Annotated in this window: 97 protein-coding genes, 4 tRNA genes and 2 rRNA genes (2 of these 103 only partly in view); 48 read left to right on the top strand and 55 right to left on the bottom strand. The window is 67.0% G+C overall.

The features are described from left to right. The 12 genes from AC3QL2_RS17565 to AC3QL2_RS17510 form a co-directional block, all read right to left on the bottom strand. Positions 1-1,169 carry the 5' portion of a cytochrome C gene (locus tag AC3QL2_RS17565; protein WP_493235120.1) on the bottom strand. It extends 166 nt beyond the left edge of the window, so the window shows 1,169 of its 1,335 coding nt (coding positions 1-1,169); the start codon lies at positions 1,167-1,169; its stop codon lies off the left edge, out of view. A 105-nt stretch (positions 1,170-1,274) separates the two neighbouring features. Further along, positions 1,275-1,850: a cytochrome b gene (locus AC3QL2_RS17560; protein WP_493235119.1), complete on the bottom strand. Its 576-nt coding sequence runs from the start codon at positions 1,848-1,850 to the stop codon at positions 1,275-1,277. Positions 1,851-1,985: 135 nt separating this feature from the next. Further along, on the bottom strand, positions 1,986-3,392 hold the full coding sequence (locus tag AC3QL2_RS17555) for a sensor histidine kinase (protein ID WP_493235118.1): 1,407 nt from the start codon (positions 3,390-3,392) through the stop codon (positions 1,986-1,988). Then, entirely contained in the window at positions 3,376-4,062 is a 687-nt protein-coding gene (locus AC3QL2_RS17550; protein WP_493235117.1) for a response regulator, read from the bottom strand. Before AC3QL2_RS17550 ends, AC3QL2_RS17555 begins: the two co-directional genes overlap by 17 nt. Before the next feature lie 15 nt (positions 4,063-4,077). Next, positions 4,078-4,518, bottom strand: coding sequence for an ion channel (locus tag AC3QL2_RS17545; protein ID WP_493235116.1), 441 nt, complete (start codon positions 4,516-4,518; stop codon positions 4,078-4,080). A 74-nt stretch (positions 4,519-4,592) separates the two neighbouring features. Continuing rightward, positions 4,593-6,035 (bottom strand): aldehyde dehydrogenase family protein, encoded by a 1,443-nt coding sequence (locus AC3QL2_RS17540; RefSeq protein ID WP_493235115.1) that lies wholly within the window; start codon positions 6,033-6,035, stop codon positions 4,593-4,595. 82 nt (positions 6,036-6,117) lie between these two features. Next, entirely contained in the window at positions 6,118-7,101 is a 984-nt protein-coding gene (locus AC3QL2_RS17535; protein WP_493235114.1) for a DUF6976 family protein, read from the bottom strand. A gap of 34 nt (positions 7,102-7,135) precedes the next feature. Continuing rightward, positions 7,136-7,891 (bottom strand): hypothetical protein, encoded by a 756-nt coding sequence (locus AC3QL2_RS17530; protein WP_493235113.1) that lies wholly within the window; start codon positions 7,889-7,891, stop codon positions 7,136-7,138. Between the two features lie 421 nt (positions 7,892-8,312). Beyond that, positions 8,313-10,892 carry an ATP-dependent chaperone ClpB gene (clpB, locus tag AC3QL2_RS17525; protein ID WP_493235112.1) on the bottom strand — a complete coding sequence of 860 codons (2,580 nt, stop codon included), beginning with the start codon at positions 10,890-10,892 and terminating at the stop codon, positions 8,313-8,315. Positions 10,893-11,027: 135 nt separating this feature from the next. Continuing rightward, complete coding sequence (locus AC3QL2_RS17520) at positions 11,028-12,095, bottom strand: lipocalin-like domain-containing protein (RefSeq protein WP_493235111.1); 1,068 nt, start codon at positions 12,093-12,095, stop codon at positions 11,028-11,030. After that, entirely contained in the window at positions 12,095-14,605 is a 2,511-nt protein-coding gene (locus tag AC3QL2_RS17515) for an ABC transporter permease (RefSeq protein ID WP_493235110.1), read from the bottom strand. Before AC3QL2_RS17515 ends, AC3QL2_RS17520 begins: the two co-directional genes overlap by 1 nt. Further along, positions 14,602-15,255, bottom strand: coding sequence for an ABC transporter ATP-binding protein (locus AC3QL2_RS17510; protein WP_493235109.1), 654 nt, complete (start codon positions 15,253-15,255; stop codon positions 14,602-14,604). The genes AC3QL2_RS17515 and AC3QL2_RS17510 overlap by 4 nt, the downstream gene beginning before the upstream one ends. Positions 15,256-15,486: 231 nt before the next feature. On the opposite strand from AC3QL2_RS17510, the gene hpnC reads away from it, so the two are divergent. From hpnC to hpnE, 3 genes are read left to right on the top strand one after another with little or no spacing between them, the layout of a single operon-like run. Next, positions 15,487-16,308, top strand: coding sequence for a squalene synthase HpnC (gene hpnC, locus AC3QL2_RS17505; protein WP_493235108.1), 822 nt, complete (start codon positions 15,487-15,489; stop codon positions 16,306-16,308). A 6-nt stretch (positions 16,309-16,314) separates the two neighbouring features. Next, positions 16,315-17,151 (top strand): presqualene diphosphate synthase HpnD, encoded by an 837-nt coding sequence (gene hpnD / locus AC3QL2_RS17500; protein WP_493235107.1) that lies wholly within the window; start codon positions 16,315-16,317, stop codon positions 17,149-17,151. Continuing rightward, the gene (gene hpnE, locus AC3QL2_RS17495) at positions 17,151-18,470 is read left to right on the top strand and encodes a hydroxysqualene dehydroxylase HpnE (protein ID WP_493235106.1); all 1,320 of its coding nucleotides are present in this window, start codon (positions 17,151-17,153) and stop codon (positions 18,468-18,470) included. The genes hpnD and hpnE overlap by 1 nt, the downstream gene beginning before the upstream one ends. A gap of 192 nt (positions 18,471-18,662) precedes the next feature. On the opposite strand, the gene AC3QL2_RS17490 is transcribed toward hpnE, so the two are convergent. Next, a complete protein-coding gene (locus tag AC3QL2_RS17490) occupies positions 18,663-19,376 on the bottom strand; it encodes an ABC transporter ATP-binding protein (protein ID WP_493235105.1) in 714 nt (237 codons plus the stop codon). Positions 19,377-19,531: 155 nt separating this feature from the next. Next, entirely contained in the window at positions 19,532-20,992 is a 1,461-nt protein-coding gene (gene guaB, locus AC3QL2_RS17485) for an IMP dehydrogenase (RefSeq protein WP_493235104.1), read from the bottom strand. An 80-nt stretch (positions 20,993-21,072) separates the two neighbouring features. Here guaB and AC3QL2_RS17480 point away from each other — a divergent pair, with 80 nt between their 5' ends. Next, positions 21,073-21,555, top strand: coding sequence for a DUF4124 domain-containing protein (locus AC3QL2_RS17480; RefSeq protein ID WP_493235103.1), 483 nt, complete (start codon positions 21,073-21,075; stop codon positions 21,553-21,555). Between the two features lie 30 nt (positions 21,556-21,585). On the opposite strand, the gene AC3QL2_RS17475 is transcribed toward AC3QL2_RS17480, so the two are convergent. Both AC3QL2_RS17475 and AC3QL2_RS17470 read right to left on the bottom strand, forming a co-directional pair. Then, the gene (locus tag AC3QL2_RS17475; RefSeq protein ID WP_493235102.1) at positions 21,586-21,906 is read right to left on the bottom strand and encodes an RnfH family protein; all 321 of its coding nucleotides are present in this window, start codon (positions 21,904-21,906) and stop codon (positions 21,586-21,588) included. A gap of 1 nt (position 21,907) precedes the next feature. Further along, positions 21,908-22,345: a type II toxin-antitoxin system RatA family toxin gene (locus AC3QL2_RS17470; RefSeq protein WP_493235101.1), complete on the bottom strand. Its 438-nt coding sequence runs from the start codon at positions 22,343-22,345 to the stop codon at positions 21,908-21,910. A 67-nt stretch (positions 22,346-22,412) separates the two neighbouring features. On the opposite strand from AC3QL2_RS17470, the gene smpB reads away from it, so the two are divergent. After that, the gene (gene smpB, locus AC3QL2_RS17465; protein ID WP_481122973.1) at positions 22,413-22,859 is read left to right on the top strand and encodes an SsrA-binding protein SmpB; all 447 of its coding nucleotides are present in this window, start codon (positions 22,413-22,415) and stop codon (positions 22,857-22,859) included. 42 nt (positions 22,860-22,901) lie between these two features. Here smpB and AC3QL2_RS17460 read toward each other — a convergent pair whose 3' ends face one another. From AC3QL2_RS17460 to AC3QL2_RS17450, 3 genes are all read right to left on the bottom strand, one after another. Beyond that, positions 22,902-23,831 carry a hypothetical protein gene (locus tag AC3QL2_RS17460; protein ID WP_493235100.1) on the bottom strand — a complete coding sequence of 310 codons (930 nt, stop codon included), beginning with the start codon at positions 23,829-23,831 and terminating at the stop codon, positions 22,902-22,904. 144 nt (positions 23,832-23,975) lie between these two features. Then, on the bottom strand, positions 23,976-24,269 hold the full coding sequence (locus AC3QL2_RS17455) for a 4a-hydroxytetrahydrobiopterin dehydratase (RefSeq protein WP_493235099.1): 294 nt from the start codon (positions 24,267-24,269) through the stop codon (positions 23,976-23,978). Positions 24,270-24,286: 17 nt separating this feature from the next. Further along, a complete protein-coding gene (locus AC3QL2_RS17450; RefSeq protein ID WP_493235098.1) occupies positions 24,287-27,937 on the bottom strand; it encodes a DUF748 domain-containing protein in 3,651 nt (1,216 codons plus the stop codon). Positions 27,938-28,112: 175 nt separating this feature from the next. Between AC3QL2_RS17450 and AC3QL2_RS17445 the strand changes: the two genes are divergently transcribed. Beyond that, entirely contained in the window at positions 28,113-29,348 is a 1,236-nt protein-coding gene (locus AC3QL2_RS17445; protein ID WP_493235097.1) for a BaiN/RdsA family NAD(P)/FAD-dependent oxidoreductase, read from the top strand. An 80-nt stretch (positions 29,349-29,428) separates the two neighbouring features. On the opposite strand, the gene ppa is transcribed toward AC3QL2_RS17445, so the two are convergent. From ppa to hemN, 6 genes are all read right to left on the bottom strand, one after another. Continuing rightward, entirely contained in the window at positions 29,429-29,956 is a 528-nt protein-coding gene (gene ppa / locus AC3QL2_RS17440; RefSeq protein ID WP_079432957.1) for an inorganic diphosphatase, read from the bottom strand. 89 nt (positions 29,957-30,045) lie between these two features. Further along, on the bottom strand, positions 30,046-30,252 hold the full coding sequence (locus AC3QL2_RS17435) for a heavy-metal-associated domain-containing protein (protein WP_481121655.1): 207 nt from the start codon (positions 30,250-30,252) through the stop codon (positions 30,046-30,048). Positions 30,253-30,263: 11 nt separating this feature from the next. Beyond that, entirely contained in the window at positions 30,264-32,651 is a 2,388-nt protein-coding gene (locus AC3QL2_RS17430; RefSeq protein ID WP_493235096.1) for a heavy metal translocating P-type ATPase, read from the bottom strand. Positions 32,652-32,681: 30 nt separating this feature from the next. Then, complete coding sequence (locus AC3QL2_RS17425) at positions 32,682-33,107, bottom strand: universal stress protein (RefSeq protein WP_493235095.1); 426 nt, start codon at positions 33,105-33,107, stop codon at positions 32,682-32,684. A gap of 27 nt (positions 33,108-33,134) precedes the next feature. Continuing rightward, complete coding sequence (locus AC3QL2_RS17420; protein ID WP_481121652.1) at positions 33,135-33,842, bottom strand: sulfite exporter TauE/SafE family protein; 708 nt, start codon at positions 33,840-33,842, stop codon at positions 33,135-33,137. A 112-nt stretch (positions 33,843-33,954) separates the two neighbouring features. Next, positions 33,955-35,349, bottom strand: coding sequence for an oxygen-independent coproporphyrinogen III oxidase (gene hemN, locus AC3QL2_RS17415; protein WP_493235094.1), 1,395 nt, complete (start codon positions 35,347-35,349; stop codon positions 33,955-33,957). Between the two features lie 118 nt (positions 35,350-35,467). On the opposite strand from hemN, the gene fnr reads away from it, so the two are divergent. Continuing rightward, on the top strand, positions 35,468-36,202 hold the full coding sequence (gene fnr / locus AC3QL2_RS17410) for a fumarate/nitrate reduction transcriptional regulator Fnr (protein ID WP_481122972.1): 735 nt from the start codon (positions 35,468-35,470) through the stop codon (positions 36,200-36,202). 18 nt (positions 36,203-36,220) lie between these two features. On the opposite strand, the gene AC3QL2_RS17405 is transcribed toward fnr, so the two are convergent. From AC3QL2_RS17405 to AC3QL2_RS17395, 3 genes are all read right to left on the bottom strand, one after another. Further along, positions 36,221-36,607, bottom strand: a complete 387-nt coding sequence (locus AC3QL2_RS17405; protein WP_493235093.1) for a SirB2 family protein — start codon at positions 36,605-36,607, stop codon at positions 36,221-36,223. A 71-nt stretch (positions 36,608-36,678) separates the two neighbouring features. Beyond that, positions 36,679-37,419: an oxygen-binding di-iron domain-containing protein gene (locus AC3QL2_RS17400; protein ID WP_493235092.1), complete on the bottom strand. Its 741-nt coding sequence runs from the start codon at positions 37,417-37,419 to the stop codon at positions 36,679-36,681. Between the two features lie 7 nt (positions 37,420-37,426). Next, complete coding sequence (locus AC3QL2_RS17395; RefSeq protein ID WP_493235091.1) at positions 37,427-38,050, bottom strand: methyl-accepting chemotaxis protein; 624 nt, start codon at positions 38,048-38,050, stop codon at positions 37,427-37,429. A 347-nt stretch (positions 38,051-38,397) separates the two neighbouring features. On the opposite strand from AC3QL2_RS17395, the gene AC3QL2_RS17390 reads away from it, so the two are divergent. Then, positions 38,398-40,779 (top strand): hypothetical protein, encoded by a 2,382-nt coding sequence (locus tag AC3QL2_RS17390; RefSeq protein WP_493236681.1) that lies wholly within the window; start codon positions 38,398-38,400, stop codon positions 40,777-40,779. Between the two features lie 173 nt (positions 40,780-40,952). Here AC3QL2_RS17390 and AC3QL2_RS17385 read toward each other — a convergent pair. The 3 genes from AC3QL2_RS17385 to AC3QL2_RS17375 all read right to left on the bottom strand — a co-directional run bounded on the left by AC3QL2_RS17385 (position 40,953) and on the right by AC3QL2_RS17375 (position 41,252). Then, positions 40,953-41,028, bottom strand: a tRNA-His gene (locus AC3QL2_RS17385). A gap of 46 nt (positions 41,029-41,074) precedes the next feature. Continuing rightward, positions 41,075-41,148, bottom strand: a tRNA-Arg gene (locus AC3QL2_RS17380). Positions 41,149-41,175: 27 nt separating this feature from the next. Beyond that, positions 41,176-41,252: transfer RNA gene (locus AC3QL2_RS17375), tRNA-Pro, on the bottom strand. Positions 41,253-41,626: 374 nt separating this feature from the next. On the opposite strand from AC3QL2_RS17375, the gene AC3QL2_RS17370 reads away from it, so the two are divergent. From AC3QL2_RS17370 to AC3QL2_RS17360, 3 genes are read left to right on the top strand one after another with little or no spacing between them, the layout of a single operon-like run. Continuing rightward, on the top strand, positions 41,627-44,314 hold the full coding sequence (locus AC3QL2_RS17370) for a bifunctional acetate--CoA ligase family protein/GNAT family N-acetyltransferase (protein ID WP_493235089.1): 2,688 nt from the start codon (positions 41,627-41,629) through the stop codon (positions 44,312-44,314). Between the two features lie 2 nt (positions 44,315-44,316). After that, entirely contained in the window at positions 44,317-44,916 is a 600-nt protein-coding gene (locus AC3QL2_RS17365) for a DNA-3-methyladenine glycosylase I (RefSeq protein WP_493235088.1), read from the top strand. 44 nt (positions 44,917-44,960) lie between these two features. After that, entirely contained in the window at positions 44,961-45,809 is an 849-nt protein-coding gene (locus AC3QL2_RS17360) for a D-hexose-6-phosphate mutarotase (RefSeq protein ID WP_493235087.1), read from the top strand. Positions 45,810-45,870: 61 nt separating this feature from the next. Here the strand turns inward: AC3QL2_RS17360 and AC3QL2_RS17355 are convergent, their stop codons facing one another. Beyond that, complete coding sequence (locus AC3QL2_RS17355; RefSeq protein WP_493235086.1) at positions 45,871-47,058, bottom strand: hypothetical protein; 1,188 nt, start codon at positions 47,056-47,058, stop codon at positions 45,871-45,873. Positions 47,059-47,240: 182 nt separating this feature from the next. Between AC3QL2_RS17355 and AC3QL2_RS17350 the strand changes: the two genes are divergently transcribed. The 8 genes from AC3QL2_RS17350 (at position 47,241) to AC3QL2_RS17315 (ending at position 53,426) form a co-directional block, all read left to right on the top strand. Continuing rightward, positions 47,241-49,568 (top strand): Tex family protein, encoded by a 2,328-nt coding sequence (locus AC3QL2_RS17350; protein ID WP_493235085.1) that lies wholly within the window; start codon positions 47,241-47,243, stop codon positions 49,566-49,568. An 89-nt stretch (positions 49,569-49,657) separates the two neighbouring features. Continuing rightward, entirely contained in the window at positions 49,658-50,023 is a 366-nt protein-coding gene (locus AC3QL2_RS17345) for an ArsC family reductase (protein ID WP_493235084.1), read from the top strand. After that, complete coding sequence (hslO, locus tag AC3QL2_RS17340; RefSeq protein WP_493235083.1) at positions 50,020-50,877, top strand: Hsp33 family molecular chaperone HslO; 858 nt, start codon at positions 50,020-50,022, stop codon at positions 50,875-50,877. Before AC3QL2_RS17345 ends, hslO begins: the two co-directional genes overlap by 4 nt. A 90-nt stretch (positions 50,878-50,967) precedes the next feature. After that, a complete protein-coding gene (gene minC, locus AC3QL2_RS17335; protein ID WP_493235082.1) occupies positions 50,968-51,786 on the top strand; it encodes a septum site-determining protein MinC in 819 nt (272 codons plus the stop codon). 27 nt (positions 51,787-51,813) lie between these two features. After that, positions 51,814-52,629, top strand: a complete 816-nt coding sequence (gene minD / locus AC3QL2_RS17330) for a septum site-determining protein MinD (protein WP_493235081.1) — start codon at positions 51,814-51,816, stop codon at positions 52,627-52,629. Position 52,630: 1 nt separating this feature from the next. Continuing rightward, a complete protein-coding gene (gene minE, locus AC3QL2_RS17325; RefSeq protein ID WP_493235080.1) occupies positions 52,631-52,891 on the top strand; it encodes a cell division topological specificity factor MinE in 261 nt (86 codons plus the stop codon). Positions 52,892-52,899: 8 nt separating this feature from the next. Further along, positions 52,900-52,984: transfer RNA gene (locus tag AC3QL2_RS17320), tRNA-Leu, on the top strand. A gap of 28 nt (positions 52,985-53,012) precedes the next feature. Beyond that, positions 53,013-53,426, top strand: coding sequence for a DUF1178 family protein (locus AC3QL2_RS17315; protein ID WP_493235078.1), 414 nt, complete (start codon positions 53,013-53,015; stop codon positions 53,424-53,426). Between the two features lie 6 nt (positions 53,427-53,432). On the opposite strand, the gene AC3QL2_RS17310 is transcribed toward AC3QL2_RS17315, so the two are convergent. The 4 genes from AC3QL2_RS17310 to AC3QL2_RS17295 form a co-directional block, all read right to left on the bottom strand. Then, positions 53,433-55,514 (bottom strand): hypothetical protein, encoded by a 2,082-nt coding sequence (locus tag AC3QL2_RS17310; RefSeq protein WP_493235077.1) that lies wholly within the window; start codon positions 55,512-55,514, stop codon positions 53,433-53,435. Between the two features lie 70 nt (positions 55,515-55,584). Continuing rightward, positions 55,585-56,445: an SIR2 family protein gene (locus tag AC3QL2_RS17305; protein WP_493235076.1), complete on the bottom strand. Its 861-nt coding sequence runs from the start codon at positions 56,443-56,445 to the stop codon at positions 55,585-55,587. A gap of 111 nt (positions 56,446-56,556) precedes the next feature. After that, the gene (locus AC3QL2_RS17300; RefSeq protein ID WP_481119195.1) at positions 56,557-57,183 is read right to left on the bottom strand and encodes a nitrogen fixation protein NifQ; all 627 of its coding nucleotides are present in this window, start codon (positions 57,181-57,183) and stop codon (positions 56,557-56,559) included. A gap of 277 nt (positions 57,184-57,460) precedes the next feature. Then, complete coding sequence (locus tag AC3QL2_RS17295; RefSeq protein WP_493235074.1) at positions 57,461-58,318, bottom strand: NAD(+)--dinitrogen-reductase ADP-D-ribosyltransferase; 858 nt, start codon at positions 58,316-58,318, stop codon at positions 57,461-57,463. Positions 58,319-58,527: 209 nt separating this feature from the next. Here AC3QL2_RS17295 and nifH point away from each other — a divergent pair, with 209 nt between their 5' ends. From nifH to tal, 23 genes are all read left to right on the top strand, one after another. Further along, positions 58,528-59,406 (top strand): nitrogenase iron protein, encoded by an 879-nt coding sequence (nifH, locus tag AC3QL2_RS17290; protein WP_493235072.1) that lies wholly within the window; start codon positions 58,528-58,530, stop codon positions 59,404-59,406. Between the two features lie 106 nt (positions 59,407-59,512). Continuing rightward, positions 59,513-60,985, top strand: coding sequence for a nitrogenase molybdenum-iron protein alpha chain (gene nifD / locus AC3QL2_RS17285; RefSeq protein ID WP_493235071.1), 1,473 nt, complete (start codon positions 59,513-59,515; stop codon positions 60,983-60,985). Positions 60,986-61,127: 142 nt separating this feature from the next. Beyond that, positions 61,128-62,696 (top strand): nitrogenase molybdenum-iron protein subunit beta, encoded by a 1,569-nt coding sequence (gene nifK / locus AC3QL2_RS17280; protein WP_493235069.1) that lies wholly within the window; start codon positions 61,128-61,130, stop codon positions 62,694-62,696. Between the two features lie 66 nt (positions 62,697-62,762). Further along, positions 62,763-62,990 carry a putative nitrogen fixation protein NifT gene (nifT, locus tag AC3QL2_RS17275; protein ID WP_493235068.1) on the top strand — a complete coding sequence of 76 codons (228 nt, stop codon included), beginning with the start codon at positions 62,763-62,765 and terminating at the stop codon, positions 62,988-62,990. Positions 62,991-63,037: 47 nt separating this feature from the next. Beyond that, on the top strand, positions 63,038-63,229 hold the full coding sequence (locus AC3QL2_RS17270) for a 4Fe-4S dicluster domain-containing protein (protein ID WP_493235066.1): 192 nt from the start codon (positions 63,038-63,040) through the stop codon (positions 63,227-63,229). A 36-nt stretch (positions 63,230-63,265) separates the two neighbouring features. Next, complete coding sequence (locus AC3QL2_RS17265) at positions 63,266-63,985, top strand: dinitrogenase iron-molybdenum cofactor biosynthesis protein (RefSeq protein ID WP_493235065.1); 720 nt, start codon at positions 63,266-63,268, stop codon at positions 63,983-63,985. Beyond that, positions 63,982-64,290: a DUF6129 family protein gene (locus tag AC3QL2_RS17260; protein WP_493235064.1), complete on the top strand. Its 309-nt coding sequence runs from the start codon at positions 63,982-63,984 to the stop codon at positions 64,288-64,290. Before AC3QL2_RS17265 ends, AC3QL2_RS17260 begins: the two co-directional genes overlap by 4 nt. Beyond that, on the top strand, positions 64,283-65,041 hold the full coding sequence (locus tag AC3QL2_RS17255) for a 4Fe4S-binding leucine-rich repeat protein (protein WP_493235062.1): 759 nt from the start codon (positions 64,283-64,285) through the stop codon (positions 65,039-65,041). The genes AC3QL2_RS17260 and AC3QL2_RS17255 overlap by 8 nt, the downstream gene beginning before the upstream one ends. Before the next feature lie 90 nt (positions 65,042-65,131). Beyond that, positions 65,132-65,899, top strand: a complete 768-nt coding sequence (locus tag AC3QL2_RS17250) for a tRNA pseudouridine(65) synthase TruC (protein ID WP_493235060.1) — start codon at positions 65,132-65,134, stop codon at positions 65,897-65,899. A gap of 100 nt (positions 65,900-65,999) precedes the next feature. Then, a complete protein-coding gene (locus tag AC3QL2_RS17245) occupies positions 66,000-66,851 on the top strand; it encodes an intradiol ring-cleavage dioxygenase (protein WP_493235059.1) in 852 nt (283 codons plus the stop codon). Between the two features lie 113 nt (positions 66,852-66,964). Beyond that, positions 66,965-67,588, top strand: coding sequence for a type II secretion system protein N (locus tag AC3QL2_RS17240; RefSeq protein ID WP_493235057.1), 624 nt, complete (start codon positions 66,965-66,967; stop codon positions 67,586-67,588). Further along, the gene (gspD, locus tag AC3QL2_RS17235; protein WP_493235056.1) at positions 67,585-69,795 is read left to right on the top strand and encodes a type II secretion system secretin GspD; all 2,211 of its coding nucleotides are present in this window, start codon (positions 67,585-67,587) and stop codon (positions 69,793-69,795) included. The genes AC3QL2_RS17240 and gspD overlap by 4 nt, the downstream gene beginning before the upstream one ends. Continuing rightward, entirely contained in the window at positions 69,792-71,258 is a 1,467-nt protein-coding gene (gene gspE / locus AC3QL2_RS17230) for a type II secretion system ATPase GspE (protein WP_493235055.1), read from the top strand. The genes gspD and gspE overlap by 4 nt, the downstream gene beginning before the upstream one ends. After that, entirely contained in the window at positions 71,255-72,460 is a 1,206-nt protein-coding gene (gene gspF / locus AC3QL2_RS17225) for a type II secretion system inner membrane protein GspF (protein WP_493235053.1), read from the top strand. Before gspE ends, gspF begins: the two co-directional genes overlap by 4 nt. A 10-nt stretch (positions 72,461-72,470) precedes the next feature. Next, positions 72,471-72,899: a type II secretion system major pseudopilin GspG gene (gene gspG, locus AC3QL2_RS17220; RefSeq protein ID WP_493235051.1), complete on the top strand. Its 429-nt coding sequence runs from the start codon at positions 72,471-72,473 to the stop codon at positions 72,897-72,899. Positions 72,900-72,916: 17 nt separating this feature from the next. Beyond that, positions 72,917-73,417 (top strand): prepilin-type N-terminal cleavage/methylation domain-containing protein, encoded by a 501-nt coding sequence (locus tag AC3QL2_RS17215; protein ID WP_493235049.1) that lies wholly within the window; start codon positions 72,917-72,919, stop codon positions 73,415-73,417. Next, positions 73,414-73,800, top strand: a complete 387-nt coding sequence (gspI, locus tag AC3QL2_RS17210; RefSeq protein ID WP_493235047.1) for a type II secretion system minor pseudopilin GspI — start codon at positions 73,414-73,416, stop codon at positions 73,798-73,800. The genes AC3QL2_RS17215 and gspI overlap by 4 nt, the downstream gene beginning before the upstream one ends. Then, positions 73,797-74,429, top strand: coding sequence for a type II secretion system protein GspJ (locus AC3QL2_RS17205; protein ID WP_493235046.1), 633 nt, complete (start codon positions 73,797-73,799; stop codon positions 74,427-74,429). Before gspI ends, AC3QL2_RS17205 begins: the two co-directional genes overlap by 4 nt. Continuing rightward, positions 74,426-75,394 (top strand): type II secretion system minor pseudopilin GspK, encoded by a 969-nt coding sequence (gspK, locus tag AC3QL2_RS17200; RefSeq protein ID WP_493235045.1) that lies wholly within the window; start codon positions 74,426-74,428, stop codon positions 75,392-75,394. The genes AC3QL2_RS17205 and gspK overlap by 4 nt, the downstream gene beginning before the upstream one ends. Continuing rightward, on the top strand, positions 75,391-76,608 hold the full coding sequence (gene gspL / locus AC3QL2_RS17195) for a type II secretion system protein GspL (RefSeq protein ID WP_493235043.1): 1,218 nt from the start codon (positions 75,391-75,393) through the stop codon (positions 76,606-76,608). Before gspK ends, gspL begins: the two co-directional genes overlap by 4 nt. Then, the gene (locus AC3QL2_RS17190; protein WP_493235042.1) at positions 76,605-77,123 is read left to right on the top strand and encodes a type II secretion system protein M; all 519 of its coding nucleotides are present in this window, start codon (positions 76,605-76,607) and stop codon (positions 77,121-77,123) included. The genes gspL and AC3QL2_RS17190 overlap by 4 nt, the downstream gene beginning before the upstream one ends. A gap of 3 nt (positions 77,124-77,126) precedes the next feature. Then, a complete protein-coding gene (gene gspN / locus AC3QL2_RS17185) occupies positions 77,127-77,879 on the top strand; it encodes a type II secretion system protein N (RefSeq protein ID WP_493235040.1) in 753 nt (250 codons plus the stop codon). 73 nt (positions 77,880-77,952) lie between these two features. After that, positions 77,953-79,032 (top strand): transaldolase, encoded by a 1,080-nt coding sequence (tal, locus tag AC3QL2_RS17180; protein ID WP_493235038.1) that lies wholly within the window; start codon positions 77,953-77,955, stop codon positions 79,030-79,032. A gap of 134 nt (positions 79,033-79,166) precedes the next feature. Here the strand turns inward: tal and AC3QL2_RS17175 are convergent, their stop codons facing one another. From AC3QL2_RS17175 to AC3QL2_RS17135, 9 genes are all read right to left on the bottom strand, one after another. Further along, entirely contained in the window at positions 79,167-79,631 is a 465-nt protein-coding gene (locus AC3QL2_RS17175) for a DUF192 domain-containing protein (RefSeq protein WP_493235037.1), read from the bottom strand. Between the two features lie 96 nt (positions 79,632-79,727). Further along, entirely contained in the window at positions 79,728-80,372 is a 645-nt protein-coding gene (locus AC3QL2_RS17170; RefSeq protein WP_493235035.1) for a pseudouridine synthase, read from the bottom strand. Between the two features lie 61 nt (positions 80,373-80,433). Next, the gene (locus AC3QL2_RS17165) at positions 80,434-81,606 is read right to left on the bottom strand and encodes a DesA family fatty acid desaturase (protein ID WP_493235033.1); all 1,173 of its coding nucleotides are present in this window, start codon (positions 81,604-81,606) and stop codon (positions 80,434-80,436) included. Between the two features lie 188 nt (positions 81,607-81,794). After that, positions 81,795-83,093, bottom strand: a complete 1,299-nt coding sequence (locus tag AC3QL2_RS17160; protein ID WP_493235032.1) for a mechanosensitive ion channel family protein — start codon at positions 83,091-83,093, stop codon at positions 81,795-81,797. After that, positions 83,059-83,685 carry a phospholipase D family nuclease gene (locus AC3QL2_RS17155; RefSeq protein WP_493235030.1) on the bottom strand — a complete coding sequence of 209 codons (627 nt, stop codon included), beginning with the start codon at positions 83,683-83,685 and terminating at the stop codon, positions 83,059-83,061. Before AC3QL2_RS17155 ends, AC3QL2_RS17160 begins: the two co-directional genes overlap by 35 nt. Continuing rightward, positions 83,685-84,944, bottom strand: a complete 1,260-nt coding sequence (locus AC3QL2_RS17150; RefSeq protein ID WP_493235029.1) for an RsmB/NOP family class I SAM-dependent RNA methyltransferase — start codon at positions 84,942-84,944, stop codon at positions 83,685-83,687. Before AC3QL2_RS17150 ends, AC3QL2_RS17155 begins: the two co-directional genes overlap by 1 nt. Before the next feature lie 104 nt (positions 84,945-85,048). After that, positions 85,049-86,134 carry a DUF3108 domain-containing protein gene (locus AC3QL2_RS17145; protein WP_493235028.1) on the bottom strand — a complete coding sequence of 362 codons (1,086 nt, stop codon included), beginning with the start codon at positions 86,132-86,134 and terminating at the stop codon, positions 85,049-85,051. Positions 86,135-86,143: 9 nt separating this feature from the next. Next, a complete protein-coding gene (purN, locus tag AC3QL2_RS17140; protein ID WP_493235026.1) occupies positions 86,144-86,791 on the bottom strand; it encodes a phosphoribosylglycinamide formyltransferase in 648 nt (215 codons plus the stop codon). A 9-nt stretch (positions 86,792-86,800) separates the two neighbouring features. After that, entirely contained in the window at positions 86,801-87,451 is a 651-nt protein-coding gene (locus tag AC3QL2_RS17135; RefSeq protein ID WP_493235025.1) for a DedA family protein, read from the bottom strand. Between the two features lie 129 nt (positions 87,452-87,580). Here AC3QL2_RS17135 and AC3QL2_RS17130 point away from each other — a divergent pair, with 129 nt between their 5' ends. Next, positions 87,581-88,384, top strand: a complete 804-nt coding sequence (locus AC3QL2_RS17130) for a hypothetical protein (RefSeq protein WP_493235023.1) — start codon at positions 87,581-87,583, stop codon at positions 88,382-88,384. Between the two features lie 146 nt (positions 88,385-88,530). On the opposite strand, the gene pepN is transcribed toward AC3QL2_RS17130, so the two are convergent. Beyond that, positions 88,531-91,221: an aminopeptidase N gene (gene pepN / locus AC3QL2_RS17125; protein WP_493235022.1), complete on the bottom strand. Its 2,691-nt coding sequence runs from the start codon at positions 91,219-91,221 to the stop codon at positions 88,531-88,533. A gap of 222 nt (positions 91,222-91,443) precedes the next feature. Here pepN and mnmC point away from each other — a divergent pair, with 222 nt between their 5' ends. Together mnmC and AC3QL2_RS17115 are read left to right on the top strand one after the other, a co-directional pair. Then, positions 91,444-93,360 carry a bifunctional tRNA (5-methylaminomethyl-2-thiouridine)(34)-methyltransferase MnmC2/FAD-dependent 5-carboxymethylaminomethyl-2-thiouridine(34) oxidoreductase MnmC1 gene (gene mnmC / locus AC3QL2_RS17120; protein ID WP_493235020.1) on the top strand — a complete coding sequence of 639 codons (1,917 nt, stop codon included), beginning with the start codon at positions 91,444-91,446 and terminating at the stop codon, positions 93,358-93,360. Positions 93,361-93,451: 91 nt separating this feature from the next. Continuing rightward, positions 93,452-94,282 carry an outer membrane lipoprotein gene (locus AC3QL2_RS17115; RefSeq protein ID WP_493235019.1) on the top strand — a complete coding sequence of 277 codons (831 nt, stop codon included), beginning with the start codon at positions 93,452-93,454 and terminating at the stop codon, positions 94,280-94,282. A gap of 133 nt (positions 94,283-94,415) precedes the next feature. On the opposite strand, the gene gltX is transcribed toward AC3QL2_RS17115, so the two are convergent. From gltX to AC3QL2_RS17100, 3 genes are all read right to left on the bottom strand, one after another. Next, the gene (gene gltX / locus AC3QL2_RS17110) at positions 94,416-95,813 is read right to left on the bottom strand and encodes a glutamate--tRNA ligase (protein WP_493235017.1); all 1,398 of its coding nucleotides are present in this window, start codon (positions 95,811-95,813) and stop codon (positions 94,416-94,418) included. A gap of 84 nt (positions 95,814-95,897) precedes the next feature. Then, entirely contained in the window at positions 95,898-96,236 is a 339-nt protein-coding gene (locus AC3QL2_RS17105) for a P-II family nitrogen regulator (protein WP_079432897.1), read from the bottom strand. A gap of 67 nt (positions 96,237-96,303) precedes the next feature. Next, positions 96,304-97,923 carry an NAD+ synthase gene (locus AC3QL2_RS17100; protein ID WP_493235016.1) on the bottom strand — a complete coding sequence of 540 codons (1,620 nt, stop codon included), beginning with the start codon at positions 97,921-97,923 and terminating at the stop codon, positions 96,304-96,306. A 112-nt stretch (positions 97,924-98,035) separates the two neighbouring features. Here AC3QL2_RS17100 and AC3QL2_RS17095 point away from each other — a divergent pair, with 112 nt between their 5' ends. After that, entirely contained in the window at positions 98,036-99,160 is a 1,125-nt protein-coding gene (locus tag AC3QL2_RS17095) for a GNAT family N-acetyltransferase (RefSeq protein WP_493235014.1), read from the top strand. Between the two features lie 27 nt (positions 99,161-99,187). Here the strand turns inward: AC3QL2_RS17095 and AC3QL2_RS17090 are convergent, their stop codons facing one another. The 4 genes from AC3QL2_RS17090 to AC3QL2_RS17075 all read right to left on the bottom strand — a co-directional run bounded on the left by AC3QL2_RS17090 (position 99,188) and on the right by AC3QL2_RS17075 (position 107,522). Further along, on the bottom strand, positions 99,188-100,672 hold the full coding sequence (locus AC3QL2_RS17090; RefSeq protein WP_493235013.1) for a malonyl-CoA decarboxylase: 1,485 nt from the start codon (positions 100,670-100,672) through the stop codon (positions 99,188-99,190). A gap of 130 nt (positions 100,673-100,802) precedes the next feature. Next, complete coding sequence (locus AC3QL2_RS17085; protein WP_493235012.1) at positions 100,803-102,017, bottom strand: MFS transporter; 1,215 nt, start codon at positions 102,015-102,017, stop codon at positions 100,803-100,805. Positions 102,018-102,087: 70 nt separating this feature from the next. After that, a complete protein-coding gene (locus AC3QL2_RS17080; RefSeq protein ID WP_493235010.1) occupies positions 102,088-106,386 on the bottom strand; it encodes a response regulator in 4,299 nt (1,432 codons plus the stop codon). Continuing rightward, complete coding sequence (locus AC3QL2_RS17075; protein WP_493235008.1) at positions 106,383-107,522, bottom strand: response regulator; 1,140 nt, start codon at positions 107,520-107,522, stop codon at positions 106,383-106,385. The genes AC3QL2_RS17080 and AC3QL2_RS17075 overlap by 4 nt, the downstream gene beginning before the upstream one ends. Positions 107,523-107,750: 228 nt before the next feature. Here AC3QL2_RS17075 and AC3QL2_RS17070 point away from each other — a divergent pair, with 228 nt between their 5' ends. Together AC3QL2_RS17070 and fusA are read left to right on the top strand one after the other, a co-directional pair. After that, on the top strand, positions 107,751-109,475 hold the full coding sequence (locus tag AC3QL2_RS17070; RefSeq protein WP_493235006.1) for a SulP family inorganic anion transporter: 1,725 nt from the start codon (positions 107,751-107,753) through the stop codon (positions 109,473-109,475). A 108-nt stretch (positions 109,476-109,583) separates the two neighbouring features. Beyond that, positions 109,584-111,635, top strand: a complete 2,052-nt coding sequence (gene fusA, locus AC3QL2_RS17065; protein ID WP_493235005.1) for an elongation factor G — start codon at positions 109,584-109,586, stop codon at positions 111,633-111,635. A gap of 377 nt (positions 111,636-112,012) precedes the next feature. Here fusA and rrf read toward each other — a convergent pair. Both rrf and AC3QL2_RS17055 read right to left on the bottom strand, forming a co-directional pair. Then, positions 112,013-112,125, bottom strand: a 5S ribosomal RNA gene (rrf, locus tag AC3QL2_RS17060). A gap of 118 nt (positions 112,126-112,243) precedes the next feature. Then, positions 112,244-114,441: ribosomal RNA gene (locus tag AC3QL2_RS17055) — 23S ribosomal RNA — on the bottom strand (it continues 685 nt past the right edge of the window).

Here is a 114,441-nt window from a genome sequence, read left to right as displayed (position 1 = left end):
GGCGTCCAGTCGGCCTGCAGGATGTAGCCGGAGGTGTTCGGCGAACCGTTGGCGAAGCCGTCGCTGTACAGCGTGGCATCGGACGAGCCATGGGTCACGAAACGGCCGATGGTCGCCCCCCAGGTCTGCATGTAGTGGTAGGACGCGTTCAGCTTGAACTCGTTGAGACGGCCCTTCAGGTTGTCGGCGCCATCGGTGGCAAGCAGTTGGTTGCGGGTCTGGCGTTCGCGGATGAAGCTCGTGTTGACCGTCGCCACGTGCTCGCGGGTTCCGAGGAGCTGGTAGGACGCATCGACGCCCACATCGTTGAACTTGTTGGAGCCCGGCGTGCTGCGGTCGGGCTGAACCGAGGTGTTGAGGCCGAAGATGCCGGCGTTGAAGGCCTGCTTCTTCAGATCCTGAAACACCGCCAGGCGCCAGTAGGCAGTGTTGCCGCCCACATGCCCCATGTCGCCCGCCTTCTCCAGGCCCAGACGGCTCTGCATGGTCGGGGTCAGCGCCCGGTAGGTGCCCAGCTCGGCGTACACCATGTTGTTCCAGAAGGTGTAGGCCGACACGCCGGTGACGCGGTGCTCAAGGCCGCCGTTGATCATCGTGGCGGCATCGCCCTGGCCGAAGGCCACCGCGGAACTGGTGTAGGGGAAGCTCCACACCGGCATGCTGTTGAACGGATCCTGCACGCCCGGGTTGTTGTTCACCGATACGCCGAAGACGGTCTCTTTGCCAGCCACCTCGGTAGTGTGGGCAAAGCGTACGTCGGCCTGGTCGATGGACGTACGCTGGCCGATGCCGTCGTAGGTGGCCTGCACGAAGGCGCCGATCTTGTCGCTCAGACGGCCGGCCAGGAAGACCGAGGCCTCATCGAAGGAGTGGTTGTTGTTGGGGCTGGACTTGTCCGGCGCCGGATCCTGGTTCTTGGCGGTGCGCGTAAGGGACGCCACCACCATGCCGGACAGCGGCACTTTGCCGCCCTTGCCGTCGGAGTCGGTGTAGCCGCCAATCTTGAACTTCACGCCATACGGCGTCAGCTGCGGGCCGTAGGCCCCGATGTGGCAGGCCGCGCACTCCTGCCCGGTCTGGCGGGCAAAGCTCGGCACGGCATGAGCGGCCGGCGCGGCGGCCAGGAAACCGGCCGCAGCCAGCACCATGCCGGCCGTATGCCGGATCACGGACAGACGGGTTTTCCCCCCGGAAAAAATCGGATGCATGTTTGTCCTTGTATTTGTAGTGAAGAAAAAAGCAGGGCGGCCCGTGGGGGCAGAATCAATGAAGGCTCAGGACTGGCGGGCCGGCAGCATCGCGCGCAGCACGTTGTCGCGGCGCACGAAGTGGTGATAGAGGGCAGCGGCGGCATGCATGCCGACCAGGCCGATCAGCAGCCAGGCGGCGTTCTCGTGGTATTCGGCCAGATCGTCGGCCAGATCCTCATCCTCCTCGACCAGCGGCGGCAGGGCGACCAGGCCGAAAAAGGAGATGGGCTTGCCATGGGCGCTGGACAAGGCCCAGCCGATCAGCGGCAACGCCATCAGCAGCACATAGAGGGCCAGGTGGGCCAGCTCGGCGGCGAGTCGAGCCAGCGGCGACATCTCGCCGGTCGGCGGCAGCGGCCGGTGGGCCAGGCGCACGACGATGCGTGCCATCGCCAGCAGTGCAATGGTGAGGCCGATGCTGCGGTGGATGTTCATGAGGGTGGCACGCAGGGCCTTCTCCTCGATGCCATCACGCACGAAGGCGATGCCCACCACCAGCGCGATGAGCAATGCCGTCGCCCAGTGCAGCAGAACCAGGGGGCGAGGCCGGCGCAGGCCGGCGGAGGAGTCGAGGGCGGGGGATTCTGAAGTGCTGTGCATGACCACGGGGTCCACGTTGGATGACCCCGCAGACCTTAGCGGCCGGCAGCCTTCAGTTACCTGACAATCCAGAAGGGATTATTCGAAACGGCATACGGCGCGCCTACGGATGGGCGAGTTCATTCACCGCGGGGATCATTGCCGGACAGGCGCGATCAGGTCGGAGACATCCGGAAAGACAACCCGGATGCATGTGCCGATACCCTCGCTGCCGCTGGCGATCGTCACATCGGCGGCATGGCGGTCGGCCACCTCCTTGACGATGGCCAGGCCCAGTCCGGTGCCCGGCACGCCATCCCCCGCGGCCCGGTAGAAGCGCTCGAAGACCCGGCTGCGTTCGCTTTCCGGAATGCCCGGCCCATCGTCCTCGACCTCGACGAAGGCCCCCTCTTCGTCGCTGCGCCCGCAGCGCACGGTCACCCGGCCGCCTTCCGGCGTGTAGGCGATGGCATTGTCGATCAGATTGGCGAGCATCTCCCGCAGCATCCAGCTGGACCCCAGCACCGGTGCCGGCGCCGTCTCGAAACCCAGGTCGATGTTCTTGGCGAGGGCGTCGTCGAGCAGATCGGACGCGGCATCCTCCAGCAGCGCGGCCAGGTCCACAGGCCGGTGGTCGCTGATCAGCGCCCCTTCCGACGACGAGCGGGCCAGCGCCAGCATCTGGTTGGTGAAATGGATCAAGCGGCTGGTGGACTCACGCAGGCGCTCGATTCGCGGCCGGGCCTCGGCGGGCAGGGATTCGACGGCCAGTTCAAGCTGGGTCTGCAGGCCGGCCAGCGGCGTACGCAGCTGGTGGGCCGCATTCGACAGGAAAGCCTGCTGGGCCCGCCCCGCCCGCCCCAGGTGCTGCAGCAGGCGGTTGATGGCCCGCACCAGCGGACCGGCCTCGGCCGGCACACCGCTCTCGGCAATCGGGCTGAAATCGTTGGGACCACGGGTGGCAATGTTGTGACCGAGAGCGTCCAGCGGCTTCAGCGCATAGCGCACGCCGAAATACACCAGCAGCAGCACCGTTGTGATCAAAAGCAGGTTCGGCCAGAAGATCGTCGCCAGGATGCGATGGGCAGCACTCCGGCGCTTGAGGGTGGTTTCGGCAACGATCACCGTCGCCGTCATGCGTGGACTCTCGTAGCGGTAGCTGGCGGAGCGCACCGCGCGCTTGCCCACCGTCGCATCCTGCAGGACGCTGCGGTTCGCCACCTCGGGCCGCGGCAGCTGCAGCAATTCGGCATCGCCGGCGATCACCTTATCGTGGCTGTCGAAGACCACGTACTGGACCCGGTCGACAGCGTCCGAACGGAGGATCTCGTCGGCCGCCGGCGGAATGTCCACCTCGATGTCCTTGTCGTCGTCATCCCGCTCCAGCCGCGTGACCAGGGCCACCACCGTGCCGGTCAGCGCGTTGTCGTAGGCCTCGTCGGCGATGCTCAGCGCCGAACGGTAGTCGGCGATCATGCTGGCCGCCAGCAGAATCAGCAACGGCCAGGAAATGACCATCAGCAGCCGGTTGCGCAGCGCGCGCCCCTCACCCCGCCGCGGCATCGCCTTCTCCAGCCTCGATGCGGTAACCGATGCCACGTACCGTGCGGATGCCGACCTCACTGTCGGCCAGCTTGCCGCGCAGGCGCGACACGTAGATCTCCACCGCGTTGGGGGTGATCTCCTTGTCCCACTGGCTGAGGCTGTCGGCCAGCTTCTGCTTGGCGACCACCTTTGGCGCCACCAGCGCCAATTGTTCGAGCACATCCCACTCCCGCCCGGTCAGCTCCAGCGTAACGCCGGCCAGCGTCGCGCTGCGCCGCTGCACGTCGAGCGCCAGCGAACCGACGCTCAGCACCATGCTGGCCGCCGCCCGACTGCGCCGGATCAAGGCCCGGATACGGGCCAGCAGTTCGGGCAACAGGAACGGTTTGACCAGGTAGTCGTCGCCGCCCACGTCAAGGCCGACGACCCGGTCGTCCAGCCCGTCGCGGGCGGTCAGGATCAGGATCGGGGTCAGCACTCCGCGGCGGCGTACCCGGCGGATCAGCTCCAGCCCGTCCATGCCCGGCAGGCCGATGTCCACGATGGCCAGGTCGTAGGCGGTATGCTGCAGCACCCCCTCGGCCGGCTCGGCGGCCTCCAGCCGGTCCACCATGAAGCCTTCCCGCTCCAGGCCTTCGACAAGGCCGGCGGCCAGGGTTTGGTCGTCCTCTACCACCAGAATGCGCACGTTCGAAAGCCTCCGTCAGAGAGTACCGTTGAGGTCATCACGCCAGAAGCGCTCCATCGCGATGTACGCGTAGGACGCCGACCAGCCGATCAACAGCAGGCCGTTGAGGGCCTCGGTGCCGGCCAGCAGGCGCACATCGCCACCGGGCACCACGTCGCCGTAGCCCAGGGACGTGAAGGTCTCCGTGGAAAAATACAGGGACACGGCGAACGAAAAACGGTCCGCGTCGCCCACCGAACCGAAGCCCGCGTAGCGCACCAGCGCAAACACCGCGAAGGCGTACAGCGCAATCTCCATGATGTGGGCGATGAAGGTGCCGAGGATGACGACGATCAGCTTGGCCCGCGGGCGGATGGCCAGTTCGGGCAGCCACAGGCTCAGGCCACGCAGCACCTCGTAGTGGATCACGGTCGTCAGAACAACCAGCAACAAGCAAACAAAAACGATCAGGGCCATCGGGCGGAAACTCCTCAACAGGCGGCGGCACGGCCGCCGGCCCGCATTCTGTCACGCCAAGCTGACAACAAGCTTCAGGCCGGCTCGTCGTCGCCGTAGCCGATGACCGCCTTCACCTCGAGGAACTCCTCCAGCCCATAGGCGCCCCACTCCCGCCCCAGGCCCGACTGCTTATAGCCGCCGAAGGGCGCGACGAAGTCCACCGGCGCGCCGTTGAGGTGCACATTGCCGCTGCGCAATTGCCGCGCGACGGCCCGCGCCCGCCCCAGGTCGGCCGACGATACATAGCCGGACAGCCCGTAGGGCGTGTCATTGGCGATGCGGATCGCGTCCGCCTCGTCCTTGTAGCCCAGGATGGACAGCACCGGGCCGAAGATCTCCTCACGGGCGATGGCCATGCCAGGCGTCACCCGGCTGAACACCGTCGGGCGTACGAAATAGCCATGTTCGATGCCGTCCGGTCGGCCCGGCCCGCCGGCCACGAGCTTCGCGCCGTCGGCGATGCCCTGCCCGATGAAGGCCTGCACACGCTCGAACTGGGCACCATTGGCCAGCGGCCCCATCGTCGTCGTCTCCGCCAGCGGATCGCCGACCACCACGCGGGTCAGGCTCGCGGCGGCGATCGCCTCCACCTCGTCGAGGCGAGCTTCCGGCACCAGCATGCGCGACGGCGCGTTGCAGTTCTGGCCGCTGTTGGTCATCAGGCTGAGCACACCGTGGCGCACGCTCTTCGGGAAGTCCACGTCGTCGAGCAGGATGTTGGCGGACTTGCCGCCGAGTTCGAGGGCGACCTTCTTCACCGTGTCGGCGGCATTCTTCATCACCTGCTTGCCGGCCCGCGTCGAGCCGGTGAAGGAGACCATGTCCACGTCGGGATGGGTGGACAGCGCGTTGCCGACGCCCGCCCCGTCGCCATTCACTAGGTTGAAGACGCCCGCTGGCACGCCGGCCTCGTGCAGGATCTCAGCCATCACGATGGCCGAGAACGGTGCCAGCTCGGACGGCTTGAGGACCATCGTGCAGCCCGCCGCCAGCGCCGGCGCGATCTTGCAGGCCATCTGGTTGGCCGGCCAGTTCCACGGGGTGATCAGTGCGCAGACGCCGATCGGCTCGCGCAGGACGCGCGTCGTGCCCAGCGGCTTTTCAAAGGGAAAGTCCTTCAGCACCGCCTGCGCGGTCTTGAAATGGGCCAGGCCGGAGCCCGCCTGGGCGCTGCCGGCCAGGGCCTTCAGCGGCGCACCCATCTCCTCGCAGATGGCGCGGGCCATGTCGTCGTAGCGCTTCTTGTAGGCCGCGCAGATGCGCGCCAGCAGGTCCAGGCGTTCCTCGCGGGACGTCGCCGCGAAGGCTGGAAACGCCGTCCGGGCTGCCGCCACGGCGGCCTCCACGTCGGCGACGGAGCCCATGGCGATGCTGCCCGCGACCGCCTCGGTGGCGGGGTTGATCACGTCGAGGCGGGCCGTGCCGAGGGCTTCGACCCAGCGCCCGCCGATGTAGAACTGATGATGATTGCGCATGTCTCCGTCCTCCTTATGATCATTGAGAACGGAAAGTACAGGAAACGGCGACGGGCCGGGAAGCCACCGCCCCCGGCCGGGTTCAGGCCTGATCGATGCTGAGGTAGACCTGAGTCTGGTTGAGCAGCAGGTAGGCGATCTCACCAAAGGTCATCGGCCCGACGAGGGACCCAGAGCGCCGCCCCTCCAGCCCGCAGTAGAGGTAGTTGAGGATGCAGTTGCACGACCACAGCGGCGGATGATCCGGCTCCGCGCCGATCGCTGCGCCGAAATCGGCCGGCGCGGCAAAACGGTATTCCACGTCGTCGAACACCGGCGCGTAGAAGTCCACGCGCCCGGCCTGAGCATCCACGGCCTTGATCGACACGTTCACCGACGCGCCACCGTAGTCCGCCACCAGCGGCAGGCGGATGTCCGCATGGCGGGTCGCCAGGTAGGCGGCGAAATCAGTCTCCACGCCATTGACCAGGCAACGGGTGGCCGAGAAGCCGGTCTCGGGGAAGCGCAGGCTATCGCCGTCGCCCTGCACCATGCGGTTGAAGATCTCGATGCGGGCGTATTCGCTGTCCGGCAGGGGCACGTGCATCACCACCGCGCGCTCGCCGTCGAATGCGAGGTTCATACCATTGACCACCAGCGGCGCAACGCGGCCGGAATCTGCCAGGTGGCTGCCGGCGATCCAGCCGACAATCGGCTTGATGAACATGTCAGAAAAGCCTGGCGCCTTGCGGGCATACAGGGAGTGGATCGCCGAGAAGGCCGGGATGATGATCAGCGTGAAGCCGTTGGCCGGGCCATCTTCGCAGACATGTTCGAGGTTTGTGATGTCGTAGAAGCGGATCGTCGGCACATCCGCCGTCGCGGGAATCTCGGTGACGAACACCTGCTCGGACGTCACCAGACCACCCTCTTCACCCATGAAATAGGGAATCGTGCCGCCGATCCAGTTGCCGGCCGGCAGGCGCCGCAATACGGCTTCGTCGCCGGCGATCATCAGGAAGCAGCCGGACGCGATCAGCGTGGCCGCCTCGTCCACCGTCGTCAGGCGGTTCGCAGGGGCATTCATTATTGGTTCTCCCTCGGTAGAACAGCGAGACGGCTCAAGCCGCTTCTTTGCTGAGTTGCTGCAGTTCGTGGGACAGCATGCGTTCGTTCTTGACGAAGTAACGATGCAGATCGCGCAGCTTCATCATGCGCACCTCCTCGTCGGCGATCACCGCCACCTGGGAACGGATGCGCGACAGCAGTAGTTGCAGGCTCAGCACACGCACGTCGATGTTGAGCGTGCCATCCACCAGGCGCAACCACACCGGGTCGGTAAGGCTGGGCACCTGGCTGCCGGGCAGGGGTTTCACGCCATCCTCGAAATAGGCGAGCACCGCGCTGAGCGGCCGCTGCGTTCCGGCCTCCTGAGCCGGCGCGGCCTCGCCGACGCTGTGCTGGCCCTTGTCGATGGCGTAGCGGTAGCGCCACAACTCGCCCATCGGCACCTCGAGCAGCGTACACACACCGGCCATGCCGACGCCTTCGTTGAGCAGGGACAGGATCTGCCGATCCAGCGCCCGCGTGAAGGGCATGCCCGCCTCCCCCGCCCATTGCTGACGTGGCAGCTCGCTGCCAAGGGGCGGACGTACCCGTACCTGCACCTTCCAGCCGCCAAAACCGATGTGGCGCCACATCACTTCCGGACCGCTCTCCACCGGCTTGCCACGGCCAAGGCCGAACCAGCCCCGCGGCGCCTCGACGCCAATATAGACATCCATGCAGCGGTTGAACTCGTCGGCGCGACAGTCCAGGACCGTCCACGGCTCCTGGACCTGCAGCAACTGGCGCCACAAACTCAGTGCATCTGCCATACCCACCTCACTCGATAATCGTAGCCGGCACGCCATGCGCGTCGGCCCAGGGACGGAAGCAAAGTGGAGAAACGCTGGCAAAGGACATGCCAGCAGCGTGTTTTCCTGGCGCTGACCGTCCATATCCGTGCGTACCGGGGCATGTCGATACCGATGCCACCCGGCACGCCAAAGATTGCCGCGGCGCACCATGTACTGCATCTGAACACCTGCTCCGCCGACAGGCGCAGATGCCTGCTACAGAGCGAGTCAACCGACCCGGACAAGAACCCCATCCCATTTCCGTGCAAAAGATATTACCGCCTGCACGGACGCTTGGGGCCTCCCCCAAAGAGGTATGGGTGCCGCTCCAAACAAAAACGGAGCCGGCCTCCCGAAGGAAGCCGGCTCTGCTCACCCGGGCCGCCGATCAGCCCCCCGCTCAGACCTTGGCAAAGCCGATACGACCGTTGTCGCTGCTCACCCTGATGGTGTCCTTCGCGGCGAAGCCACCTTCGAGGATGCGCTTGGCGAGCGGGTTCTCGATGTGCTCCTGGATCGCCCGCTTGAGCGGCCGCGCGCCGAACACCGGGTCGAAGCCGGCCTTGGCCAGTTCGAGCAGCGCGTCGTCGCTGACATCGAGGTGCATCTCGAGCTTGGCCAGGCGCTTCTCCAGGTAGGCCAGCTGGATGCGTGCGATGGACGCGATGTGCTTCTGGTCGAGGCCGTGGAAGACCACCACCTCGTCGATCCGGTTGATGAACTCCGGCCGGAAGTAGGTCTTCACCTCGCCCATCACCGCCAGCTTGATGATCTGGTAGTCGTCGCCGGACATCTGCTGGATCATCTGCGAGCCGAGGTTGCTGGTCATCACGATCACGGTGTTCTTGAAGTCCACCGTGCGGCCCTGTCCGTCGGTCATGCGCCCATCGTCGAGCACCTGCAGCAGCACGTTGAAGACGTCCGGATGGGCCTTCTCGACCTCGTCAAAGAGGATCACCGAATACGGCTTACGGCGCACCTGCTCGGTCAGGTAGCCGCCCTCCTCGTAGCCCACGTAGCCCGGCGGCGCGCCGATCAGGCGGGCCACCGAGTGCTTCTCCATGAACTCGCTCATGTCGATGCGGACCAGGTGCTCCTCGCTGTCGAACAGGAACTCGGCCAACGTCTTGCACAGCTCGGTCTTGCCGACGCCCGTCGGGCCGAGGAACAGGAAGGAACCATAGGGCCGGTTCTCGTCCGACAGGCCGGCGCGGGAACGGCGGATGGCGTCGGCCACCAGGCGCACCGCTTCATCCTGGCCGACCACCCGCTGGTGCAGGCGCTCTTCCATCTTGAGCAGCTTCTCGCGCTCGCCCTGCATCATCTTCGACACCGGGATGCCGGTAGCACGGGACACCACCTCGGCGACCTCCTCGGTGCCCACCTCGGTGCGCAGCAGCTTGTTGGCCGGTTTGGCCTCGCCGCTGGCCTCGGCCTTCTTGAGCTGGGCTTCGAGCTGCGGCAGCTTGCCGTACTGCAGCTCGGCCACCTTCTCGAGCTTGCCTTCCCGCTGCAGCTTGGCGATGTCGGCCTTCAGACGGTCGATCTCTTCCTTGATGTGGGCCGAGCCCTGCACCGCGGCCTTCTCGGACTTCCAGATCTCTTCCAGGTCCGAGTATTCCTTCTTGATGCGGGTGATCTCCTCCTCGATCAGGCCGAGGCGCTTGAGGGAGGCTTCGTCCTTCTCCTTCTGCACGGCCAGCTGTTCGATCTCCAGCTGGATGCGGCGGCGTTCGAGCTTGTCCATCACCTCCGGCTTGGAATCGATCTCCATCTTGATGCGCGACGCCGCCTCGTCGATCAGGTCGATGGCCTTATCGGGCAGGAAGCGGTCGGTGATGTAGCGGTGGCTCAGTTCTGCCGCGGCGACGATGGCCGGGTCGGTGATCTCCACGCCATGATGCAGCTCGTACTTCTCCTTCAGGCCGCGCAGGATGGCAATGGTCGATTCGACGGACGGCTCCTCGACCAGCACCTTCTGGAAGCGGCGCTCCAGCGCGGCGTCCTTCTCGATGTACTTGCGGTACTCGTCCAGCGTCGTCGCGCCGATGCAGTGCAGCTCACCGCGGGCCAGCGCCGGCTTGAGCATGTTGCCGGCGTCGATGGCGCCCTCGGCCTTGCCGGCACCGACCATCGTATGGATCTCGTCGATGAACAGGATGATCTTGCCCTCATCCTTGGCGATGTCGTTGAGCACCGCCTTCAGGCGCTCCTCGAACTCGCCGCGGTACTTGGCGCCAGCCAGCAGGCCCGCCATGTCGAGGACCAGCACCTTCTTGCCCTTGAGGGTCTCGGGCACCTCCTCGTTGATGATGCGCTGGGCCAGGCCCTCGACGATGGCGGTCTTGCCGACACCCGGCTCGCCGATCAGCACCGGGTTGTTCTTGGTGCGGCGCTGCAGGATCTGGATCGCCCGGCGGATCTCGTCATCGCGGCCGATCACCGGATCGAGCTTGCCCTGGCGGGCGCGCTCGGTGAGGTCCACGCAGAACTTCTTGAGCGCTTCGCGCTGGCTCTCGGCATCGGCGCTGCCCACGTTCTGACCGCCGCGCACAGCATCGATGGCCTGCTCCAGCGCCTTCTTGGTGAGGCCGTTTTCCTTCAGCAGGCGGCCGCTCTCACCCTTGTCGTCGGCCAGCGCGAGCAGGAACATCTCGCTGGCGATGAACTCGTCGCCACGCTGTTGGGCCGCCTTGTCGGTGAGGTTGAGCAGGTTGCTCAGGTCACGCCCGACGGACACGTCGCCGCCATGGCCCTGCACCTTGGGCAGGCGCTCGAAGGCCTTGATCAGCGCCGCCTTGAGGCCGCCCACGTTGGCGCCGGCGCGCTGCAGCAGGGACGCGGTGCTGCCATCCTCCTGGCTGAGCAGGGCCAGCAGCAGGTGCTGGGGTTCGATGAACTGCTGGTCATTGCCGACGGCGAGGCTCTGGGCCTCGGCGAGGGCTTGCTGGAATTTGGTGGTGAGCTTGTCGTAGCGCATGAGGCCTCCGGGATCTTGGTCTGAGGCCTAAATGGGGCGACAAGGGCGAACTTCAAGACCAGTGATGCGAAGCCTTTATGACCTGGATCAAGCGCGCCGCATTTCCGGCTGCAGCGGCGCGCCCCCGGCGCAGCCTCAGCCGACTCGGATGCGCTCCCCGTAGCCAGTCATCTCCAGGTAGCCGCGGCCGAGCTCCCGCCCGCCCTCGACGACCCACACCGCCCCTTCCCAATACACCGAGCCGGTAGAGCGGCGGCTGTCCAGCTCCTGGTCGTCGAGCAGCGGCCGCAAGTCGAACTCGCGCTCGCCGACGCGCAGCCGCCACTCCACCGGATAGGTGATGCCGGTGCGCGGCGAACGCCATTCCCGACCCGGCGTGAATGCGATCTCTACTGGACGCATGACGCGAGCGCCACCGCCGGCCAGCTGCCACGTCGCCGCAGCCCACAGCGCGCGACCCTGCCCGTCACGCAGGCGGAAGGCCATCAGCGCGCTGCCGTCGTCCAGGTCAAGGCCGACCCAGTCCCAGCCCTTGGCGCCCTCCGGCAGCAGCTCGCTGGACCATTCGTGATCCAGCCAGGCCTGTCCGCGCACCGGCTGCTGCTTTCCGTCGAGGGTCACGCTACCGCTCACCGCCAGCTGCGGACGGCTGTAGTAGTAGCTGGCGTGGCGCGGATCGGCGGCCTTGGCGCTGAAGCCACCCTGCCCGTTGAGCAGCGGCGGACCGGCCGGTTGCAGGTCCAGCGCGTAGGCGAAATCGTCCGCATGCACTTCGGCGCGGTAACGCCCGCCAGCCAGCGCGAAGCGCCAGTCTCCGACCCACACGCCAGTCCGCCCCAGCTCGAAGCCGGCGCGCCCAAAACCGACCCGCGCCGAGCGCTCCCCGTGGCGCAGCCGCCCCAGGCGCGGATCGGCGATCGCCGCGTGGGCGAGGATCAGCTGGCGCGGCGCGAAGGCGCTCGGGCTGCTTTCGCCGACGCCGGTACGCACGCGGAAGAAGGTCGTCTGGAAACCCAGCGGGCTGCCGTCCGGCAGGTACAGCCAGCCGGTGGCGTACCACCACTCGGTGCGGAAGTCCGGATGGGCGCCGTGGTCGGCCGGAAAGACCAGCCGCCGGCCCGGCAGCACCGGCGCAAAATCCACCGCCACGGCACTCCCGGCCGCCCCGAGGGCCAGCGCCAGCAGAAAACGACGCCGTTCCATCACCAATCCTCCCGCACCGCCAGCACCGCTTCCTGGCGCATTGCCTGGCGACCGGCGAGCACCGCGGCCAAGGCCGCCAGCACAACCAACCCGCCACCGAACAACAGCAGGGACAGCCACGGCACATGCAGGTCCATGCTCCAGTGGAAACTCTGCCGATTGACCACCTCGATCAGCACCAGCCCGATCGCCCCGCCCGCCAGCAGGCCGGCCAGCACGCCGACGCCAGCCGCCAGCGCCCCCTCCTGGGCCAGCATCCAGCCGATCTGGCGGCGCGTCAGCCCGAGGTGGCGCAACATGCCGAACTCCTTCCGGCGGGCCACCGCCAGCGCCGCGAAGCTGGCCGCCACGCCGGCCAGGCCGATGGCCACCGCCACCGCTTCAAGCAGGTAGGTCACCGCAAAGGTGCGGTCGAAGATGCGCAGCGTGATCGCCCGGATCTCCCCAGGGAAAGCCACCTCCAGCACGCCGGGGCCGGCCAGCGCGGTCAATACACTGGCCGTGCGCAGCGCATCCGCGCCCGGCGCCAGGTGGATCGCCGCGTCGTTGACGAGGCGGTCGCCGGTCAGGCGGCGGTAGCTGTCCAGGTCGATCATCACCGCGCCGGTCTGCCGTGCGTAGTCGCGCCACACGCCAGCCACCGTCAGGCGCACCGGCTTGCCGGCCAGCGGCAGCTCAACCTGCTGGCCGGGCCGCCAGCCGTAGAGGTCCTGCACGGCCTCGGAGATCCATAGCGACGGCCCATCCACGGCAACCGGCTGGCCGACCAGCGGCAGGCCGCCGCCGGCGGCCGACACCGGCCGCGCCAGCAGTGCCACCGGAGCATGCCCGGCGGCCAGGCGCAGGCCATCGTGGCGGGTAAAGGCCACGGCAGCGACACCGGCGGTCGCGACGATGCGCGCCTGCAGGGCTTCGTCCAGATAGCTACCGGACTGGGCGCGGCCGGCGCGCAGGTAGAGGTCGGCCGGCAGCAGCTGGGTCAGCCACTGGTCCACCGAATCCCGGAAGGACGCCACCATGATCGCCATCGCCGCCGCCAGCGCGACACTGGTCAGCACACCGGCGGCCGCCACCACCGCGTGGCCGGGCGCCGCCGCCAGCCGGGCCACGGCCAGGCGCGCGGCCACCGGCCCGCCGCCCGGCAGCAAGCGAGCCAGCAACGCAGCGATGGACGGCAACAGCAGCACCGCGCCCGCCAGCACGCAGGCCACCGCCAGGTAGCCGCCGAGCGGCAGCCCGTCTACCGGCGGAAGCACGCAGGCGGCCAGGCTACCGGCCAGCAGCGCCAGACCGCACAGCGGATGGCCACGTCCGCCGTGCAGCGCGGCTTCGTCACCCGCCTTCAGGGCCTGGGCCGGCGCCACCGTGGCGGCCTCCCTGGCCGGCAGCCACGCGCCGGCCACACCGGCCACGACACCGAGCAAGGCATAGACGACGCTGGCCAGCGGCTGGAACTGCAGGCGCGGCGCCAGACCGGCGAAATAGCCGGCCCCCAGGTCGCCGCCGAGCAGCGCCAGCGCGCCCCACGCCAGGCCATGGCCGACGGCCACGCCGAGGATGCCGCCAAGCAGGCCGACCGCAGCCCCCTCGCCGACCAGCCAGCCGAACAGGGTCCGCCGCGACAGGCCGATGGCGCGCAGGAAAGCGAACTCGCTGCGTCGGCGCACCACCGACAAGGCCTGCGCCGAGAAGACCAGGAAGCCGCCGGTGAGCAGCGCGATGGCCGCCAGCAGGGTCAGGTTGACGCGGTAGGCACGCGACAGATTGGCCGCCTGGTCCGCCTCGGCGGCCGGCGTCTCCACCAGCACGCCGTCCGGCAGCGCGGCCTGCAGGCTGCGCCGGGCGGCTTCCGCATCGGCGCCGTCGCGCAGGCGCAGGTCGATGCGGCTCAGACGGCCAAGCTTGCCGAACAGGGTCTGCGCGGCGGCAATGTCCATCACGCCGAGGCGGCGCCCATCGCCCATCGCCGGCAGATCGCCGGCCACTTTCAGCGCGACCTCCGCACTGCCGGCCTGCACGCGCAGCAGGCCGCCGGCCTTCACTCCGAGCGCGTCGGCCGCCGCGTGGGACAGGAACACGCCGTCGCCGGCAAAGATCGCAAAGCGGTCGCCGCTGTCGGCGCGGGGCAGCAGCTGCGGCGTGACCCGCGCCAGCACGAAGGCATCGACACCCAGCACCAGCAAGGACTCCTCACGCCCCACCAGCCGCGCCTCGACCTCCAGCACCGGGCTGGCCTCGGCCACGTCCGGATGGGCCGCCAGCTGCGCGTAGAGCTGCTCGTCGAAACCGCCGCGCGGCCCGACCACCTGCAGGTCCGCCGCGCCAGCCATGTTGCGCAGGCCCCGGTCGAACTCCGACAGCGCAGCTTCATGCACCGCCTGCACAGCCATGCCCAGCGCCACGCCGAGCACGATGGCGACCAGCGAGAACAGCGTCGCCACCCGCCGCCGGGCCAACGAGCCGAGGAACACCGGCGCCAGGCGCGCCAGCCCTGTCACCCGCCCGCTCACCCTCGCAAGCCCTCCGCGGTCAGATGCAGCGTGCGGTCGGCGGTGGCCGCCGCTTCCAGCGAATGGGTGACCAGGATGCCGATCGCCCCGGCGGCGCGCACGCGCTCGGCCAGCAGGGCCAGCACCCGCGCCGCGTTGGCCGGGTCCAGGTTGCCGGTCGGCTCGTCGGCCAGCACCAGGCGCGGCGCATGGACCAGCGCCCGGGCGATGGCGACCCGCTGCATCTCGCCGCCCGACAGCTCCCGCGGCCAGCTGTCACCCCGCGCGCCCAGCCCCACCGCGTCGAGCAGCTGGCGGGCCGGGCCGTCGGCGGCGTCCCGCTCGACGCCCTGCAGCCACAGGGGCAGCGCCACGTTCTGGGCCACGGTGAGATGCGGCAGGATGTGGAAGGCCTGGAACACGAAGCCCAGCTTGTCGCGGCGCAGGCGGGTCAGCGCATCTTCGTCGTGCTGCGCGTAATCCTCGCCGTCGAGGCGCAGCCGGCCACCGTCGGGCCGGTCCAGCCCGGCGATCAGGTTCAGCAGCGTGGACTTGCCGACTCCCGACTCGCCGACGATGGCTACATACTCGCCGGGCGCGAGGCGCAGGGAGATATCCCGCAGCACGCTGCGGCCGTTGAAGCTGCGGGACAGGTTTTCGATTTCGAGCATGGATAAAGGCGCCAGGGCAGGACGAAACAGCACGGCCGGGAGCGGAAAGGAAGGTAGGCGCATGGTGGCGGGGATTGGTTCCCATCTCAAGCCTGGCGCCGGATACAGGCCGCCCCGAACGTCGGGTCCGTCGAAAACGGCCCCCAGCGCACAGCCCCGGCGGAAATTCGCCTGAATCCGTGGCATAGCTCCCGCCTGCGGCCAGGCGCCGCGGGTATACTCCGCGCGCCCATGCCCGTCGAACATTACGAGAACTTTCCCGTCGCCTCTTTCCTGCTACCGGCGCGCCTGCGCGAGCCGGTGGAGGCCATCTACGCCTTTGCCCGCAGCGCCGACGACATCGCCGACGAGGGCGATGCGCAGCCGATCATGCGCCTGGCGCGCCTCAACGACTACAAGCGGGCGCTGCTGGCCATCGAGCAATACCGCCCCTTCGACGATCCGACGCTGGAGCCGATCTTCAAGCGCCTGAGCCGCAACATCCGCGACTTCGGGCTGCCGATGCAGCTCTTCCGCGACCTGCTGGACGCCTTCAGCCAGGACGTGGGCAAGACCCGCTACGCGGACTTCGCCGAACTCGACGACTACTGCCGCCGTTCGGCCAACCCGGTCGGGCGCCTGCTGCTGCACCTCTACGACGAGGCGACGCCGGACAACCTGCCCCTGTCGGACCTGATCTGCACCAGCCTGCAGCTCATCAATTTCTGGCAGGACGTGGCCGTGGATTGGCAGAAGCAGCGCATCTACCTGCCGCTGGACGAGCTCGACCGCTTCGGCGTCACCGAAGCCTGCATCGCCGGCAGCCAGGTGACGCCGCAATTCACCGCGCTGATGGACTTCCAGATCCAGCGCGCCCGCTGCATGATGCTGCGCGGCGCCCCCCTCGCCCACCGCCTGCCCGGCCGCATCGGCTGGGAGCTGCGCCTCGTGGTGCAGGGCGGCCTCGCCATACTCGACAAGATCGAGGCGAACGGCTACGACGTGTTCCGCCGCCGTCCGACCCTCGGCAAGACAGACTGGCCGCGCCTCGCCTGGCGCGCCCTCACCCGGTAGCGCCCCATGACCGACCCCCACGCCTATTGCCAGGAGAAGGCCGCCAGCAGCGGCTCCAGCTTCTACTACAGCTTCATGTTCCTGCCCCCCGAGCGGCGCCAGGCGATCACCGCCCTGTACGCCTTCTGCCGGGAGGTGGACGACGTGGTGGACGAATGCCACGACATGCAGATCGCCCAGACCAAGCTCGACTGGTGGCGCATGCAGGTGGCCCAGATCTATGACGGCGCGCCGGAACATCCGGTCGGCCAGGCCCTCCAGCAGATCAACAAACAGTTCCCGCTGCCCCGTGAGCAGCTGCTCGAGATCATCGACGGCATGCAAATGGACCTGCAGCAGACCCGCTACCTGGACTGGAAGGCCCTGCAGCTGTACTGCTATCGAGTGGCCAGCGTGGTCGGCCTGCTGTCCGCCGAGATCTTCGGCTACGGCAACCGCCAGACCCTCAAGTACGCCCACGACCTGGGCATGGCCTTCCAGCTCACCAACATCATCCGCGACGTGGGCGAGGACGCCCGCCGCGGCCGCATCTACCTGCCCATCGACGAGCTGCAGCGCTTCAACGTGCCGGCCCGGCAGATTCTCGACGGCCAGCACTCGGACAACTTCCGCGAGCTGATGACCTTCCAGACCCAGCGCGCGCGCCAGTTCTACGACCAGGCCTTCGCGCTGCTGCCCGACGAGGACCGCAAGACCCAGCGCCCCGGCCTGGTGATGGCGGCGATCTACCGCACGCTGCTCGACGAGATTGAGGCAGACGGCTTCCAGGTGCTCGACCGCCGCACCTCGCTGACGCCACTGCGCAAGATCTGGATCGCCGGGCGCACCTGGCTGCGCGGCTGATGCACACCGGCCCCGACATCGCCGTCATCGGCGGCGGCTACGCCGGCTTTGCGGCAGCCGTTACGCTGGCCCGCGGCGGGGCCAAGGTCACGCTGTTCGAATCTTCCCGCGTGCTCGGCGGACGGGCCCGCGTGGTGGACAAGGACGGCTACCGGGTGGACAACGGCCAGCACATCCTTCTCGGCGCCTACACCGAGACCCTGCGCCTGCTGCGGCAAGTGGGCGTCAAGCCGAGCGTGCTGGAGACGCGCAAGCTGGCGCTGGTCTATCCGGGTGAATGCACGCTGCGCGCCGCCCCGCTGCCGGCGCCGCTGCACCTGGCTATCGGCCTGCTCGGCGCCAAGGGCCTGGACTGGCGCGACAAGCTGGCGATGGCGCGGCTGATGCGCAGCCTCAAGGCCCGCAAGTTCCGCGTCGAACCGGATCGCCCGGTAGCCGAACTACTCGCCGAAACCGCCCAGACTGAACGCCTGACCCGCCTGATCTGGGAGCCCCTGTGCGTGGCGGCTCTCAACACGCCGGTCGCCGACGCGTCGGCGCAGGTCTTCGCCAACGTACTGCGCGACAGCCTGGCCGCCGGCGCCTCCGCGTCGGACCTGCTGCTGCCGCGGCTGGACCTGTCCGAGCTGTTCCCGGTGCCGGCGTCCCGCTGGCTGGCGATGCGCGGCCACACGGTGCGCACCGCCGAACCGATCAAGGCCATCGAGAGCATCGGCGGCGGCTACCGCCTCGACGGCGACCCGTGGACCACGCTGTTCGAACACGTGGTGATCGCCACCGCGCCTTACCACGTCGCGCCACTGGTTGAGACGCTACCGGCGATGGCCCCGGTGGTGGATAGCCTCGCCACGCTGCGCCACGAACCCATCGTCACCGCCTGGCTGGCCTTCGACGGACCGCTGAACTTCCCGGAGCCGATGATCGGCCTCAGTGGCGGCTACGGCCAATGGGCCTTCGACCGCGCTGCGCTGGGCGGTGAAGAAGGCCTGGTCGGCGTGGTCATCAGCGCCCGCGGCGCCCATCAGGAAATCAGCAAGGAAGCGCTGGAGGTCGCGCTGCTGCAGGAGCTGCAGCAGGTGCTCGGCCCACTGCCGACGCTGGCCTGGTCGCAGATCATCACCGAGAAGCGCGCCACCTTCTCATGCACGCCCGGCCTCGTCCGCCCCGGCGTCACCACGCCGCAGCCCGGCCTGTGGCTGGCCGGCGACTACGTCGCGTCGGACTACCCGGCCACCATCGAATCGGCGGTACGCAGCGGCGTGCAGGCCGGCCGCAGCATCCTCAAACGCTGCGGGCTGAAGGAACAGATCCTGCCGTAGGGCCGATCAGTCCACCGGACGAGCCTGCGGGGTAAGCCCGGGGAGACGAAGTCATTCTCTCTACGCGGCTTTCATCACCTCCGTGAGCGAATGAATCCGCCCGCACAAGGCCCACCGCACACAGCCCAACCACCTGGGGCAGCTTCCGCAAGTCCGCCGTCCCGGAAGATGGCCGCCGCAGAAAACCCGCTTCTACACCAGCCTCCCGGCAGACAGGCGCAGGCTGCGCCCGCAGCGCTCTGCCAGGCCGGTGTCGTGGGTCACCAGCACGAGGGTCGTGCCGGATTCGACGTTGAGGGAGAACATCAGCTCGATGACCGCCTCGCCGGTGGCCACGTCCAGGTTGCCGGTCGGCTCGTCGGCCAGCACCAAGGCCGGACGCGGCGCGAAGGCGCGGGCCACCGCGACGCGCTGCTGCTCGCCGCCGGACAGCTGGCGCGGGTAATGCCCCAGGCGGCCCCCCAGGCCGACCCGCTGCAGCCAGCCCTCCGCTTCCTGGCGGGCATCCTTCCGCCCGGCCAGTTCCAGCGGCAGCATCACGTTCTCGAGGGCCGTCAGGGCCGGCAGCAGCTGGAAGGACTGGAACACGAAACCCACGCACTCGCCGCGCAGCGCCGCACGGCCGTCCTCGTCGAGGGCGAAGAGGTCCTGCCCGCGGATATGCACGGAGCCACCAGACGGTGAATCCAACCCTGCCAGCAGGCCCAGCAGCGTGGACTTGCCGGAGCCGGACGCCCCGACGATGGCCACCGCCTCGCCGGCAGCGATGCTGAAGGAGACATCCTCCAGGATGTGCAGCGTGCCGCCATCGTCGGTGGCGACCGCGCGGCTCAGGTGTTTGACGTCGACCACGGGCGCCAGCGCAGCCACCGTGGATGAGGAATCGGTTCGGGTTCGGGTCAGCATGGCTATGTGGAGTGGATTTGCGGCGATAGGTTCAGCACCGGCGCGCGGCTGTCCGCGATTATCCCGGCTCCAAATGACATCCCGCCACCGGCCTCAGCCCGTCAACGAACAAGGGCAGCCCGCAGGCTGCCCTTGATGCACGGGACCGGAAAAACTCAATCCACGTGGTAGTTCGGCGCTTCCTTGGTGATCTGCACGTCATGGACGTGGGATTCGCGGATGCCGGCCGAGGTGATCTCGACGAACTCGGCACGGGCGCGCATCTCGTCGATGGTGGCGCAACCGACGTAGCCCATGGAGGCACGCAGACCGCCCATCAGCTGGTGGATCACCGCCGTCACCGGCCCCTTGTAGGCGACGCGGCCTTCGATGCCTTCCGGCACCAGCTTGTCCACATTGCCTTCGTTGTCCTGGAAGTAACGGTCCGCGGCGCCCTGCTGCATGGCACCGAGGGAACCCATGCCCCGGTAGGACTTGTAGGAACGGCCCTGGAACAGCACGGTCTCGCCCGGCGCTTCTTCGGTACCGGCGAACAGGCCGCCGAGCATCACGACGTTGGCACCGGCCGCGATGGCCTTGGAGATGTCGCCGGAGTAGCGGATGCCGCCGTCGGCAATCATCGGCACGCCGGAGTTGGCCAGCGCCGTTGCCACGTTGTCGACCGCGGTGATCTGCGGCACGCCGACGCCGGCAACGATACGGGTGGTGCAGATGGAGCCGGGGCCGATACCGACCTTGACGCCGTCCGCGCCCGCTTCGACAAGCGCCAGGGCAGCCGCTGCGGTGGCGATGTTGCCGCCGATGACGTCCACCTTCGGGAAGTTCTTCTTGACCCAATTGACGCGGTCGAGCACGCCCTGGGAGTGGCCGTGGGCGGTATCGACGACAATCACGTCAACACCGGCTTCGGCCAGCAGTGCGGCACGTTCCTCGGTACCGGCACCGACACCGATGGCAGCGCCGACACGCAGACGGCCGAGGCTGTCCTTGCAGGCGAGCGGGTGCTCGGTGGACTTCATCATGTCCTTGACGGTGATGAGGCCGGCCAGGCCGCCGTCTTCGCTCAGCACCAGCACGCGCTCCAGGCGGTGCTTGTGCATCAGCGCACGGGCTTCGTCGAGGCTGGTGCCTTCCTTGACCGTGACCAAGCGCGACTGGGGCGTCATGATCGCCGAGACGGGCTGATCGAGATTGGTCTCGAAACGGGTGTCACGGTTGGTGACGATGCCGATCACCTTGCCGCCATCCACCACCGGCAGGCCGGAGAACTTGTGGGTGCGGGTCAGGGTGAGCACCTCGCGGACCGTCATGGTCGGCGGGATGGTGATCGGGTCCTTGAGGATGCCCGATTCGAAACGTTTTACCTTGGCTACTTCGGCCGCCTGCTGCTGGGGAGTCAGGTTCTTATGGATGATCCCGATCCCGCCTTCCTGCGCGAGCGCAATGGCGAGGCGTGCTTCGGTGACGGTATCCATTGCGGCGGACACCAGCGGAATATTCAGGGTAATGTTGCGCGTGAGTTTCGTCTGGAGGCTGACGTCGCGCGGGAGAACGCTCGAATGGGCGGGGATGAGAAGGACGTCATCAAACGTCAGCGCCTTCTGGATCACTCGCATGGCTTTAATCCCTAGAACCAAATCCGTATTATACGCAGTTAGCCGCCCGGCGGCAAAAGTTTGTCCTACCGGAGTATCGAATGCCGCGCAAGTTCCTTTTTGTCCTTCTGGCCTGCGCCGCTCCGGCGGTCCTCGCCCAGGCCATCTACAGCTGGAAGGACGCCAGCGGCCGCATCCATTACTCCGATACCCAGCCGCCCGATGCCCAGGCGCGGACCATCCGGCAGGCGCCGGTAGCGCCGGTGGCTTCACAACCGGCGGCATCCGAGGCCACTGGCAGCGGCAACGGTGCGCCACAGACCACGGCGGAAAAGGAGCAGGCTTTCAGGAAGCGCCGCGCCGAGGCCGCTGAGGCCGAAGAAAAGGCCCGCAAGCAGAAAGTCACGGCGGAACTGCAGCAGCAGGAATGCACGCGCCTGCGCCAGCAACTGATCGGCCTGGAAAGCGGCCAGCCGACGGTCCGCTACAACGAAGCCGGCGAGCAGATCTACCTCGGCGGCGACGAACGCGCCAGCGAAGTGGCGAACATCCGGCACTACATGGAACAGTCCTGCAAGCAGTAGGCCGGCCCGTGCAGCCAGCCGGCGCCGGGCTCAGGCTTCCGCCGGCCCGCCGCCTTTCTTCATGACCTTCCCCTCTTCGGCACGCTTGCGGCGCACCTCCTTGGGGTCGGCGATCAGCGGCCGGTAGATCTCCACCCGGTCCTTGTCCCGCAACACCGTATCGGCCTTGACCAGCTTGGCGAACACACCGAGCTTGTTGGTCTTGGCCAGATCGATCTCGGGGTGCTTCTGCAGCAGGCCCGAGGCTTCCACCGCGCGCTGCGCCGTGCTGCCCGCCGGCAGCTTCAAGCGCACGATTTCCTGGCGCTCCCTGAGCGCATAGCAGACTTCGACGTTGATCGAATCGGACATGTCAGCCCTTGCGGTAGATTTGCGAAGCGCGCTTGACGAAGGAGTCGACAAAGGTGTTCGCGATATGGCTGAACACCGGCCCCACCGCCTTCTCGATCAGACGGCTCGAAAACTCGTAGTGCAGGTTGAACTCGACCTTGCAGGCGGCATCGCCAAGGGGAATGAACTCCCAGCTGCCGTCGAGGTGCGTGAACGGCCCATCGGTCAGGCGAATGTGCATGCGCCGCGGGTAGTCCTTGTCGTTCTCGGTGCTGAAGTGGGACTTGATGCCGTGGTAGTTGATGTGCAGCGTGGCCTTGGTGACCTTTTCGTCACGGCCATGCACCTCGCTGCCGCCACACCAAGGCAGGAACTTAGGGTAATCCTCGCAGCGGTCCACCAGATCGAACATCTGGGCCGGGGTGAATTCGATCAGAACGGTTTTCTTGACGGCTGCCATTGGGGCGCGGGCGAACTAGCGAGCTGTTAAAATGCGCGATTTTACGCGTCCGTTCAAGCCTACGCCAATGAGCATCATCGACAACCGCAAGGCCTTCCACGATTATTTCATCGAGGAAAAATACGAAGCCGGCCTCGTGCTCGAGGGCTGGGAGGTCAAAGGCATCCGCGCCGGGCGTGCCAACATCAAGGAAAGCTACGTGGTGATCCGTAGCGCCGAGATCTTCATCGTCGGCATGCACATCACGCCGCTGGAGTCCGCCTCCACCCACGTGCATCCCGACCCGACGCGCACCCGCAAGCTGCTGCTGCACGCCGAGGAAATCGCCAAGCTGATCGGCAAAGTGGAACGCGCCGGTTATGCCCTGGTGCCACTCGATCTGCATTACGCCAAGGGCCGTGTGAAGATCAGTGTCGGCCTTGCCAAGGGCAAGAAGCAGTACGACAAGCGGGAAACCGAGAAAGAACGCGACTGGGATCGCGAGAAGGCGCGCCTGATCCGCGCCAAGGGCTGAGGCCTCCCGGCGGTCGCCCGATCCCAGGGCTGCCGCCGATATCTATTCGGTTTCGCCCAGGGCCCACTCCACGTCCAGGCGCTCCAGCGCATCCACCGGCTGACAGGCCCCCGCGGCCGCAAACAGTTCGTGGGCACGGCCGTGCTGCGCAGACCCGAATGCCAGCAGGGTCGAGCGGGCATATTCCGCCAAGACCACCGGCGACTGGGGGTTGAGCCTGCAGGCCGTCTCGAAGTGCTCGATGACGGCTTCCTTGCGGGCGCCATAGGTCAGCCCGGCCACCACGCTGCCGATCTTGTCGATCACTTCGGCGTTGTAGACGCCCAGCGCCACATAGGCATCGGCGTGGTCGTTATCCAGTTCGACGACGCGCTGCAGGCAATCCCGCACCTTGCCGCCGAGGCCACGGGCCAGCGCCTTCACCACCGAGATGCTCTGGCTGTAGCGCCCCAGCGCCAGGCCTTGCACATACCAGGCATTGGCCCAGTTCGGCGCCAGCTCGGTCAGCGCCGTGCAGAATTCCAGCGTTTCATCGAGGATGCGGGTACGGCGCAGCTCGTCCTCCTCCAGGTGGGCGGCATAGACGACAGCCGCCCGCGCTGCCGCCACCAGCCCTACCGGACCTGCCGCCAGGCCGTATTCGACGGCATCCGCAAAATCACCCGCATGGTAGGCGCGCCAGGCTTCCTCGATCTGCTGCGCAGCCGCCGCCACGTCTGGCACGTGGGCCTGCAAGGCCGGATTGGCGTCGAGCAGCGCGTGCAGGCTGACCACATCCGGATAGGGCTCCCGATCACCCCGGTGCAGGCGCGCCCAGTTGCTCGACAGGGCCGTGCCGCCGTAGCGGTAGACCCGGTTGCCATAGGGAAAACGCTTCCAGCTGCGACGGCCGGCATCCTGCTCCGAGCGGGCCTCGGCCACGCGCTGCCGCGAACGGCGCAGGGCCATGTTCCAGTCAAAGCTCAGATGCATCGGCAGTTCCTTCCCGCGACTGGCACCCTATGACGGGCACGCTCGAAAAATGCCAAGACCATCAAGGATGGTACAGGCAGGCCGCGGAGAGTAGCACCCCGGTCGCCATTAAGCATGCTGCGCCGCGGCAACGCGGCGCCCCGTTCAGGCTGCGATCCGGTCCATGAAACGGGCCAACTGGATATCCAGTTCGGTCAGCCCGCCGGCATCATGGGTGCTCAACACCACCTCCACCCGGTTATAGACATTGCGCCATTCCGGATGGTGGTCGAGCTTCTCCGCCATCAGCGCAACGCGCGCCATCCAGCCGAAGGCCGCGTTGAAGTCGGCGAAGCGGAACTGCTTGCGGATCGCGTCGCGATCGGGCTCCAGCTGCCATTCCTCCAGGTCTGCCAACGCCGCCTGGCGCTGCGCCTCGTCCAGTTTCTGCGGTCTCATGGGAATCTCCTCCTTCATCAACGCAGGGAAAAATCCACCCGGCTGGCTTTCGCCTTGGCCTTGCCGTCGTCGCCCTCATGCGGCGCCAGCAGGAAGACCCGGTCGGCCGGCACCTGCCCTTTCTCGAGCAGCCAGTTCTTGGCCGCCTGGGCGCGCTGCTGGGCGAGCAGGCGCAGGTCCTCGTCGCTGACGGTAGTGTTGGCGAGGATCAGTTTCTCCATCTCGGGCACCGGCAGGTCCTTGGCGAGGCCAATCAGGTTGCGGGGCTTGGGGAACTTCTCGTCCTTGTAAACGCGGGTCAGCAGCGCCGGGTATTCGGCAGCATCGATGCGCACGCGGCCGTCCTCGCTAAGGGATTCGCCCTTCTTCGCCATGTCCTTGATCTTCAGTGCTTCGACCTTGCCGAGCATGACCGCGTGCTTGAGGCCTTCCCGGTCAGTCTGCGGATCGACGCGGCCGGCGATGTCGAGCTTGAGGCCGGTCTTCTCGGTCATCGCCTTGGCGATGGCCTTCAGCTTGGGCTCCGCGCTGTCGGGCAGGCGCGCGAAACCGGGGTCAAATTCCAGCCAGGCCAGCTCCTCGCTGTTGCCACCGAACATCGAGCCGAGCAAGGCGAACGGAGAGGTGATCGCCTTGCCGATCAGATTGACGAGGACCTTCCAGATGATGCCGCCGATGCTGAATTGCGGATCGTCCAGCGAACCGCCGATCGGCAGGTCCAGATCGATCTCGCCGCGACTGTTCTTCAGCAGCGACACCGCCAGCAGCACCGGCAGCTTGAGGGCGTCCGGGCTGTCCACCTTGTCGCCGAAGGTCAGCTGGTCGAGGAAGACCTGGTTGGTGGCGGTGAGCTTGCGGTCCTCGATCTTGTAGGTGACGGTGGCCGACAGCTTGCCCTTGTCGATGCCATAGCCGACGTACTTACCGGCGTAGGTGGACACGCCGGACAGCTCGAAATCCTTCACCGAAGCCTTGATGTCCAGCGCCTTGTCCTGGCGGAAGGGATTGAGCTTGCCGACGACCTCCACCGGCGCCGCGTTGTCCACCTTGCCGCGCAGCTCCAGCTCGGCAATCGTCCCCGGATCGGACGACAGACCGACCAGACGCCCGCCCATGCCGGTCAGGTTGGCATCGTAGTTGGGCCGGATGAAGCGGTCGCTGTAGGCGATGTTGCCGCCCTGCAGCGTGATCCGCTTGATCGACACCGGCGGCAGCGGCGCGGCAGGTGGCAACTGCGCCGTCGCCACTCCGGGCGCGGACTGCTTGCCACCGTTGGCCTTCTTCGCCGCGTCCTGCTCGTCCTTTTGCTCCTGGGCCCGCTGGGCGGTGATCTCGCGGATGTTGAGGCCGCCCTGGGCGTCGAGGATCAGGCGGGTGTAGAAGTCGCTCAGCGCAATGTCGTCGATGCTCACCGCCAGCGGCGCCAGACGGATGTCCACTCCGCCGAAGTACAAGGACTTCCAGCGCAGGAAGTCGGCAGCGTTGAGCTTGTCTACCGATGCGAAATCCCCCACCGTCAGATTGCCCTTGAAGCCGCCCTTCATGCCGCCGGCGGCGGGCAGCTCGAAGGCCAGCTTGCCGCGGGACGTCACGTTGCCGCGGGTGATCGCGATCTTCACCTTCTCGGTCACGTAGGGCTGCAGCATCGCCAGGTCGACCGCCTTCAGGTCCAGGTCCAGGCTGCCCGCCAGCGGCGCGAGGCCGACCGTGCCGGCCACGCCGATCTTGCCGCGCTTGTTGATCGCCGCCCGCAGATCCACCCTGGCCTTGCTGCCCTTGGCGGTGGACAAGCCATCGACCTTGATGACCAGCGGCTCCGCGTTGAAGACGATGGACGGGGAAAGAGTCTGGTCCTCCAGGCGCACGCCCCAGTCGTCGAGGGCAACGTGCTTGACGCTCACTTGCCAGTCGGGACCGGCCGGCGCCTTCTTGGCGGGCACCGCAGCATGCTTGCGCGCCGGCGTGGCCGACGTCTTGGCGGCCGGTGCATCGCCGGCGGCGGCGAACTGCTCGGCATTGAAATGGCCATCCTTGCCGCGCACGATGGCCAGGCGCGTCGCCTTGCCGATAACCTCTCCGACCGTCACGCGGCGGGTGGTCGTATCGACCTCAGTGTCACGCAGTTCGAGCAGGCCAACCCGCGCCAGCGGCGTCTTGTCGCCCTTCAGGCGCACGCCCAGGTTCTTCAGCGCAACGCTCTCCGCCTTGACCTGGACCTTGGGCTCGCCGGACTCCTGGGCAAAATCGTAGGCCAGGCGCGCATCCACCTTGCCGGACGCGACCTCGCCCTGTTTAAGGAAAGGCGCGTAATACGGCCGCGGTCCGACCAGGTCGAAACCGCTCAACTCCAGCGTGCCGGAAGCCTTGAGGGCCGCCACGTCCACGCTGCCCTTATGCTCAACGTGCTCACCCGCATCGGTGGCGAAACCAGCCTCCAGCTCTGCCGGCGTGCCGCCCGCCAGGCTGAACTTGCGCAGGGAAACGTGCAGGTCCTGCAGCGTCTTGTGGAAAGGGCCGGCGGGCAGATCGTCGCTGAAGGCAATGCGTCCGCCGGTGAGCTTGAGTTCGTTCAGCGTCAGCGCGAAAGGCTTCTCGGCAGCTTTCGGCGGCTCGGGCGCTGGCGTTTTGGGTGCCGGGGCGGCGACCGGTTTTGGCAACAGCGCGAGCAGACTGATCGCCCCATCGCGCTGGCGCGCCACCGTCACGTCGGGCCCTTCGATGGAAACCATGCCGATGACCGCTTCCCGCGCCAGCGGCGCAAGCTTGTCGATGCCGACCTTCACGGCCGCCAGCTTGATCGCCGGGCGGCCGTCGGCATGCTGCACCTCGACGCCATCCAGCCCGACCGAACCTTTGACACTCACGCTGGGCGGCTGGCCCGCCGGCTGCGCGAAGCTCAGCTCCAGGTCGGACGACAGCCTGGCACTCGGCAGGCGGAAGGTCTTTTCGACCGGCAAGTAATCCACGTAGCGGGTCAGGTCGAAGCCATCGAACTTGATGCCGACCACCGACTCGCGGGTCAGGGAAAAAGGCTTGGACTTGCCCTTCACAACGAAGGGCGCCCCATTCACCTTCAGCGCCAGCAGCGGCTCGACAAAGGTCTCCACCTGGGACGGCAGGTTGGACACGAAGGGCACGCCCAGATCGAGGTCGGACACCGCCTGCTTCTGCTTCAGCGGCCGGTCGTCGAAATCGATGCGGCCCTTCTCGACGCGGATGTTATGCACCGCGAAATGGGTCTTGGAACCGTCGTCGGGCTTGTTGAGGATCTCGTCGATGACGTCCGACCAGTTGTAGCGCTGGCCGTCCAGGCGCACCACGCTGACCGTCGGCTCGACCAGCTTCACCTCCTCCACCACCACGCCGCCGCGCAGCAGGGATTCCGCCTCCACGTTCACGTAAAGGGACGTGAAGCTCGCCGCCGGGCTCTTGCCATCCGGCTCCAGCATGCGGAAGCCGCGCACCTCGGCGGACAGCGCATAGGGATTGATCGACAACCCCTCTATCGTCACCGGGCGATGCAGCAGTTCGCCGAGTTGCTTCTCGGCCACCGACTTGACCAGCGGCGGCGCGATCCAGAATCCCGCCACTCCCACCAGGGCCACCACAGCCAGCCCCCGCAGCGCCCACTTTGCCGGCCTGCCGGCGGCGCGCAGCTTTTCGATCATGTTCTTGTCCCTTGTTCTCCGCGCCGGTGGCGCGAGCGAGCTTTTCGTTCAATATCCATCAAGCCTAGCAGCGTAAGCCATTCAGGCAAATGACGATGTAAGCAGTGTTTGCCCTGACGCAAGCCAGGGTCTATCCTCCCCGCCCTTCCCGGCCTTACCTCTGTTCGCCAAGTCCATGAATCCGCACATCAAACCACCTGTCACCGGCTCCCACTTCGACGTCATCGTGATCGGCGCCGGCGCGGCAGGCATGATGTGCGCAGCCCAGGCCGGGCAGCGCGGCCGCCGCGTGCTGATCCTCGACCACGCCGCCAAGCTCGCCGAGAAGATCCGCATCTCCGGCGGCGGCCGCTGCAACTTCACCAACCTGACGGTCGGCCTCGCCAACTACCTGTCGCGCAACCCGCAGTTCTGCCGCTCGGCGCTGGCCCGCTTCACGCCCGCCGACTTTCTCGACCTGATGGCCCGCTACGCCATCCCCTGGCACGAGCGAGAACACGGCCAACTGTTCTGCGATGACTCGGCCCAGGACATCATCGACATGTTGCGCACCGAATGTGAAAACGGCGACGTGCGCTGGGCGATGCCGTGCTCGCTCAACGGTGTGACGGCCGGCGACACACCCGAGGCGCGCTTCCAGCTCGACACCAGCCACGGCCACTTCGGCTGCGAAAACCTGGTGATCGCCACCGGCGGCCTGTCGATCCCCAAGATCGGCGCCTCGCCGCTGGGCTACCGGATCGCCGAGCAGTTCGGCCTCGCCATCGTGCCGCCCAAGCCGGCGCTGGTGCCGCTGACGCTGCCGCCGGAAGAACTGGCCATCTACAAGGAGCTGGCCGGCATGGCCTTCGATGCGGTCGCCGAATGCGGCGCCGGGCACTTTCGCGAGAACCTGCTGTTCACCCACCGCGGGCTGTCCGGCCCGGTGATCCTGCAGGTGTCGTCCTACTGGCAGGCTCGGGACTACGGCGACAGTGACGGTGGCCGGCAGATCATCGTCAACCTGTTCCCGGCAGAAGATGTCCGCGCCTGGCTCGGCGAACGGGCGCGCAGCAAGACCCTGCTGTCCAACCTGCTCGCCGACCGCCTGCCCAAGCGCTTCGCCCACGCCTGGTGCGAGCAGCGCGGCTGGAACCGCCCGGCCAACCAGTTCAACCCGAAGGAGCTTGATGCCATCGCCGCGGCCCTGGCTGGCTGGACGATCACGCCCAACGGCACTCTCGGCTACGCCAAGGCGGAAGTGACGCTGGGCGGCGTGGATACGCGGGAACTGTCGTCGAAGACCATGGAGGCGCGGAAAGTCCCGGGCCTGTACTTCGTCGGCGAAGTGATGGACGTCACCGGCCACCTGGGCGGCTATAACTTCCAGTGGGCATGGGCGTCGGGCTACGCGGCCGGGCAGGCGGTCTGACTGGCATCGCGGCAAACGAAGGCCCAAAAAAACAAAGGCCCGCATGACGCGGGCCCTTGTTCATGGCAGCAGGCAGGCGCTTACTTGGCAGCGGCAGCCAGACCGTCGAGGATTTCCTTCTTGGCGTCTTCGACGGAGCCCCAGCCGGTCACCTTGACCCACTTGCCCGGCTCCAGATCCTTGTAGTGCTCGAAGAAGTGCACGGTCTGCTTCATCAGCAGCTCGGGCAGGTCGTCGATGGTCTGGACCTTGTCGTACAGCGGGGTCAGCTTGGACACCGGCACGGCAACGACCTTGGCATCCACGCCGCCTTCGTCTTCCATCTTCAGCACGCCAACGGGACGGGCACGGATGACCACGCCCGGCTGCAGCGGGAAGGGGGTCACGACCAGCACGTCCACCGGGTCGCCGTCGCCAGCAACGGTGTGCGGCACGTAGCCGTAGTTGATCGGATAGCGCATGGAGGTGCCCATGAAGCGGTCAACGAAGACGGCGCCGCTGTCCTTGTCCACTTCGAACTTGATCGGATCGCCCTGAGCGGAGATCTCGATGATCACGTTGATGTCGTTCGGAACATCCTTGCCAGCCTTGACCTGATCGAAACCCATATCACTACCTCCCGTTATTAGATATAAGACAGCTCGGTATTATAAGTGAGCCTTGTGACGCTGGGACAAACCCTTATGACGGAAAGCGCTCAATCCGAGTCGAAGCCGGCGTCCTCGATCACCGTGCGCAGCGCGTTGGCCGACACCTTGGCCGGGTCGTAGCTGACGCGCGCCTCGCCCTGTTCCAGGGAAACCTCCACGCTGGCCACGCCGGGCGTCGCGGACAGCGCGCCGGTCACGTTCTTCACACAGCCCTGGCAGCTCATGCCGCCGACCTTGATCACCACGTTTTCCATCGTTTTTCCTTTCAGTCGGATTTTCCCGGGCGCCAGCGCCGCAGCAACAGGGAGTTGCTGACCACCGACACCGAACTCATGGCCATCGCCGCGCCGGCGATCACCGGGTTGAGCAGGCCCAGCGCCGCGGCAGGAATGCCCAGCACGTTGTAGATGAAGGCAAAGAACAGGTTCTGGCGGATCTTCCCAAGGGTCGTCCGCGACAGGGAGATCGCATCGGCCACGCTGTTCAGGTCGTTACGCACCAGGGTCAAGTCAGCCGCCTCAATGGCCACGTCGGAACCGGCACCGATCGCGAAGGACACGTCCGCTGCCGCCAGCGCCGGCGCGTCGTTGATGCCGTCACCGACCATCGCCACCCGGCCGCTGCCGCGCAGGGCCTCCACCGCTGCGGCCTTCTCGCCCGGCAGCACCTGGGCGCGGTATTCGCTGATGCCGGCCTCCGCCGCGATGCGCGCCGCCACCGCCGGATGATCGCCGGTCAGCATCACGACCCGCACGCCGAGCCCCTGCAGACGCGTTACCGCCGCCCGGGAACTGGCGCGCAGCGGATCGGCGAGGCCCAGCGCGCCCCACGGCCGCCCATCGACAGCCACGCACACCGGCGTCAAGGCCGCTTCGAGCAGGGGTTGCAACACCGCTGACGGCAACTCGGCCCCCTGCCCGGCCAGAAACTCCGGCGAGCCGATCCACACTTCGCGCCCATCCACACGACCGCTGACGCCCTTGCCGCCACTCGTCTGAACCGCGTCGGCCAGGCTCCACCTCAGGCCGGCCGCCTGCGCCGCATCGACCACGGCCTTGGCCAGCGGATGATGGCTGGCCTGCTCGACCGCCGCAGCGACGGCCAGCAGGTCGTTCGCCGCCACGCCTGCCACCGGACGCACATCCAGCACCGCCGGGCGTCCCTCGGTCAGCGTGCCGGTCTTGTCCACCGCGAGCACGGAAATCTTCTCTGCCATTTCCAGCGCCTCGGCGTTGCGCACCAGGATGCCGGCGCGGGCACCCTGCCCGGTCCCGACCATCACCGCCGTCGGCGTGGCCAGACCCAGTGCGCAGGGACAGGCGATCACTAGCACGGCCACCGCATTGACGAGGGCCGGCGCGAATTCGCCACCCAGCCACCACCAAGCCACAAAGGTCAGTACGGCAATCGCCACCACCGTCGGCACGAAAATGGCGGCAATGCGGTCGGCCAGCTTCTGCACCGCCGGCTTGCCGCCCTGGGCCTGTTCGACGAGGCGCACGATGCCGGCCAGCAAGGTCTCGGTACCGACACCGGTGGCCCGGCAGCGCAACGCGCCATCGCCATTGACGGTTGCCGCAAAGACCTTGTCGCCGGCTTTCTTGGGCACCGGCACGCTCTCACCGGTCAGCATCGCCTCGTCGGCCGACGATTCGCCGCTCAGCACTTCGCCATCCACCGGCACGGAATCACCGGCACGCAGCACGAAGACCATGCCTGCCACGACGCGCTCGACCGGCATCTCCTGCAACGCGCCATCCTGCTCGACCCAGGCGGTGGGCGGCTGAAGGCGCAGCAGCGCCTCGATGGCCGCCGACGTGCGCGCCCGCGCCCGCGCTTCCAGCAGCTTGCCGAGCAAGACCAGCGTGATGATGCTCGCCGAGGCCTCGAAATACACGTGCAGATCATGGCGGTCGAACACCACCACGACCAGGCTGAAGAAGTAGGCAACGCTGGTGCCCAGCGCCACCAGCACGTCCATGTTGGCGCCACCGCCACGCAGGGACGACCACGCGCCCTTGTAGAAGCGCCGCCCGATCCAGAACTGCACCGGCGTCGCCAGCAGGCACTGCAGCCAGCGCGGCAGCCACTCCGCATGATGCTCGCCCGCCCCCAGAACGCCGGAGAACATCCCGACCATCTGGACCAGGAAGGGTGCGCTGAGCAGCGCCGAAATCCAGAACAGCCGCAGCTCGGCGCGGAACTCGGCCTCCTTGCGCAGCTTGTCGGCCTCGCGGTCGCGGGTGATGACGGGAGTCGCATCGAAACCCGCTTTCCGGATCGCAGCAATGATCGCCGCCGGCTCGGACAACCCCGGCACGTAACGGACCCGCGCGGTTTCCGCGGCAAAATTGACGCTGCCCTCCACGCCGGGCAGACGATTGACGACCTTCTCGATGCGCGCCGCGCAGGCCGCGCAGCTCATGCCGGACAGGCTCAGCTGCAGCGTCTGGGGCGCCACGTCGAAGCCGGCCTTGCGGATCGCCGCCAGAATGTCCGGCGCACCGGCACCATCGGGCGCCGCAGCCAGGCGAGCCTTGCCGGTGCCGAAATTGACCTCGGCGCTAACGCCGGGCAGCCGGTTGAGCACCTTCTCGAGCCGCGTCGCGCAGGCCGCGCAGCTCATTCCCGAGACCGGCAGGTCGTAACGCATACCTGGCTCGTTCCCCATGCTTAGCTTCCCTCAGCCCACCAGCAGCACGGGCAGCGTGGCCCGCTGCAGCACCCGCGTTGCTACCGAGCCGACAAATAGATCCGCCACCACGCCGCGGCCATGCCGACCGAGGCACAGGTAATCGCATTCCAGAATGGTCGCCTGATGGAGCACCACGTCGGCCGGCTGGCCCACGAGGATATGCGGCGTTACTTGCAAACCGGCCGCCTTGAGGCGGGCCAGCGGCGCCTTGAGCACGCCTTCGCCTTCATCGCGGTAATAGGCATCCAGGGCTGCCCGGGCCACGTGGCGGGTCGCGAACTCGATGGGAATCGGCGGATGCACATACAACACATGCACATCCGGCACGCTCTTCAGTTGGCCCGCCAGCGCGATCACCTGATCGACGACACGCTCGGCTACCGGAGAATCATCGACGGCCAGCAGGATTTTCATGATTCGCTCCGCCTTCCAGGAAAAGACTCAGAAATGGCAAACCACGCCATTCCACAGATTGCTGCCGAGGGTCGGCGTCGTCACCAGGCCGTACACGCCGAAGGCCAGCACCACCAATCCAGACCCCGTCCGCACCGCCCGGTTCCGCACCACGTCGCGCAGACGCTTGAGCAGCATGCCGGCGAGCAGCAGGTTGGGCAGCGTGCCAAGGCCGAAAGCCAGCATCAGGCCCGCGCCGCGCTCGGCCGAGCCGGTCACCAGGGCCGTCGCCAGCACGCTGTAAACCAGGCCGCAGGGCAGGAAGCCCCACAGCAGGCCAAGCGGAAGGGCCTGACTCACGCTGCGCGCCGGCAGGAAGCGCCGGGTCAGCGGCTGGATGCGCGCCCACAGCTTGTGGCCGAGTTGCTCGACGCCGGACAGGGCCCGTGTGAAGCCGGTCAGGTAGAGCCCGAGCGCCACCAGCATCAGGTTGGCGGCCACGTACAGGACCAGCTGGATCGGCAGGATGTTGTTGAACAGCAGGCCGACCGTCCCGATCGCCCCCATCGCCGCGCCGGCCAGCGTGTAGCTGCTGATCCGCCCGACGTTGTAGGCCAGGTGCAGGGGCCAGTCACTGCGCCGCTGGCCGGGCAGCTGCACGGTCAGCGCGCTGACGATGCCGCCACACATGCCGACACAGTGGGTGCCGCCGAGCAGGCCGATGAGGAAGACTGCGAAATAGCCGGTTTCGGGCATGGAGATTCAACCTGGACAAACAAAAACGCCCCGTGGGCAACACGGGGCGCGTTCCAACACTTGGCTCGGCATTCTAGCCCGCCCACCTCGGAGCGGCCAGCCGGCCGGAAGTTCAGATCACCTTCGAGTAACGGGTGCGCTCCCGGTCGGCGCGCAGGTACTTGTCGAAGACCATCGCAATCGCCCGCACCAGCATGCGGCCGGCTGGCAGCACGGTGATCCACTGCTTGTCGATCTTCAGCAGGCCACCCTTCTCCATCTCGCGCAGGTCGGCGAGTTCGGCAGCAAAATACTTGTTGAAATCGATCAGGTGGGCGATCTCGATGGACTCGATGGACAGCTCGAAGTGGCACATCAGCGCCTGGATGATGGCCCGCCGCAGCAGGTCGTCCGGCGTCAGCTCGATGCCGCGCAGCACCGGCAGGCGGCCGGTGTCGATGATGTCGTAGTACTCGTCGAGGGTCTTCACGTTCTGCGCGTAGGTCGGACCGACCTTGCCAATGGCCGACACGCCGAAGGCCAGCAGGTCGCACTCCGCGTAGGTGGAATAACCCTGGAAATTGCGATGCAGGCGTCCCTGGCGCTGGGCCGTGGTCAGCTCGTCGTCCGGCTTGGCGAAGTGGTCCATGCCGATATACACGTAGCCCGCCTCGGTCAGGCGGCGAATCGCCAGTTGCAGGATCTGCAGCTTGGTCTCGCCGGACGGCAGCTGCGCGTCAACGATGCGGCGCTGGGGCTTGAACAGCGTCGGCAGGTGCGCGTAGTTGTAGATCGACAGGCGATCCGGCGACAGCGCCAGAATCTGCTCAAGGGTGCGGTTGAAGCTGATGACGTTCTGCTTGGGCAGGCCGTAGATCAGGTCCACGCTGACCGACTTGAAGCCATGGGCCCGCGCCGCGTCGATTACCAGCTTGGTTTCTTCCTCGCTCTGGACGCGGTTGACCGCCTTCTGCACGTCCGGATTGAAATCCTGAATGCCGACGCTCATGCGGTTGAAGCCGAGCTCGGCCAGCAGCGCAACAGTGGCTTCGTCCACCTTGCGCGGGTCCACCTCGATGGAATACTCACCGTCCGGCACCAGCGTGAAGTGCTTGCGGACCATGCCCATCAGGCGGCGCAGTTCGTCGTGGGACAGGAAGGTCGGCGTGCCGCCGCCCAGGTGCAGTTGCAGTACTTCCCGCGACCCGTCGAGCTTGGCCGCCTGCATGTCCACTTCTTTTTCAAGATAATCCAGATACTTGGCGGAGCGACCGTGATCCTTGGTGATGATCTTGTTGCACGCGCAGTAGTAGCAGATCGTATTGCAGAAGGGGATGTGGAAGTATAATGAGAGCGGTTTGCCGATTCCGCCGACAGTGCGCCTCCCGAGCCAATGCTCCAGGGCATCGGAGTTGAACGCCTCGACGAAGCGGTCAGCGGTCGGGTACGACGTATACCTCGGGCCATTCACATCAAACTTGCGAATGAGCTCGGGATCGAATATCAGGTCTTTTTGTGTCGTGTTCATGGTGCACTTCTGTTGGTTGCGCTGAACAATCGCAGAATCGATCCAAAACAGTATTGACGTGGATCAAAGGGCTCCAAACGTTGGTAAAACCATCCAGTTCAGGTGATTGCGCGTGCAGATGAAATCGGTGATTCCGGTGACGGTCGTGGACATCAAGGTCGCGTGTTCCCAGTGCAACCTGCGGGAGTTGTGTCTTCCCTTCGGCCTCGACCCCAATGAGATCGACCAGCTCGACGAGCTCGTCGGCAGCCGCCGCAAGATCAAGCGGCAGCAGCACCTCTACCGCTCCGGCGACAACTTCGAGGCGATCTACGCGATCCGCGCCGGCTCCTTCAAGACCGACGTGATCCTCGAGGACGGCCGCGACCAGGTGACCGGCTTCCAGATGACCGGCGAAGTGCTGGGCCTCGACGGCATCAGCACCGAGCACCATTCGTGCAACGCCATCGCGCTGGAAGACAGCGAAGTCTGCGTGATCCCCTTCAACCGGCTCGAAGAGCTGTCACGGGAGGTGGAAAGCCTGCAGCACCAGTTCCACAAGATCATGAGCCGCGAGATCGTCCGCGACCACGGCGTAATGATGCTGCTCGGCTCGATGCGCGCTGAAGAGCGCCTGGCGGCCTTCCTGCTGAACATGTCCCAGCGCTTCACCGCGCGGGGCTTCTCGCCGTCCGAATTCCACCTGCGCATGACCCGCGATGAGATCGGCTCCTACCTGGGCCTCAAGCTCGAAACGGTGTCCCGCGCCTTCTCCCGCTTTCAGGAAGAAGGCCTGGTCGCCGTCCAGCAGAAGCACATCCGCATCCTCGACACACCGGGCCTGAAGCGCCTGCTCAACCACCACGCAGCCTGACCGCCGCCGGCCCTGGCCTTACAGCCAGGCCAGCCAGCCGAGCGGATTCTTGCTGACCGCCACCGACACTATCCACGACAGCGTCGCCAGCGCGCCCACATAGGCCGCGGCGCGCAGCCCACGCGGGCGCCTCGCCTTCAGCGCAACACTCCCCAGCCCGATATAGACGAGCAAGCCCAGCACCTTGGCGGTCAGCCAGGCATGCACGAAGGGATATTGGGCCGCCATCCAGGCCAGGCCGAGCGCACTGGCCAGCAGGCAGGAATCGACGATATGCGGCAGTACCCGCGTCAGGCGGGCCTGCAACAGCGGCGAACCGCTCAACGACCACCAGCCCCGCAATGCGAAGCCGCAACCACTGAGCACCACGCAGGTAATGTGGAAATGCTTGAGAGCCAGATACATGCCGCGCCTCCATCGTTCCGCGGCAAAGCCCCAGCTGCCGGCGGGCCCCGCGAAAGCGGGGCCGCAACACTTTAGCCGCGCAGCACGCCAACTTCCAGTGCGGCAAACCAGTTGATGAATCGCTGTACATCGGCGCCCTGGTAGATGGCCCCGTGCTGCGGCACCAGCATGTCGATCTCCAGGCGGGAAACGCGCTCGCACCAGTCGCGCTTGGCCCGGTCCGAGCCCATCCAGCGCTTGTGGAAACCTTCCGCATGACGGATATGGCGGGAGAAGTCCTGCACGTACAGCTCGTTATGGTCAGCCGGCAGCAGGGCCGCACCGACATCGCCCGAAAACAGGATTTTGGCCTTCGGGTCGTACAGGTGGAAATTGCCGGACGAATGCAGGTAGTGGGCCGGGATCGCCTGCAGCTCCAGGCCGTCGAGGCGGATTGTCATGCCCGAATCGGGGATCGGCACAAAGGTCGAATCCTGCCCGCCGAAATGGGGCAGGAAGCTCTGCCAGAGCCAGCTCGTGTAGCACTTCAGATCGGGCTTGAACTCCAGCCACAGGGCCAGCGAGGAAATGATGTCCGGATCCTGGTGAGACGCGAAGATGCCTGCCAGCCGCGTCGGATCGCACTCCGCCGAAAGCGCGGAGAAAACCGCCGGAAAGATCTCGATCCCACCCGGGTCGCACAACAGGGCTTCTTCCCCGTGGGCGACCACGTATTCGTTGGTATCGATGATGTAACCAGGCTTGGTCACATCCCGCGCGATCGCCAGCCAGCGGTGTTCCTCGTCCTGGTAGATGCAATGGGCCTGTTTCATGGGTTTCCTAATCCTTTACAAGGCGTTCCTTGCCGAGAACTTCGAGGGAGCGCTTGATCTGCGCAATCACCTCGGCAAAATCCGTCGATACCTGCATCAATGCCGCACTGAAGCTACCACCATAGGCCGCCTCGATCTTCGCCGAACGGGCCAGCACACCGCCCAATTCGACTAGCTGCTGGGTTTCCTCGACGGCCGCGCGCAAACGCAGATCGAGGGAGCGCAGGCGTACCTGCTGCTCGGCAAGCCGCGCAGCGCCACGCCGCCGGGCCTCCCGCGCGCCCGGCACGCCATCACCGCTGAGCTTCAGCGCCGCCGCCAGAATCGCCGCAATGCGCTGCTGCTGCACGACGCCGGTGACACTGCCGACCGAACCGGACGTCATCTCCCGCAGGGATGCCATGTGACGGGTCAGATCCTGGGCAAAGCGCCGCAACTCATTGGACAGCACACCAAAGCCCAGCGCTGCGTTACCGGCCCGCTTGGCCAGGAAGATCGCATTCAAGGCCATGAGGTTGATACGGAAAGCCGTTGCAACGATGGCCTTGATCTCTTCATTGACGCGGACGATGCGGGCAAGCTCGCCAGTGCGCGAGGCTATCCCGTGAAAATTCGGTTCTGGCGCATTCATACGTGATACTCCGGAAAGCGGGACGACTGCCCCGGCTGATTAACGGCGGAGACAGGCGCAGCTTGAGCCCCTGCCACCGTGTGCACGACGCCCTTCGCGCGAATTACACGCGAGTCGAGCCCTTCTGCAAGCTAGCAGTGCTACGGTATGCCGATTCCGCCACTCCCCTCGCCGAGACAGTGATGCCAAAAGCTCGCTTCATTCCAGAGAAACTCTCCATCGCAACATCGATTTGCGCAGTGCTCGCACCTCTCGGCGGATTGCACTGCACACTCGCGCATGCCGCATCGCAAAACGGAGCGGCCCAGCCCGCCCCCGTCACCGATGCCAGTGCCAATGCAGACTGGATGCGCCGCGCCCACGCCTCCGGCGTGCTCATCGCCGTGGGTTTCGACAGCATCGAAGAATGGGCCAAATACTCCTACGAGCGGGAAAACTGCAATCCCGATTACCAGGTCCGTACCGGCCTCCTGGCCAAGGCTGGCTGCCGTAGCAACGCCTGGGACAACAAGGTACGCGCATCCGGCAACGGCTCGGTCCGTTTCGACATCCTGCCCGGGAGCTGGCAAGGAGGTGGCGGCAGCATGGCCATCCCGTTCGGCGATTACGCCACCAACCAGTTCGGGGCCAACAGCCAGTTCTGGGTCTCGTGGCGGCAACGCATGGACGCCCGCTACATCGCGGGCTACCCGGCCAAGGATGGGCGCATCGCCAACGCCAAACAGGTGATCATCGCCCAGGGCGACATGCCCGGCGCCACTCCGGGCAAGCCGATCAGCGGCAGCGCCTGCAGTGAGGCCGAGGTCGTGATCGTCAGCTCCAATCCGGGGAGTCGCCCGCCATTTCCGACAGGCTATATCGAGTGCGGGCGCTACGTGTGGTTCGAACAGACCTTGCAGGCAGGCGCATACGCGGGCAATGCCATGGGCAGGCAGGTCATCACGCGTGAGAACATGCGCCGGACCGACACCGGCCAATACGCCTGCATCAACCATCCCGACATGCTGGATCAGTCCGGCTGCGCCACCTACCGCCCCGACGAATGGATCACCTATATGGTGCACCTGCAACTGGGGCCGGACGGCCGCGCGGTCAGCTCGGTATCCGGCAAGGAACAACCGGGCTACATCCATTCCAGCTTCGAGCTGTATGCCGCCTATCAAGGAGAGGATTTCCAGCTCCTTCACCGCCAGACCGAAGTCGTCATCCCGAAAGGACAGCACTTCGCCGGCGGAGACCCGCTCCAGGCATCTTCCTACCGGGGCGGCTGGGGCCCCGCCGACGGACACCCCCAGGCCAAATTCGGCAAGCTGTGGCTGCTGCCCTACATGACCAACAAGGATCCGAACGACACGAGCCCCAAATCATCCACGTGGTTCGATGAAGTCATCGTTTCAAGGTGCCGGATCGCCGCACCAGGGCAGCCCATCCCGAGCGAATGCAATCCACCCGACACTGCGCCCCCCGCCCCCGTTCCGACAGTCCCCCTCCCCCAAACCGGCAACAACGCAGCCCACCCAGCGGCCGTCGCGGCCGCAGCCGCACCACCTCCGCCCGCCAAGCCAGCCGGCGGAACAAAAATGCAGCTCGTCGGCATCCTGCACAACCTTCCCCCGGGCCATTGGTTCGAGATCCCCGGCTCCCAGCTCTTCAACGTGCTGACCGACGCCTGCAAGGTCAAAGCGATTCGCGACGCCTATGAGCACGTAATCACCGGACTGGTCGGCTGCAATCCGGAGAACGTCATGATCTACAGCGGCGGCGCCTACGACACCCGCCGGCATCGCCTGCTCGTCTGGGGCGGCGGCCACTCCGCCTACGCTGGCAATGAACTATATGGATTCGACATGCGGGAGGCCCGCTGGACGCGCCTGAGCGAGCCGACGCCTTTTGCCTTGGGCAACAGCGCCGCCAGCGAACGGAAGGAAGGCGCATCGCAGTCGCCCTCAGGGCGTGCCGCGAATGCCCTCACCGGCCCGATTTCCGTGCACTCCTACGACCAGATCGAATACCTGCCCGACCAGGACTGGCTGATCGCCGCCGGCGGTGCAACCTATAGCGCCAACGGCTTCGCTTCGGCACAGACCTGGCTGTTCGACCTCAAGAAAGAAGACGCCAGCGGCTGGATGGAGAGCCAGCCGATGCCCGGAAAGGCATTCAGGCTTTTCGAATACAACATGTCAACCGCCTACGACCCCGTCGCCCGGAAGTTCATCATGCGCGGCTATTCCGAAGCGGGGGCCTTCGACCCCGCGAGCCAGGAATGGACGATCACCCAGAAAGGCCTTCCGACGCGCAAGATCGGCACCGTCGGCGAGCTCGACCCAAAGCGGCGGGTCTTCGTCATCCTCGGCTCGGGAACAGCAGAAATCCACCAGGTCGGCCCCAAGGGCGAACTGAGCCAGCCCCAGCGGCTCGGCGCATCGGGCGATACGGACATCGAGCAGTGCTACTCGCCAGGCCTAGTCTTTGATTCAAAAGCCGACAGGCTGACGGCGTGGTGCAGCAAAGGGGACATCTACACGCTGGATGTGGACAAGCGCATCTGGACCCGCCACGCCGCCAAGAGCAGCGTTGAGCCCGGCGATCCGGCCACCACACCGCGCATCCGGGGCACCTTCGGGCGCTTTCGCTACATGCCCGAATACAACGCCTACATCCTGGCGAACGGTGTCCGCAGCAACGTCTTCCTCTATCGCCTGTCCGACGACAAGGGACGAATTCCCTGAAGAGGCGAAACACCAGACAGGGGCAGGCCGGGCAATCCGGTCTGCGCCGCACCCCCCGCACGGACTTGCAAGACAACACGCACAGCAGCATGCGGCACCCCGCAGGAATGCGCCCGCAGGCGACGGCGCACAAAAAGAAAGGCCCTGATTACTCAGGGCCTTTCTTTTTAACTTGGGGCGACATACCGGTTTCGAACCGGTGACACCTGGAATCACAATCCAGTGCTCTACCAACTGAGCTAATGCCGCCACTGTTGACCATCGATCGAAATCGCCGATCTGAAACTTTTCAGAGCCTGCCCGACAGGAATCGAACCTGTAACCCCCGGCTTAGAAGGCCGGTGCTCTATCCAGTTGAGCTACGGGCAGTTCGCCGTGGGTACCCGGGTTAAGCTTTGGTCGGGGTGGAGAGATTCGAACTCCCGACATCTTGCTCCCAAAGCAAGCGCGCTACCGGACTGCGCTACACCCCGAGAGCCGCGAATAGTACACACCTATCGACGTCCCGTCAAACAAAAATTGGCACGAATTTTCATGCCCATCGAAATTCATGCCTGCCCTGCACTCTCACCACACCACGGAAACCACTCCCCGGAGCTCCGCGCCATTGTTGCCTGCCTGCACTTTGATCATGCTTTTGGGGTAAGCGTTGCGTGCGCACAACAAATTGAATTCACAGAAATTGACCTAGATCACAGCTTTCGTTGTGCAACGCAATAAATCAGTAGGATTACCAATACCAGGATCCCCCCCGCAGGGTAAAATCCGGCCCGGCCCCAGACGCCCCGAAGCCCAGTGGCAACGGCCCCCGATAGCCGCACGATTCGCACTCACCCGAGTACCCATCATGAACGAACAGCACTACCTCACGCCCCTCTTCGAGCCCCGCTCCGTGGCCATCATCGGCGCCAGCGAAAGAGAGCTGTCCCTCGGCAACATCCTCGTCCGCAACATGCTCGAGGCCGGGTTCAAGGGCAAGCTGTTCACCGTCAACCCCAAGTACGACCAGGTGCTGGGCGTTCCCTGCTACAAGAGCGTCGAGGACATCCCCCAGCGCCTCGACCTGGCCGTCATCACTACCAAGGCCGACCGCGTGCCGGCCATCGTCGACGCCTGTGGGCGCGCCGGCTGCAAGTCCGTGGTGGTGCTGCCTTCCGGCTTCTCGGATGCCGGCCCGCGCGGCCGCATGCTCGAGAAGAACACCGTCGAGAACGCCCGCCGCCACCGCATCCGCCTGCTCGGCCCGAACTGTCTGGGCGTGCTGCGCCCCGAGCTCGGCCTCAACGCCAGCTTCGCCCACGGCGGTGCCATCAAGGGCTCGATCGGCCTGATCTCCCAGTCCGGCGCCCTCTGTTCGGCGATCCTCGACTGGGCGCGGCCCAACAATGTCGGCTTCTCGTCGGTCGTATCCCTCGGCACCTCGGTGGACATCGACTTCGGCGAGGTCCTCGAATTCATGGTCTCGGATGCCCGCACCGAGAGCATCTTCCTATATGTAGAAGGCATCAAGGACGCGCGCCGCTTCGTCAGCGCGCTGCGCGCCGCGGCCCGCGTCAAGCCGGTGCTGCTGATCAAGGTCGGCCGCCACCCGGCCGGCTCCCACGCCGCGCTGCTGCACTCCGGTGCCACGGTCGGCGAGGACGCGGTGTTCGATGCCGCGCTACGCCGCGCCGGCGTGATCCGCCTGTACAACATGGGCCAGCTGTTCGCCGCCGCCAACGCGCTGTTCTCCCACTTCCGTCCGCGCGGCAACCGCCTGGCCGTGATCACCAACGGCGGCGGCCCCGGCGTAATGGCCGCCGACCGCGCAGCCGACCTGCGCATTCCGCTGGCCACCCTGTCCGATGGCACGATTGCCAAGCTCAACGAGATCCTGCCGGCCAACTGGTCCCACTGCAATCCGGTGGACATCATCGGCGACGCCGACCCCGAGCGTTACAGCAAGACCCTCGACATCGTGCTTGCCGACGAGAACGTCGAAGGCGTGCTGACCATCCTGACGCCCCAAGCGATGGCCCGCCCCACCGAAGTCGCGCAAAAGGTCATCGACATCGAACGGGCCGCCGACAAGCCGGTGTTCACCTGCTGGATGGGCGAGGAGCAGGTCCGCGAAGGGCGCAAGCTGTTCGAGGCCGCCGGTATTCCCACCTTCCGCACGCCCGAACCGGCGGTCGAGCTGTTCGGCCACATCTCGGCCTACTACCGCAACCAGAAGCTGCTGGTGCAGACGCCGAGTTCCCTGTCCTCCGACCTCAATCCGCCGTCGGTGGAAAGCGCCCGCCTGGTCATCGAGACGGCCCTGTCCGAGCGCCGCAAGAACCTCAACGAGATGGAATCCAAGGCCCTGCTGGCTGCCTTCCGGATTCCCATCGCGCAGACCGTCGTCGCCCGCTCCGCCACCGAGGCAATGGTATTGGCCGAAGAGCTGGGCCTGCCGGTCGCCATGAAGATCGACTCGCCGTCGATCACCCACAAGGCCGACACCGGCGGCGTGCGCCTCAATCTCAACGGCCTCGCCGCCGTGCGCTCCGCCTACCAGGAAATCCTGGAGGAAGTGAAGCGCAAGCGCCCCGACGCCATCATCAACGGCGTCGCCATCGAGCCGATGGTCATCAAGCCCTACGGCCGCGAGCTGATGGTCGGCGCCTTCCGCGACCCGATCTTCGGGCCGGTGATCACCTTCGGCGAAGGCGGCGCCCACGTCGAAATCCAGGCCGACCGTGCGGTGGCCCTGCCGCCGCTCAACAACTACCTGGTCAAGGATCTGATCAAGTCCACCCGCGTATCCACGCTGCTCGGCGAGTACCGCAACATGCCGCCGATCAACATGGAGTCGCTGGAGTTCGTGCTGCTGCGCATCTCCGAAATGGTCTGCGAGTTGCCGTGGATCCGCATGATGGACATCAACCCGCTGATCGTGGACGAGCACGGCGCCGTCGCCGTCGACGCGCGCATCGTGGTAGACAACATCGCCCCCACTGCCGACCGCTACGACCACATGGCGATCCACCCCTATCCGTCGCACCTGATCACCAAGATCTCGATGCCGGAGGGCGAGATCACCGTGCGGCCGATCAAGCCGGAAGACGCCGACCTGGAAATCGAGTTCGTGCGCAAGCTGTCACCGGAAACCAAGTACCTGCGCTTCATGAACACCCTGCGCGAGATGCCGCCCGCGATGGTGGCCCGCCTCACGCAGATCGACTACGACCGGGAAATGGCCTTCGTCGCTACCATCGAGGAAGACGGTGTCGAAGTGGAGATCGGCGTGACCCGCTACGCGGTCAATCCGGACGGCGAAACCTGTGAGTTCGCGATCGTCGTCGCCGAAGACTGGCAGCACCGCGGCCTGGCCCGGCGCCTGATGGGCGTGCTGATCGAAACCGCACGCAACCGCGGCCTGCACGCCATGACCGGCATTTTCCTGTCGAACAACGAGCGCATGCTGAAGTTCGTCGCCAGCCTCGGCTTCGTGCTGACCAACGACCCGGAAGACAACACCGTCAAGCACGGCATCCTGACCCTGCAAGGCTGACGATGAGCGACGCCAGCCAGCCCATCCGCTGCGCCTGGTGCGGGGACGATCCCCTGTACCAGGCCTACCACGATCAGGAATGGGGCGTGCCACTGCACGACGACCGGGCGCTGTTCGAACTCCTGACCCTGGAAGGCGCCCAGGCCGGGCTGTCGTGGATCACCGTGCTGCGCAAGCGCGAGAACTACCGCCAGGCCTTCGCCGGCTTCGACCCGGCCGTCGTGGCCCGATTCACCGAAGCCGACCAGGCCACCCTCCTCGCCAATCCGGGCATCGTCCGCAACCGCCTGAAGGTCGCCTCCACCATCGACAACGCCCGCGCCTTCCTGGAAATCCAGGCCGAGTTCGGCAGCTTCGACGCGTGGCTGTGGCGCTTCGTAGACGGCCAGCCGATCCACAACAGCCTGCGCAGCCTCGCCGACGCCCAGGCCAGCACGCCGCTGTCCGACCAGCTCAGCAAAGCCCTCAAAAAGCGCGGCTTCCGCTTCGTCGGCACCACCATCTGCTACGCCTTCATGCAGGCCGCCGGCATGGTGAACGATCACACCACCGACTGCTTCCGCCACCGGGAAGTCGTCGCGTTATCATCGCGCCCTCTGTAACACTCAAGCGCCGGCCCACCGCGGCCGGCCCGCGAAACCGAAACATGACCGACCAGATCGAAACCGCCGAATTGCACGGCCAGCCCGTTCTCAAGCTGCAGACGCCGGACGGCGCTGTGGCGCTGATCTCCCTGTTCGGCGCCCATGTGCTGTCCTGGACACCCGCCGGCGGCGAAGACCGCCTCTACCTGAGCCCCAAGGCCGTCTTCGACGGCGCCACAGCCATCCGCGGCGGCGTGCCGGTGTGCTTCCCGCAGTTCGCCGGTCTCGGCCCGCTGCCCAAGCACGGCTTCGCCCGTAACCGCCGCTGGGAAGTCGCCAACACCCGTGCCGCCAAGGACTACGCCGTAGCGACCCTGCGCCTCATCGACGACGACGCTACCCGCGCACTGTGGCCGCACGCGTTTGCCGCTGAAATGAGCATTTCCATCGGTGGCGACCGCCTGGATATGGAACTGGAGGTCGAGAACACCGGCGACACGCCGTTCAGCTTCACCGCCGCCCTGCACACCTACCTGAAGGTGCGCGAAGTCGAGGCCCTGAGCGTCGACGGCCTGCGTGGGCTGGAATACCGGGACAGCGCCGACGGCGACCGGATCAAGAAGGAAACCGGCGTCGGCCTCGCCATCGACAGCGAAGTCGACCGCGTGTACCACGGCGTGCCGCGTACGCTGCTGGTACGGGAGAATCACCGGGCGATGGGCATCCACACCGAGAACTTCCCCGATGTGGTGATCTGGAATCCGTGGGAGGAAAAGTGCGCGGCGCTCGCCGACATGCCTGCCGACGGTTTCCGCCGCATGCTGTGCGTCGAAGCCGCCGCGGTGAAGGAGCCTGTCGAACTGGCTGCCGGCACCAACTGGTGGGGCCGGCAGACCCTCATCGCAATGTAAGGAGCTGCGGCCTCAAGGAAACGCCGGGCCGACCCGGGTTTCCTTGCCGCCCTTGGAGCGCTTAGTTAGCCGCGCGCACCGTGTCGGCCACATTGCGGCCATTCACGCGGACGATGGCGACAGTATGGCCGGAGCCGTCCATCTCCACCGGCTCCACCGTCACGCTGCCTGCATCCAGCGCCCGTTGCAGGCGCTGAGTGGCGTGCTCGGACGTCATGCCCGGCTCACGTGAATCCAGACCTTGAACCCGGATCTTGCGGCCGCCTTGGTAGAAGGTCGCCCCATCCATCGCATAGGCCCGCGCGGTTCCGCGTGCCGGCCGCGACGGCGTCGGCGTCGTCACCGCCAGCGGTACATTGCCGGACGGTGCGGACGAACTCGGCGCCGGAGCGAGCGGTGCGCTCGCGGGGGTAGACGACAGGACCGCCGGACGCGGTACCGGAGCGGGAGCCGCTTCGGGAGCGGACTGCACATTGACCGCGGCAGCAGCCGCGGCAGCAGCTTCAGCCGCCGACATGCCGGCCGTGGAGATCACCGACGGAGCACGCACGGCGTGGGTTTGCGGCGCGGCCACCGGCGCTGCCTGAACTGTCGGAGCCGACGACGCGCTGACGGCCGCCGGCGGCGGAATCACCACGGTCTGGCGCCCGCCGGACACAACCTGCGGCGGCACCGGGATGGCGGCGCGGCGTTCTGCCGGCGGCAGTGGTGCCGAATTCGGCGTGAAAGCCTCACGCCCCAACGCTTCGCGTCCCGTCATGGGCGCATACGCCTCCCGCCCGATGGCGCGGCCATGGTTACGGCTGGGCGGCTTCGGGGGCTCAACGCGGGATTCGACGGTCTTCAGCGCGGCAGCCTTGGCCGCGGCTTTGGCATCGGGCGACAGCGGCGCGGCGACCTGCGGCGTCCGCTCGTGCCTCACTGCCTTGCCGTGATGGCGGCGATCGTTGCGCTCGGCCTTGCCCGCCTTGCCGCCCTTCTCGGCAACGGCGGCTTTTTCGTGACGACCGGCCTTGGCGGCGTGACGCGGCGTTTCCGCCTTGGCGGCCTTGGCCGAAGCGGTCTTCCTGGATGCGCTGGCTTTGGCGTCGGAAGACTTTCCGGCCTTGGCGGTCTTTTTGGCCTCCGGCTTTGCAGCCGGGGCTGCCTTGTGAGCACCGGCCTTGGCCTGGTGATGGGCGGCGGAGGCTTCGCCTCCGGCCATCATCAGGCCAAGCGCCAGCGTCAGCGCGGCAATCTTGGGATTCATGCGGTGTGCTCTCCTGCTGTGCCGGACCGCCCCGAGGGGCGCTCCGACTGGATGTACGCGAAAACGGCAGTCTGCGCGACATGGATAATCGTGAGATTTTACCGGAAACTCCACCGGCTACGGGCTTGCAGGCGCGGCTGCCTTTCTGCACCATGCGCCCTTTTTGTGGCCTTCCCCCGTCCATGCTTCTGCCGATCGAACAACGCATTGCCGCCGAACTAGGTGTACAGCCCCGTCAAGTTTTCGCTGCCGTGCAGCTTCTCGACGAAGGCGCCACCGTGCCTTTCGTGGCCCGCTACCGCAAGGAAGTGACCGGTGGGCTGGACGACACCCAGCTGCGCAACCTCGAAGAACGCCTCGGCTACCTGCGCGAACTGGAAGACCGCCGCGCCGCGGTGATCGCCAGCATCGACGAACAGGGCAAGCTCGACCCCGCCCTGCGTGAAGCCATCGAGAACGCCGAAACCAAGCAGCGCCTCGAAGACCTCTACCTGCCCTACAAGCAGAAGCGCCGCACCAAGGCCCAGATCGCCCGCGAAGCCGGCATCGAGCCCCTCGCCAATGCGCTGCTGGCCGATCCGACCCTGGTGCCGGAAACCGAAGCTGGCGCCTATTTCAACGCCGAAGCCGGCTTCGCCGACACCAAGTCGGTGCTCGACGGTGCGCGCCAGATCCTGATGGAGCGCTTCGCCGAGGACGCCGAGCTGATCGGCAAGCTGCGCGAATACCTGCAGGACCACGGCGTGGTCGCCTCGACGGTGATCGCCGACAAGGAGAACGACCCGGCCGCCGCCAAGTTCCGCGACTGGTTCGACTTCCGCGAGGCCATCGGCACCGTGCCGTCCCACCGCGCGCTAGCCCTGTTCCGCGGCCGCAACGAAGGCTTCCTGCGCCTGCAACTGGCCCTCGACTCCGATCCCACCGACGGCAGCACGCCCGGCCCCAACCCCTGCGAAGGGCGCATCGCCGGCCACTTCGGCGTCAAGGACCAGGGCCGCGCCGCCGACGCCTGGCTGCGCGAAACGGTGCGCTGGGCGTGGAGCGTCAAGATCTCCCTGCACCTGGAACTCGAACTGCTCGGCCAGTTGCGCGAACAGGCGGAAGAAGAAGCCATCCGCGTCTTCGGCCGCAACCTGAAGGACCTGCTGCTCGCCGCCCCCGCAGGCGCCCGCGCCACGCTGGGCCTCGACCCTGGCCTGCGCACCGGCGTCAAAGTGGCCATCGTCGACCAGACCGGCAAGCTCCTCGACACCGCCACCATCTACCCCCACGAGCCGCGCCGCGACTGGGACGGCAGCCTGCATACGCTGTCCAAACTGTGCGAGAAGCACGGCGTGTCGCTGATCGCCATCGGCAACGGCACCGCCAGCCGAGAAACCGACAAGCTCGCCGCCGACCTGATCAAGCTGCGCCCCGAGCTGCACATGACCAAGATCGTCGTGTCCGAAGCCGGCGCCTCGGTATATTCGGCCTCCGAGCTGGCCGCCAAGGAATTCCCGGACCTGGACGTCAGCCTGCGCGGTGCCGTTTCCATCGCCCGCCGCCTGCAGGACCCGCTGGCCGAGCTGGTCAAGATCGATCCCAAGTCCATCGGCGTCGGCCAGTACCAGCACGACGTCAACCAGACCCGCCTGGCCCGCGCGCTGGATTCCGTGGTCGAGGACTGCGTGAACGCCGTCGGCGTGGACGTGAACATGGCCTCCGTCGCGCTGCTGACCCGCATCTCCGGCCTCAACGCCACGCTGGCCGCCAACATCGTCACCCACCGGGACGCCAACGGCCCCTTCCCGAACCGCGCCGCGCTGCTCGACGTGCCGCGCCTCGGCCCCAAGACCTTCGAGCAGGCCGCCGGCTTCCTGCGCATCACCAACAGCAGCAACCCGCTCGACGCCTCGGCGGTGCACCCGGAAGCCTACCCGGTGGTCGAGCGCATCCTCGCCGACATCCAGAAGAACGTCCGTGACCTGCTCGGCGACGCCCGCACCATCGGCCAGCTGAAGGCCGAGCGCTACACCGACGAACGCTTCGGCCTGCCCACCGTGCAGGACATCCTGAAGGAACTCGACAAACCCGGCCGCGACCCGCGCCCCGAGTTCAAGACCGCCAGCTTCAAGGAAGGCGTCGAGGACCTGAAGGACCTCGCCGCCGGCATGATCCTCGAAGGCGTGGTCACCAACGTCACCAACTTCGGCGCCTTCGTGGACATCGGCGTGCACCAGGACGGCCTGGTCCACGTGTCGGCCCTGTCCGACCGCTTCGTCAAGGACCCGCACACCATCGTGAAGGCCGGCCAGGTGGTCAAGGTGAAGGTCACCGAAGTGGACCTGCCGCGCAAGCGCATCGCCCTCACCATGCGCATGGGGGACCAGCCCCAGGCCGGCGGCCACAAACCTGGCAGTGATCGGCGCGACGCCCCGCGCGGCGGCCAGCGTCAGGCCGGCAAGCCGAACCGCGAACCGGCCCTGGCCGGCTCGCTGGCCTCCGCTTTCGCCAAGGCCCTCAAGAAATAAGCCCGCGCCCACTCCGGGACGGCTAAAATCCGTTCCATCTGTTTGATTTTCCAGCGACGCCCTCCGGGGCGTCGCGCTGTTTTCCCCCGATGACCACGATCTACGGCATAAAGAACTGCGACACCATGAAGAAGGCCTTCGCCTGGCTCGACGAACACGGCGTCGCCTACACATTCCACGACTACAAGAAGTCCGGCATCGACTCGGGCCGGCTGCACGCGTGGAGCAAAGCCATCGGCTGGAAAAGCCTGGTCAATACCCGCGGCACCACCTGGCGCAAGCTGTCCGCCGAGCAGCAGGCCATCGAGACCCAGAGCGCCGCAGTACAGCTGATGCAGGAATTCCCCAGCCTGATCCGTCGCCCGGTCATCGAAACCGACAACGGCCAGCTGCTGGTTGGCCTCGACACCACCCTGTACACCAGCTTCCTCATAGCGACGGGAACCCCGGAATGAGCAACTCCTACATCCAGCGCTTCCTGCTCGAAGAGCTCGACATCCGCGGCGCCGTCGTCAAGCTCGACGACGTCTGGCAGGGCATTCTCGAAAACCGCGACTACCCGCCCAACGTACGCGACCTGCTGGGCGCCATGAGCGCCATCGCCAGCGTCATCGGCGGCAACCTCAAGCAGGCCGGCCGCCTGACCATCCAGCTGCAGGGCCACGGCCCGGTCAGCCTGCTGGTGGTGGACATCAACGAGGCCCTCAACCTGCGCGGCTACGCCAAGGCCGCCCCGGAGGCCGCCGGCCAGCACGGCATCGCCGACCTGCTCGGCGATGGCCAGCTGCTGCTGAGCCTCGACATGCCCGGCCTGCGCCACCCGTACCAGAGCTACGTGCCGATCGAGGGCAACAGCGTCGCCGAGATCTTCGAGCACTACCTGACCCAGTCCGAGCAACAGCCCGCCGCACTGCACACCGCCGCATCGGAAAAGGGCGCCGCCTGCCTGTTCCTGCAGAAGCTGCCGGACGCCGACAAGAAGGACGCCGACGGCTGGGACCGCGTCACCCGTCTGGCGTCGACGATCCGCCCCGACGAGTTGCTCAACCTGCCCGCCGACGAAGTGCTGCTGCGCCTCTTCCACCAGGAGACCGTACGCCTGCTGGATGCCCGCGAAGTCAGCCACGACTGGCCGCAGGACTGGGACAAGGTGCGCGACATGCTGCGCTCCCTCGGCCGGGCCGAACTGGAGTCCATGCTGGCAGAACATGGCGAGGTGGTGATCCACGACGACCTGTCGAACCACGAATACCGCTTCAGCGCCGACGACATCGCCGCACTGTTCGACGAACCGCCGACCCTTCACTGAAACAACCCATTGCACCCACGGACTTGCCCGAAACCCTGCTGAAAAGTAGACTTCCAGGGTTTTAGTCCGCACTCACCCAGCAGATCTTCTATGGCCGACGCTTCCCAGGGCAAACTGATCGAGTTCAAAGGCGCCAGCCTGGCGGTGATGACCGCCTACGTCAGGGAGACTGACGCTGTGCGTCTCGCCGACGCCATGCACATGATGATGGGCGGCATGCCCGACTTTTTTGCCGGCGAACCGGTGGTGCTCGACTTTTCCCAGCTGGCCAGCACGCCCGACTGGGTGGACTGGACGGCCATCACCAGCCTGCTGCGGCGCTACCAGGTGCAGCCCATCGGCGTACGCCACCTGCCCGAACACCTACATGAAGGCGCCCGCCGCGCCAACCTTGCAATGCTCGGCCAGGAAGGCCTGTCCGCCGAACGTCCTGTTGCCACTCCCCAGCCCGCCGCGCCGGTGGCCCAGCCCGAACCCGTGGCGGCGCCTGCCCCGGCAGCGGCAGAGGCAGCGGATCCCGCCGTCATACCCCAACCGGCCGCCGGCACTGCAACGGCCCCCACGCTGATCGTCGAGCGTCCGCTGCGATCCGGCCAACAGATCTACGCCAAGGGCGGCGACCTGGTGCTGCTCGCCGGCATGAGCCCCGGCTCGGAAGTCATCGCCGACGGCAGCATCCACGTCTACGGCCCGCTGCGCGGCCGCGCCCTCGCCGGCGCCCGAGGCGACACGTCGGCCCGCATCTTCAGCACCAATTTCGGTCCCGAGCTGGTCTCCATCGCCGGGGTGTACCGCACCTTCGAACGCGGCATCCCGCAGAACGTCGCCGGGCGCGCTGCCCAGGTGCGTCTGATCGGCTCGGACAACCAACATACTCTCGAAATCACCCCGCTTCAGAACGACCACTGAAGCGACACCACTATTTAAGGGGATACCGTGGCACGCGTCATCGTAATCACGTCCGGCAAGGGCGGCGTCGGCAAGACCACCACCAGTGCGAGCATCTCGTCCGGGCTGGCCCTGCGTGGCTTCAAGACCGCGGTCATCGACTTCGACGTCGGCCTGCGCAACCTCGACCTGATCATGGGCTGCGAACGCCGTGTGGTCTACGACCTGGTCAATGTCATCAACGGCGAAGCCAACCTGAGCCAGGCGCTGATCAAGGACAAGCACTGCGACAACCTGTTCATCCTGCCCGCCTCGCAAACCCGCGACAAGGACGCGCTGAGCGAGGAAGGCGTCGAGAAGGTCCTGAAGGATCTCGCCCACCAGGGCTTCGACTACGTGGTGTGCGACTCCCCCGCCGGCATCGAGCGCGGCGCCGTGATGGCGCTGACCTTCGCCGACGAGGCGATCGTCGTCTCCAACCCCGAAGTATCGTCGGTGCGTGACTCCGACCGCATCCTGGGCATCCTGCAGAGCAAAAGCCGCCGCGCCATAGAAGGCCGCGAGCCGGTCAAGGAACACCTGCTGATCACCCGCTACTCCCCGAAGCGCGTCGAAGAAGGCGAAATGCTGTCCTACAAGGACGTGCAGGAGCTGCTGCGCGTGCCGCTGATCGGCGTGATTCCCGAATCCGACGACGTGCTGCAGGCCTCCAACCAGGGCACGCCCGCCATCCACCTGAAGGACAGCGATGTCGCCCTCGCCTACCAGGACGTGGTGGCCCGCTTCCTTGGTGAAGACCGCCCGCTGCGCTTCGTCAGCTACGAAAAACCCGGCATCCTGAAGCGACTCTTCGGAGGCAAGTAAGATGTCCCTGCTTTCCTACTTTTTCGGCTCGAAGCCCAAGACCGCCTCGGTGGCGAAGGAGCGCCTGTCGCTCATCATCGCCCACGAGCGCACCACCAACCGCGCGCCGGACTTCCTGCCGGCGCTGCAGAAGGAACTCATCGAAGTCATCTCCAAGTACGTGAATGTCGGCCTCGACGACATCAAGGTCCAGCTCGAGAAGCAGGACAACTGCGAGATCCTCGAAGTGAACATCACACTGCCCGAGCAGCCGCAAAAATAGTCAGACCTGCCCGGATGGTGAAATTGGTAAACACAGCGGACTTAAAATCCGCCGCCTCACGGCCTACGGGTTCGATTCCCGTTCCGGGCACCACATCGGCCGGCGCTCGCCATTTCGCGCAGTGATCGTCCTTGACCTCAGCTGCGAGCAGGGCCATCGCTTCGAGGCCTGGTTCGCCTCCAGCGACGCCTTCGAGCAGCAGCTCACCCGTGGCCTGGTGAGCTGCCCCCACTGCGGCACCCACCAGGTCAAGCGCCTGCCCTCGGCGCCTTACGTACAAACCTCGTCCCACGCCCGTCCTGCCGAGCCGGATCCCCAGGCCATCGCGGCCAAGCTGGTCGAGGCCCTGCGCAACGCCGCCAAGCAGTCCGAAGATGTCGGCGAGCGCTTCGTCGAGGAGGCCCGCCGCATCCATTACGGCGACGCCGAGGAGCGCGCGATCCGCGGCCAGGCCAAGCCCAGCGACATGATCGAGCTGCTGGAAGAAGGCATCCCCATCCTGCCGGTCCCGCCGGACAAGGACGACCTGCACTGAAAAGGCTCAAGCCGGCTGCAACGCCCGCGGCGGCATCAGGAAATCCCGCGGCTTACGGCGCAGACGCTGCCACAGGCGCCGCCGCAGTTCCTTCAGATCCGACTTAGGCAGGTTGTAGGCGCGCACCGCCGTCAGCAGCGACAGCGCGAAACTCACTCCCAGGTTGAGCACGAACATCACCGCCACCCCGGCTATCGCCAGGGACAGCAGGCCCGTGCTGAGTTCCACGTCCAGCGCCGATGTGGCGAGGCTGAGGATGCCGGAGTTCAGCGTCACGTGGCGCACATCCAGCGGCAGGCCGAAGAAGCGCCCCAGCACCGGCGTCATGCCGAGCATCAGGCCCAGGGAAATGTTGGTCGCCCAGCCCGACATGTTGCGCGACACGATGCCGGCCAGGCGGATCATGCGCAGGCGGCCAAAACGGTGGCCGAGGCGGTGCTCGGCAATCGCCTGCGGCAGGCGGTGATAGACCGCCCAGTTATCCACCCAGCCGCCGGCCAGCGCCGCCAGATACAGGATGCAGCCGGTCAGCGCAGCGTAGAACACCGTGCCGCTGTCCACCGGGCTCAGCGCATGGAAGACATAATCCGCCTCGGCGCGGCTCAGGTAGGAATGGCCGCTGGCCCACTGCCAGGCCGCGTCGAAGGCATAAGCGCCGCAGGCCACCACGACCACATTGGCGATGGTGGCCGCCAGCTGCGAGCGGCAGATACACGCGGCGTAATCGACAATGCGCTCCAGGCGCGCCTCACCCTTGCTGTCGCGGATGATCGCCGCGAAGGTCGCCGCCGTCATGGCCGGCTGCTTGGTCGCCAGCATCAGGCCGAGGGCCTGCAACAGCAGGAAACTGAACGCGTAATTGAGGCCGGAACCCAGCCCCTCCAGAAACAGCGCCAGGCCGACGCCGCCAATCGCCATCTTCATCGCCGCGGTCGCCACGGTGAGCAACCCGCCCCCCGCCGCCGCCACCCAGATGTGGCGATAGTCCTTCGGCGTCTCGGCAATGTAGTGCTCGCCGGTCTCACCGGCGCGGTCCACGATGCGCCGCTGCAGGCGGCGCAGGTTGCTGCGCACCACGTGCCGCAGGCTGGTGCTCTCATGGGCCGCGAAAGCCAGTTGCTGCAACAGCGCCAGCGCCGGTGCCGGGCTGCTGCGCCCAGCCTGCATCACCGCGACGATGGCCTCCAGCCGGGCCAGGCAGCGCTCCAGCACATCGAGGCCATAGACGATATCCACGCTGATGCCCTCCGCTTCGAGCCGTGTGGAGATCACGTGCATCTCGTCCCGGCAGGCGTCCACGCCGGACGACCATGCCTCCAGCAGCGGGCCTGGCAGGCTCCCGCGCTCCCACGCGCACAGCAGGTTCTCGCCGCTGTCGGCCAGGCGCCGGAACGGCGAGCGGGACACCGGCCCCGGCTGGCTGCGCGTGCGCAGCTTCTGGGACAGGCCCTGGCCCTGGATCCGCGCCAGCAGCAGGCGGAAGCCATCGGCCATGGCCCGCCCCAGCGCCGCCGTCATCGCCGGCTCGTCGGCCGGAAACAACAGATCCACCAGGCGCTGGAAGGACGACGGCTGCAGGCCGCGGACCAGCGTGAGATCCCGTGTCCGCGTGTAGCTGCGGCTCATCAGGTGGCCCAGGTCGTGGTCGTCCCGCGGCGACGGAATCAGCCGCGTGGTCAGGCGATCGCCGAATTCGGAAAGAAAGCCCCGGTCGCTGGGGATGCCCACTTCGCCGAACAGGTTGGCACCGTCGGTCTCGTCGAGGATCTGGCGAATCGCGCGGCGGAGCGCCGTGGCAAGCTCGGGATGGGCTGCCAGCACATCCATCAGCACCGCGAAACGCTGGGTGGCCGAACCGTGGACGTCGGCAGAATCGATATAGACGTCGTTCCACAGGGCGCCGCCGGCCAGCCAGCCATTGAGCGCCCGCCAGGCGTCCATACGGTCGGGAAGATCCTCGGCGATCAGCAGTGCCCGCAAGTGGAGGGCCAGTTTGCGCAGGTCGCGCGGCCCCTGGCGGTGGTCCGGGAGCACCGCATGGACGTATGCCAGCAGCGCATCGATGGTGGGGGTCTGGGTATTCTGCATATCACGGATGGACCCGGTCCGTAATCATTGGTTCGGCAGGACGGCCGGGCGGCCGCCCTGCCCGGACGGATCAGGCGGCGGCCAGCGCCTCGCCGTAGAGGGCCGAGATCGGCGCCTCGATGATCTCGATGCCGAGGCGTGCGCAGAAGCGGCGCTCCTTGGCGGTGGGCTCCTCTATCATCGCCCACGCGGCCGGACCGGTCGCACAGTCGTAGATGATGTCGCTCATCACCATCCGCTCGGTGTCCCGGTTGAGGCGCAGTCCGAGGAACAGGTAACGCTTGCCCGCGCGGCGCGCCTTCAGGAAGGGGGGAATGGAGAAGCCGCCCATCAGTTCGGTGATGTAATCCACATAATCAGCGTCGGAGGCGATGAAGTCCGGCTGCGGCCACGGCGTGCCCATCGGCTTGAAGAGCACCGGCAGCGAGCTGTCCACGCCTTCGTTGCTGACCTCGGCGTACTTCTCGCCGTCGTGCTGATACAGCCGGTAGCGGAAGGCCGTGCCAGCCATGCGGGCGATGCCCACCACCAGGATGTGCGGCGTCTTCGACCACAGGCGCTGCAGCTGGGTGTCCCGGTTGATGTCGATCACGTAGTCGGGGTTGAAGCCGGTCAGCCAGCCGTGGAAGGCCGAATCGGTCCATTCGTCCGAGCCGTAGGTGGCGATCAGGAACTTGTTCACCGCTGCGCGGCCGCGCTTGAGCTCGACGTTCATCGCCGCCCGCGGGAATTCGTACATCAGCCGCGGCGCCATCGGCTGGCCGTTGTTCATGGCCAGGATGAGGCTGTTGCTGTCGGCCGGGATCGGCTTGCCGGAAACCTTGTGGGTGACGTGCGACAGCGCGCCGGCGCCCAGGTAGGGAACGATGTCGCCGGAAGCGAGGCCCGCATGCAGGCTGGCCAGGAGATCGGCGGGAATGGTCTGACTCATGGATGACTCCGTGGGGATGGAGAAAAAGGAAGGCAAACGCGGAAATCGCGGCAAGCACCGCGCCGGCCGCTTACCGCGGCCGGTGGGCGAACGAGCCGGTGCGAACGGAAATCAGGCATGCAGGGCCATCGCAGGCGGTGCGAAAGCCGCCAGCGGCAGCCCGTCCTCGGGGCCGAAGCAGGTCGGGCGATCATTGCACACCGTGCAGCTCGGCGCCCGGCAGGCATGCACCTCGGCCCGGTCGCACAGCTGCTTGTAGAAGAACTTCTTCCACTTCATGTCGCCGCTGTTGAGACCGTGCAGGACCGGGAAGTGGCTCTGCAGCACCTCGCCGAGCATGTGGCGGGACGGCAGGCCCATGTCCTGCCACAGGTGGTTGGCCGACATGCAGGCGGTGGACACCGCACAGGCCAGCCACAGGCTGCGCGTGTCGTCCTCGGCCCGGTGGTCCCACAGCAGGGCCAGCAGGTCGGAAAACTCATCGAGGGAATTGGACGGGCGCGGCGCCGACTTCTGCATTGCACGCAGAGCCAGGTGGGCATCCCATTCCAGGTAGGGGAACTCGCTCTCCAGCAGCCACGCGAACTCCTCCACGCCCAGGCCGGCGATCGGCGCCGAATACTCGGCTGGGCGCAGCGCGGCGCCGGCGATCACGCCGGCCAGCGCGATGGTGGTCACGTCGGACGGATCGCCGGCTGCTGCGAGGAGTTGCAGGTTCAGGTTGGCAGGGCTCGCCATGATGGCCTCCGAAAAGATTGACCTCGAATGCCAGTCTTTACGCAAAGCCCGTGCCACACCCCGGACAGTTCCCCCAGCCCCGCCAATGCCGCGCTCCGCGCGGCCTGCCGCCTCTATATCCGTTGCAGGACGAGGCTCTCCCACGCGGGCTTCCTGCCAGTTGTCGGATTCACGACAAGCCGACACGGAACGATTCCGTACGGACTCTTCCATCGGGCGAACCCACGCACCCCACGACCCTCCTCAAGAAGACGATGCGCCCCCGGGAGGCCATCACCTAGAAGGTGGTGACCTGCACCGCGTAGAGGCCGCCGATCACAGCGAACTCGTCCTCGCCCTTCAACATGCCGGGCAGCAGGTGGTTATAGAAGAAGATCTTGGTCAGCGGGACCTCGGCCTGCAGGATGTAGTCGCCGAACTCGCTGGCCCGCTCGCGGGACGTGGAGAAGGAATTGAGATTGTTGAGCAGGTAGATGCTGTCGGAACGCCCGTGCCCGGCGATCCGCTCATGGGCGTCGAGCTTGTTCACGCCACGGTACAGCGTCAGGTGCGTGCGGTCCGGGTCAGGCCGGTGCAGCTCATACTGCGTGTAGGCATATAAGAGATCGAGCTGCGCCTCGAGGGCGTTGGTGCCATACAGCCCGGCCGAACGCGCCTCCAGGTAGCGCCAGTAGACCTCGCTGCTGGTATCGGCCAGCGAACCGCGGTGGTAACGCGGCGTCAGCCCGAAGCGCGACTCCACCCAGCCCTTCAGCACCGCCGCCTCGCGGCCGTCCGCGTCGAAGGCCCAGCCGCGCACCACGCGCTGGTAATTACTGTTGCCACGCGCCGGCGCGCGGTTGCGGCACGGGACCAGGCGCCCGAAGTCCGGACTCAGCCCGGCGTCCTCCAGCGCCTCCAGGCGGAAGCTCACCACCATGTAGTCGACGAAACGCTGGGCCCTCAGCGCCACATCGAGCAGCGCGTCGAGCATCTCGAACAGGCTGCGGTGCAGCTCCCACACCCCGTCGATGACCAGCGGCGCCGGATTCCGCTGATAGGTCAGGCCGCCGATGATCGCTGCCGGCAGGTTGCAGCGATTGATCGGCAGACGCGCCCCCCTCGGCAAGGCCGGCAGGCTTTCCTCCCCTTTCACTCCGACGACATCCTCCAAGCTGTGAAACTCCCTACAAAGCGTGGGGTCTTGTCGCATCCCACACGCGACAAGAGCACCCTACGAAAACAATTTAATCAAATAAATTCAATAGCTTGAATAAACAAACAGGACATGGCACAGCGCTTGCGATTAAGTAATCACACGAGGCATAGGGTCTCGTCGGATTGATAAACCCAAGGAGAATCGAAATGGCACTGCGTCAATGCGCCATCTACGGCAAGGGCGGTATCGGTAAGTCTACTACCACCCAGAACCTGGTAGCGGCTCTGGCCGAAATGGGCAAGAAGGTCATGATCGTCGGCTGCGACCCGAAGGCTGACTCCACCCGCCTGATCCTGCACTCGAAGGCCCAGACCTCCGTCATGGCCCTGGCTGCTGAAGCCGGCTCCGTCGAAGACCTCGAACTCGAAGACGTCCTGTCCGTCGGTTACGGCGGCGTCAAGTGCGTCGAATCCGGTGGCCCGGAACCCGGCGTCGGCTGCGCTGGTCGTGGCGTTATCACCGCCATCAACTTCCTGGAAGAAGAAGGCGCTTACGACGAAGACCTGGACTTCGTGTTCTACGACGTGCTCGGCGACGTGGTGTGTGGCGGCTTCGCCATGCCCATCCGCGAGAACAAGGCCCAGGAAATCTACATCGTCTGCTCCGGCGAAATGATGGCCATGTACGCCGCCAACAACATCGCCAAGGGCATCGTGAAGTACGCCAACTCCGGTGGCGTGCGTCTGGCCGGCCTGATCTGCAACAGCCGCAACACCGACCGCGAAGATGAGCTGATCATCGCTCTGGCTGGCCGTCTGGGCACCCAGATGATCCACTTCGTGCCGCGTGACAACGCTGTGCAGCACGCTGAAATCCGTCGTATGACCGTTATCGAATACGACCCCACCCACAAGCAAGCCGACGAGTACCGCACTCTGGCTCGCAAGGTGTTCGAGAACAAGAAGTTCGTGATCCCGACCCCGATCGAAATGGAAGAGCTCGAAGAGCTGCTGATGGAATTCGGGATCATGGAGCAGGAAGACGAGTCCATCGTCGGCAAGACTGCCTCCGAACTGGCCGCCTAATCAGCGCGCTACGCCGTACCTTGGTGCCGGCTGCGCCCGGCCGGCACCTTCTCCGCCAACCTGATTTCGTCGCCGCAGATTAGCGGGACGCAAAAGGAGCAACACCATGGCTGCGCTTACGCGTGAAGAAACCGAAGCCCTCATCCAGGAGGTGCTGGAGGTTTACCCCGAAAAGGCTAAGAAGGATCGTACCAAGCACCTTGCGGTGAACGATCACGAGGCCAATGCCAAGAAGTGCATCACCTCCAACCGCAAGTCCCTGCCCGGCGTCATGACGATCCGTGGCTGTGCCTATGCCGGTTCCAAGGGTGTGGTGTGGGGTCCGATCAAGGACATGATCCACATCTCCCACGGCCCCGTCGGCTGCGGCCAGTACTCCCGTGCCGGTCGTCGCAACTACTACGTCGGTGTGACCGGGATCAACGCCTTCGGTGAAATGAACTTCACCTCCGACTTCCAGGAACGCGACATCGTCTTCGGCGGCGACAAGAAGCTGACCAAGCTGATCGACGAAATCGAAGAGCTGTTCCCGCTGAACAAGGGCATCTCCGTGCAGTCCGAGTGCCCGATCGGCCTGATCGGCGACGACATCGAAGCCGTTTCCAAGAAGGCCACCGCCAAGTTCGGCAAGACCGTCGTTCCGGTGCGTTGCGAAGGCTTCCGCGGTGTTTCCCAGTCCCTCGGCCACCACATCGCCAACGACGCGATCCGTGACTGGGTGATCGGCAACCGTGACGCCAAGGAATTCGCCTCCACCCCGTACGACGTGGCCATCATCGGCGACTACAACATCGGTGGTGACGCCTGGTCGTCCCGTATCCTCCTCGAGGAAATGGGCCTGCGCGTGGTCGCCCAATGGTCCGGCGACGGCACCCTGGCCGAAATGGAGAACACCCCGAAGGTCAAGCTGAACCTCCTCCACTGCTACCGCTCGATGAACTACATCAGCCGTCACATGGAAGAGAAGTACGGGATTCCCTGGGTCGAGTACAACTTCTTCGGCCCGACCAAGGTCGAGGAATCCCTGCGCAAGATCGCCACCTACTTCGATGACACCATCAAAGAAGGCGCCGAGCGCGTGATCGCCAAGTACAAGGCCATGATGGACGCCGTCATCGCCAAGTACCGTCCGCGCCTCGAAGGCAAGCGGGTCATGCTGTACGTGGGCGGCCTGCGTCCCCGTCACGTGATCGGCGCGTACGAAGACCTGGGCATGGAAGTGGTCGGCACCGGCTACGAATTCGCCCACAACGACGACTACGAGCGCACCGTCAAGGAAATGGGCAACGCGACCCTGCTGTACGACGACGTGACCGGCTTCGAATTCGAAGAGTTCGTCAAGAAGGTCAAGCCTGACCTCGTCGGCTCCGGCATCAAGGAAAAGTTCATCTTCCAGAAGATGGGCATCCCCTTCCGTCAGATGCACTCCTGGGATTACTCGGGCCCCTACCACGGTTACGACGGTTTCGCGATCTTCGCCCGTGACATGGACATGACCCTGAACAACCCCTGCTGGAAGACGCAGACCCCGCCGTGGAAGAAGAACGACGACGCAGCCCCGCTGGCTGCTGCCGCCTGATTCCGTAGCAAGTCTGCTGCATCCGCCCTGCCCTCGCGGCGGGGCGACGCAAGCCCCATGCGGGTGACGACCCCTGTCGCCACCCACCTTTCCGACCTGTTGCCTGGGTCCGCAGATTGGCGGCCGGGCTGGGAGACGAGAAATGCAAGAAGTCGACGACATCAAGCCGTGCTATCCCCTGTTCCGCAACGACGAGTACAAGGACGTTCTGAAGCGGAAGAAGGATGACTACGAAGAAGGCCACGAAACCTCCAAGGTTGACGAAGCTTTCACGTGGTCCACCACCGCCGAGTACCAGGAACTCAACTTCAAGCGCGAAGCCCTGACGGTCAACCCCGCCAAGGCCTGCCAACCCCTCGGCGCCGTGCTGTGTGCCCTGGGCTTCGAAAAGACCATGCCGTACGTCCATGGTTCGCAGGGCTGCGTGGCCTACTTCCGCACCTACTTCAACCGTCATTTCCGCGAGCCGGTCTCCTGCGTGTCCGACTCCATGACGGAAGATGCAGCCGTGTTCGGTGGCCAGAAGAACATGTTCGACGGTCTCGCCAACGCCAAGGCGATCTACAAGCCGACCATGATCGCCGTGTCCACCACCTGCATGGCCGAGGTGATCGGTGACGACCTCAACGCGTTCATCAACAACGCCAAGAAGGAAGGCCACCTGGAACAGGAATACCCGGTCCCCTTCGCACACACCCCGTCCTTCGTCGGTAGCCACACCACCGGCTGGGACAACATGTTCGAAGGCATCGCGCGTTACTTCACCCTCAACGCCATGGAAGGCAAGGTTGTCGGTTCCAGCCAGAAGGTGAACTTTGTGCCGGGCTTCGAGACCTACCTCGGCAACTATCGTGTCATCAAGCGCATGATGGGTGAAATGGGTGTCGACGCGACCCTGCTGTCCGACCCCACCGAAGTGCTCGATACCCCGTCCGACGGCAAGTTCCGCATGTATGAAGGCGGCACCACCATCGACGAGGTCAAGACCGCACCGAACGCCATCACCACGGTTCTGCTCCAGCCGATGCAGCTGGAAAAGACCAAGAAGTTCGTCGAGAACACCTGGAAGCACGACGTTCCCAAGCTCAACATCCCGATGGGCCTGGACTGGACCGACGAGTTCCTGATGAAGATGTCGGAAGTCACCGGCAAGCCGATCCCCGCCAGCCTCGAGCTGGAGCGCGGCCGCCTGGTGGACATGATGGGCGACTCCCACACCTGGCTGCACGGCAAGAAGTTCGCGCTGTATGGCGATCCGGACTTCACCCTGGGCCTGACCAAGTTCCTGATGGAATGCGGTGCCGAGCCGACTCACATCCTGTCCAACAACGGCTCGAAGAAGTGGGCGAAGGCCATCGACAAGCTGCTCGCCAGCTCGCCGTACGGCATCCACGGCAAGGCCTACCCGGGCTGCGACCTGTGGCACATGCGCAGCCTGGTCTTCACCGACAAGCCTGACTTCCTGATCGGCAACTCCTACGCCAAGTACATCCAGCGTGACACCCTGCACAAGGGCAAGGAGTTCGAAGTTCCGGTGATCCGCCTCGGCTTCCCGATCTTCGACCGTCACCACCTGCATCGCATGACCACCCTCGGTTACGAAGGTGCCATGTACATGCTCACCACCCTGGTGAATGCGGTGATGGAACGTCTCGACGAAGAAACCCGCGGCATGGGTACCACCGACTACAACCACGACCTGGTTCGTTAATCGGCATCCCCGCAAGCCCCCGTCTCCGGACGGGGGCTTCGGCATGAACAGAAGGAGTACACCGACATGGCGAACATCATGATCCGGCGCAGCGACAACGGCTCGTTGTCGTTCTACCTGCCCAAGAAAGACTTGGAAGACGACATCGTCTCCCTCGAATTCGACACCCCCGAGCGCTGGGGCGGCGAGCTCGTCCTGAAGGACGGCAGCCGCTGGTACTTCGATCCCCTCGAAACCCAGCCGCGCCTGCCGATCACGGTCAAGGCCAAGCGGATGGGTGGCGAAGACGACTGATCTCGCCGCGACGGAACCTCCCCAGCACGGATCGCGCAGCCATGGCCATGGAGATCAGACAAGTCCTGTGTGTCTTCTGCGCCGACTGCGAAACCGTCTGCCCGACCCATTCGATCCAGGAGTCGGGCGGAACGGTCCTGATCAACCAGGATAGCTGCACCGAGTGCGAGGGCCATTTTGACGAGCCCCAGTGCGTCTCGGTGTGTCCGACGGACGGCTGCATCGTGCCCGCGCCCTGAGCACGGCCGGCACGACCTAGCCCAAGGAGCGCAACCATGAGTGAAACCGCCCCCCTCACCCGCGAGATCGCCCTGCGACTCGCCCTGGCAGTCCGCGAAATGCCCGAACTCGACCTGCGCGGCTTCATTGGCGTGGTCTCCGAACGGCTCGGCCTGCCCCTCACCGCCGACAAGCTCGGCGGCGTCACCGTTGCCGACCTGAACCTGTGGCTGGCCGGCGAAGATGGCAAGACCACCGTCGACAAGGAAGCCATCAAACGCGCCGTCCGCTTCCTATGGGGCGAAGGCGTCGATGACGGCCTGCCCAAGCCGCAGTCCTACGCCGACGGCGACCTGCCCAACAGCCTGCGCGTCGCGATGGCCTCCAACCACGGCGAACTGGCCGACGGCCACTTCGGCTCCTGCCAGCGCTTCCTGATCTACCAGGTCAGCACCACCGACAGCCGGCTGGTGGCCGTCCGCGGCACCGCCGAGGCCGACGCCGAAGAGGACAAGAACGTCGCCCGCTCGGCGCTGATCGCCGACTGCCAGCTGGTCTACGTCCAGTCCATCGGCGGCCCCGCCGCGGCCAAGGTCGTGCGTGCCGGCGTGCATCCGGTCAAGTGGCCGGCCGGCGGCCCGGTGGACAACGCCCTCGCCAAGCTGCAGATCGCCATGCTCGCCCCGCCGCCCTGGCTGGCCCGCGTGATGGGCGTCGAGCCGGCGTCCCTGGCCCGCTTTGCCGAGGACACCGAGGTGGAGGAGGCCGAATCATGACCGCCCCCAACGCCCTGCCCCCGCGCCCGCAGATCACCCCCGAGCTGGCCCGTGAGCTGGCCGGCCGGGTCAAGGCCCACAACGCCTCCACGGAGATGCTCGCCGTCATGCGCGTCGAGCACCCCGGCCTGCGCCTGCAGATCTGCAACGAGGACGACATCCCGGCCCGCATGCCGATCTGGCTCGAGCACGACGGCGTCGCCATGTACCTGCTGGATGCCACCGAGCACTGTGTGTCCCTCACCACCAACGAGGACCGTGCCTGCGGCATCGTGTTCACGCTGCTGTCCGGCGACGATGACTGACAGGGGCGCCCATGGCCTGCGCGTGGTGGCGGCCGACTGTGCCGGCTGCCACCACGCCGACCTCCTCGCCGCCAGCCAATGCACGCCTGGCGACCGCTGCGTGGTGGCGATGAGCGGCCGCCAGATCGACCGCTTCTTCCGCGCCAACCCGGCCGAGGCCGAGGCCTACCTGGGCGACGGCTTCTGGGAGCGCCGCGCCATCGCGGCCCGCTACGCGCCGCTGGAAACAATCGACCACCTGATGCACGACACCGACGAGGTCGTACGCCGCGTCGTCGCCGGCCGCATCCCCGACGAACGCCTGCCCGAGCTGGTCCAGGACCCGGACCGGGACGTCCGCGCCATCGCCGTCCAGCGCCTGCCCGCCGAGCAGCTCGAATGGGCGCTGAAGGACATCGACTACCTGGTGCGCATGTTCGCGGTCCGCAAGGTCTCCCACGGCCTGCTGCGCCCGCTGATCCACGACCCCGAGCGGGAAGTCCGCAAGGCCGTCGCCAGCCGCCTGCCGCCCTTCGCGCTGAGCTGCTACGCCGGCGACAGCGAGGCGGAGGTCCGCCGCATCGCCGCCGGGCGCATGCTGCCGCCGGATGCTGCGAAGATGCTGGGCGACCCCGACTGGTCGGTACGCCTCGCCGCGGTCGCCCAGGCTCCGCTGGATGCCATCAGGGATCTGCTCGACAGCGAAATCGACGAGGAAGTCCTGCACGCGATCCGCGAACGCCTGACTGGCGCCGAGCAACACGTCGGCTGAGGCCGGCGCGCCTGGCGGGGCGACCCGTTCGCCCCCAAGGAGGCCTACATCCATTGCCGCCGCCAGGCCGGCCTGGGCTACCATCGCCCGATGCTGCCCATCCTCTTCCAGGACGAACACCTCGTCGCCATCCACAAGCCCGCCGGGCTGCTGGTCCACCGTAGCGAGCTGGACCGCCACGAAACGCGCTTCGCCGTGCAGTTGCTGCGCGACCAGCTCGGCCGCCACGTGTATCCCGCCCACCGCCTCGACCGCGGCACATCCGGCGTGCTGCTGTTCGCGCTGGACAAGGACACCGCCCGCGCGCTCGGCGCCCAGTTCGAGGGCCAGCAGGTCCTCAAGACCTACCTGGCCCTCGTGCGCGGCCATCCGCCCGAGACCGGACATATCGACCACCCGCTGACGCGCCGCCGCGACGACAAGGAATGGGTCGGCGAACGCAGCTCGGACGAAGCCCAGCCGGCCGTCACCGATTTCCGCCGGCTGGCCGTCTGCGAACTGCCGCATCATGTGGACCGCTACCCGACCAGCCGCTACGCGCTGCTCGAACTGACGCCCCACACCGGCCGGCGCCACCAGATCCGCCGCCACCTGAAGCATATCGCCCACCCCATCATCGGCGACTCGACCTTCGGCAAGGGTCGCCACAACCGGCTGTTCCAGCAGCTGTTCAACTGTCAGCGCATGCTGCTGGCGTGCACGCGCCTGCAGCTGCCCCACCCCCATTCCGGCCAGCCCCTCGACCTGCTCGCCCCCCCCGACGGCGAATTCGCCGCGCTGCTGGACGCGCTGCAATGGTCGGACGCACTGCCCGCCTCGCTGACCCTGCCGGCACCGTACGGCATGCCCCTGTCTTAACCCGTTTTTACGCCGCTCCAACGGGTCTTAACGGCCGCTCTTCCTACACTCCGCTGCGATCCGGCCCAGCCGGAAACCCTTCCCCAGCGCGGAGCGAACCATGGAAAAGCACGACCACCACCTCATCCACGACCTCGAAACCCTGCTCAAGGCCAACGCCGACCGCCGCCGCAGCCTGCGCTGGCTGCTGGCCGGCGCCGTCGCCCCGCTGCCGCTGGTCGGCTGCGGCGGAGGCGGCTCCGCCAGCTTCGGCAGCATCTCCACCACAACGGCTTCCAGCAGCTCGACCACGTCGAGCGTCAGCAGTTGTTCGGTGATCCCCGAAGAAACCGCCGGCCCCTATCCCGGCGACGGCTCCAACTACAACAGCAACGGCGTCGCCAACGCGCTCAGCCTGTCGGGCATCGTGCGCAGCGACATCCGCTCCAGCATTGCCGGCGCCAGCGGCGTGGCGGCGGGCATTCCGCTCACCCTGACGCTGCAGCTGGTGAACACCGCGAGCAGCTGCACCAACCTGTCGGGCTACGCGGTCTACCTGTGGCACTGCACCCGCGACGGCCTGTATTCCCTCTACAGTACCGGCATCACCGGCGAGAACTACCTGCGCGGCGTGCAGGAGACCGACAGCGACGGCAAGGTCACCTTCCTGACGATCTTTCCCGGCTGCTACTCCGGGCGCGTCCCCCACATCCATTTCGAGATCTATCCGACCGTCGCCAAGGCCACCGCCTACGGCAACAAGCTCAAGACCTCCCAGCTGACTTTCCCGACCGCCACCTGCCAGGAGGTGTACGCCACCAGCGGCTACTCGAGCAGCGCCAGCAATCTGAGCGCCATCAGCCTCGCCACCGACAACGTCTTCAGCGACGGCTACAGCCTCCAGATGGCCTCCATCAGCGGCTCCGTGACCAACGGCTATTCCGCATCCCTCACCGTCGGCATATCCGCGTAAACCTCCCCTGCTGGGGGCTGCGATCGGCGTGGATCGCACCTCTGCGTCATCGCGGAGCTTTATCCCGTAACAGAGGCCGGCTAAGATTGTCGGTCTTTTGTGCGACGCACCCGATGAACCTGTCCGAACGCTTCGACCTGTCCCGCCTCCCCTGGCCGCGCGCCGCCCGCTTCGTCACACCGCTCGCCTGGGGTGTCGCGCTGGCTTTGTCCGCCTGGGTGGCGGCCGACCTGTTCTGGCGTTTCAGCGCACCGCGTGCCCCGGCCCTGCCCGTCGCCTCCGTGGCCGACCCCCAGGCCGCCGCCCAGGCCATCGCCAGCCGGCACCTGATGGGCCAGTCCGGCAGCGGGACAGCGGTGGTCGCCGCCCCGGTCGGCCGCTACACGCTGCAAGCCGTCGTCACCGGCAGCGACGGCCGCCCCGGCTGGGCGGTCATCGCCATCGACGGCGGCGCCCAGCAGGGCTTCGTCGAGGGCCAGGAGATCCAGCCCGGCGTCACGCTGGCCAGCGTCGACCGGGACAGCATCGAGCTGTCCACCGGCGGCGCCCGCCAGACCATCAAGCTCGTCGAACGCGGCGCCGCCGCACCGGGTAGCGATGCCCAGGGCGCACCGCCAGCGGCAGTCATGCCTCCGCCCGCGGTCTTCCAGGCCCCGACACCGGCCAATGGCTCCGACGCGCCCACGCAAACTCCATTCCCCGCCGGCTTCCCGGCGCAACCTGTCAGCAACCAATGAAACCAGCCCGCCGTCGCCCCGGGGTCACCCGGCGCGTTCTCGCCGCCTGCCTCGCCTCCACCGTCGCCACGACCCTGGCTCTGCCGGCTCCGCTGGCCTTCGCGGCCGACAACGGCAGCGCCGCCAGCGGCGAGCCGGTGTCCCTCAACTTCGTGAATGCCGACATCGGCGCGGTGATCCAGGCGATCGCCAAGATCTCCGGGCACAACTTCATCGTCGACCCGCGCGTCAAGGGCACCCTCAACATCGTCACCGCGCGCCCGGTGGCCCGCAACCTGACCTACTCGATCCTGCTGTCCGCGCTGCGCCTGCAGGGCTATGCGGCGGTCGAAGGCCAGGGCGTCACCAAGATCGTGCCGGAAGCCGACGCCAAGCTGCACGCGGTGCCGGTCGGCAAGGGCAACGGTGCCGGCGGCGGCGACCGCCTGACCACCCAGGTCTTCAACCTGAAGAACGAATCGGCCTCCCAGCTGGTGCCGGTGATCCGCCCGCTGGTGTCGCCCAACAACACCGTCACCGCCTACCCCGGCAACAACTCGCTGGTGGTCACCGACTACGCCGAGAACATTGGCCGCATCGCGCAAATCATCGAGTCCATCGACGTGCCCCAGGGCGACATGCGCGTGATGCCGCTCAAGCACGCCTCGGCCCTCGACCTCGCCCAGACCGTCACCCGCCTGCTCAACGACGGCGCCAGCGGCATTGCGGCGGCGGCTACCGGCGGCACCGGCGACGCCAGCCAGCGCGTCACCGTGATCGGCGATCCGCGCACCAACAGCCTGCTGATCCGCTCCGACAACCCGTCCAAGATCAACGCTGTGCGCCAACTGGTGGCCAACCTGGACCAGCCCGGCGCCGCCGGCAACATCCACGTGGTTCACCTGAAGAACGCCGAAGCCGTGAAGGTCGCCCAGACCCTGCGCGCCGTAGTGTCAGGCGAAGCCGGCTCCCCCACCGGAACCAGCACGGGCAGCCAGGGCAGCAGCTTCGCCCCGACCTCGAACAGCACCACCGGCACGACCAGCAGCTCGTCCACGAGCAGCTCCAGCACCAGCTCGATGGGCACGACGCCGTCCTTCAGCAACAGCAGCACGAACAACAGCGGCACCGGCAACGGCTTCATCCAGGCCGACCCGATGACCAACTCGCTGATCATCACCGCGCCGGACGCCATCTACAACAATATCCGCAAGGTCATCGACGAACTCGACAAGCGCCGCGCCCAGGTCTATGTGGAAGCGCTGATCACCGAAGTCAGCACCGACAAGGCCGCCGAGATCGGCATCCAGTGGCAGGCCGGCAAGGTCGGCTCAACCAGCGCATACGGTGGCACCAGCTTCAGCTCGAGCGGCAACAATCTCCTCACGCTGGCCGCCGGCCTGGCCTCCAGTTCGTCGACGACGCTGCCCGGCAACGGCCTCAACCTGGTCCTCGGCGGCGGCACGATTACCGTCGGCGGCAAGCAGATCGCCAACCTGAACATGCTGGCCCACTTCCTCGAGTCGGATACCAAGGCCAACATCCTGTCCACGCCCAACCTGGTGACCCTCGACAACGAGGAAGCCAAGATCGTCGTCGGCAGCAACGTGCCCTTCGTCACCGGCTCCTACGCCACCACCGGCGGCACCACCACCAACCCGTTCACCACCGTCGAGCGCAAGGACGTCGGCCTGACCCTCAAAGTCAAGCCGCAGATCTCCGAAGGCGGTACCGTGCGCCTGCAGATCTACCAGGAAGCCTCGGCGATCATCGCCTCCACCGCGTCGGCCACCAACGGCCCGTCCACCACCAAGCGCTCCATCGAATCCACCGTGCTGGTGGACGACGGCGCGGTGATCGCCCTCGGCGGCCTGGTGGAAGACACCTACAACGGCGGCGTCGAGAAGGTGCCCGTGCTCGGCGACCTGCCCTACGTGGGCAGCCTGTTCCGCTACACCACCCGCAGCCGCGGCAAGACCAACCTGATCGTCTTCCTGCGCCCGGTGATCCTGCGCGACGCGGCCAGCATCCAGGGCATCTCGTCGGACCGCTACAACTACATCATCGGCCAGCAGCGCAACATCGACCGCAGCGACGCGCTGATGCGCGGCGAACCGAGCGCCCCCGAGCTGCCGCCGCCGGGCAGCCCGGCACCCACCGTGCCCTTCTACCGCATCCCCGAACCGGCCGCCGCAACCCCGGCTCAGACCACACCGCAAACTCCATGAGCGCCCCGTCGCTGCCCTATGCCTTCGCCAAGGCCCACGGCATCCTCGTCGCCGCCCATGGTGGCGAGCACGCCGAGCTGATCCTGCGCGAAGGCGCCGACCTGGCCGCTGTCGCCGAAGTGCGCCGCAGCCTCGGCGTGCCACTGCGCATCGAAACCCTGCCCCGCGCCGGCTTCGAGGCCCGCCTCGCCGAAGCCTATTCCGGCGCCGACGACAACGCCGCCGAAGTGGTCGCCGACGTCGGCCAGGAAGTGGACCTGACCCAGCTGATGACCGAGCTGCCGGCGGTCGAAGACCTGCTGGAAACCCAGGACGACGCGCCGATCATCCGCATGATCAATGCGCTGCTGACCCAGGCCGTACGCCAGGCCGCCAGCGACATCCACATCGAACCCTACGAGCGCCACTCGGTGGTGCGCTTCCGCCGCGACGGCGTGCTGGTGGACGTGGCCCAGCCCCACCGCGCGCTGCACGCCGCGATGGCCTCGCGCATCAAGATCATGGCCAGCCTCGACATCGCCGAGAAGCGCCTGCCCCAGGACGGCCGCATTGCCCTGCGCCTGGCCGGCCGCCAGGTGGACGTGCGGGTGTCCACGCTGCCGACCACCCACGGAGAACGCATCGTGCTGCGCCTCCTCGACAAGGGCAACGGCCAGCGCAGCCTCGACAGCCTCGGCATGGCCGCCGACACCGTCGCCCCCTTCGCCCGGCTGCTCGCCGAACCCCACGGCATCCTGCTCGTCACCGGCCCCACCGGCTCCGGCAAGAGCACCACGCTGTATGCGGCGCTGCAGAGCATGGATGCCCACAGCCTCAACATCGTCACCGTCGAGGACCCGGTCGAATACGACCTGCCCGGCGTCGGCCAGATCCAGGTCAACAGCCGCATCGACCTCAGCTTCGCGCGGGCCCTGCGGGCGATCCTCCGGCAGGATCCGGATGTCATCATGATCGGCGAGATCCGCGACCTGGAAACCGCCCAGATCGCCGTGCAGGCCAGCCTCACCGGCCACCTGGTGCTGGCCACGCTGCACACCAACGACGCCGCCTCGGCGGTCACCCGCCTGGTGGACATGGGCGTCGAGCCCTTCCTGCTGGCCTCCACGCTGCGCGGCGTGCTGGCCCAGCGCCTGGTGCGCAAGCTGTGCCCGGTGTGCCGCAAGCCAGAGCCGACCGCCGCTGCCGACCGCGCCCTGCTCGGCGCCCATGCGCCGGCCCAACTGTGGCACGCCCCCGGCTGCCCGGAATGCTCGCGCACCGGCTACTCGGGGCGCAGCGGCATCTACGAGCTGATCGTCGTGGACGACGCCTTCCAGCGCCTCATCCACACCGGCGCCGACGAAGCCTCGCTGCGCGCCCACGCCCTCGCCCACGGCACCCGCAGCCTGCGCGACGACGGCCTGCGCCTGCTGGCCGACGGCCAGACCTCGGCCGAAGAGCTGCTTCGCGTGACCCGCGAATGACCGCTTTCCGCTACCGCGCCCTCGACGCCGCCGGCAAGGAGTCCACCGGCGTCCTCGAAGCCGACACCGGCAAAGCGGCCCGCGGCCTGCTGCGCGAGCGCGGCCTGTTTCCGCTGGACGTCGCCTCGGTGGCCCAGGGCAGCGGCGGCGCCAAGGTCGCCCGACGCAAGCTGAAGGACGCCGACCTCACGCTGCTGACCCGCCAGTGGGCCACGCTGCTGGCCTCCGGCCTGACCGTCGAACAGGCGCTGGCGGCCCTCATCGAGCAGGCCGAAACCGAGACGACCCGCCAGCTGCTGGCCGGCGTGCGCTCCGAGATCCTCTCCGGCTACAGCCTGCGCGCCGCGCTGGACCGCTTCCCGCAGGCCTTCTCGACGCTCTACCGCGCGTCGGTGGCGGCCGGCGAGAAATCCGGCGAACTGGCCAAGGTGATGACCGAACTGGCCGACTACCTGGACCGCAGCAACGCGCTGCGCACCAAGACTCTGCAGGCCCTGCTCTATCCGGCCATCGTCGCCAGCGTGGCGCTGATGGTCATCATCGGCCTGATGACCTACGTGGTGCCCCAGGTGGTGTCCGTCTTCCAGCAAAGCAAGCAGACGCTGCCGCTGCTCACCCGCAGCCTGATCGTCGTCAGCGCCGTGCTGCGCGAATGGGGCTGGCTGATGATCCTGCTCATCATCGGCGCCTTCCTGGCCGGCCGCAGCGCGCTGCGCGACATTACCGTCAAGCGCCGCTGGGACGCCTGGCTGCTGCGCCTGCCAGTGCTCGGCCGCCATCTACGGACCCTCGACGCGACCCGTTTCGCCAGCACCCTGTCGATCCTCGCCGGCAGCGGCGTACCGCTGCTCGCCGCGCTGGACGCCGGCCGCCAGGTGATCAGCCGCCTGCCGCTGGCCGACGCGGTGGGCGTCGCCGCCGAGCGCGTCCGCGAGGGCCAGCCCCTGTCCCGCGCGCTGGGCGCCAGCCGCCAGTTTCCGCCGCTCTTGATCCACATGCTGGCCAACGGCGAAGCCACCGGCCGCATCGACGAACTCCTCGACCGCGCCGCGCGCCTGCAGCAGGCCGAACTCGAGAACCGCACCGCCACCCTCACCGCACTGCTCGAACCGATCCTGCTGCTGCTGATGGGCGGCTTCGTGCTGCTCATCGTGATGGCGGTGATGCAGCCGATCATCGAAATCAACACCCTGATGAAATAAGGACGTACCGATGCTCAATCGCCTCCGCCGCAGCCGCGGCTTCACCCTCATCGAAGTGATGGTCGTCATCGTCATCCTCGGCGTGCTCGCCGCGCTGGTGGTGCCGAAGGTCATGAGCCGCCCCGACGAAGCCCGCGTCGTCGCCGCCAAGCAGGACATCTCGGCGATCATGCAGGCCCTCAAGCTGTACAAGCTCGACAACCGCCGCTACCCCACCGCCGAGCAGGGTCTGCAGGCCCTCGTCGCCAAACCGACCTCTGCGCCGGTGCCGGAAAACTGGAAGGCCTATCTCGACAAGCTGCCGATGGACCCGTGGGGCAAGCCCTACCAGTACGTGGTCCCCGGCCTGAAGGGCGAGGTGGACGTGATGAGCTTCGGCGCCGACGGCGTGTCCGGCGGCGAAGGCTTCGACGCCGACATCGGCTCCTGGAGCCTGTGATAGGGGCCCCCGCGTCCGTGGTTACGCCCAGCCGGCGTGGCCTGCGCAGCCACGCCGGCTTCACCCTCATCGAGGTGATGGTGGTGCTGGTCATCATGGGCGTCATGGCCACCGGCATCAGCCTGGGCCTCGACAGCCTGCGCGGGCGCGACGCCGACCAGGCGCTGCGGCGCCTGCGCCTGGTGCTGGAGGCCACCGCCGACCGGGCTGCGGTCCGCGGGCGGCCGATCGTCATCGAATTTCTGCCGGACGGCTACCGCTTTTCGGCCCTCGACCCGGACGACAACTGGCGTCCCCTCAACGATCCGCCGGTATTCACCGAGAAGACGCTGCCCAGCGGCCTGTACTGGTCCGGGCTGCGCATCGACGGCCAGCCGGAAGCCGCCACGCCACGCCTGCAGTTCGGCACCCAGGCACCCGAATACGAACTGCGCGTCGCAACCCCGGGCGGCGAAGCCCGCCTCATCGGCAAGGCCAACGGCGACGTGATCCTGGCCCTGCCGGGCCGCAACGCATGATGCGCACGGGCGCCCGCCGGGCCGGCGGCTTCACGCTGCTCGAAACCCTCGTCGCGCTGGCCATCCTGGCCATTGCGCTGACCGCCGCCTTCCGCGCAATGAGCGTCACCGCCCAGTCCTCCGCCGAACTGCGCGAACGCCTCGTCGGCGACTGGATCGCCGAGAACCGCCTGGCCGAGCTGCGCGCCACTCAGGCCTGGCCCAATGCCGGCACCAACGAAGGCAGCGCCGAGCAGGCCGGGCGCAGCTACCGTTGGCGCGAGGAAGTGAAGAACACCGCCAACCCCCTGTTCCGTCGCGTGGACGTCAGCGTCTTCAACGAGGAATCGGACGATCACGCCATCTCCCGCCTGAGCGGATACCTGGCGAGGCCGCTGCGATGAGCCCGTTCCATGCGCAGGCCCGGCGTCCGGCGCCGCCGCGGCGCCAGCGCGGTCTGACCCTCATCGAGCTGATGGTGGCGCTGGCGATCTTCGCGATCCTCGGCGTACTGTCCTACCGCGCCCTATCCGAGGTCGCCACCAGCCACGACCGGCTGGAAGCCAATTTCGAGCGCTGGCGCGCCATCGGCCGCAGCATGCAGCGCATCGACACCGATCTGCTGCAGGTCGTCGCCCCCGGCGACCAGCGCGGCATGCCCGGCGGCCTGCCGACCGTCGGCAGCACCGGCACGCCGGCCATGATCCTCGGCCGCTCCGCCAGCGGCGGCGGGCCGGAATTCCAGTTCCTGCGCCTCGACGACAGCCGCGGCGTGCGCCGGGTCGGCTTCCGCCTGGTGGACGGCCGCCTCGAATGGCTGCGCTGGAGCGGCCGCGAGCCCCTCGGCGAGCCGAGCGTGGAGCCCCTGCTCGACAACATCCGCGACCTGCGCTGGCACTTTCTGTACAACAACAACCGCCTCGACGCCTGGCCGCCGGGCGACCGCCGCGCCGCACTGCCGGATGCGGTGATCCTCGAACTCGACCTGCCCGACGTGGGCACCATCACGCGCATGATCGCCCTCCGCGGATGAGCCGCCGCCCCTTTTCCCCCGCCTCCGGCACAGCCCGCCGGCCCGGCCCCCAGCGCGGCGCGGCGGTGATCCTCGCGCTGCTCACGGTGGCCCTCGTCGCCGGCATCGCCGCCGCCGCGGTCGGCGACCTGGGTGTCGCCATGGACCAGGTGATGGGCCGCCACGATCAGGCCCAAGCCCGCCTGCTGGCCCGTGGCGCCGTGGACTGGGCGCGCAACGTGCTGGCAGAGGACGCCCGCACGACGCAGGTGGACCACCTCGGCGAGAGCTGGGCCGTCAAGGTGCCGCCGACGCCGGTGGAAGAAGGCGAAGTCAGCGGCGAGCTGCAGGACCTGTCCGGACGCATCAACCTCAACAACCTGGTGCAGGTGGATGGCGCCAGCCTGCTCGAAGTCGAACAGTTCCGCCGCCTGCTGGCCATCGTCGGCGTCGGCGACGGAGATGCCCTCAACCTCACGTCGGCCCTGCTCGACTGGCTCGACGCCGACGACACGCCGCGCCTGCCCGGCGGCGCCGAGTCGTCCTGGTACGAGGCCCAGACGCCGGCCCGCCAGCCAGCCAACGGCCCGCTGCTGGCGGTCAGCGAGCTAACCCAGGTACGCGGCTTCACGCCCGACCTGGTGGCGCGCCTGAGCCCCTTCGTCGCGGCCCTGCCCGCCGACAGCAAGATCAACGTCAACACCGCCCCGGCCGAAGTGCTGGCCGCCGCCATTCCCGGCCTGAGCCTCGACGCCGCCCGCCTGCTGGTCGTTCAGCGCAGCCGCGCGTGGTTCAAGGACCTCCCCGACTTCAAGGCCCGCCTGCCATCCCAGGACCTCAACCCCGACACCGCCCGGCTGGCCACCACCAGCCGGCATTTCCTCGCCACCGGCCGCGCCCGCTTCGGCGTCTCCATGGTCCGCATGGAGGTCCTGCTGGACCGCGCCCAGAACTGGCCCACCATCGTTTGGCAGAAACTGCTATGACCCGTCTCATCCTCGCCATCGACGAGCACTGGCCGACCCGGCCGGACTGCCCGTGGGCGCTCCTCGGCCCGGATGGCCAGCTGCTCTCCGAAGGCCGCAGCGAACCCCGCCACTGGCCGGCCGCCGACGAATGCGAAGTCGTGCTCAGCGGCCCCCAGTGCCTGTGGCTCGAAGTACCGCTGCCGCGTGCCACCCGCCGCGACCTGCCACGCCTGCTGGCCTACGCGCTGGAAGACCGCCTGCTGAAGGACCCGGACAGCCAGCACCTCACCGTCAGCCATCGCCGCCCCGCCAACGACGGGGAACGCGACCTGGCCGGCGTGCTGGTGGTCGCCCGCGAACGCCTGCGCCTGGTCGTGGCCCAGCTCGCCGCCATCGGCCGGCAGCCGCAACGCGTGCTCGCCGAGCTGCAGACCGCCGCCGCCGATCCGCAGGGCTGGCAACTGAGCCTGTCCGCCGACGGCGCCATCCTGCGCACCGGCCCCGACGCCGGCCTCGCCATCGACGGGGACATCCTGGTGCCGCTGCTGGCCCAGCAGGCCGGCGTGGCCCGCGCCGCCAACAGCGCCCCGGCGCGCATCGACGTCCATGTGGCCGCCGGCACGCCGGCCCCCGATCTGGCCGGCCTGCAGGCCGAAACCGGCATCGAGACCGTGGTGGCGGCGCCTTACCGCTGGTGGCAGGGCGCCGACCGCAAGGCCACCAACCTGCTGCATGGCGAGTTCGCGCCCAGCGCCCGCGGCGGCGCCTGGCTCGGCCGCCTGCGCCCGGCGCTGATCCTCGGCGGCGGCGCGCTGGCCCTGTGGCTGGTGGCCGACGTGGGCGAGGTGCTGTGGATGAAACATCAGGTCGGGGATATCGACGGACGCATCGAACGCATCTACCGCACCAGCTTCCCGAACACCCCGGTGGTTGCCCCGGCCGCCCAGATGCGCCAGCAACTCAACCAGGAGCGGGCTCGCCACGGCCTGCTGCGGGACGACGACGCGCTGGCCCTGCTGGCCCAGGCCGCCGAAGCCCTCGGCACCGACGCGGCGGCCGGCATCGTCGCGCTACGTTACGAGGACGGCCGCCTCGACCTGACCCTCGGCGGCTCTGCCGCCGCCCGCGCCGAAGCGGTGGTCGGCCTGCTGGCCAGCCGCGGTCTGCTCGCCGACCTGCGCCGGGACGGCAACGCCCCCCACCTGCTGCTGCGCCGGGAGAACCTGCAATGAGCACCACCAAGTCCACCGTTGCCAGCGCCACCATCGGTCCCTTCACCCGCCTCGCCGCCAGCTGGCAGGGCATCAGCCCGCGGGAGCGCCGCCTGGTGACGATCGCCGGCGCCGTCGTCGCCGTTGGCCTTACACTGAGCCTGCTCGACTGGGCCCGCCACGAGCGTACCCGCCTCGACCGCAGCCTGCCGCGCAGCGCCGCGCAGGTGGAACTGGTGCAGGAATCCGCCACCGAAGTCGCCCGCCTGCGCACCCAGCCGCCCTTGCAGGCGCCAACCGGGCCGGCCCTGCTCGAAGCCGCCCAGGCGGCCGCCAAAAGCCGCGGCCTCGGCCTGACGCTGCAGGCCGGCGGCGAAGGGCTGCACGTGAAGGGCCAGGCGCCCTTCGACGAACTCGTTACCTGGCTGGCCGCAGTGCAACGCGACCAGGGCCTGCGCGTGCTGCGCATGGAGATCCAGCAGCAAGGCCCTCAGGCCAGCATCGACGCGGTGCTGGCGGGACCGTCCGCCCCCTGAACCATGCTGCGCAAACTGCTCGTCTTTTCGCTGCTGACGCTAGCCCTGCTGGTTGCCAAGGCACCGGCCAGCCTCATCGACCTGCTGGTGGCCCGCCTGACCCAGGACGGCCTGCACCTGCAGCAGGCCGAAGGCAGCCTGTGGCAGGGCCACGGCGTGCTGGCCAGCCGGGACGCCAGCGGGCGCAGCCTGAAGCCCTGGCTGCCGCTGAGCTGGGACTTCGACAGCGCCGCCCTCGCCCGTGGCGCGGCCGCCTGGTCGCTGGCCAGCAGCGGCGTGCCCATCGGCCGCATCGAAGCAGGCCTGCGCGGCCTCGATGTGAGCGACTTCAGCCTGCACGCCCCCGCCGATGCGGCGCTCAGCCCGATCCCCAACCCGGTTGCCCGCGCCGGCTGGCAGGGCGACCTGACCGTCGAGGCGCCGGTCTGGCATTGCCCGCCCGACGGGCGCTGCTCGGGCAAGGCTCGCCTGCTGTGGCGCGGCGCACGCAGTGCGCTGTTCCCCGGCCGCCAGTTCGGCGATTACGAGATCCGCCTGGATGCCCACGACGGCCTCGTCCGCTACACGCTGCAGACCCTCGCCGGCGACGTGGTCGCCAACGGCAGCGGCGAAGCGGCGCCGGGCCGCATGTCGCGCTTCGACGGCACGCTGAGCGGCGAACCGGAGTTCCTCAACCGCCTGCCCGCCGTCGCCGGCGGCGCGGCCCGCCCCACTTCCCAGCCCGGGCATTTCGAGATCCACTGGCCGCCGCGCTGACTTTCCTCTGCCACGGGATTCCGCCAGAATGGCGGGACCATTCCGAACCACCGCCACGCCTAAGCCCGCATCCATGAATCCGATCCAAGCCGCCCGTGCCGCCGGCCAGCAAGTCTGGCTGGACAACCTGTCCCGCGCCCTGATCAACGAAGGCCTGCTCGCCCGCCACATCGAAAATGGCGTGGCCGGCGTGACCACCAATCCGGCGATCTTCCACAAGGCCATCGCCGACGGCCACGACTACCGCCCGGCGCTGGATGCGCTGAACGGCGAAAACCTGTCGGCCGAGCAGCGCTACGAGCGCCTGGTGATCGAGGACGTGCAGCGCGCCTGCGACCTGATCCGCCCAGTCTTCGACGCCAGCCAGGGCGATGCCGGCTATGTGAGCCTGGAAGTCTCCCCGGCGCTGGCCGACGATGAGGCCGGCACCGTTGCCGCCGCCCGCCGCCTGCGCGCCGCCGTCGCCCGTGACAACCTGCTGGTCAAGATCCCCGCCACCGCGGCCGGCGTCCGCGCCATCGAAACCCTGACCGGCGAAGGCGTCAGCATCAACGTCACGCTGATGTTCTCGCTGGGCCACGTGGATGCGGTGGCCGGCGCCTACCAGCACGGCCTCGACAAACTGGCCGCAGCCGGCGGCGATGTGTCCCGCGTGCGCTCGGTGGCCAGCGTCTTCCTGTCCCGCTGGGACAGCCTGATCGACAAGCAGCTCGAAGAGATCGGCAGCGACGCCGCCCTCGCGCTGCGCGGCAAGGCCGGCGTGGCGCTGGCCCGCCAGGCTTACCAGCGCTACCTGGCACGCTTTCACGGTGAGGGCTTCGCCGCCCTGGCCGCCAGGGGCGCCCGCCCGCAGAGCATGCTGTGGGCCAGCACCGGCACCAAGAACGCAGCCTATTCCGACCTGATGTACGTCGAGCCGCTGATCGGCGCGGAAACCGTCAACACCCTGCCCGACGCCACGCTGGCCGCCTTCGCCGACCACGGCCAGGTGCGTGCCGGCAGCGTCACCGAGGATGTGGATGGCGCCGCCGCCCACATCGCCGCGCTGGCGGCCCTCGGCCTGGACCTGGAAGTCCTCGGCGAGCGCCTGCAACAGGACGGCCTCGCCCAGTTCGCCACGGCCTTCGGCAAGCTGCTCGAATTGACCGCCTGAGCCCAGGCCACCGCAATGAAAAAAGGCGCCTCCCGGCGCCTTTTTTCATTCGACCCATCCCTGTCTGGGCTCACCCACGGCAGCAAGCTCATTCGCCGCCCCGCCCCGCGACAGGTCCCAACCTCCATCGACGCTCAGCGCGCCGCGCCCGCCAGCCGGGCCACGCCGTTGATCGTCGCCCCCGGCGCGATCCCCTTCTGCTTGAACCAGCCCAGGTTCATCTCCAGCGCGAAGCGCGCCGGCTTGGCCGCGCAGTGGTTGTTCTCCGTCTGCGGCTGCATGTCCTCGATGTTGAGGATGCGCCCCTGTTCGTCCATGAAGGCCACCGACAGCGGCAGCAGCGTGTTCTTCATCCACATGCAGTGGCGCTGGTTCTCGGTGAAGGCGAACAGCATGCCGTGGTTCGGTGGCATGCTCTTGCGCTGCATCAGGCCGCGCATGCGGTCCGGCATGGTGACGGCCGCCTCGGCTTCGATGCGGTACATGCCGACGCTCAACTCGGTGAGCGGCATCTCATCCTCGGCGTGGGCGACAAGGGCCGCCAGCGCGAGGGCCAGGCCAGCGGTGGCGGAAGGCAGGGAACAACGGATCAGGGCCATGGCAGGGATAGAAAGAAAATGTGTGAGGAGGCGAATGCCTTCGCCGCTGGAAACCAATCGACACGCCCGGGGCAGATAAACGCGCCCCGGCAAGACTCAAGCAACGCGGGGCCGGCGGCGCGGTTGACCGGGCTTGCCGGGCCCCTTCGACACCCCAGCCCCAGCCACCGCGAGCGGGAGACGGCTCCGCAGGCTCGCCGGCACCGGCGCCTGCCGCCATTCTCCCGGCGCCAGTTCGGCCAGCGACCAGTCGCCGATACACTCGCGGATCAGGCGCAGCGTCGGAAAACCGACCTTGGCGGTCATGCGCCGCACCTGGCGGTTCTTGCCCTCGCGCAGCACGATCTCGACCCAGCTGGTCGGAATCGACTTGCGCTCGCGAATCGGCGGATTACGCGGCCACAGCCAGCCCGGCTCATCCACCAGGCGCGCCTCACAGGGCTTGGTGACGAAATCTCCGAGGTCTACACCGGCGCGCAGGCGGGCCAGCGCCGCCGCGTCGGGCACGCCCTCTACCTGCACCAGATAGGTCTTGGGCAGCTTGTGCTGCGGATCGGCGATGCGCTTCTGCAGGCCGCCGTCGTCGGTCAGCACGAGCAGGCCTTCGCTGTCCGCGTCCAGGCGGCCGGCCGCATAGACACCGGGCACCGGGATGAACTCGGCCAGGGTCTGCTTGCCGGCCTCGCCGGTGAACTGGCACAGCACGCCAAAGGGTTTGTTGAAGAGGATCAGGGTAGACACGGCTCGCTCAAGAAACGACAAGCCCGCCTCGCGGGCGGGCTTGCAAGGGTCGGGACAGGGCTCAGACCGCGTAGCGGCGCAGGCGGCGGGAGAACTCTTCCAGCTGCTGGATGCCACTCTTCTCGGCGCGGGCGATCCAGTCCTGCAGCTGCTGCAGCAGCTGTTCGCGGCTGGCCGTGGAGCGCGCCCACAGGGCAGTCAACTCCTCGCGCATGGCGACGACGGTCTGCAGCCGGGCATTGCCCTGCAGCAGGGACGCCAGCCGCTTGCTTTCGTCGGCGCACAGCTGACCATCCTCGGCGGCCAGCCAGCGGCGCAGCTCCCTGACCTTCAGCGTGCCGCCGGACTGGGCCTTGAGGGCCGCGAACTCTTCCTGGGCGATGGCCTTCAGCGACCTCACATAGCGGGTCATCACGTCGTAGCGGCAGGTGATGATGGCCTGCAGCGTGTCCAGGTCGGCCAGCGCCTTGGCGGCACCGAAGCGTGGCGTCGGGATGGTCTTCTTGACGCGGGCCAGGCCGAGGATCTCGAGGGTCCGGATATACATCCAGCCGATGTCGAACTCGTACCAGCGCGCCGACAGCTTGGCCGACGTGGCAAAGCTGTGGTGGTTGTTGTGCAACTCCTCGCCACCGATCAGGATGCCCCACGGCAGCAGGTTGGTGGAGGCATCGGCGCAGTTGTAGTTGCGATAGCCCCAGAAGTGGCCCAGGCCATTGATGACGCCAGCCGCCCAGAACGGAATCCAGATCATCTGCACGCCCCACATCAGCACGCCGGGCCACACGCCGAACAGCACGATGTCGATGCCCAGCATGATCAGGATGCCGGTCTTCGGGCAGGCCGAGAACAGCTTGCGCTCTATCCAGTCGTCGGGCGTGCCATGACCGTAGCGGGCCATGGTTTCCGGGTTGCGGGACTCCTTCACGTACAGCAGCACGCCGGTCCACAACACCTTGTGGATGCCCAGGATCTGCGGGCTGTGCGGGTCTTCGGCGGTCTCGCACTTGGCGTGGTGCTTGCGGTGGATGGACGCCCACTCCTTGGTGACCATGCCGGTGGTCAGCCACAGCCAGGAGCGGAAGAACAGGGACGGCAGCGCATGCAGCTCGAGGGAGCGGTGCGCCTGATGGCGGTGCAGGAAAATCGTCACCGAGGCGATGGTGACGTGGGTCATGGCCAGGGTGATGGCGACATAGCCCCACCAAGGTAAATCGAACAGTCCGGAGAGCATCGAGGGCGACGATCCTTCGTTGGGTAGTGCGCCGATTCTAGTCGAGTCCCCATGCCAAACCAAGGTGAAAGCGGGACAAAAAGGCAAAAAAGCCCCGTGCGGGGCTTTTCAGCAACACCGAAATATGCTTGGCCACTGGCGCCCCCGTTCCCTGCCAGCCGGGGCGCATCCAATCGGCCTGCCGGCGCTCAGACGCTCGCCGGGGGCGCTACCGGGTTGAGCAGACGGACCTCCCGCTGGGGAAAGGGAATCTCGATGCCCTCCTCGCGGAAACGCCGCCACACCGCCAGGTTGATCGCAGAGCGGATGCCCAGCGTGCCCTCGTGGGGGTCCTTGATCCAGAAGCCCAGCTGCAGGTTGATGCCGTTGTCGGCGAAGGCCTCCACGAAGGCGCCCGGACCGGGGTCGTCCATCACCCGCGGCTGGAGCTTCGCAGCCTCGACGAGGATGGCCATCGCCTTCTCCAGATCGGTCGCGTAGCCGACCTGGATCGGCAGCGCGATGCGCACCTTCGGATCGGTGAAGGTCTCGTTCTGCACCACCGAACCCACCAGCGTCTCGTTCGGCACGATGGACTCGATGCCGGTCATACCCTTCAGCACTGTGTAGCGGGTGGTGATCTGGCTGACCACGCCGCGCTCGCTGCCAACCGAGATCAGGTTGCCGAGGCGGATCGAGCGGTCCAGCAGCAGGATGAAACCCGACACGTAGTTGGCGGCGATCTTCTGCATGCCGAAGCCGAGGCCAACGCCGAGCGCCCCGCCGAACACCGACAGCGCGGTGAGGTCGATCCCCACCAGCGGCAGGCCGATGGCCACCGCCAGCACGATCAGCACCGCCTTGACGAGGCGCGCGAAGACCAGCTTAAGGTTGGAGTCCAGCCCCTCGGTGTTCATCAACCGCGTCTCGACGACGCCGCCCAGCCACAGGGCCGCCAGCACCGTCAGCAGCACCGTGAGTGCCCCCTGCAGCAGCATCCACAGGTTGAGCCTGGCCTTGCCGATCGTGAAGTCGATCTGCTCCATCCCGTCGATGACCGTCGGCAGCACGCCCGTGATGTGCAGAGCCACCAGGATCCACGCCGCGAAGGCGAAGAATTTCTCGAAGGCTGCCAGCCAGGCTGCCTGTGGGAAAGCACGCTTGATGGCGTGGACGGTCAGGCGGATCGCCGCCATCGCCAGCAGCAGCGGCACCGCCAGCTTGAACAGGTTTACGTGCTGCCAGTTGCTGAGGACGATGCGCGCCATCGCCACGACCACCAGCGCGGTGACCGGAAAGATCACCCGGCGCAGGCTCTCTTCCCCTGCCCCCCGCGGGGCCTGCGGATCGGCCTGCAGACGACGTCCCAGCACGACGCGGATCTGACGGGCTACCAGGCCGGCCAGCGCCAGGCACAGGACCAGCACGCCCACCTGCCAGAACACGGTGGGTTGCTGCAGGTCGCCCCACAGGTCAGTCAGCAGATGCGCGATCTGATTCTCTTCCATCCTCTTTCCTCCGGCGTCCGGGCAGCTCGTCCAGGCTGTGCACCACCTGCGCCTCGGCGCGCTGGCGTTGCCAGTTGTCGGCATACACGCGCACCAGCGCCGGATTGCCGCGCAGCACCATCAGGTTCTCCGCGTTGGACAGTCTGGCCGCACGGGTAAAGTTGTAGGACCCGGTCGCCAGCGCGGCGCGCGACGAATCCGGGTCGAAGATCATCACCTTGTTGTGGGCGATGTTGTAGCGGGTCTCCACAGCCACCGGAATACCGGCGGCCAGCAGCGTGGGCAGCACGCTCGGCGAGGCCGGCCGGTTCATCTCCGCGTCCAGCATCACCTCGACCTTCACGCCGCGCCGGTTGGCGTCGATCAGCGCGCGGGCCAGCGGCTTGCTGGTGAATAGATAGGCTTGGACCAGAATGCGTTCCCTGGCTTCGCCAATCGCTTTCAGCAACACCGCTTCCGGATCGTTCCACGGGGAGAAGGCGATCTCCACCTTGCCCTTGGCGCTCACCGTCGTCGACGGATCCCACTCGAGGGCGCGGGCCTGCACCGCGCACAGCAGCAGCAGGCCCGCCAGCAGCGGGCGCAGCGGCATCAGGCCTTGCGCTCCAGCACCGCGGCGAAGAAGCCGTCGGTGTCGTGGGTCTGCGGGGTCAGGTGCAGTTGCTCGCCGCACTCGATGGCGACGCCCTGCTTGGCCAGCACCTCCTGCGCGTTCAGTGCCACAAAACCCTCGTTGGCGGCCAGAAAGGCGGCGACGATGGCCTCGTTCTCTTCCGGCAGCAGGCTGCAGGTGGCGTACACCAGGCGGCCGCCCGGCTTCACCAGGCGCGCCGCGCTGGCCAGGATGGCGGCCTGCTTGACGGTCAGCTCGGCCAGCGCCTCGGGGCTCTGGCGCCACTTCAGGTCGGGGTTGCGGCGCAGGGTGCCGAGGCCGCTGCACGGGGCATCCACCAGCACCCGGTCGATCTTGCCGGCAAGGCGCTTGACGCGCGGATCGTTCTCGCTGGCGATGACCACCGGATGGATGTTGGACAGGCCGGAGCGAGCCATGCGTGGCTTCAGCTTGGACAGGCGCTTGTCGGACACGTCGAAGGCGTACAGGCGGCCGGTGTTGCGCATCAACGCGCCGAGCAGCAGCGTCTTGCCGCCGGCGCCGGCACAGAAGTCGACGACCATCTCGCCGCGCTTGGGCTGCAGCAGGAAGCCCAGCAGCTGGCTACCCTCGTCCTGCACTTCGAAGCTGCCGTCGAGGAACAGCGGGTGCTTCTGCAGCGCCGGCTTGCCTTCCAGGCGCACCGCGCTGGGAGAGTAACGCCCCGGCGCACAGGCGATGCCGTCGGCCTTGAGGCGCTCGACCAGCGCGTCGCGCTCGATCTTCAGGGTGTTGGCGCGCAGATCCAGCGGCGCCGGGCGGTTGAGGCTCTGGGCCAGGGCGACGACCTGCTCGGGGCTGAGGGTAGCAAGCAGGCGCTCGGCCAGCCAGTCGGGCAGATCGGTGGACTCGGCCAGGCTCATCTCACCGACGTCGCGCCCCTTGATCTCGGTGAAGTAGTCGATGTCGCGGCCATGCAGGCCTTCGCCGAGCTGGCGCAGCGTGGTGCCTTCGACGCGGGCCAGCCAGGCCAGGATCAGCTGGCGGGTGGAGGCCTCGGGGCCGCACAGGCGTTCGAGGGTGCGCTTGCGGCGCAGCACGCCATAGACGGCCTCGGCGACGAAGGCCCGGTCCCGGGCGCCCAGTTCGCGCAGGTCCTTGAAATAGCGGGACAGCACCGAATCAGCGGGATATTCGAAGCGCAGCACGGTGCGTAGGGCCTGGCTGGCGGACTGGATCTGGGCGGGGGTGATGGTCATGGGAATTCGTTACTCTTGCTTGTGGGGGCGAGCATGCTCGCCCAATGGAGCGGACCGGGGCCGGCAAGCCGACCCCGAATTATTTATTGGATTTGCCCGGGATTTTACTGCGTGGCGTGTTTGCCGAGGTCGACACCGGTGGCGACCTGGTCGAGTACGTCACCATTCTTGTCGGTGATCTTCAGGCGTACCGGCAGGTTGGCGTAGTCGCGAGCCAGCCAGATGTCGATCTTCAGCTCGCCGCGATGGCCGGTGCTGCCCAGATGATAGGCGGACACCTTGCCGGCGGGGATGTCGAGCTCCTCGAGTCCGAGATTCTCGATCACCGAGCGCACCGCGCTCTTGCCGGTCACCACCAGCAGTTCGACGCGGGTGAAACCTTCCGGCCGCAGCGCCAGGTCGTGCATCAAGGTCAGCACGTCCTGGTCGCCTTCGACCAGCGGAAACTCCCGCCGCCGCTCGCCGGCTGTCAGCACCACCTTGCCGGCGCCCCAGTCGAAGTCGGCCTTCTCCTTCAACTGGCCGTCCCGCTCGACGGTGAACTTGTCGGGCAGCAGGCCGTTGGCGCCAATGCGCCCCTCGCTGTGCTGGATCATCTTGAAGGGCCGCAGCAGACCGATGAGGCCCGCGGTCTCAACCACCGTCTCCATCGAATAGTGGTCCTTGTCGTGGGTCCACGCGTGGGTAGTGCGGCCGATGACGAAATTGCGCTCGCCGCGGATCACGTTGTACTGGACCCGGCCGGACTTGATCCAGCCATCTCCGTAGCCCGCGCCAGGCGCCTTGCCGCTGGCCGCGTCAGCTGCGGCGGGGGTCGGCTGCTCGGGCGCCGGTTTTTCGGCCGCCGCGGCAGCGTCGGTGGCGGGCGGCGTTTCGGGGCTGGCCTCGGCGGCCCCGTGGCCCGCTTCAGGCACCGGCACCGCCTCCATCGTCGCGCCACTCTCGGCTACCGCCCGATGCGGGGCCGGCGTACGGCGCGGAGCCGGCTTGCGGGGTGCGGCTGCCGGATTCTTGTCCTCCCGCAGCGTGGGCTTAGGCAGCGGCGCCAGGCGCGCATCCAGCGGCGGCAGTACGCTGGCCTGGTCGGACGGCAAGCGCCAGGCCGGACCGATCAGCACGACCCCATGGACCAGCAGCGATACAGTGATCGCGACGGCGAGGGTCGCGCCAGCCCGGCGGAACACGGCCATGGACGGTTCTCAGGCCTCGATCGGCGGCACCGTCCAGCCGGTCGGGCCGGCCAGTTCGTCACGGACGCGGACGCCGTCGCCGGCATCGAAGCTCAGGCGCCCCTCGACGAACCAGCGCACCGCCTGCGGGTAGATGCGGTGCTCCTGCACCAGCACCCGGGCGGACAGCGTCGCTTCGTCATCGCCCGGCAGCACCGGCACGACGGCCTGGATCACGATGGGGCCACAGTCGAGGGTCGGCGTCACGAAATGGACCGTCGTGCCATGCACGCGCACGCCGGTCTCCAGCGCGCGCCGGTGGGTGTGCAGGCCCGGGAAGGACGGCAGCAGGCTCGGGTGAATGTTAAGCAGGCGGCCGGCGTAGCGGCTCACGAAGGCGTCGGTGAGCACGCGCATGAAGCCCGCCAGCACCACCAGGTCGGGCGCCAGCGCATCGATGGTGTCGGCCAGCGCGGCGTCGAAGGCCTCGCGGTCCGGGTAGGCCTTGTGATCGACGACCCGCGTCGGGATGCCGCGGTCGGCCGCGAAGCCGAGGCCGGCCGCATCCGGCCGGTTGGCGATGACGCCGACGATGCGCGCGCCGGGAATCGCGGCGGCGACGATGGCCTCCATGTTGCTGCCGCGGCCGGAAATCAGGATGACGATGTTTTTCTGCATGAAGAGTCCTCAGCTCGCCGCCCGCGCCGCCGAACGGCCGCGCAGCCAGCCGATGGCAACCGGCAGCAGCGAGATGGCGATGATGCCGAGGATCACCGCCGACAGGTTGTTCTTGACGGCCGGCAGGTTGCCGAAGCCGTAGCCGAGCCAGGTCAGCGAGAAGATCCAGATCGCGCCGCCCAGGAAGTCGAGGGCCACGAAACGCGCGTAGGTCATGCGCGCCACACCGGCCACGAAGGGCGCGAAGGTGCGCAGCAGCGGCAGGAAGCGGGCAATGATGATGGTCTTGCCGCCGTGGGATTCGAAATAGGCGTGGGTCTTGTCAAAGGCCTGGCGGTTGAAAAGGCGGGAATTCTCCCAACGGAACACCTTTGGCCCGATGGTGTGGCCGATCCAGTAGTTGGTGTTGTCGCCCAGCACCGCCGCGGCCAGCAGCACGGCGCACAGCACGCCGATGTCCATGCCGCCGGTGGCGGCCAGCGCGCCGGCCACGAAAAGCAGCGAATCGCCCGGCAGGAAGGGGAAGATCACCAGGCCGGTTTCACAGAAGATGATCAGGAACAGGATCGCGTAAATCCACGTGCCATAGTTGTTCGCCAGGTCTGCCAGATGCACATCGAGGTGCAGGACGATGTCGATGAAGGTGGTCAGGAGTTCCATTTCCGCGCCGCAAAAATAAGGTGAGACATGATACCGGAGCACGCCGGGCCCCGCTCACAGGTGCATAATCCGGGGTGTCCGTGCGGCACTGCATCATGCATGCCAAAGCACTGCATCCGGAGCCTTGCCATGTCCGTCGACCGCAATTCCGTCCCATCCTCCGACGCCGCCGATGCCGATGAGCTGGCCGACGCCCTCGCCGACACCCTCGAAGCCATCGAGTGGCTCGAACGCTTCGAGCGCCCCTACCTGCTGGCCCGCTACCAGGCCAGCCTCGGCGAGCTGGAAGTCCGCCTGCTGGGCCTCAAGGTCGAGCACCGGGCCTATCGCAGCCGCGTCGAACTCGGCCAGGCCAGGCTGCGCCGCGGCGAGCCGCTGAGCAGCCTGGCCCTGGCCGCCATCGAGCGGGCCGTGGCCTCCGAAGTGCTGGCCTGGCAGGCCCTGGAAGCCGACCATACCCGCGTGCTGGCCGACAGCCAGCGTCATCCGGGCGGCCGCCCGCCCCTCGACCCGGCCCGGGTCGCCCGCTGCCGTTCCGCCTGGCGGCGCCTGGCGCGCCACCTGCACCCGGAAATCCATCCCGACGAAGCGCTGGCCGAGCACTACTGGAGCAAGGTGGACGACGCCTACCGGGACATGAACGCCGACCTGCTCAATGTTCTGGCCCCGTTCATCGAGCGGGAAGTGACTACCACCCCGCGCCTCTTCCCGGCGGGTGCCACGACGCGCCTGAGCCACCTCCTCGACGTCCGCCGCAAGCGCCTGTCGCGCATGGGCAGCCAGGCGCCGTTCTGCTGGGCCGACGATCTCGAAGACCCGGAGTGGATCGCCGAAAAGCAGGCTGCGCTGGCGGCGGAAATCGAGACCGAGTCCGACGCCCTCGCCGCCCTCGTGCTCGAATTCGCCGGCATGTCGGCAACGGCGGTCAAGTAGGCACACGCCAACGCGCCTTCGCAGAAACCGCCGCCGTTCGCGCAGCGGTAGGCGGCAGTTCGATCACTTCCGCCTACCGGCGAAGACTCGTCAAACCGTGGGGCGAATGAACCGGCCCCACGACTTCAGCCCTTCCCGAAAATCGATCAGGCCAGCGCCTTGTCGACGATCTCCGCCACGTCGGGCGACAAGCCTTCCTCCTGCGCCAGCGTCTCGAAGGCCCCGCGGATGCGCCCCTGGATGTCCGGCGTGAACTTGCGCCAGCCTTCCAGCGAACGGGCCATGCGTGCCGCAACCTGCGGGTTGCTCTTGTTCAGCGCTTTCACCTGCTCGACCCAGAAGGCGTAGCCGGCGCCGTCGGGCCGGTGGAACTCCGCCGCGTTGGCGCGGAAGTAGCCGCCCAGCAGCGAGTACACCTTGTTGGGGTTGGACAGGCTGAAGGCCGGGTTGCCCATCAACTCGCGCACCTGCTCAAGGGTGGCCGGCGCCGCGTCGGACCAGCGCCAGGCGCTGGCCTGCAGCAGGAACCACTTGTCGAGGACCAGCGCGTCGTCCTTGTATTGCTCATGGAAGGCGGCCAGCGCAGCGAAGCGCGCCGGGGCGTCGCTCTGCACCAGCGCGGCCAGGGCACCGTAGCGCTCGGTCATGTTGCCGGCGTGCTCGAACTGCTTCTGCGCCAGATCGATGGCAGTGGCGCCGCCCCAGGCAGTCAGGTAGCGCAGGCACAGGTTGCGCAGCGCCCGCTGGCCGGCGTCGGCCGGATGGTAGCGGTAGTCACCGGCCACTTCCAGATCCAGGTAGCGGTCGAGGAAATCGGCCTGCATCGCGTGGCCCAGCTCGCGCATCAGGTGCATCAGCGCGGCGCGCAGCGGCGCCGGGTCGGCCTGCGGCATGCGTTCGAGCAGATAGGCCTCGGCCGGCAATGCAAGAATCTCGGCAAGGAAGGCCGGGTCGAGGGATTCACTGACCAGCAGCGCGCGGAAGGCATGGCCGAAGGCCTGCGGCACGTCCAGCTTTCGGCCGGCGGCGGCGTCGGCGGCCAGTGCCAGGATCACCCGCTCCATGTAGCGCTGGGCGGCGTCCCAGCGGTTGAAGGGATCGCTGTCGTGGGCCATGCGGAAGGCCAACCGCGCGTCGTCCTCGTCGAGCTCGAGGATCACCGGCGCCGAGAAACCGCGCAGGATCGACGGCACCGGCTCGGCGGCGAGGCCGGTGAAGCGCCAGCTCTGGCTGGCCTCCTTCAGCTCGAGGATGCGCGTGGCGTCGCCGGCACGGCCCTCGCCTTCCAGCTGCAGCGTCAGATCCTTGCCGTCCGGGCCGATCAGGCCGATGGCCACCGGGATGTGCAGCGGCAGCTTGTCCGCCTGACCCGGAGTGTGCGGGGTGCGCTGGCTGAGGGTCAGCGTGTAGCTGCCGTCGGCCGCATCGAAAACGCCTTCGGCCTTGAGGCGCGGCGTGCCGGCCTGGCTGTACCAGCGCATGAAGAGGTCCAGGTCCGCACCGTTGGCTTCCGCCATGCAGCCGACGAAGTCGTCGCAAGTCACCGCCTGGCCGTCGTGATAGGAGAAGTACAAATCCATGCCGTTGCGGAAACCCTCCTTGCCGAGCAGGGTGTGCAGCATGCGGATGACTTCGGAGCCCTTCTCATACACCGTGGCGGTGTAGAAGTTGTTGATCTCCTGGTAGCTGTCCGGGCGGATCGGGTGGGCCATCGGGCCGGCATCCTCCGGGAACTGGGCACTGCGCAGCACGCGCACGTTGGCGATGCGCGTCACCGCCCGGGCCGAGGCCGCCGCCGCGGGCGAATCCGACGCGCGGGCCAGCATGTCCGCCGAGAACTGCTGGTCGCGGAAGACTGTGAGGCCTTCCTTCAGGGTCAGCTGGAACCAGTCGCGACAGGTCACCCGGTTGCCGGTCCAGTTGTGGAAGTACTCGTGGGCGACGACGCTCTCGACGTTCTCGTAATCCACGTCGGTGCCGCTCTGCGGGTTGGCCAAGACGTACTTGGTGTTGAAGATGTTGAGACCCTTGTTCTCCATCGCGCCCATGTTGAAGTCGGACACGGCGACGATCATGAAACGGTCCAGGTCGAGCTCCAGCCCGAAGGTCTCCTCGTCCCAGCGCATCGAGTGGACCAGCGAGTCCATCGCGTGATCGACGCGGTCCAGGTCGCGCGCCTCGACCCACACCTGCAGCAGCACTTCGCGGCCGGACATCGTGGTGACGCGACGCTCCAGCGCCTTCAGGTCGGCGGCCACCAGCGCGAACAGGTAAGACGGTTTCAGGAACGGATCTTCCCAGCGGGCGAAGTGGCGGCCGTTGGGAAGGCTGCCGGTCTCCAGCAGGTTGCCGTTCGACAGCAGCACCGGGCACAAGGCCGCGTCGGCCTCCAGGCGCACGGTGTAACGCGCCATCACATCCGGACGGTCGGGGAAATAGGTGATGCGGCGGAAGCCCTCAGCCTCACACTGGGTGTAGTAGCCGCCCCGCGACTGGTACAGGCCCGACAGGGTCAGGTTGGCCGACGGGTCGATGCGCGTGACGATCTCCAGCGCCACGCTGTCCGCATCCACGTCGATCTCCAGGCCGTCGCTGGTCTCGCGGAGTTGGCCGGGCGCCGGCTCGGCACCGTCAATGCGCACCGACATCAGGCTCAGGCCGTCGCCGAGCAGCACGATGGGGCCGGCAGCGGCATCCGGATTGCGCACGCAGCGCATGCGATTGGTGACGACGGTGGCCTGAGCTTCGAGGACGAAATCCAGGTCGACGGTTTCAACGCCGTAGGCGAGCGGCTGGTAAGCCTCGCGACGGATGGGTGAGCCGTTGGGGGTACGCATTGGATGTCCTTAGTGTTGTCTTCGCGAAAGCAGGGATTCTAGCCCGGCGGCCGTGACGGCCGGCGTATCAATCGACGAATCGGGAAAGGGCGCGCGGCGGCGTTCCCGGGCCGGTTTCTTCCTGAGACGCGTCGGCCGGCGAAAGATTCGACAGCGGACCGGAACGGTGCCAAAGTTCCGCCCCAATCCGCCTTCCGCCTTGCCGCCGCAAGCCTTCGCTTCATGTACTCGCCGCTGATCCCCGCCACCCTCGTCCGTGCCGCCGACGGCATGCCCGACTCGCCCGCCTTCGACGACGTCTATCACACCACCGCCGGCGGCCTCGGCCAGGCGCAGCATGTCTTCCTGGCCGGCAACGCGCTGCCGGCGCGCTGGCAGGGACGGGAGCGCTTCACCATCGTCGAGGCCGGCTTCGGCCTCGCGCTCAGCTTCCTGGCCACCTGGGCCGCGTGGCGGAATGACCCAGCCCGCTGCGCGCGCCTGCACTTCGTCTCCACCGAGAAACATCCCTTCCAGGCCGACGACCTGGCCGAGCTGCACAAGGCCTGGCCCGAACTCGCACCGCTGGCTGACGAGTTGCGCCGCCACTGGCCACCGCTGGTGCCGGGCTTCCACCGCATCCACCTGGACACCGGGCGCGTCACGCTGACGCTGATCTTCGGCGACGCGCTAACCACGCTGCCGCAGCTGGAAGCCCGGGCCGACGCCTTCTACCTGGACAGTTTCCCGCCGGCCAACAACCCGGACCTGTTGTCACAAGCGCTCTATGCCCAGCTCGCCCGCCTGGCCGCCCCCGGCGCCACGCTGGCCACCCGCTCGGTGACCGGCGATGTGCGCCGCGGCCTGCAGGAAGCAGGCTTCACGCTGGAACAACGCGCCGGCTTTGACGGCAAGCACGAGATGCTGAGCGGCCACTTCACCGAAGGCCCGGCGAACGCAGCACCGTTGCCCCCCCGCCACGCGCTGGTGATCGGCGCCGGCGTGGCCGGCACGTCCATCGCCGAGCGCCTGGCTGCCCGCGGCTGGCGCATCACCGTCGTCGACGAGGCCGCCGGCCCCGGCAACGGCGCTTCCGGCAACAAGGCCGGCGTGTTCCGCCCGCTGCCGAGCCTGGACGACAACCGCCTGGCCCGCATCACCCGCGCCGGTTTCCTGTACGGCCGCCACCACCTGGAGGCGCTGGCCGAAGCCGGCCACGCTGCGCACTGGTCGCCCTGCGGCGTACTGCACCTGGCCCGCGACGCCAAGCAGGAAGGCAAGCAGAAGGCGGTCGTGGATACCCAGACCCCGCCCACCGATTACCTGCGCTTCGTGGACAAGGACGAAGCCGCCCGAATCGTCGGCTGGCCAGTGGAGCTGGGTGGCTGGTGGTTCCCCAAGGGTGGCTGGATCCAGCCGCCGACGCTGTGCGCCGCCAACCTCGCGGCCGCTGGCGGTGCCGTCGAAACCCGCTTCGGGCAGCAAGTGGCGCGCCTCGAACGCCAGGGCGACGCGTGGATCGCCTTCGACCCGGCCGGCGCGGAGATCGCCCGCGCCCCGGTGGCGATCCTCGCCAACGGTGTCGGCATCCGCGCCCTGCCCCAGGCCGCCACGTTGCCGGTGCGTCCGGCCCGCGGCCAGGTTTCCCACCTGCCCGCCGCGGCCGGCAGCCCGCCGAACGTGGTGGTGTGCCGCCTCGGCTACGTGAGCCCGGAAGTGGACGGCCTGCGCTGCGCCGGCGCCACATTCCTGGCCGACGACGATGGCACCGAGCTGCGCGAGGCCGAGCACCGGGAAAACCTCACCAAGCTGGACTTCATCCTGCCCGGCTACGCCGCAGCCTACGATCCGTCCCAACTCGGCGGCCGTGTCGGCTTCCGCCCGGCCTCGCCGGACCGCCTGCCGATGGTCGGCGCCATCCCGGCCGTCGCGCATGCCGAACGGACCACGCCCCTCACCGACATCCCGCGTCAGCCGGGCCTGTTTGCGGTATCCGGCTTCGGCGCCCGCGGCCTGGTGTGGGCCAGCCTCATCGGCGAGCTGCTGGCCAGCCAGCTCGACGGCGATCCGCTGCCGCTGGAGCGCGAGCTGGTGGACGCCCTCGACCCGGCCCGCTATCTGCTCAAACCGCCCCGCCCCGGTGCGGGTGGCGAGGAGTAAGGACTTTCACGACTTTTGTAAGCGGCGGTTGCAGATGTCACCCCCAGCCGGCCTGCGGCGTTAATCTCCTCATTCATTGAGGAGAACACGCATGAGCACCAGTCCTTCACGCACGCCGCTGCACCCGATGATGTGGGTGGCAGCTGCCTCCGTCACCGTGCTGAGCCTCGCCGGCGTTGCCAAACTGACCGGCCTGCTGCCCGACACCTCCCACGCGCCAGTCGCTGCACCGGAAACCGTCGCCAGCGCTCCGACAATGACGCCAGCGGCGCCCATCGCAGCGCCGACCGCAAGCCCGAGCCCGGCCACCGAACCGGCTCCGCTCGCCAGCGCCCAGCCGCAGGCCGCTGAGCCCGCTCCGGCGCCCAAACAGGCTGAGCGTCACGAAGCGCCTCGGGTGGCCGCCAAGCCCGCTAAGGAACACACCAAACACCAGGTCGCCTCGACAACGCCGGCCACCGCCAGCAATCCGCCACCCGCCGACGCGGTGCCGGCGCCCCCGCCGGCCGGCGCCGGTCCGGCCCGCAAGGTCATCGAAAACCCACCGCCGGCCATCTGCCATGAATGCGGCGTGATCGAGAACGTCGAGGCGATCCAGCAGAAGGGTGAAGGCTCAGGTATTGGCGCCGTCGGCGGCGCGATCCTCGGCGGCGTGCTCGGCAACCAGGTCGGCGAAGGCTCCGGCAAGAAGCTGGCGCGTATCGGCGGTGCAGTGCTCGGCGGTTTCGCCGGCAACGAAGTCGAGCGTCGCGCCCGTACCGTCAGCCACTACCAGGTCACCGTACGCATGGACGACGGCACTCGCCGCGTGATCACCGAACAGAACGCCCCGAGCTGGCGCGTCGGTGATGCGGTGCGCGTCCGCAACGGCGAGATCGTCGGGGCCGGCCAGGCCGCATCGGGCCGCAGCAGCGACTTTTAAGACGGCAACGGCGGGAGCCACGCAGCACCTCCCGTCAAACTGAAAGACCAAAGCACAACGGCCCCCGGCGAAGCACTCGCCGGGGGCCGTTGCATTCAGGGGGCGCGAAAACCGCCCCATGCTTCCCGCGGGATTACAGCGCCCGGTCGAGGCGCGCCAGCACCAGCTCGCGGCCCATGGTTTCCAGCACCGCGTCGATGGACGGGGTCTGCGGCTGGCCGAGCAGCACCACGCGCAGCGGGATCGCCACATGGGGCATCTTCATGCCGTGCTCGGTGCAGGTTTCCTTGATCGCGGCGCTCAGCGCGGCCTTTTCCCAGGTCGCTCCGGCCAGCTTGCCACGCAGCGTCGCCAGCGCCGTACGGGCGGCGTCGGTGAGGTGCTGGGCAAGCGACTCAGGCGCCACGTGCAGGTCGGTGTAGAAGGGCTCGATGGCATCGGCCAGCTCGTTGAGCGTACTGACGCGGTCCTTGTACAGCGCGATCAGGGCGTCCAGAGCCGGACCGGCCTCCGGATCCACCTCGCGGCGGGCCAGGCGGCGGGACACGTCGGCGGCCAGCACGCCGTTGTCGGCCTGCTTGATGTAGTGGGCGTTCAGCCAGTTCAGCTTCTCGGTGTTGAACTGGGCGGCGGACGGCGTGATGTGGTCGAGGTCGAACCATTCCACCAGCTGAGCGCGGGAGAAGATCTCGTCGTCGCCGTGGCTCCAGCCCAGGCGGGCCAGGTAGTTGATGACTGCGTCCGGCAGGTAGCCGTCGTCGTCGTACTGGGTGACGCTGACCGCGCCGTGGCGCTTGGACAGCTTCTGGCCGTCGTCGCCGAGGATCATCGACAGGTGGGCGTATTGCGGCACTTCGGCGCCCAGTGCCTTGAGGATGTTGATCTGGCGCGGCGTGTTGTTCACGTGGTCGTCACCGCGAATGACCTGGGTGATGCCCATATCCCAATCGTCCACCACCACGCAGAAGTTGTAGGTCGGCGTGCCGTCCGGACGAGCGATGATCAGGTCGTCCATCTCGGCATTGGCAATCTCGATGCGCCCCTTGACCAGGTCGTCCCAGGCAACGACGCCATCGGTGGGGTTCCTGAAACGGATCACCGGCTCCACGCCAGCCGGCGGCTGGGGCAGCACCTTGCCCGCTTCGGGACGCCAGCGGCCGTCGTAGCGCGGCTTTTCGCCGCGGGCCCGCTGGGCCTCGCGCAGTGCATCGAGTTCTTCGGAGGACATGTAGCACGGGTAGGCCGTACCGGCAGCCAGCATTTCCTGGACGACCACCTTGTAGCGTTCCATGCGCTGCATCTGGTAGAACGGACCTTCGTCCCATTCGAGGCCGAGCCAGTTCATGCCGTCGAGGATTGCCTGCACCGCCTCGGGGGTGGAGCGGGCCACGTCGGTGTCCTCGATGCGCAGCACGAAGGTGCCGCCATGGCGGCGCGCAAATGCCCACGAGAACAGCGCCGTGCGCGCCCCCCCGATATGCAGGAAGCCGGTGGGGCTGGGGGCGAAACGGGTACGGACGGTAGAAGCCATGACGTCAATCCGGGAAAGCTTAAAACCCGGCATTTTACGCACAGCGCACGGTCGGGACCAAAGTTCCCGACCGTCTGGCGGGGATCAGATCGCCGCTTCGTTGGTCTCGCCGGTACGGATGCGCACGACCTGCTCGACGGGCATCACGAAAATCTTGCCGTCGCCGATCTTGCCGGTGCGGGCGGCCTTGATGATGGCATCCACGGCCTGGTCGAGCACGTCGGTGGCGACGACCACCTCGATCTTGATCTTCGGCAGAAAATCCACCACGTATTCGGCGCCGCGGTACAGCTCGGTGTGGCCCTTCTGGCGACCGAAACCCTTCACCTCGGTGACGGTCAGGCCGGTGATGCCCACTTCGGACAGGGCTTCGCGCACTTCGTCGAGCTTGAAGGGCTTGATGACGGCTTCGATCTTCTTCATATACGGTCTCCTTGGAACGGTCCGGCATTCTAGCCGGAATATCCGGCCCTCCGCGGGCCGGGCTCTGTCAGGCATCCCTGTATCGGGAGGTGATGGGGTAACGCCAGTCCTTGCCGAAGCCGCGCTGGGTCACGCGGATACCGATCGGCGCCTGGCGGCGCTTGTACTCATTGCGCCGCAGCATGGCGACCGCGCGATACACCTCCGCTTCGGCATAGCCACGGGCGACGATCTCGTGGGGCGACAAGTCTTCTTCCATGTAGGCGGCGATGATCGCGTCCAGCACTTCGTAGGGCGGCAGGGAATCCTGGTCGCACTGGTCGGGCTTCAGCTCGGCTGAGGGCGGCCGGGTCAGGATGTTGTCGGGGATCACCGGGCCGTCCGGCTGGGCGTTGCGCCAGGCGCACAGGCGATAGACGAAGGTCTTGTAGATGTCCTTGATGACCGCGAAACCGCCGGCCATGTCGCCGTACAGCGTGGCGTAGCCGGTGGCCATCTCGCTCTTGTTGCCGGTGGTCAGGACGATGGAGCCGGTCTTGTTGGACAGGGCCATCAGGATCATGCCGCGGATCCGCGCCTGCAGGTTCTCCTCGGTGGTATCCGCCGCCAGACCGGCAAACTGCGGCGCCAGCAGCGTGGCGAAGGTCTGCATCGCCGGTTCGATGGCGATCTCGTCGTAGCGCACGCCGATGCGGCGGATCATCTCGCGGGAATCGTCCAAGCTCATCTGCGCGGTGTAGGGCGATGGCATCATCACCGCGCGGACGCGCTCGGCACCCAACGCATCGACAGCGATCGCCAGCGTCAGCGCCGAATCGACACCGCCGGACAGGCCGATGATCGCGCCGGGAAAACCGTTCTTGCCCAGATAATCGCGCACGCCTAGGACCAGCGCCTCATAGACGTCGGCCTCGACCGGACGCACCGCTGGCACGCTGCCGCCCTGCCAGGCGCCGTCGGCAAACGGCAGCAGGTGGAGTTCCTCGGCGAAGACCTTGCCCTGCCAGGCCAGCGTGCCGTCCCGGTCGAGGGCGAAGGAGCCGCCGTCGAAGACCAGCTCATCCTGCCCACCGACCAGGTTGCAATACACCACCGGCAGGCCGGTATCGGCGATGCGCTCGCGCAGAACCTCGTAGCGCAGCGCCTGCTTGTTCATGTGGAAGGGCGACGCGTTGAGGACCAGCAGCACCTCGGCCCCGGCCCCGCGGGCCACGTCGGCAGCGCCGGACTCCCACACGTCGGCGCAGATATTGACGCCGACCTTGACGCCCTTCAGATCAAAGACACACGCCTCGGTGCCGGCCTCGAAGTAGCGCTCTTCGTCGAACACCTCGTAGTTGGGCAGACGATGCTTGAAATAGGTGGCGACGACGCGGCCGTCCTGGATCACCGCGGCGGCGTTGTAGCGCTTGCCGTCGGCCACTGCCGGGTAGCCGACCAGCGCCGTGATGCCGCGCACCTCGACGGCCAGCTCGGCCAGCGTGTCGGCGCAGGCCTCGAGGAAGGCCGGCCGCAGCAGCAGGTCTTCGGCCGGATAGCCGCACAGGGCCAGCTCGGGGGTCAGCACCACGTCGGCGCCCGCAGCCTTGGCCCGGGTCACCGCATCCAGGATCCGGCGCGCATTGCCGGAGAGGTCGCCCACGACACTATTGAGCTGGGCGACAGCGACGGTAAGAGGGGTTTTCATGGGCGACACTATAACCCCGAAGCCGCCTGCCACGAAGCCGCCGCCCGCCGCACGGGCAGCCACAGGCCCGCTCCGTGCTTGTATGCTGCCGCCACGCGCTCCGGAGCCTTTCATGCCGACTTTCCGCCTGCATCCAGCCCTCACCGAAATCCCCGCCGACCAATGGGACGCCCTCGCCGGCGAACAACCCAGTCTGTCCCATGCCTTCCTGTCCGCGCTGGAAGACAGCGCCTGTGTGACGCCCCGCTCCGGCTGGGGGCCACGCCACGCGGCCCTGTGGGAAGGCGAGCGGCTGCTCGCTGCGATGCCCCTGTACCTGAAGAGCCATTCCTACGGCGAATACGTGTTCGACTGGGCCTGGGCCGACGCCTACCAGCGCCACGGCCTCGACTACTACCCAAAATGGCTGGCCGCCGTGCCCTTCACGCCGGTGCCGGGCCGGCGCATCCTCGGCCACAACGAAGCAGCCCGCCGCCTGCTGCTGGCCCTGCTGCTCGACGAGGTGCGCGCGTCAGGCGCCTCATCCCTGCATGTGCTGTTCCCCACCGACGAGGAAAGCGCGTGGCTGGCGGAAGCCGGGCTGGAAATCCGCCACGGCGTGCAGTTCCACTGGCGCAATGCCGGCTACCGGGACTTCGACGACTTCCTGGCCCAGCTGGCCCAGCCCAAGCGCAAGAAGATCCGCCAGGAGCGGCGCAAGGTAATGGATGCCGGCATCGACTTCCGCATCCTGCGCGGCCAGGAGATCGGTGCCAAGGAGTGGGCCTTCTTCCACGCCTGCTACCGCCGCACCTACGCCGAACACGCCTCCACGCCCTACCTGAACCCGGCCTTCTTCACCGCCCTCGGACAGCGGAACCCAGACGCCTGCGTGCTGATGATCGCCGAGCGGGCCGGTACACCGCTCGCGGCCAGCTTCTTCCTGCGCGACGCGGACGCCCTCTACGGGCGCTACTGGGGCGCCGTCGAGTTCGTGCCCTGCCTGCACTTCGAGACCTGTTACTACCAGGCCATCGACTACGCGATCCGCGAAGGCCTGGCCCGCTTCGAAGGCGGCGCCCAGGGCGAGCACAAGCTGTCCCGCGGGCTGGAGCCGGTGCGCACCACCTCCGCCCACTGGATCGCCGACCCGCGCTTCCGCGACGCGGTGGCGCGCTTCCTGGCCCAGGAACGGGGGGGAATGGACGCCTACCTGGACGAGCTGTCGGAACGCCTGCCCTTCCGCGACCGGAGCTGAGCCCCGGTCGACGGAATCAAGCCCCGCTCAGGACTCGGCGGGCTCCTTTCTGGCCCGGGGCGTCCGCCCCGCACGCGGCTCCTTCCGCGCCTCGACGGCCGCGTCAAGGTGGCGCTCTACGTCGAAGGCCAGCGCCAGCGCGCCTTCGCGGGCATAGGCCTGGTGGTTGCCCTCGATGTCTTTCAGCTTGTAGAGGTAGTTCACCATCAGGCCGCAGGACTGGCGCAGCCCCCGCGCCGACACGTCGCCCAGCCAGTTGATGCGGCCGAGGCTGGCGCCGTTGGAGAAATGGAAGCGCCCGACCGGGTCGAGGGGATGCTTGCCGCTCTTCTCGCGAGTCAGGTAATACGTGCATTCGCCCTTCAGCCAGGCCTGCAGCGATGCCGACGGCGACTGGCTGCCGGCGATCTCGGCACCGACACAGTCGAGCACCGCGGCGACGCCGCTCTTGCCGGTGCCATCCAGCAGCGTGCCGACATCGGCCGGGATGCGCGCCACATAAGCCGGCTCGGCCAGGCGCTTGTCCAGCCAGCGGTTGAAGCCCGGCACCGGCGACAAGGTCGCGAAGCTGCGCAGGCGCGGAAACTCCTGCAACAGTTGCTGCACGACCCGCTTGATCAGGAACTCGCCCATGCTCACGCCACGCAGGCCGCTCTGCGCATTGGAGATGGAATAGAAGATCGCGGTGGTCGCCGCTTCCGGGTCGAGGGTCGGCTGGCTCTCGTCGAGCAGGGTCTGCACCTTGTCGGCGATGTCGCACACCAGCGCCACCTCGACGAAGATCAGCGGCTCCGACGGCATGCGGCCATGGAAGAAGGCGTAGCAGCGGCGGTCGGAATCCAGCCGGTTGCGCAGGTCGCTCCACGACTTGATCTCATGCACCGCCTCGTAGCGGATCAGCTTTTCGAGCAGCGACGCCGGCGACTCCCAGCCCACCCGCTGCAGCTCCAGAAAGCCCGCATCGAACCAATTGACGAACAGGTGCAGCAGATCCTGGTCGAGCCCCGGACAGGCATCCACGCCTAGGCGCAGCAGGTCGGCGCGCAGGTCCACCAGCGCATGCACGCCGTGGGGCAGCAGGTTGAACTGGCGCAGGATGCGCAGCCGCGGCGACTCCAGGCTGGCGCTCAGGCGCCCTTCGGCGCGGGCCCGCTCGGCCGGGCTGGCGGCCGTCATGTAGGCCTCGATGGCGCGCCGGACGTCCACCTCCACCGGCCCGTAATCCGCCTCCAGACGCCCCAGAAAGGCGCGCCGGTCGTCGTCGCCGGCGGCCAGGTAAAAGGCCAGCAAATGCCCCATGCGCTCACGGGCGCGGGCCTCGCCGTCGTAGTCGCCGGCCGCCGCCGTCAACAGATCCTCGACACGCCGCCAGCTGCGGGCCGGCACGGCCTCGGCCTGCGGAACCGGCGCCTGCGCCTCTTCCCGCCCGCGTACCAGGCGCCGCCACAGCCCCGCCATCGAGGCGCCCAGCCCGCGGCCGCCTTCCGCCACATTGTTGTCCGGTGATCCCATTGCCGTCTCCTTCCTCGAACGAATCCCTGCACTCGGGCCTTGCCTGCCCGCGCCTGCGTGGCAGGCAAGGCCCGGATCTTCCTTTCAAGGATGACCGACGCCAGCGGTCGTCAGTTCCGTGCCGATGGCATCAGCGATGCGCCGGCACCGGTTCGCGGATCGGCACATTGACCAGCGCGGCCAGCAGCGCCAGCACGATATCGGCGTACCACATCCAGTCGTAATTGCCGAAATGCACCAGCGCCAGTCCGCCCAGCCAGGCTCCGAAGAAGGCCCCGATCTGGTGGGACAGCAGGGTCAGGCCGAACAGCGTGGCCAGGTAGCGCAGCCCGAACAGCTTGCCGACCAGCCCGGCGGTGGGCGGCACCGTCGCCAGCCAGGTCAGGCCGAGGCCGATGGAGAAGGCATAGAAGGTCATCGGCGTCTTCGGCGCCAGCAGGTACAGCCCGACCAGCACGGCCCGCGACGCGTACATGACGGTCAGGATCCACTTCATGCGGTAATGCTGGCCGAGGGCGCCCGCGCCGAGGCTGCCGGCAATGTTGGCGAGGCCGATCAAGGCCAGCGACAGCGCCGACACATTGGCTGGCAGGCCGCACAGGTCCACCGCGCCGGGCAGATGGGTGACCAGGAAGGCGATGTGGAAGCCACAGGTAAGGAAACCCGCGTGCAGGCACCAGTAGCTGCGGTCCCCCAGCGCCACCTTGAGCTGCTGGCGCAGCCCCATGTCGGGCGCGGCGGATTGGGGATGTTCGACCTTGTGGCGCAGCGGCCAGGACAGCGGGATCGTCAGCAGGCAGATCGCCGCCAGCCCGTAAAGGGCCGTGACCCAGCCGAAGCCGGCGATCAGGAACTGGGACAGCGGCGCGAAGACGAACTGCCCGAAGGAGCCGCCGGCGTTGATGAAGCCCGACGCGAAGGCGCGCCGCGGCGGCGGCAGGCGCTGGGCCAGCGCGCCGATGAGGATCGAGAAGCTGCCCGCACCGGCGCCCGCCGACACCAGCAGCCCGAGCGTCACGGCCAGGCCGAACTCGGTGCTGACGAGGGGCGTCAGCGCCAGCCCGAGGATCAGCATGACGGCCCCGGTGAACAAGGAACTGCCGGGCCCGTAGCGGTCGGCCAGCGCCCCGAAAATCGGCTGCGAAGCGCCCCACATGAACTGCCCGATCGCCATCGCGAAGCTGATCGCGGCGATGCCCATCCCGGTAGAGGTATTGATCGGCGACACGTAGAGGCCGAGGGACAGGCGCACGCCCATCGTGATCATCAGCACCGCCGAGGCGGTAAGCACCAGCGGCCAGAAGGCGCCGGCGGGCGAAGAGGCGGAAAGGGAAGATGACGTCATGACGGGAGCACGGCCGGGGGCCGGTTTTCATCGGCTGCGCAGCATCCTCCAGACGCCCGGGGCCGGTCAATCAGGATTTACGTGCGCGCAGCGTCACCAGTGCCGCCGGGAAATCGTAGGACGCCACTTCCCGCTCGAAGCGCAGCCACAGGCTGCCGAGGACCGGCTTCAGGCATTCCGCCGACTCCCGCGCCACCCGCACCGCCGCCACGTTGTCTTCGGCCAGCAAGGCGTCCAGGCGGGCCATCGCTTCGTCCGCCTCGACGGGCATGCCGGTCGTTTCGGCGTTCAGCCGCTCGGGGTCCGGCAAGGCCCGGACCGCTGCGATGGCCTCGGCCTGGGCCGCTTCCAGCTCAGTCAGCAGCACATCGATGTCGGCCCCGTCCTCACCGCGCAAGGCCGCATCCAGGCGGGCGGCCAGCGCCTGCACCGGGCGGATGCCGATCATGCCGGCAACGCCCTTCAGGGAATGCGCCAGCCGGGCCGCCTCGCTCTGGTTGCCGGCCTCCCATTCGCTGCGGATCCGGCCGCCATCGGCCGCGTGGCCAGCGGCATACTTGTGCAGCAGGCGCAGGTAGTTGGGTATCCGTCCGCGCAGGTTCTTCAGCCCATAGGCCACGTCCAGGCCGGGTACGCTTTCCAGGGCCGTCATCAGGTCCGGCGGTTGGGCAATGCCGTCCCCGTCGGCGAGCACCACACCGGCAGTCTCAGTAGCCGGCTGCACGCGCGGCACGGGCAGCCACTGCAGCAGCTTGGCGTAGAGCACCGCCGGGTCGACGGGCTTCGACAGGTGGTCGTTCATGCCGGCCTGCAGGCAGCGCTCCCGATCCTCGCCGAAGGCATTGGCGGTCATCGCCAGGATCGGCATCGTCAGCCCACGGGCGCGGATCGCCTCGGTCGCCTCGATGCCGTCCATGACCGGCATCTGCATGTCCATCAGGATCAGATCGAATGCGGCACCGGCCGCCTTGGCCACCGCCAGTGCGCCGTTCTCCGCCAGCTCGGCCTTCAGGCCGACGCTCTCCAGCAAGGACAGCGCGACTTCCTGGTTGATGTGGCTGTCCTCCACGATGAGGACGCGAGCGCCGCCGTAGTCCCGCCTCAAGGTCGCCTCGTGCTGCTGCGCCGCGTCGGCCGGCGCCAGCGGACGGCGTGCCTCGATCAGGCCGGCGATCACGCGCAGCAGGCTCGACGGCAGGACAGGCTTGGCCAGCGTGGCTTCGACACCCGGGTGCCCACCACCCACCGCACCTCTGGGCTCCTCTTCGCGAGTCAGCACGACGCAGCGCGGCGGGGCTGGCAGCGCAAGCGCCGCCGCCTGCCGCGCGGTTTCGAAGCCGTCCATGTCCGGCATCCCGGCATCGACGAACAACAGGTCCACCGCAGCCCCAGCCTCCTGCGCGTGGCGCAGCCGCTCCAGCGCGGACGGCCCCGAGTCGCAGCACTCGACACTGGCCCCCAGCATGTCGAGCATACCCGCCACGGCCTCGCCGGCCTCTGCAAGATCATCGACCACCAGTGCGCGCAACCCCGTCAAGGGCGCCGGCATTACCGCGTCGCGGCCGACTCGGCCGAAGCGCGCCGAAAACCAGAAGCGGCTGCCCTGCCCCGGCTGGCTGTCCACGCCGATTCGGCCGCCCATCATGCGGGCTAGGTGGCCGACAATTGCCAGCCCCAGTCCGGTCCCGCCAAAACGCCGGGTCGTCGATCCGTCGGCCTGCTCGAAGGGCTTGAAGAGGCGCGCCTGTACATCGGGCTGGATGCCGATGCCGCTGTCGATGACCTCGAAACGCAGCCGGACTGCGTCGTCGGAGCGCTCCTCCTCGATGGCCCGCAGCACGATACGGCCGGCGTCGGTGAACTTGACCGCGTTGCCCAGGTAATTGACGAGCATCTGCCCCAGCCGGGTTGCGTCGCCGCGCAGCAGGGCCGGCACCCGGTGGGTGTCCACGACCAGCTCCAGCCCCTTCTGGACGGCCCGGTCGGCAACCAGCGTACAGGCGTTGCGCACCACATCCTCGAGGCTGAACTCGGCGTCGTCCAGGCTCAGCTTGCCTGCCTCGATCTTCGAGATGTCGAGGATGTCGTTGATGATGGACAGCAGATGGTCGGCCGCATCGCTGACCTTCTGCAGCCTCATGCGCGCCTCGTCGCTTTCCGCATTGCGACGCATCAGATGGGTCAGGCCGATGATGGCGTTCATCGGCGTACGGATCTCGTGGCTCATGTTGGCCAGGAAGGCGCTCTTCGCCCGGTTGGCCGCATCGGACGCCTGACGGGCAGCCTCCAGCTCCGTGGAGCGCTCGGACAACACGTGGTTGGCTTCCTCGAGCTGGAGGGTGCGCTCAGCGACGAGTTGCTCCAGGTGGTCCCGGTGGCGGGCCAACTCCGCCTCGACCCGCTTGCGCTCGGTGATGTCCTCCTGGATGCCCAGGTAGTGCGTGGTGCGGCCATCCGGCTGCACAATCGGCGAGATGCGTGCAAACTCAACATGGACCTCGCCACTGCGCCACCGGTTGATGAACTCGCCCTCCCACGGCCGGCCGGCGCGCAGCGTCTTCCACAGATCGGCGAAGACTTCCGGCGGCGTCAACCCCGACTTGAGGAAACCGGCACGCTGGCCGATGACCTCGTCCAGCCCATAGCCGGTACCCTCGAGAAAGGCCTTGTTCACGTACTCGATCCGGCCGTCCAGGTCCACGATGATCACGCTGGCCAGGCTCTGCTCCACCGCCAGCGACAGCTTGAGCAACAGTTCGGCCGACTTTCGCTTTTCGGTGACGTCCCGCCAGATGCCTGCCAGGTAGCGGCGGCCATTGATTTCCAGCGCGCTGTAGCTCAGCTCCACATCACGCACGCTGCCATCCGCGCGTTTCTGGCGGCTGTCGAACATCACCGGCTCGTTGCGTGCCGCGATGTCCTGGACCCGCCGGGCAACCTCTTGCGGCGACAGGTTGACCTGGATGTCGGGCAGACGGACCGACGCGAACGCCTCCCGCGTGTAACCAAGCCCGCGGCAGGCCGCCTCGTTGAACTCCACGAAACCCAGTGTTTCCACATCCAGCAGCACGATGCCATCCACCGCCTGCCCAACGATCGCGTCGAGCATCTGCAACGCCCGGAGCTGACGCCCCTGGGCTTCTTCCCGCCGGCGCGTGAGCTGCAGCTCGCGATGCTGGAACAGCAACAGCGCAGCCCCCGCGGTGGTGAACAAGGCAAAGCCCATCGCCAGCGCGATCCACCAGACCTGACGGCGGGAGCCCTCGTACATCTCGTCCTCATCCACCTTGACGACCATCGTCCAATCGGTGCCTGGCACCGGGCGACCAACGCCAATCACCCGCTGGCCGTGGTAATCCACGGCTCCGACGATGGCCGGCCGATGCTCGGGATTTCCGACCGCCTGGACGGCTAGCACGTCTTCACTGCTCAACGGCAAACGCAGCCCCAGGGCCGGAATATCCTGATGCCGCAGCGGATTGAGATTGACCAGCGCATTGCCATCCTGGCGCAGCAGCAGGGTTTCGGCAGTCCGGCTCGGCACCGGCCAGCCCTGCAGATAGGCGAACAGGAAGGCCTGCGGATCCACTTCAAGGACGACGGCCCAGCGGGGCGTATCATGCCCCCCCTTCAGCGGGGCCACGAAATCCAGCCTGACCTCGGCTTTCTCGCCATTCCCATCCCGATAGAAGTTGGTATCCAGGGTTCGCCCCTCGGCCAGCGCCTTGCGAACCGTCGCGCGCAGCACATCCGGCACTTCGAAGTCCGAGCCCGAGGCGACCACCGCGCGCCCGTCCGCATCGAACACCGCCACGCGACGGTAACGGTAGGCCCCACGCACGCTCTCGAGATGCTCGCGCAAGCGCTCCCGGGCCTCCGGGCCACCCCATTGCGCATGCAGCAGCCCGAAGCTGGGGTCTCCCGCCAGGGCCTGGGCATCCGCACGACGCTCGTCCAGCCAAGTGGCAATCTGCCCGAGCTTCAGGTCGGCCACCGCCTCCAGGCGGCGGATCTCCTGCTGCTCCCGGTCGTGGATCGTGAACATCGCGCTGCCGACCCCAAGCGCGACAACTACCAGCGCGAACAGAGAAAACGGCAGCAACAGGCGCAGCCCTCCGCGCTCCCGCAACAGCCACGTCCAAGCGCCGCGCCCCGGCGCCTTCGCCTCCGCTCGACCGGTAAAACGACGCAGGACCACCCACAAGGCACCCGAGCTCACGGCCACGAAGACCCAGCCCTTCAACGTGCTGAGCAGCATCAAGTCCTCGGGCTGGGAAGACAGCAGACTCACCAGGCTGTCGGAGAACAATACCCAGCCCGTGGCGAGCAGCGCATAGACGAGCACCACCCGGGCGATGCGGCTGTTCATGCGCGCCCCTCATCCTGATAGTGGCCCGCAATCTCGGCGAAGCGCCCGAATTCGGTCAGGAAGGCATCCACCACGGCAGGGTCGAAATGGCTGCCCCGTGCCTCGCAGATCATGTCGCGGGCCGTCTCCAGCGGTACCGCGGCTTTATAGACCCTTCGCGACACCAGCGCATCGAAGACGTCAGCCAGCGCCATCAGGCGGGCGGACAGCGGAATCGCCTCGCCGGCCAACCCTTCCGGATAGCCGGAGCCATCCCAGCGTTCGTGGTGGTAGAGGGCGATATCTTTGGCGTAGACGAGGAAAGGCAGCGGCCGCTCGGCGTCCTCTTCGGCATTGCGGATCGCCTCACTGCCCAGGCGGGCGTGGGACTTCATGACCTCCCATTCGTCGGCGCTCAGCTTGCCGTTTTTCAGCAGGATGTGATCCGGGATGCCGACCTTGCCAATGTCGTGCAGTGGCGCCGATTTGACGATCAGGTCGATACTGTCCGGCCCGAGCGCCGCCTGGTATTGCGAATCGAGCGCCAGGCGGCGGGCTAGCAGCTCCACATAGGCCTGGGTGCGCCGCACGTGATCGCCGGTTTCCGGGTCGCGGATCTCGGCCAGACGCGCCAGCGCGCGGATGCTCACATCCTGGACGAGCTGGTTCTCGCTCATCCGGCGGGCGATTTCGGCTTCGAGGAAAACGTTCTGATCACGCAGACGATCCCGTGCGCGCTTGAGCTCGAGCTGGTTGCGCACCCGCGCCAGCACGATGCTGGGGCGGATCGGCTTGGTGATGTAATCCACCGCTCCAAGTTCGAGGCCCCGCGCCTCCTCTTCGACGCCATCCAGGGCGGTCACGAAGATGACCGGGATGTCGCGTGTCAGCGGATCCGCGCGCAGTGCGTCGAAGACCGCGTAGCCGTCCATGCCGGGCATCATGACGTCGAGCAGGATCAGGTCCGGCACCGGGCTGGAACGCGCGACGGCCAGGGCGCGTGCGCCGCTCTGCGCGCCGCGCACGCGGTACGGGGGCTGCAGCAGTTCGCCGAGGACCTCCAGATTCTCCGGCAGGTCATCGACGATCAGCACCGTCGCCCGCGGAGATGACGGATCTTCGGCAGGCACGGCGGGAAGAGGCAGGTACGGCTTCATCGTAGGAATGGATTGATCTCGAAACCGACACCATCGGGAAAGGCCAATGCGCGCCTTTCGCTTGCGGAACCGGGCGATTGGCGGGGCCGGTTCATTCTGATGCCGTATTATCCATTGCTTATCGTCCGTTCCATGCGGCATCTTGACCCTGGTCGATAAGCATTTGTGAAATGTGCCGCGACCGGGGCCACAGGCTAAACTTTCCGCCCTCGCCCAATGTTTGGCCCCATGCCTCGACCGCTCGCCCGCCTGCTGCCCTTTCTCGCCTGGCCCCGCCAGCTGGACGCCGCCGGCCTGCGGGCCGACCTGCAGGCCGGCTTCACGGTGGCCCTGGTAGCGATCCCGCAAGCCCTCGCCTACGCCCAGCTGGCCGGCCTGCCGCCCTACGTGGGGCTCTACGCATCGCTGCTGCCGAGCATTGTCGGCGCGCTGTTCGGTTCGTCAGGCCAACTCAGCACCGGCCCGGTGGCCCTCACCAGCCTGCTCACCGCCACCTCGCTGGCACCGCTGGCCCTGCCCGGCTCGGAGACCTACCTGGTGCTGGCGGTGCAGCTGGCGCTGCTGGCTGGGCTGCTGCAACTGGCGTTCGGCGCGCTGCGCCTGGCCCACTTTGCCGACCTGCTGTCCCACCCGGTGCTGCACGGCTTCATCAACGCCTGCTCGCTGCTGATCTGCGTAGCCCAGGTGCCGACCCTGCTCGGCCTGCCCAGTGCCGGCCAGCGCCCCTTCTTCGAAGCCGTGGGGGACCTGGCCAGCGCACTGCCCGACGTCCACCTCCATTCCGCCGCCCTCGGCGTCGCCGCCGCTGTGCTGCTGATCACCCTCAAACGCCTGCTGCCGCGCTGGCCGGGGGTCTTGATCGTGGTCGCCGGCCTCAGCGGGGTGGCCTGGCTAACCGGCTTCGAGAACAACGGCGGGCGCACCGTCGGCCTGCTGCCCGACGAAACATTGGCCTTCGCGCTGCCACGTGCGGACTGGGCACAGATCACCGACCTGCTGCCATCGGCCTTCGTCCTGGCGCTGGTCAGCTTCCTGGAAGCCATGTCGAGCTGCAAGGTCGCCTCGGCACGCACCGGCGAGCGCTGGGACGGCAACCAGGAGTTGATCGGCCAGGGCCTCGCCAAGATCACCGCCTCGGTGTGCCAGGCCTACCCGGTCAGCGGCTCCTTCGGCCGCTCGGCCTTCCTGCTCGCCCATGGCGCACGTACCGGGCTGGCCTCGGTGGTCGGCGCCTTGATGGTATTGGCGGCGCTGTTCAGCATGCCCGGGCTTATCGCCCACATCCCGCTGCCGGTGCTGGCGGCGGTGATCCTCGTAACCCTCGCCGCACTGCTGTCACCAACCCAACTCAAGGAAGCCTGGCGGGCCAACCGGGACGACGGCCTGGCCGGCACGGTGTGCTTCGTTGCCACACTGGCCTTCGCCCCGCATATCGAGATTGGCATCCTGTCCGGGCTGATCCTGTCCCTGGCGCTGCTGATCTACCGCAGCATGAAGCCCCGCGTCGCGGTGCTCGGCCGCCACCCGGACGGTACCTGGCGCGACGCAGCGCGCTTCAGCCTGCCGCCGGTCCATCCGCAACTGAGCATCCTGCGCTTCGACGGTCCGCTGCATTTCGTCAACGCAGCAACCTTCGAGGACGCCGTGCTGGCCGTCGAGCGCGACCATCCGGGCCTCAAGGTGCTGTTGCTATCTTGCGGCGGCATCAACGACATGGACGCCAGCGGCGTCGAGGCCCTGCGCCGGGTTCACCGCCAACTGGCCGAAGCCGGCCGTACGCTGGCCTGCTGCGGCCTGAAGCAACAGGTACTCGAAGTGATGGAACGCACCGGGCTACGCAGTCTTCTCGCCGGACACGCAAGCTACCGCACCGAGGATCACGCGCTGCAGCACCTGCTGCCAGGCCTGGACGGCATCCAGCCAGCCAACGCACGCCGCGGACTCGAGTGGTGAGTGCACCGGACTTTGTTGACCGGGGTCGTTGTAGTGCCCCTTGCAGAAGCAGATACTGATACCCAATCAGGCATTCAAGCTTTCGGACAGACAACAAGGGAGCGCCTTATGACACCGACCTCGGTACGCGATATCCGTAACCTAAGCCTGCTCGGCCAGTCCGGGAGCGGAAAGACCACCCTGCTCGAGAAGCTGCTGGCCACCGCCGGCGCCATCGGCAGCCCCGGATCGGTCGAGCACGGTGATACCGTCAGCGACTACGATCCCCAGGAAAAGGCCCTCGGCCATTCCCTCAACAGTGCCGTCGCCCATCTGGAATGGGCCGAACACTGGATCAACGCCATCGACACGCCGGGCCTGCCGGATTTCTTGGGCCGCGCGCTGGCCACGCTACCGGCAGTGGAAACCGCCGTCGTCGTGATCAACGCTGCTGCCGGCGTCGAGACCGTGACCCGCAAGGTCATGGAAGCCGCCGCCGGCCAGTGCCGGATGATCGTCGTTAATCGCATCGACGCGCCGGGCGTTGATTTCGGCGGGCTGCTCGAGCGCATCGGCACCAGCTTCGGCAAGGAATGCTTGCCGATCAACCTGCCGGCGCCGGGCGGCGAAACAGTCATCGACTGCTTCTTCGCGCCGGACTACGCGGCAACCACCGCCTTCTCCAGCGTCCGCGATGCCCACGACCGCATCGTGGACCAGGTCGTCGAGGTGGATGAAGAACTGATGGCCCTGTACCTGGAACAGGGCGAATCCCTGCAGCCGGAACAGCTCCACGACCCGTTCGAGCAGGCCTTGCGTGAAGGCCACCTGGTTCCGGTGTGCTTCACATCGGCACGCAGTGGTGCCGGCATCCGCGAACTGCTCGACGTGATGGGGCGCCTGCTGCCCGACCCCACCGAAGGCAACCCGCCACATTTCCTGAAGGGCGAAGGGCCGGTCGCCACGCCAGTGTCAGTCAGCACCGACGCGAGCAAGCACGTCATCGCCCACGTCTTCCAGGTCAGCAATGACCCCTTCCGCGGCAAGCTCGGCCTGTTCCGCATCCACCAGGGCACGGTCACACCGAACACCCAGCTCTACATCGGCGACGCCCGCAAGCCCTTCAAGGTCGCCCACCTGCTGCACGTACAGGGCAAGAACCAGATCGAGATCGAAGTCGGCATCCCCGGGGACATCTGTGCGGTGGCGCGTATCGACGAGATCCACCGGGACGCGGTGCTGCACGACGCCCACGACGAGGACCACTACCACCTCGCCCCGCCCGCCTACCCGCAGCCGGTCTTCGGCCTGGCCCTGGCCGCCGAGAAGCACGGCGACGAACAGAAGCTATCCGAAGCCCTGCACCGCCTGCTCGACGAAGATCCCTGCCTGAACGTCGAGCACGACCTGCAAGCCAAGGAAACGGTGATCCGTGGCCTCGGCGAGGTGCATCTCAAGTCGCTGCTGGAAACCCTCAAGGCACGCTGGAACCTCAACCTCAAGACCAAACCACCGGCCATCCCCTACCGGGAAACCGTCGCCGGCACGGCGGAAGCCCGTTACCGCCACAAGAAGCAGAGCGGCGGCGCCGGCCAGTTCGGCGAAGTGGCCCTGCGTGTGGAGGCACTGGAGCGCGGCGGCGGTGTGCAGTTCGCTGACGAGGTGAAGGGCGGCACCATTCCCGGCAACTTCATGCCGGCAGTGGAAAAAGGCGTCCGCCAGGCCATCACCGAGGGCGTGTTGAGCGGCTTTCCGCTGCAGGACATCCGCGTGGTGGTCTTCGACGGCAAGCACCACACGGTGGACTCCAACGAAGTCTCCTTCGTCACCGCCGCCCGCCACGCGGTGCAGGAAGCCGTGCAGGGCGCCCGCCCAGTGGTGCTGGAACCGCTGGTGACGCTCACGGTGCGAGTCGCCGACGAGCACTTCGGCGGCATCAGCGCCGAGCTTTCAGGCCGCCGCGGCCGCGTCACCGGCACCGACAGCCCTCAACCGGGCTGGACCGAAATCACCAGCGTGGTACCGATGGCCGAGATGGAAGGCTTCGAATCCCGCCTCAAGTCCATCAGCGGCGGCGAAGGCAGCTGCAGTGTCGCCTTCAGCCACTACGAACCGGCTCCGGGCGAAGTACAACAACGCCTCGCTCGCGAACACGCCGGCAAGCGCGGAGGCGAACAGTAGTTCCTGGCCACGCGGGAGCCTCAATCAGCTCGCGTGCGCAATCGAGATCGAGGAATCAGACGACCCGCCTCCTCGATCTCGTTCGAAACCCAATAGGCGGCAGCCCAGGTTGTGACTACAACCGAGCGGAGTCGTAAGAACCGTCGATGCCCATGGCAATCGAGGACTCTTACCGCCGGCCGGGCCCCTGCGGCCCCCGCGCTGATCTACGCAGGCGCAGGCAGGGTTCCCCAACGGAGCGGTAAAGACATCCGGGTCGTTACGCGGCTGTATGGTGATACGGTAAGGGTTGCGCGGGTTCGGGCGGGTGTTCTTGGTTCCGAATTTCCAATACAAAAAGCCCCCGCAGAGAACTCTGCGGGGGCTTCGATGGGTTAGTCTGACGATGACCTACTTTCACGCACGGCTGTGCACTATCATCGGCGCGGTCTCGTTTCACGGTCCTGTTCGGGATGGGAAGGGGTGGTTCCAAGACGCTATGGTCGTCAGACTATAACTTGTACCGCTCAGGCGCGCTTTCGCGCTGAGCGTCAAAGGGAAGAAGTGTTCTGTGGGGTGTGTGACTGCGCTGTGCGCGGTGTTCATCTTGCACTTTTTTGCAAGGTTATAGGATCAAGCCTCACGGGCAATTAGTACTGGTTAGCTTAACGCATTACTGCGCTTCCACACCCAGCCTATCAACGTCGTGGTCTTCAACGACCCTTCAGGGGAATCAAGTTCCCAGGGATATCTCATCTTGAGGCGAGTTTCCCGCTTAGATGCTTTCAGCGGTTATCTCTTCCGGATTTAGCTACCCGGCGATGCGACTGGCGTCACAACCGGTACACCAGAGATCCGTCCACTCCGGTCCTCTCGTACTAGGAGCAGGCCCCCTCAAATATCCAGCGCCCACGGCAGATAGGGACCAAACTGTCTCACGACGTTTTAAACCCAGCTCACGTACCACTTTAAATGGCGAACAGCCATACCCTTGGGACCGGCTACAGCCCCAGGATGTGATGAGCCGACATCGAGGTGCCAAACTCCGCCGTCGATGTGAACTCTTGGGCGGAATCAGCCTGTTATCCCCAGAGTACCTTTTATCCGTTGAGCGATGGCCCTTCCATACAGAACCACCGGATCACTATGACCTGCTTTCGCACCTGCTCGACTTGTCGGTCTCGCAGTCAAGCCTTCTTTTGCCATTGCACTATCAGTACGATGTCCGACCGTACCTAGAAGACCTTCGTACTCCTCCGTTACCTTTTGGGAGGAGACCGCCCCAGTCAAACTGCCTACCATGCACGGTCCCCGATCTGGATTCACAGACCTAGGTTAGAACCTCAACGACACCAGGGTGGTATTTCAAGGACGGCTCCACCAGAACTAGCGTCCTGGTCTCAGCGCCTCCCACCTATCCTACACAAGTCCCGTCAAAGTCCAATGCAAAGCTACAGTAAAGGTTCATGGGGTCTTTCCGTCTAGCCGCGGGGAGATTGCATCTTCACAAACACTTCAACTTCGCTGAGTCTCAGGAGGAGACAGTGTGGCCATCGTTACGCCATTCGTGCAGGTCGGAACTTACCCGACAAGGAATTTCGCTACCTTAGGACCGTTATAGTTACGGCCGCCGTTTACCGGGGCTTCGATCAAGAGCTTGCACCCCATCACTTAACCTTCCGGCACCGGGCAGGCGTCACACCCTATACGTCCACTTTCGTGTTTGCAGAGTGCTGTGTTTTTAATAAACAGTCGCAGCCACCGATTCTCTGCGGCCTCTTCGCCCTTCGGATGTACTCCTACAAGCTACCGAGGCATACCTTCTCCCGAAGTTACGGTATCAATTTGCCGAGTTCCTTCTCCTGAGTTCTCTCAAGCGCCTTAGTATCTTCTACCTGCCCACCTGTGTCGGTTTGCGGTACGGTCACTCTATGACTGAAGCTTAGAGGCTTTTCCTGGAAGCAGGGTATCAATCACTTCGGTCTCAAAGAGACCTCGTCGTCACGCCTCAGCTAAGCTCTCCGGATTTGCCTAAAGAGCACGCCTACACGCTTAAACCGGGACGTCCAACACCCGGCTGACCTAACCTTCTCCGTCCCCCCATCGCATCATAGAGCGGTACAGGAATATTGACCTGTTTCCCATCGACTACGCATTTCTGCCTCGCCTTAGGGGCCGACTCACCCTGCGTCGATGAACGTTGCGCAGGAAACCTTGGGCTTTCGGCGAGGGTGCTTTTCACACCCTTTATCGCTACTCATGTCAGCATTCGCACTTCTGATATCTCCAGCATCCTTTACAAGACACCTTCACAGACTTACAGAACGCTCCCCTACCATCTCTTACGAGATCCGCAGCTTCGGTTCATGGCTTGAGCCCCGTTACATCTTCCGCGCAGGACGACTCGACTAGTGAGCTATTACGCTTTCTTTAAAGGGTGGCTGCTTCTAAGCCAACCTCCTAGCTGTCTATGCCTTCCCACCTCGTTTTCCACTTAGCCATGTATTTGGGACCTTAGCTGGCGGTCTGGGTTGTTTCCCTCTTGACGATGGACGTTAGCACCCACCGTCTGTCTCCCGTGTATCACTTTCCGGTATTCGGAGTTTGCTATCGCGGGGTAGATCGCAATGACCCCCCCAACGATTACAGTGCTCTACCCCCGGAAGTGTCCGCACGAGGCACTACCTAAATAGTTTTCGGGGAGAACCAGCTATTTCCAAGTTTGTTTAGCCTTTCACCCCTATCCACAGCTCATCCCCTAATTTTTCAACATTAGTGGGTTCGGACCTCCAGTGCGTGTTACCGCACCTTCATCCTGGCCATGGAT

Source organism: Zoogloea sp. GW822-FHT05C07 (genome assembly GCF_058800215.1).
The sequence above is the reverse complement of the archived record's forward strand: the minus strand, read 5'-3'. Positions and strand labels throughout refer to the sequence as shown.

Excerpts from the sequence above, each read along its gene's own strand:
- AC3QL2_RS17560 (WP_493235119.1), bottom strand. The coding sequence starts at position 1,850 with ATGCACAGCACTTCAGAATCCCCCGCCCTCGACTCCTCCGCCGGCCTG.
- AC3QL2_RS17555 (WP_493235118.1), bottom strand. The coding sequence starts at position 3,392 with ATGCCGCGGCGGGGTGAGGGGCGCGCGCTGCGCAACCGGCTGCTGATG.
- AC3QL2_RS17545 (WP_493235116.1), bottom strand. The coding sequence starts at position 4,518 with ATGGCCCTGATCGTTTTTGTTTGCTTGTTGCTGGTTGTTCTGACGACC.
- AC3QL2_RS17540 (WP_493235115.1), bottom strand. The coding sequence starts at position 6,035 with ATGCGCAATCATCATCAGTTCTACATCGGCGGGCGCTGGGTCGAAGCC.
- AC3QL2_RS17535 (WP_493235114.1), bottom strand. The coding sequence starts at position 7,101 with ATGAATGCCCCTGCGAACCGCCTGACGACGGTGGACGAGGCGGCCACG.
- AC3QL2_RS17530 (WP_493235113.1), bottom strand. The coding sequence starts at position 7,891 with ATGGCAGATGCACTGAGTTTGTGGCGCCAGTTGCTGCAGGTCCAGGAG.
- clpB (WP_493235112.1), bottom strand. The coding sequence starts at position 10,892 with ATGCGCTACGACAAGCTCACCACCAAATTCCAGCAAGCCCTCGCCGAG.
- AC3QL2_RS17520 (WP_493235111.1), bottom strand. The coding sequence starts at position 12,095 with ATGGAACGGCGTCGTTTTCTGCTGGCGCTGGCCCTCGGGGCGGCCGGG.
- AC3QL2_RS17510 (WP_493235109.1), bottom strand. The coding sequence starts at position 15,255 with ATGCTCGAAATCGAAAACCTGTCCCGCAGCTTCAACGGCCGCAGCGTG.
- hpnC (WP_493235108.1), top strand. The coding sequence starts at position 15,487 with ATGCCCGTCGAACATTACGAGAACTTTCCCGTCGCCTCTTTCCTGCTA.
- hpnD (WP_493235107.1), top strand. The coding sequence starts at position 16,315 with ATGACCGACCCCCACGCCTATTGCCAGGAGAAGGCCGCCAGCAGCGGC.
- hpnE (WP_493235106.1), top strand. The coding sequence starts at position 17,151 with ATGCACACCGGCCCCGACATCGCCGTCATCGGCGGCGGCTACGCCGGC.
- AC3QL2_RS17490 (WP_493235105.1), bottom strand. The coding sequence starts at position 19,376 with ATGCTGACCCGAACCCGAACCGATTCCTCATCCACGGTGGCTGCGCTG.
- guaB (WP_493235104.1), bottom strand. The coding sequence starts at position 20,992 with ATGCGAGTGATCCAGAAGGCGCTGACGTTTGATGACGTCCTTCTCATC.
- AC3QL2_RS17480 (WP_493235103.1), top strand. The coding sequence starts at position 21,073 with ATGCCGCGCAAGTTCCTTTTTGTCCTTCTGGCCTGCGCCGCTCCGGCG.
- AC3QL2_RS17475 (WP_493235102.1), bottom strand. The coding sequence starts at position 21,906 with ATGTCCGATTCGATCAACGTCGAAGTCTGCTATGCGCTCAGGGAGCGC.
- AC3QL2_RS17470 (WP_493235101.1), bottom strand. The coding sequence starts at position 22,345 with ATGGCAGCCGTCAAGAAAACCGTTCTGATCGAATTCACCCCGGCCCAG.
- smpB (WP_481122973.1), top strand. The coding sequence starts at position 22,413 with ATGAGCATCATCGACAACCGCAAGGCCTTCCACGATTATTTCATCGAG.
- AC3QL2_RS17460 (WP_493235100.1), bottom strand. The coding sequence starts at position 23,831 with ATGCATCTGAGCTTTGACTGGAACATGGCCCTGCGCCGTTCGCGGCAG.
- AC3QL2_RS17455 (WP_493235099.1), bottom strand. The coding sequence starts at position 24,269 with ATGAGACCGCAGAAACTGGACGAGGCGCAGCGCCAGGCGGCGTTGGCA.
- AC3QL2_RS17450 (WP_493235098.1), bottom strand. The coding sequence starts at position 27,937 with ATGATCGAAAAGCTGCGCGCCGCCGGCAGGCCGGCAAAGTGGGCGCTG.
- AC3QL2_RS17445 (WP_493235097.1), top strand. The coding sequence starts at position 28,113 with ATGAATCCGCACATCAAACCACCTGTCACCGGCTCCCACTTCGACGTC.
- ppa (WP_079432957.1), bottom strand. The coding sequence starts at position 29,956 with ATGGGTTTCGATCAGGTCAAGGCTGGCAAGGATGTTCCGAACGACATC.
- AC3QL2_RS17435 (WP_481121655.1), bottom strand. The coding sequence starts at position 30,252 with ATGGAAAACGTGGTGATCAAGGTCGGCGGCATGAGCTGCCAGGGCTGT.
- AC3QL2_RS17430 (WP_493235096.1), bottom strand. The coding sequence starts at position 32,651 with ATGCGTTACGACCTGCCGGTCTCGGGAATGAGCTGCGCGGCCTGCGCG.
- AC3QL2_RS17425 (WP_493235095.1), bottom strand. The coding sequence starts at position 33,107 with ATGAAAATCCTGCTGGCCGTCGATGATTCTCCGGTAGCCGAGCGTGTC.
- AC3QL2_RS17420 (WP_481121652.1), bottom strand. The coding sequence starts at position 33,842 with ATGCCCGAAACCGGCTATTTCGCAGTCTTCCTCATCGGCCTGCTCGGC.
- hemN (WP_493235094.1), bottom strand. The coding sequence starts at position 35,349 with ATGAACACGACACAAAAAGACCTGATATTCGATCCCGAGCTCATTCGC.
- fnr (WP_481122972.1), top strand. The coding sequence starts at position 35,468 with ATGAAATCGGTGATTCCGGTGACGGTCGTGGACATCAAGGTCGCGTGT.
- AC3QL2_RS17405 (WP_493235093.1), bottom strand. The coding sequence starts at position 36,607 with ATGTATCTGGCTCTCAAGCATTTCCACATTACCTGCGTGGTGCTCAGT.
- AC3QL2_RS17400 (WP_493235092.1), bottom strand. The coding sequence starts at position 37,419 with ATGAAACAGGCCCATTGCATCTACCAGGACGAGGAACACCGCTGGCTG.
- AC3QL2_RS17395 (WP_493235091.1), bottom strand. The coding sequence starts at position 38,050 with ATGAATGCGCCAGAACCGAATTTTCACGGGATAGCCTCGCGCACTGGC.
- AC3QL2_RS17390 (WP_493236681.1), top strand. The coding sequence starts at position 38,398 with ATGCGCCGCGCCCACGCCTCCGGCGTGCTCATCGCCGTGGGTTTCGAC.
- AC3QL2_RS17370 (WP_493235089.1), top strand. The coding sequence starts at position 41,627 with ATGAACGAACAGCACTACCTCACGCCCCTCTTCGAGCCCCGCTCCGTG.
- AC3QL2_RS17365 (WP_493235088.1), top strand. The coding sequence starts at position 44,317 with ATGAGCGACGCCAGCCAGCCCATCCGCTGCGCCTGGTGCGGGGACGAT.
- AC3QL2_RS17360 (WP_493235087.1), top strand. The coding sequence starts at position 44,961 with ATGACCGACCAGATCGAAACCGCCGAATTGCACGGCCAGCCCGTTCTC.
- AC3QL2_RS17355 (WP_493235086.1), bottom strand. The coding sequence starts at position 47,058 with ATGAATCCCAAGATTGCCGCGCTGACGCTGGCGCTTGGCCTGATGATG.
- AC3QL2_RS17350 (WP_493235085.1), top strand. The coding sequence starts at position 47,241 with ATGCTTCTGCCGATCGAACAACGCATTGCCGCCGAACTAGGTGTACAG.
- AC3QL2_RS17345 (WP_493235084.1), top strand. The coding sequence starts at position 49,658 with ATGACCACGATCTACGGCATAAAGAACTGCGACACCATGAAGAAGGCC.
- hslO (WP_493235083.1), top strand. The coding sequence starts at position 50,020 with ATGAGCAACTCCTACATCCAGCGCTTCCTGCTCGAAGAGCTCGACATC.
- minC (WP_493235082.1), top strand. The coding sequence starts at position 50,968 with ATGGCCGACGCTTCCCAGGGCAAACTGATCGAGTTCAAAGGCGCCAGC.
- minE (WP_493235080.1), top strand. The coding sequence starts at position 52,631 with ATGTCCCTGCTTTCCTACTTTTTCGGCTCGAAGCCCAAGACCGCCTCG.
- AC3QL2_RS17310 (WP_493235077.1), bottom strand. The coding sequence starts at position 55,514 with ATGCAGAATACCCAGACCCCCACCATCGATGCGCTGCTGGCATACGTC.
- AC3QL2_RS17305 (WP_493235076.1), bottom strand. The coding sequence starts at position 56,445 with ATGAGTCAGACCATTCCCGCCGATCTCCTGGCCAGCCTGCATGCGGGC.
- AC3QL2_RS17300 (WP_481119195.1), bottom strand. The coding sequence starts at position 57,183 with ATGGCGAGCCCTGCCAACCTGAACCTGCAACTCCTCGCAGCAGCCGGC.
- nifH (WP_493235072.1), top strand. The coding sequence starts at position 58,528 with ATGGCACTGCGTCAATGCGCCATCTACGGCAAGGGCGGTATCGGTAAG.
- nifD (WP_493235071.1), top strand. The coding sequence starts at position 59,513 with ATGGCTGCGCTTACGCGTGAAGAAACCGAAGCCCTCATCCAGGAGGTG.
- nifK (WP_493235069.1), top strand. The coding sequence starts at position 61,128 with ATGCAAGAAGTCGACGACATCAAGCCGTGCTATCCCCTGTTCCGCAAC.
- nifT (WP_493235068.1), top strand. The coding sequence starts at position 62,763 with ATGGCGAACATCATGATCCGGCGCAGCGACAACGGCTCGTTGTCGTTC.
- AC3QL2_RS17270 (WP_493235066.1), top strand. The coding sequence starts at position 63,038 with ATGGAGATCAGACAAGTCCTGTGTGTCTTCTGCGCCGACTGCGAAACC.
- AC3QL2_RS17265 (WP_493235065.1), top strand. The coding sequence starts at position 63,266 with ATGAGTGAAACCGCCCCCCTCACCCGCGAGATCGCCCTGCGACTCGCC.
- AC3QL2_RS17260 (WP_493235064.1), top strand. The coding sequence starts at position 63,982 with ATGACCGCCCCCAACGCCCTGCCCCCGCGCCCGCAGATCACCCCCGAG.
- AC3QL2_RS17255 (WP_493235062.1), top strand. The coding sequence starts at position 64,283 with ATGACTGACAGGGGCGCCCATGGCCTGCGCGTGGTGGCGGCCGACTGT.
- AC3QL2_RS17250 (WP_493235060.1), top strand. The coding sequence starts at position 65,132 with ATGCTGCCCATCCTCTTCCAGGACGAACACCTCGTCGCCATCCACAAG.
- AC3QL2_RS17245 (WP_493235059.1), top strand. The coding sequence starts at position 66,000 with ATGGAAAAGCACGACCACCACCTCATCCACGACCTCGAAACCCTGCTC.
- AC3QL2_RS17240 (WP_493235057.1), top strand. The coding sequence starts at position 66,965 with ATGAACCTGTCCGAACGCTTCGACCTGTCCCGCCTCCCCTGGCCGCGC.
- gspD (WP_493235056.1), top strand. The coding sequence starts at position 67,585 with ATGAAACCAGCCCGCCGTCGCCCCGGGGTCACCCGGCGCGTTCTCGCC.
- gspE (WP_493235055.1), top strand. The coding sequence starts at position 69,792 with ATGAGCGCCCCGTCGCTGCCCTATGCCTTCGCCAAGGCCCACGGCATC.
- gspF (WP_493235053.1), top strand. The coding sequence starts at position 71,255 with ATGACCGCTTTCCGCTACCGCGCCCTCGACGCCGCCGGCAAGGAGTCC.
- gspG (WP_493235051.1), top strand. The coding sequence starts at position 72,471 with ATGCTCAATCGCCTCCGCCGCAGCCGCGGCTTCACCCTCATCGAAGTG.
- gspI (WP_493235047.1), top strand. The coding sequence starts at position 73,414 with ATGATGCGCACGGGCGCCCGCCGGGCCGGCGGCTTCACGCTGCTCGAA.
- AC3QL2_RS17205 (WP_493235046.1), top strand. The coding sequence starts at position 73,797 with ATGAGCCCGTTCCATGCGCAGGCCCGGCGTCCGGCGCCGCCGCGGCGC.
- gspK (WP_493235045.1), top strand. The coding sequence starts at position 74,426 with ATGAGCCGCCGCCCCTTTTCCCCCGCCTCCGGCACAGCCCGCCGGCCC.
- gspL (WP_493235043.1), top strand. The coding sequence starts at position 75,391 with ATGACCCGTCTCATCCTCGCCATCGACGAGCACTGGCCGACCCGGCCG.
- AC3QL2_RS17190 (WP_493235042.1), top strand. The coding sequence starts at position 76,605 with ATGAGCACCACCAAGTCCACCGTTGCCAGCGCCACCATCGGTCCCTTC.
- gspN (WP_493235040.1), top strand. The coding sequence starts at position 77,127 with ATGCTGCGCAAACTGCTCGTCTTTTCGCTGCTGACGCTAGCCCTGCTG.
- tal (WP_493235038.1), top strand. The coding sequence starts at position 77,953 with ATGAATCCGATCCAAGCCGCCCGTGCCGCCGGCCAGCAAGTCTGGCTG.
- AC3QL2_RS17175 (WP_493235037.1), bottom strand. The coding sequence starts at position 79,631 with ATGGCCCTGATCCGTTGTTCCCTGCCTTCCGCCACCGCTGGCCTGGCC.
- AC3QL2_RS17165 (WP_493235033.1), bottom strand. The coding sequence starts at position 81,606 with ATGCTCTCCGGACTGTTCGATTTACCTTGGTGGGGCTATGTCGCCATC.
- AC3QL2_RS17160 (WP_493235032.1), bottom strand. The coding sequence starts at position 83,093 with ATGGAAGAGAATCAGATCGCGCATCTGCTGACTGACCTGTGGGGCGAC.
- AC3QL2_RS17155 (WP_493235030.1), bottom strand. The coding sequence starts at position 83,685 with ATGCCGCTGCGCCCGCTGCTGGCGGGCCTGCTGCTGCTGTGCGCGGTG.
- AC3QL2_RS17150 (WP_493235029.1), bottom strand. The coding sequence starts at position 84,944 with ATGACCATCACCCCCGCCCAGATCCAGTCCGCCAGCCAGGCCCTACGC.
- AC3QL2_RS17145 (WP_493235028.1), bottom strand. The coding sequence starts at position 86,134 with ATGGCCGTGTTCCGCCGGGCTGGCGCGACCCTCGCCGTCGCGATCACT.
- purN (WP_493235026.1), bottom strand. The coding sequence starts at position 86,791 with ATGCAGAAAAACATCGTCATCCTGATTTCCGGCCGCGGCAGCAACATG.
- AC3QL2_RS17135 (WP_493235025.1), bottom strand. The coding sequence starts at position 87,451 with ATGGAACTCCTGACCACCTTCATCGACATCGTCCTGCACCTCGATGTG.
- AC3QL2_RS17130 (WP_493235023.1), top strand. The coding sequence starts at position 87,581 with ATGTCCGTCGACCGCAATTCCGTCCCATCCTCCGACGCCGCCGATGCC.
- pepN (WP_493235022.1), bottom strand. The coding sequence starts at position 91,221 with ATGCGTACCCCCAACGGCTCACCCATCCGTCGCGAGGCTTACCAGCCG.
- mnmC (WP_493235020.1), top strand. The coding sequence starts at position 91,444 with ATGTACTCGCCGCTGATCCCCGCCACCCTCGTCCGTGCCGCCGACGGC.
- AC3QL2_RS17115 (WP_493235019.1), top strand. The coding sequence starts at position 93,452 with ATGAGCACCAGTCCTTCACGCACGCCGCTGCACCCGATGATGTGGGTG.
- gltX (WP_493235017.1), bottom strand. The coding sequence starts at position 95,813 with ATGGCTTCTACCGTCCGTACCCGTTTCGCCCCCAGCCCCACCGGCTTC.
- AC3QL2_RS17105 (WP_079432897.1), bottom strand. The coding sequence starts at position 96,236 with ATGAAGAAGATCGAAGCCGTCATCAAGCCCTTCAAGCTCGACGAAGTG.
- AC3QL2_RS17100 (WP_493235016.1), bottom strand. The coding sequence starts at position 97,923 with ATGAAAACCCCTCTTACCGTCGCTGTCGCCCAGCTCAATAGTGTCGTG.
- AC3QL2_RS17095 (WP_493235014.1), top strand. The coding sequence starts at position 98,036 with ATGCCGACTTTCCGCCTGCATCCAGCCCTCACCGAAATCCCCGCCGAC.
- AC3QL2_RS17090 (WP_493235013.1), bottom strand. The coding sequence starts at position 100,672 with ATGGGATCACCGGACAACAATGTGGCGGAAGGCGGCCGCGGGCTGGGC.
- AC3QL2_RS17085 (WP_493235012.1), bottom strand. The coding sequence starts at position 102,017 with ATGACGTCATCTTCCCTTTCCGCCTCTTCGCCCGCCGGCGCCTTCTGG.
- AC3QL2_RS17080 (WP_493235010.1), bottom strand. The coding sequence starts at position 106,386 with ATGAACAGCCGCATCGCCCGGGTGGTGCTCGTCTATGCGCTGCTCGCC.
- AC3QL2_RS17075 (WP_493235008.1), bottom strand. The coding sequence starts at position 107,522 with ATGAAGCCGTACCTGCCTCTTCCCGCCGTGCCTGCCGAAGATCCGTCA.
- AC3QL2_RS17070 (WP_493235006.1), top strand. The coding sequence starts at position 107,751 with ATGCCTCGACCGCTCGCCCGCCTGCTGCCCTTTCTCGCCTGGCCCCGC.
- fusA (WP_493235005.1), top strand. The coding sequence starts at position 109,584 with ATGACACCGACCTCGGTACGCGATATCCGTAACCTAAGCCTGCTCGGC.